This window comes from Actinoplanes sp. CA-142083, assembly GCF_050942195.1.
GTDB lineage: Bacteria > Actinomycetota > Actinomycetes > Mycobacteriales > Micromonosporaceae > Actinoplanes.
The window spans coordinates 223,934-336,356 of record NZ_CP192076.1 but is presented as its reverse complement, the minus strand read 5'-3'; the positions used below and the strand labels follow the sequence as shown (position 1 = coordinate 336,356).

Annotated in this window: 108 protein-coding genes and 1 riboswitch (1 of these 109 only partly in view); of the genes, 34 read left to right on the top strand and 74 right to left on the bottom strand. The window is 70.5% G+C overall.

Annotated features, from left to right (window positions below; genetic code table 11):
* The 8 genes in view from ACQPZX_RS01615 to ACQPZX_RS01580 are tightly spaced (at most 9 nt apart) and all read right to left on the bottom strand, a layout consistent with a single transcriptional unit that may run on beyond the window.
* On the bottom strand, positions 1-996 hold the start of the coding sequence (locus tag ACQPZX_RS01615) for a chemotaxis protein CheA (RefSeq protein ID WP_433373310.1). The gene continues 1,158 nt to the left of window position 1, outside the view; the window shows 996 of its 2,154 coding nt (coding positions 1-996); it begins with the start codon at positions 994-996; its stop codon lies off the left edge, out of view.
* On the bottom strand, positions 996-1,268 hold the full coding sequence (locus ACQPZX_RS01610; protein ID WP_433373307.1) for an STAS domain-containing protein: 273 nt from the start codon (positions 1,266-1,268) through the stop codon (positions 996-998). Before ACQPZX_RS01610 ends, ACQPZX_RS01615 begins: the two co-directional genes overlap by 1 nt.
* Complete coding sequence (locus ACQPZX_RS01605; RefSeq protein ID WP_378966175.1) at positions 1,265-1,633, bottom strand: response regulator; 369 nt, start codon at positions 1,631-1,633, stop codon at positions 1,265-1,267. Before ACQPZX_RS01605 ends, ACQPZX_RS01610 begins: the two co-directional genes overlap by 4 nt.
* Positions 1,634-1,642: 9 nt before the next feature.
* Positions 1,643-2,686: a methyl-accepting chemotaxis protein gene (locus tag ACQPZX_RS01600; RefSeq protein ID WP_433373304.1), complete on the bottom strand. Its 1,044-nt coding sequence runs from the start codon at positions 2,684-2,686 to the stop codon at positions 1,643-1,645.
* A complete protein-coding gene (gene cheB / locus ACQPZX_RS01595; protein WP_433373302.1) occupies positions 2,679-3,641 on the bottom strand; it encodes a chemotaxis-specific protein-glutamate methyltransferase CheB in 963 nt (320 codons plus the stop codon). Before cheB ends, ACQPZX_RS01600 begins: the two co-directional genes overlap by 8 nt.
* Positions 3,638-4,129 (bottom strand): chemotaxis protein CheD, encoded by a 492-nt coding sequence (locus ACQPZX_RS01590; protein WP_433373299.1) that lies wholly within the window; start codon positions 4,127-4,129, stop codon positions 3,638-3,640. Before ACQPZX_RS01590 ends, cheB begins: the two co-directional genes overlap by 4 nt.
* Positions 4,130-4,133: 4 nt before the next feature.
* Positions 4,134-4,970: a CheR family methyltransferase gene (locus tag ACQPZX_RS01585; RefSeq protein WP_433373296.1), complete on the bottom strand. Its 837-nt coding sequence runs from the start codon at positions 4,968-4,970 to the stop codon at positions 4,134-4,136.
* A complete protein-coding gene (locus tag ACQPZX_RS01580) occupies positions 4,970-5,530 on the bottom strand; it encodes a chemotaxis protein CheW (protein WP_433373293.1) in 561 nt (186 codons plus the stop codon). The genes ACQPZX_RS01585 and ACQPZX_RS01580 overlap by 1 nt, the downstream gene beginning before the upstream one ends.
* A gap of 150 nt (positions 5,531-5,680) precedes the next feature.
* On the opposite strand from ACQPZX_RS01580, the gene ACQPZX_RS01575 reads away from it, so the two are divergent.
* The gene (locus ACQPZX_RS01575) at positions 5,681-7,354 is read left to right on the top strand and encodes a methyl-accepting chemotaxis protein (protein ID WP_433373290.1); all 1,674 of its coding nucleotides are present in this window, start codon (positions 5,681-5,683) and stop codon (positions 7,352-7,354) included.
* On the opposite strand, the gene ACQPZX_RS01570 is transcribed toward ACQPZX_RS01575, so the two are convergent.
* The 4 genes from ACQPZX_RS01570 to ACQPZX_RS01555 form a co-directional block, all read right to left on the bottom strand.
* Complete coding sequence (locus ACQPZX_RS01570) at positions 7,355-7,717, bottom strand: hypothetical protein (RefSeq protein WP_433373287.1); 363 nt, start codon at positions 7,715-7,717, stop codon at positions 7,355-7,357. It abuts the gene before it with no gap.
* Entirely contained in the window at positions 7,717-10,938 is a 3,222-nt protein-coding gene (locus tag ACQPZX_RS01565; RefSeq protein ID WP_433373285.1) for an SseB family protein, read from the bottom strand. Before ACQPZX_RS01565 ends, ACQPZX_RS01570 begins: the two co-directional genes overlap by 1 nt.
* Before the next feature lie 303 nt (positions 10,939-11,241).
* Complete coding sequence (locus ACQPZX_RS01560) at positions 11,242-11,538, bottom strand: WXG100 family type VII secretion target (RefSeq protein WP_433373282.1); 297 nt, start codon at positions 11,536-11,538, stop codon at positions 11,242-11,244.
* A gap of 25 nt (positions 11,539-11,563) precedes the next feature.
* Positions 11,564-11,851, bottom strand: a complete 288-nt coding sequence (locus ACQPZX_RS01555; RefSeq protein ID WP_433373279.1) for a WXG100 family type VII secretion target — start codon at positions 11,849-11,851, stop codon at positions 11,564-11,566.
* Between the two features lie 260 nt (positions 11,852-12,111).
* Here ACQPZX_RS01555 and eccE point away from each other — a divergent pair, with 260 nt between their 5' ends.
* The 3 genes from eccE to rarD all read left to right on the top strand — a co-directional run bounded on the left by eccE (position 12,112) and on the right by rarD (position 15,420).
* Positions 12,112-13,968: a type VII secretion protein EccE gene (eccE, locus tag ACQPZX_RS01550; protein ID WP_433373276.1), complete on the top strand. Its 1,857-nt coding sequence runs from the start codon at positions 12,112-12,114 to the stop codon at positions 13,966-13,968.
* 43 nt (positions 13,969-14,011) lie between these two features.
* Entirely contained in the window at positions 14,012-14,395 is a 384-nt protein-coding gene (locus ACQPZX_RS01545) for a phage holin family protein (protein WP_433373273.1), read from the top strand.
* A 98-nt stretch (positions 14,396-14,493) separates the two neighbouring features.
* Positions 14,494-15,420 carry an EamA family transporter RarD gene (rarD, locus tag ACQPZX_RS01540; RefSeq protein WP_433373271.1) on the top strand — a complete coding sequence of 309 codons (927 nt, stop codon included), beginning with the start codon at positions 14,494-14,496 and terminating at the stop codon, positions 15,418-15,420.
* A 15-nt stretch (positions 15,421-15,435) separates the two neighbouring features.
* Here the strand turns inward: rarD and ACQPZX_RS01535 are convergent, their stop codons facing one another.
* Positions 15,436-16,128: an anti-sigma factor family protein gene (locus ACQPZX_RS01535; RefSeq protein ID WP_433373268.1), complete on the bottom strand. Its 693-nt coding sequence runs from the start codon at positions 16,126-16,128 to the stop codon at positions 15,436-15,438.
* Positions 16,129-16,242: 114 nt separating this feature from the next.
* A complete protein-coding gene (locus ACQPZX_RS01530; RefSeq protein ID WP_433373265.1) occupies positions 16,243-17,037 on the bottom strand; it encodes an IclR family transcriptional regulator in 795 nt (264 codons plus the stop codon).
* 153 nt (positions 17,038-17,190) lie between these two features.
* Here ACQPZX_RS01530 and ACQPZX_RS01525 point away from each other — a divergent pair, with 153 nt between their 5' ends.
* A complete protein-coding gene (locus tag ACQPZX_RS01525; RefSeq protein ID WP_433373262.1) occupies positions 17,191-18,378 on the top strand; it encodes an MFS transporter in 1,188 nt (395 codons plus the stop codon).
* Here ACQPZX_RS01525 and ACQPZX_RS01520 read toward each other — a convergent pair.
* The 19 genes from ACQPZX_RS01520 to mqnC form a co-directional block, all read right to left on the bottom strand.
* The gene (locus ACQPZX_RS01520) at positions 18,375-19,373 is read right to left on the bottom strand and encodes a polyprenyl synthetase family protein (RefSeq protein WP_433384931.1); all 999 of its coding nucleotides are present in this window, start codon (positions 19,371-19,373) and stop codon (positions 18,375-18,377) included. The genes ACQPZX_RS01525 and ACQPZX_RS01520 overlap by 4 nt on opposite strands.
* 227 nt (positions 19,374-19,600) lie before the next feature.
* Positions 19,601-21,133 (bottom strand): NADH-quinone oxidoreductase subunit NuoN, encoded by a 1,533-nt coding sequence (gene nuoN / locus ACQPZX_RS01515; RefSeq protein ID WP_433373259.1) that lies wholly within the window; start codon positions 21,131-21,133, stop codon positions 19,601-19,603.
* Positions 21,134-21,135: 2 nt separating this feature from the next.
* Positions 21,136-22,674, bottom strand: coding sequence for an NADH-quinone oxidoreductase subunit M (locus tag ACQPZX_RS01510; RefSeq protein ID WP_433373256.1), 1,539 nt, complete (start codon positions 22,672-22,674; stop codon positions 21,136-21,138).
* Positions 22,671-24,596: an NADH-quinone oxidoreductase subunit L gene (gene nuoL / locus ACQPZX_RS01505; protein WP_433373253.1), complete on the bottom strand. Its 1,926-nt coding sequence runs from the start codon at positions 24,594-24,596 to the stop codon at positions 22,671-22,673. Before nuoL ends, ACQPZX_RS01510 begins: the two co-directional genes overlap by 4 nt.
* 12 nt (positions 24,597-24,608) lie before the next feature.
* Positions 24,609-24,908 (bottom strand): NADH-quinone oxidoreductase subunit NuoK, encoded by a 300-nt coding sequence (gene nuoK / locus ACQPZX_RS01500; protein WP_433373250.1) that lies wholly within the window; start codon positions 24,906-24,908, stop codon positions 24,609-24,611.
* A complete protein-coding gene (locus ACQPZX_RS01495; protein WP_433373248.1) occupies positions 24,905-25,654 on the bottom strand; it encodes an NADH-quinone oxidoreductase subunit J in 750 nt (249 codons plus the stop codon). Before ACQPZX_RS01495 ends, nuoK begins: the two co-directional genes overlap by 4 nt.
* Positions 25,651-26,196: an NADH-quinone oxidoreductase subunit NuoI gene (gene nuoI, locus ACQPZX_RS01490; protein WP_433384928.1), complete on the bottom strand. Its 546-nt coding sequence runs from the start codon at positions 26,194-26,196 to the stop codon at positions 25,651-25,653. Before nuoI ends, ACQPZX_RS01495 begins: the two co-directional genes overlap by 4 nt.
* 52 nt (positions 26,197-26,248) lie before the next feature.
* Positions 26,249-27,601, bottom strand: a complete 1,353-nt coding sequence (gene nuoH / locus ACQPZX_RS01485; protein ID WP_433384925.1) for an NADH-quinone oxidoreductase subunit NuoH — start codon at positions 27,599-27,601, stop codon at positions 26,249-26,251.
* A 5-nt stretch (positions 27,602-27,606) separates the two neighbouring features.
* Positions 27,607-30,195 (bottom strand): NADH-quinone oxidoreductase subunit G, encoded by a 2,589-nt coding sequence (locus tag ACQPZX_RS01480; protein WP_433373245.1) that lies wholly within the window; start codon positions 30,193-30,195, stop codon positions 27,607-27,609.
* Positions 30,195-31,511: an NADH-quinone oxidoreductase subunit NuoF gene (gene nuoF, locus ACQPZX_RS01475; protein ID WP_433373242.1), complete on the bottom strand. Its 1,317-nt coding sequence runs from the start codon at positions 31,509-31,511 to the stop codon at positions 30,195-30,197. The genes ACQPZX_RS01480 and nuoF overlap by 1 nt, the downstream gene beginning before the upstream one ends.
* Entirely contained in the window at positions 31,508-32,551 is a 1,044-nt protein-coding gene (nuoE, locus tag ACQPZX_RS01470) for an NADH-quinone oxidoreductase subunit NuoE (RefSeq protein ID WP_433373239.1), read from the bottom strand. The genes nuoF and nuoE overlap by 4 nt, the downstream gene beginning before the upstream one ends.
* A 54-nt stretch (positions 32,552-32,605) precedes the next feature.
* Positions 32,606-33,931, bottom strand: coding sequence for an NADH-quinone oxidoreductase subunit D (locus tag ACQPZX_RS01465; protein WP_433373236.1), 1,326 nt, complete (start codon positions 33,929-33,931; stop codon positions 32,606-32,608).
* Entirely contained in the window at positions 33,928-34,644 is a 717-nt protein-coding gene (locus tag ACQPZX_RS01460) for an NADH-quinone oxidoreductase subunit C (protein WP_433373233.1), read from the bottom strand. The genes ACQPZX_RS01465 and ACQPZX_RS01460 overlap by 4 nt, the downstream gene beginning before the upstream one ends.
* A 77-nt stretch (positions 34,645-34,721) precedes the next feature.
* Positions 34,722-35,387 carry a NuoB/complex I 20 kDa subunit family protein gene (locus ACQPZX_RS01455; protein ID WP_433373230.1) on the bottom strand — a complete coding sequence of 222 codons (666 nt, stop codon included), beginning with the start codon at positions 35,385-35,387 and terminating at the stop codon, positions 34,722-34,724.
* Positions 35,388-35,393: 6 nt separating this feature from the next.
* On the bottom strand, positions 35,394-35,759 hold the full coding sequence (locus ACQPZX_RS01450; RefSeq protein ID WP_433373227.1) for an NADH-quinone oxidoreductase subunit A: 366 nt from the start codon (positions 35,757-35,759) through the stop codon (positions 35,394-35,396).
* Between the two features lie 124 nt (positions 35,760-35,883).
* Positions 35,884-37,197: a geranylgeranyl reductase family protein gene (locus ACQPZX_RS01445; RefSeq protein WP_433373225.1), complete on the bottom strand. Its 1,314-nt coding sequence runs from the start codon at positions 37,195-37,197 to the stop codon at positions 35,884-35,886.
* A gap of 98 nt (positions 37,198-37,295) precedes the next feature.
* Complete coding sequence (locus ACQPZX_RS01440) at positions 37,296-37,553, bottom strand: hypothetical protein (protein WP_433373222.1); 258 nt, start codon at positions 37,551-37,553, stop codon at positions 37,296-37,298.
* A gap of 48 nt (positions 37,554-37,601) precedes the next feature.
* On the bottom strand, positions 37,602-38,252 hold the full coding sequence (locus ACQPZX_RS01435) for a demethylmenaquinone methyltransferase (protein ID WP_433384922.1): 651 nt from the start codon (positions 38,250-38,252) through the stop codon (positions 37,602-37,604).
* A gap of 375 nt (positions 38,253-38,627) precedes the next feature.
* Positions 38,628-39,863: a cyclic dehypoxanthinyl futalosine synthase gene (mqnC, locus tag ACQPZX_RS01430; protein WP_433373219.1), complete on the bottom strand. Its 1,236-nt coding sequence runs from the start codon at positions 39,861-39,863 to the stop codon at positions 38,628-38,630.
* A 182-nt stretch (positions 39,864-40,045) separates the two neighbouring features.
* Here mqnC and ACQPZX_RS01425 point away from each other — a divergent pair, with 182 nt between their 5' ends.
* Together ACQPZX_RS01425 and ACQPZX_RS01420 are read left to right on the top strand one after the other, a co-directional pair.
* Positions 40,046-42,847: a DEAD/DEAH box helicase gene (locus ACQPZX_RS01425; RefSeq protein WP_433373216.1), complete on the top strand. Its 2,802-nt coding sequence runs from the start codon at positions 40,046-40,048 to the stop codon at positions 42,845-42,847.
* A 1-nt stretch (position 42,848) separates the two neighbouring features.
* Positions 42,849-43,694, top strand: coding sequence for an SWIM zinc finger family protein (locus tag ACQPZX_RS01420; RefSeq protein WP_433373213.1), 846 nt, complete (start codon positions 42,849-42,851; stop codon positions 43,692-43,694).
* 3 nt (positions 43,695-43,697) lie between these two features.
* On the opposite strand, the gene ACQPZX_RS01415 is transcribed toward ACQPZX_RS01420, so the two are convergent.
* A complete protein-coding gene (locus tag ACQPZX_RS01415; RefSeq protein ID WP_433373210.1) occupies positions 43,698-45,290 on the bottom strand; it encodes a beta-1,3-glucanase family protein in 1,593 nt (530 codons plus the stop codon).
* 150 nt (positions 45,291-45,440) lie between these two features.
* Here ACQPZX_RS01415 and ACQPZX_RS01410 point away from each other — a divergent pair, with 150 nt between their 5' ends.
* Entirely contained in the window at positions 45,441-46,388 is a 948-nt protein-coding gene (locus ACQPZX_RS01410; protein ID WP_433384919.1) for an aldo/keto reductase, read from the top strand.
* Between the two features lie 31 nt (positions 46,389-46,419).
* Positions 46,420-48,111: a phospholipid carrier-dependent glycosyltransferase gene (locus ACQPZX_RS01405; protein ID WP_433373207.1), complete on the top strand. Its 1,692-nt coding sequence runs from the start codon at positions 46,420-46,422 to the stop codon at positions 48,109-48,111.
* A gap of 3 nt (positions 48,112-48,114) precedes the next feature.
* Here the strand turns inward: ACQPZX_RS01405 and ACQPZX_RS01400 are convergent, their stop codons facing one another.
* The 4 genes from ACQPZX_RS01400 to ACQPZX_RS01385 are packed head-to-tail and all read right to left on the bottom strand — an operon-like array spanning position 48,115 to position 51,375.
* Positions 48,115-48,966, bottom strand: coding sequence for a menaquinone biosynthetic enzyme MqnA/MqnD family protein (locus ACQPZX_RS01400; RefSeq protein WP_433373204.1), 852 nt, complete (start codon positions 48,964-48,966; stop codon positions 48,115-48,117).
* 58 nt (positions 48,967-49,024) lie between these two features.
* Positions 49,025-50,566 carry an MFS transporter gene (locus ACQPZX_RS01395; protein WP_433373201.1) on the bottom strand — a complete coding sequence of 514 codons (1,542 nt, stop codon included), beginning with the start codon at positions 50,564-50,566 and terminating at the stop codon, positions 49,025-49,027.
* A 46-nt stretch (positions 50,567-50,612) separates the two neighbouring features.
* The gene (locus ACQPZX_RS01390; protein WP_433373198.1) at positions 50,613-51,194 is read right to left on the bottom strand and encodes an ArsR/SmtB family transcription factor; all 582 of its coding nucleotides are present in this window, start codon (positions 51,192-51,194) and stop codon (positions 50,613-50,615) included.
* 43 nt (positions 51,195-51,237) lie between these two features.
* Entirely contained in the window at positions 51,238-51,375 is a 138-nt protein-coding gene (locus ACQPZX_RS01385) for a hypothetical protein (RefSeq protein ID WP_433373195.1), read from the bottom strand.
* A gap of 88 nt (positions 51,376-51,463) precedes the next feature.
* On the opposite strand from ACQPZX_RS01385, the gene ACQPZX_RS01380 reads away from it, so the two are divergent.
* Positions 51,464-53,473, top strand: a complete 2,010-nt coding sequence (locus ACQPZX_RS01380; RefSeq protein WP_433373193.1) for a HelD family protein — start codon at positions 51,464-51,466, stop codon at positions 53,471-53,473.
* Here ACQPZX_RS01380 and ACQPZX_RS01375 read toward each other — a convergent pair.
* Positions 53,454-53,870 carry a GNAT family N-acetyltransferase gene (locus ACQPZX_RS01375; RefSeq protein WP_433384916.1) on the bottom strand — a complete coding sequence of 139 codons (417 nt, stop codon included), beginning with the start codon at positions 53,868-53,870 and terminating at the stop codon, positions 53,454-53,456. The genes ACQPZX_RS01380 and ACQPZX_RS01375 overlap by 20 nt on opposite strands.
* Before the next feature lie 67 nt (positions 53,871-53,937).
* Here ACQPZX_RS01375 and ACQPZX_RS01370 point away from each other — a divergent pair, with 67 nt between their 5' ends.
* The 6 genes from ACQPZX_RS01370 (at position 53,938) to ACQPZX_RS01345 (ending at position 58,166) form a co-directional block, all read left to right on the top strand.
* Positions 53,938-54,555 carry a transporter gene (locus tag ACQPZX_RS01370; RefSeq protein ID WP_433373190.1) on the top strand — a complete coding sequence of 206 codons (618 nt, stop codon included), beginning with the start codon at positions 53,938-53,940 and terminating at the stop codon, positions 54,553-54,555.
* Positions 54,552-54,872: a winged helix-turn-helix domain-containing protein gene (locus ACQPZX_RS01365; RefSeq protein WP_433373187.1), complete on the top strand. Its 321-nt coding sequence runs from the start codon at positions 54,552-54,554 to the stop codon at positions 54,870-54,872. The genes ACQPZX_RS01370 and ACQPZX_RS01365 overlap by 4 nt, the downstream gene beginning before the upstream one ends.
* Positions 54,872-55,762, top strand: a complete 891-nt coding sequence (locus ACQPZX_RS01360) for an ABC transporter ATP-binding protein (protein ID WP_433384913.1) — start codon at positions 54,872-54,874, stop codon at positions 55,760-55,762. The genes ACQPZX_RS01365 and ACQPZX_RS01360 overlap by 1 nt, the downstream gene beginning before the upstream one ends.
* Positions 55,744-56,484 carry an ABC transporter permease gene (locus tag ACQPZX_RS01355; protein ID WP_433373184.1) on the top strand — a complete coding sequence of 247 codons (741 nt, stop codon included), beginning with the start codon at positions 55,744-55,746 and terminating at the stop codon, positions 56,482-56,484. Before ACQPZX_RS01360 ends, ACQPZX_RS01355 begins: the two co-directional genes overlap by 19 nt.
* Before the next feature lie 50 nt (positions 56,485-56,534).
* The gene (locus tag ACQPZX_RS01350) at positions 56,535-57,284 is read left to right on the top strand and encodes a VOC family protein (protein ID WP_433373182.1); all 750 of its coding nucleotides are present in this window, start codon (positions 56,535-56,537) and stop codon (positions 57,282-57,284) included.
* Positions 57,285-57,347: 63 nt separating this feature from the next.
* Complete coding sequence (locus tag ACQPZX_RS01345) at positions 57,348-58,166, top strand: carbohydrate esterase (protein WP_433373179.1); 819 nt, start codon at positions 57,348-57,350, stop codon at positions 58,164-58,166.
* Here ACQPZX_RS01345 and ACQPZX_RS01340 read toward each other — a convergent pair.
* Positions 58,159-58,863 (bottom strand): TetR/AcrR family transcriptional regulator, encoded by a 705-nt coding sequence (locus tag ACQPZX_RS01340; protein WP_433373176.1) that lies wholly within the window; start codon positions 58,861-58,863, stop codon positions 58,159-58,161. The two genes, ACQPZX_RS01345 and ACQPZX_RS01340, sit on opposite strands and share 8 nt — an antisense overlap.
* A gap of 87 nt (positions 58,864-58,950) precedes the next feature.
* On the opposite strand from ACQPZX_RS01340, the gene ACQPZX_RS01335 reads away from it, so the two are divergent.
* Positions 58,951-59,724 carry an SDR family NAD(P)-dependent oxidoreductase gene (locus tag ACQPZX_RS01335; protein ID WP_433373173.1) on the top strand — a complete coding sequence of 258 codons (774 nt, stop codon included), beginning with the start codon at positions 58,951-58,953 and terminating at the stop codon, positions 59,722-59,724.
* Positions 59,725-59,841: 117 nt separating this feature from the next.
* Here ACQPZX_RS01335 and ACQPZX_RS01330 read toward each other — a convergent pair whose 3' ends face one another.
* The 6 genes from ACQPZX_RS01330 to mqnE form a co-directional block, all read right to left on the bottom strand.
* Positions 59,842-60,720 carry an ATP-binding cassette domain-containing protein gene (locus tag ACQPZX_RS01330; RefSeq protein ID WP_433373170.1) on the bottom strand — a complete coding sequence of 293 codons (879 nt, stop codon included), beginning with the start codon at positions 60,718-60,720 and terminating at the stop codon, positions 59,842-59,844.
* Positions 60,721-60,968: 248 nt separating this feature from the next.
* Positions 60,969-62,057, bottom strand: coding sequence for a FecCD family ABC transporter permease (locus ACQPZX_RS01325; protein ID WP_433373167.1), 1,089 nt, complete (start codon positions 62,055-62,057; stop codon positions 60,969-60,971).
* The gene (locus ACQPZX_RS01320) at positions 62,054-62,989 is read right to left on the bottom strand and encodes an ABC transporter substrate-binding protein (RefSeq protein WP_433373165.1); all 936 of its coding nucleotides are present in this window, start codon (positions 62,987-62,989) and stop codon (positions 62,054-62,056) included. The genes ACQPZX_RS01325 and ACQPZX_RS01320 overlap by 4 nt, the downstream gene beginning before the upstream one ends.
* A gap of 120 nt (positions 62,990-63,109) precedes the next feature.
* Positions 63,110-63,177, bottom strand: a riboswitch (cobalamin riboswitch).
* Between the two features lie 248 nt (positions 63,178-63,425).
* The gene (locus tag ACQPZX_RS01315) at positions 63,426-63,854 is read right to left on the bottom strand and encodes a DUF4229 domain-containing protein (protein WP_433373162.1); all 429 of its coding nucleotides are present in this window, start codon (positions 63,852-63,854) and stop codon (positions 63,426-63,428) included.
* Between the two features lie 10 nt (positions 63,855-63,864).
* Complete coding sequence (locus ACQPZX_RS01310) at positions 63,865-64,296, bottom strand: hypothetical protein (RefSeq protein WP_433373161.1); 432 nt, start codon at positions 64,294-64,296, stop codon at positions 63,865-63,867.
* 35 nt (positions 64,297-64,331) lie between these two features.
* Positions 64,332-65,501, bottom strand: a complete 1,170-nt coding sequence (gene mqnE / locus ACQPZX_RS01305) for an aminofutalosine synthase MqnE (protein WP_433373158.1) — start codon at positions 65,499-65,501, stop codon at positions 64,332-64,334.
* 195 nt (positions 65,502-65,696) lie between these two features.
* Here mqnE and ACQPZX_RS01300 point away from each other — a divergent pair, with 195 nt between their 5' ends.
* From ACQPZX_RS01300 to ACQPZX_RS01285, 4 genes are all read left to right on the top strand, one after another.
* Positions 65,697-67,388 carry a C40 family peptidase gene (locus tag ACQPZX_RS01300; protein ID WP_433373156.1) on the top strand — a complete coding sequence of 564 codons (1,692 nt, stop codon included), beginning with the start codon at positions 65,697-65,699 and terminating at the stop codon, positions 67,386-67,388.
* A 1,762-nt stretch (positions 67,389-69,150) separates the two neighbouring features.
* Positions 69,151-70,056: a hypothetical protein gene (locus ACQPZX_RS01295; protein WP_433373153.1), complete on the top strand. Its 906-nt coding sequence runs from the start codon at positions 69,151-69,153 to the stop codon at positions 70,054-70,056.
* Between the two features lie 208 nt (positions 70,057-70,264).
* Entirely contained in the window at positions 70,265-71,914 is a 1,650-nt protein-coding gene (locus ACQPZX_RS01290; RefSeq protein ID WP_433373151.1) for a DEAD/DEAH box helicase, read from the top strand.
* A gap of 59 nt (positions 71,915-71,973) precedes the next feature.
* The gene (locus ACQPZX_RS01285) at positions 71,974-72,597 is read left to right on the top strand and encodes a putative glycolipid-binding domain-containing protein (protein WP_433373148.1); all 624 of its coding nucleotides are present in this window, start codon (positions 71,974-71,976) and stop codon (positions 72,595-72,597) included.
* A gap of 3 nt (positions 72,598-72,600) precedes the next feature.
* Here ACQPZX_RS01285 and ACQPZX_RS01280 read toward each other — a convergent pair whose 3' ends face one another.
* The gene (locus tag ACQPZX_RS01280) at positions 72,601-73,050 is read right to left on the bottom strand and encodes an Lrp/AsnC family transcriptional regulator (protein WP_020515111.1); all 450 of its coding nucleotides are present in this window, start codon (positions 73,048-73,050) and stop codon (positions 72,601-72,603) included.
* A gap of 210 nt (positions 73,051-73,260) precedes the next feature.
* Between ACQPZX_RS01280 and ACQPZX_RS01275 the strand changes: the two genes are divergently transcribed.
* The gene (locus tag ACQPZX_RS01275) at positions 73,261-73,536 is read left to right on the top strand and encodes a BldC family transcriptional regulator (RefSeq protein ID WP_026206443.1); all 276 of its coding nucleotides are present in this window, start codon (positions 73,261-73,263) and stop codon (positions 73,534-73,536) included.
* Here ACQPZX_RS01275 and ACQPZX_RS01270 read toward each other — a convergent pair.
* From ACQPZX_RS01270 to ACQPZX_RS01240, 7 genes are all read right to left on the bottom strand, one after another.
* Entirely contained in the window at positions 73,509-74,147 is a 639-nt protein-coding gene (locus ACQPZX_RS01270; RefSeq protein WP_433373145.1) for a UbiX family flavin prenyltransferase, read from the bottom strand. The genes ACQPZX_RS01275 and ACQPZX_RS01270 overlap by 28 nt on opposite strands.
* Positions 74,148-74,163: 16 nt before the next feature.
* Positions 74,164-75,258 (bottom strand): hypothetical protein, encoded by a 1,095-nt coding sequence (locus tag ACQPZX_RS01265; protein WP_433373142.1) that lies wholly within the window; start codon positions 75,256-75,258, stop codon positions 74,164-74,166.
* Positions 75,245-75,769, bottom strand: coding sequence for a SigE family RNA polymerase sigma factor (locus tag ACQPZX_RS01260; RefSeq protein WP_433373139.1), 525 nt, complete (start codon positions 75,767-75,769; stop codon positions 75,245-75,247). The genes ACQPZX_RS01265 and ACQPZX_RS01260 overlap by 14 nt, the downstream gene beginning before the upstream one ends.
* 58 nt (positions 75,770-75,827) lie before the next feature.
* A complete protein-coding gene (locus tag ACQPZX_RS01255; protein ID WP_433373137.1) occupies positions 75,828-76,964 on the bottom strand; it encodes a hypothetical protein in 1,137 nt (378 codons plus the stop codon).
* Complete coding sequence (locus ACQPZX_RS01250) at positions 76,945-77,457, bottom strand: SigE family RNA polymerase sigma factor (RefSeq protein WP_433373134.1); 513 nt, start codon at positions 77,455-77,457, stop codon at positions 76,945-76,947. The genes ACQPZX_RS01255 and ACQPZX_RS01250 overlap by 20 nt, the downstream gene beginning before the upstream one ends.
* 189 nt (positions 77,458-77,646) lie before the next feature.
* Positions 77,647-78,543 carry a menaquinone biosynthesis prenyltransferase MqnP gene (gene mqnP / locus ACQPZX_RS01245; RefSeq protein ID WP_433373131.1) on the bottom strand — a complete coding sequence of 299 codons (897 nt, stop codon included), beginning with the start codon at positions 78,541-78,543 and terminating at the stop codon, positions 77,647-77,649.
* Positions 78,540-80,000: a menaquinone biosynthesis decarboxylase gene (locus tag ACQPZX_RS01240; RefSeq protein WP_433373129.1), complete on the bottom strand. Its 1,461-nt coding sequence runs from the start codon at positions 79,998-80,000 to the stop codon at positions 78,540-78,542. The genes mqnP and ACQPZX_RS01240 overlap by 4 nt, the downstream gene beginning before the upstream one ends.
* Before the next feature lie 117 nt (positions 80,001-80,117).
* Here ACQPZX_RS01240 and ACQPZX_RS01235 point away from each other — a divergent pair, with 117 nt between their 5' ends.
* Positions 80,118-81,320 carry a hypothetical protein gene (locus ACQPZX_RS01235; protein ID WP_433373126.1) on the top strand — a complete coding sequence of 401 codons (1,203 nt, stop codon included), beginning with the start codon at positions 80,118-80,120 and terminating at the stop codon, positions 81,318-81,320.
* Between the two features lie 161 nt (positions 81,321-81,481).
* Here ACQPZX_RS01235 and ccsB read toward each other — a convergent pair whose 3' ends face one another.
* From ccsB to hemL, 6 genes are read right to left on the bottom strand one after another with little or no spacing between them, the layout of a single operon-like run.
* Positions 81,482-82,465 carry a c-type cytochrome biogenesis protein CcsB gene (gene ccsB, locus ACQPZX_RS01230; protein WP_433373124.1) on the bottom strand — a complete coding sequence of 328 codons (984 nt, stop codon included), beginning with the start codon at positions 82,463-82,465 and terminating at the stop codon, positions 81,482-81,484.
* Positions 82,465-84,063: a cytochrome c biogenesis protein ResB gene (gene resB, locus ACQPZX_RS01225; protein WP_433373121.1), complete on the bottom strand. Its 1,599-nt coding sequence runs from the start codon at positions 84,061-84,063 to the stop codon at positions 82,465-82,467. The genes ccsB and resB overlap by 1 nt, the downstream gene beginning before the upstream one ends.
* Complete coding sequence (locus ACQPZX_RS01220) at positions 84,060-84,815, bottom strand: cytochrome c biogenesis CcdA family protein (protein ID WP_433373118.1); 756 nt, start codon at positions 84,813-84,815, stop codon at positions 84,060-84,062. Before ACQPZX_RS01220 ends, resB begins: the two co-directional genes overlap by 4 nt.
* A complete protein-coding gene (locus ACQPZX_RS01215; RefSeq protein WP_433373115.1) occupies positions 84,815-85,369 on the bottom strand; it encodes a TlpA family protein disulfide reductase in 555 nt (184 codons plus the stop codon). Before ACQPZX_RS01215 ends, ACQPZX_RS01220 begins: the two co-directional genes overlap by 1 nt.
* A gap of 2 nt (positions 85,370-85,371) precedes the next feature.
* Complete coding sequence (locus ACQPZX_RS01210; RefSeq protein ID WP_433373113.1) at positions 85,372-86,028, bottom strand: histidine phosphatase family protein; 657 nt, start codon at positions 86,026-86,028, stop codon at positions 85,372-85,374.
* Positions 86,025-87,362, bottom strand: a complete 1,338-nt coding sequence (gene hemL, locus ACQPZX_RS01205; protein WP_433373111.1) for a glutamate-1-semialdehyde 2,1-aminomutase — start codon at positions 87,360-87,362, stop codon at positions 86,025-86,027. The genes ACQPZX_RS01210 and hemL overlap by 4 nt, the downstream gene beginning before the upstream one ends.
* A gap of 134 nt (positions 87,363-87,496) precedes the next feature.
* Between hemL and ACQPZX_RS01200 the strand changes: the two genes are divergently transcribed.
* From ACQPZX_RS01200 to ACQPZX_RS01185, 4 genes are read left to right on the top strand one after another with little or no spacing between them, the layout of a single operon-like run.
* Entirely contained in the window at positions 87,497-87,823 is a 327-nt protein-coding gene (locus ACQPZX_RS01200; RefSeq protein ID WP_433373108.1) for an STAS domain-containing protein, read from the top strand.
* 52 nt (positions 87,824-87,875) lie between these two features.
* Complete coding sequence (locus ACQPZX_RS01195; RefSeq protein WP_433373106.1) at positions 87,876-88,241, top strand: MerR family transcriptional regulator; 366 nt, start codon at positions 87,876-87,878, stop codon at positions 88,239-88,241.
* Positions 88,235-88,372 (top strand): hypothetical protein, encoded by a 138-nt coding sequence (locus tag ACQPZX_RS01190; RefSeq protein ID WP_433373103.1) that lies wholly within the window; start codon positions 88,235-88,237, stop codon positions 88,370-88,372. The genes ACQPZX_RS01195 and ACQPZX_RS01190 overlap by 7 nt, the downstream gene beginning before the upstream one ends.
* Positions 88,351-88,557, top strand: coding sequence for a thioredoxin family protein (locus ACQPZX_RS01185; protein ID WP_433373100.1), 207 nt, complete (start codon positions 88,351-88,353; stop codon positions 88,555-88,557). The genes ACQPZX_RS01190 and ACQPZX_RS01185 overlap by 22 nt, the downstream gene beginning before the upstream one ends.
* Here the strand turns inward: ACQPZX_RS01185 and ACQPZX_RS01180 are convergent.
* Positions 88,547-89,104, bottom strand: coding sequence for a response regulator (locus ACQPZX_RS01180; protein WP_433373097.1), 558 nt, complete (start codon positions 89,102-89,104; stop codon positions 88,547-88,549). The genes ACQPZX_RS01185 and ACQPZX_RS01180 overlap by 11 nt on opposite strands.
* 11 nt (positions 89,105-89,115) lie before the next feature.
* Positions 89,116-93,501 carry a HAMP domain-containing protein gene (locus tag ACQPZX_RS01175; protein ID WP_433373095.1) on the bottom strand — a complete coding sequence of 1,462 codons (4,386 nt, stop codon included), beginning with the start codon at positions 93,499-93,501 and terminating at the stop codon, positions 89,116-89,118.
* 112 nt (positions 93,502-93,613) lie between these two features.
* On the opposite strand from ACQPZX_RS01175, the gene ACQPZX_RS01170 reads away from it, so the two are divergent.
* Complete coding sequence (locus ACQPZX_RS01170) at positions 93,614-95,641, top strand: SpoIIE family protein phosphatase (protein WP_433373092.1); 2,028 nt, start codon at positions 93,614-93,616, stop codon at positions 95,639-95,641.
* A 37-nt stretch (positions 95,642-95,678) separates the two neighbouring features.
* A complete protein-coding gene (locus ACQPZX_RS01165) occupies positions 95,679-96,305 on the top strand; it encodes a dihydrofolate reductase family protein (protein WP_433373090.1) in 627 nt (208 codons plus the stop codon).
* 851 nt (positions 96,306-97,156) lie between these two features.
* Here the strand turns inward: ACQPZX_RS01165 and ACQPZX_RS01160 are convergent.
* Positions 97,157-98,254, bottom strand: a complete 1,098-nt coding sequence (locus ACQPZX_RS01160) for an FAD-binding oxidoreductase (RefSeq protein WP_433373087.1) — start codon at positions 98,252-98,254, stop codon at positions 97,157-97,159.
* A 207-nt stretch (positions 98,255-98,461) separates the two neighbouring features.
* Between ACQPZX_RS01160 and ACQPZX_RS01155 the strand changes: the two genes are divergently transcribed.
* Positions 98,462-100,528: a S9 family peptidase gene (locus tag ACQPZX_RS01155; RefSeq protein WP_433384910.1), complete on the top strand. Its 2,067-nt coding sequence runs from the start codon at positions 98,462-98,464 to the stop codon at positions 100,526-100,528.
* On the opposite strand, the gene ACQPZX_RS01150 is transcribed toward ACQPZX_RS01155, so the two are convergent.
* Genes ACQPZX_RS01150 through ACQPZX_RS01110 form a run of 9 tightly spaced genes read right to left on the bottom strand, consistent with a single transcriptional unit; the run spans position 100,525 to position 108,791 of the window.
* The gene (locus ACQPZX_RS01150) at positions 100,525-102,006 is read right to left on the bottom strand and encodes an FtsX-like permease family protein (protein ID WP_433373084.1); all 1,482 of its coding nucleotides are present in this window, start codon (positions 102,004-102,006) and stop codon (positions 100,525-100,527) included. The genes ACQPZX_RS01155 and ACQPZX_RS01150 overlap by 4 nt on opposite strands.
* Positions 102,003-102,692, bottom strand: coding sequence for an ABC transporter ATP-binding protein (locus ACQPZX_RS01145; protein WP_433373081.1), 690 nt, complete (start codon positions 102,690-102,692; stop codon positions 102,003-102,005). Before ACQPZX_RS01145 ends, ACQPZX_RS01150 begins: the two co-directional genes overlap by 4 nt.
* A complete protein-coding gene (locus tag ACQPZX_RS01140) occupies positions 102,689-103,225 on the bottom strand; it encodes a PadR family transcriptional regulator (protein ID WP_433373079.1) in 537 nt (178 codons plus the stop codon). The genes ACQPZX_RS01145 and ACQPZX_RS01140 overlap by 4 nt, the downstream gene beginning before the upstream one ends.
* A gap of 40 nt (positions 103,226-103,265) precedes the next feature.
* Positions 103,266-104,795, bottom strand: coding sequence for a SpoIIE family protein phosphatase (locus ACQPZX_RS01135; protein ID WP_433373077.1), 1,530 nt, complete (start codon positions 104,793-104,795; stop codon positions 103,266-103,268).
* A complete protein-coding gene (locus ACQPZX_RS01130) occupies positions 104,792-106,108 on the bottom strand; it encodes an ATP-binding protein (RefSeq protein ID WP_433384907.1) in 1,317 nt (438 codons plus the stop codon). Before ACQPZX_RS01130 ends, ACQPZX_RS01135 begins: the two co-directional genes overlap by 4 nt.
* Positions 106,109-106,128: 20 nt before the next feature.
* Positions 106,129-107,157: an ATP-binding SpoIIE family protein phosphatase gene (locus ACQPZX_RS01125; protein WP_433384904.1), complete on the bottom strand. Its 1,029-nt coding sequence runs from the start codon at positions 107,155-107,157 to the stop codon at positions 106,129-106,131.
* A complete protein-coding gene (locus tag ACQPZX_RS01120) occupies positions 107,154-107,555 on the bottom strand; it encodes an anti-sigma regulatory factor (protein WP_433373074.1) in 402 nt (133 codons plus the stop codon). Before ACQPZX_RS01120 ends, ACQPZX_RS01125 begins: the two co-directional genes overlap by 4 nt.
* Positions 107,552-107,965, bottom strand: a complete 414-nt coding sequence (locus tag ACQPZX_RS01115; protein ID WP_433373071.1) for an STAS domain-containing protein — start codon at positions 107,963-107,965, stop codon at positions 107,552-107,554. The genes ACQPZX_RS01120 and ACQPZX_RS01115 overlap by 4 nt, the downstream gene beginning before the upstream one ends.
* Before the next feature lies 1 nt (position 107,966).
* The gene (locus ACQPZX_RS01110) at positions 107,967-108,791 is read right to left on the bottom strand and encodes an STAS domain-containing protein (RefSeq protein ID WP_433373068.1); all 825 of its coding nucleotides are present in this window, start codon (positions 108,789-108,791) and stop codon (positions 107,967-107,969) included.
* A 159-nt stretch (positions 108,792-108,950) separates the two neighbouring features.
* Here ACQPZX_RS01110 and ACQPZX_RS01105 point away from each other — a divergent pair, with 159 nt between their 5' ends.
* From ACQPZX_RS01105 to ACQPZX_RS01095, 3 genes are all read left to right on the top strand, one after another.
* Positions 108,951-109,304, top strand: coding sequence for an STAS domain-containing protein (locus ACQPZX_RS01105; RefSeq protein ID WP_378977500.1), 354 nt, complete (start codon positions 108,951-108,953; stop codon positions 109,302-109,304).
* Positions 109,305-109,420: 116 nt separating this feature from the next.
* Complete coding sequence (mscL, locus tag ACQPZX_RS01100; protein ID WP_433384901.1) at positions 109,421-109,873, top strand: large conductance mechanosensitive channel protein MscL; 453 nt, start codon at positions 109,421-109,423, stop codon at positions 109,871-109,873.
* Positions 109,874-109,926: 53 nt separating this feature from the next.
* Entirely contained in the window at positions 109,927-110,160 is a 234-nt protein-coding gene (locus ACQPZX_RS01095; protein WP_396033493.1) for a hypothetical protein, read from the top strand.
* Positions 110,161-110,205: 45 nt separating this feature from the next.
* Here ACQPZX_RS01095 and ACQPZX_RS01090 read toward each other — a convergent pair whose 3' ends face one another.
* The gene (locus tag ACQPZX_RS01090; RefSeq protein ID WP_433373064.1) at positions 110,206-110,979 is read right to left on the bottom strand and encodes a zf-HC2 domain-containing protein; all 774 of its coding nucleotides are present in this window, start codon (positions 110,977-110,979) and stop codon (positions 110,206-110,208) included.
* Between the two features lie 55 nt (positions 110,980-111,034).
* Between ACQPZX_RS01090 and ACQPZX_RS01085 the strand changes: the two genes are divergently transcribed.
* A complete protein-coding gene (locus tag ACQPZX_RS01085) occupies positions 111,035-111,742 on the top strand; it encodes a pentapeptide repeat-containing protein (protein WP_433373061.1) in 708 nt (235 codons plus the stop codon).
* Positions 111,743-111,750: 8 nt separating this feature from the next.
* Here ACQPZX_RS01085 and ACQPZX_RS01080 read toward each other — a convergent pair whose 3' ends face one another.
* On the bottom strand, positions 111,751-112,401 hold the full coding sequence (locus ACQPZX_RS01080; RefSeq protein ID WP_433373059.1) for a CGNR zinc finger domain-containing protein: 651 nt from the start codon (positions 112,399-112,401) through the stop codon (positions 111,751-111,753).
* Positions 112,402-112,423: the final 22 nt, after the last annotated feature.

Genomic DNA, 112,423 nt, shown 5'->3' with positions numbered 1-112,423 from the left:
CGCGTCGATGCGGATGGTCTGGGTGTCCGAGGATCGGCTGTCGGCGGTGCGGCGCTGCTTGCTGAGCGCGGCCTCCACCACGGCCGGCGGCGCCATCCCCTGCTCGACGATGACCTGGCCGATCGGCACCGGTCCCTCGTCGCGGCTCCGCTCGCGCTGGATGCGCAGCGCCTCGTCGATCTCGCCGGGGGTGACCGCGCCGCTCTCCTGGAGCACGTCGCCGAGCCGGTCCCGGTCGGGCATCTGCTCGATGTAGGCGGCGAACGCCTCGTGATCCAGCGGCACGATGCGGATGTCGCTGTCCTCGCGGACGAAGTCGAACACCGCCTCGATCTCGGACTTGGGCGCGTCGGTGTGCAGCTCGGCTTCGAAGGCGAGGTAGTTGGTCTCGGGGTCCATGTCGGACGCCTCGGGCAGCGCCGAGTCGTCGACCGTGACCCGCGTGACGTCGCCGAGCGTGGTCAGGTGGCGCAGCAGCGAGAGCGGATCCATGCCGTTGCGCAGGCAGTCCGCGCCGAAGCGGAGCTGCAGCATCCACTCACGCGGGCCGGACGGTGTCTCGGGTTCGGGCGCGGCGGCCGCCGTTTCCGGAGCCCCACCGGGCTCGAACGGCGCGAGGCGGGCGAGAAGCGCGTCGGCCTCGGCCTTCTCGGCGGGGCTGGGATCGACCCGGCCCTCGGCGACGCCCTCGACGTACCGGGTGATGTGGTCGGCGCACGGGAGCAGGACGCTGATCAGTTCGGGGGTGACCCGGACCTCGCCCTCCCGGACGTGGCCGAGCAGCGTCTCCACCACGTGCGCGAAGCCGACCAGGTGGTTGAGGCCGAACAGTCCCGAGGAGCCCTTGAGCGTGTGCGCCGAGCGGAAGATCGCGTTGATGGTCTCGGCGTCGTCCGGGTCGCCCTCGAGCGCCAGCAGCCCCTCTTCGAGGCTCTCCAGCAGCTCGCGGGCCTCGGTGATGAAGATGTCGAGGGCCTCGTCGGCGTCGAAGGACATCAGTGGACCTCTCGGAGTTCACCGTCCAGGCGCACGATCGCCAGGGCATCGAGGACGGGCTCGCTCGCGTCGTGGAATGCGGCCGCGCCACCCAGGCGCTCGGCCTCGCGGCGTACGGCCAGCAGGATCTGCAGCCCGGCAGTGTCCATTTCGGTCACCTGGGATAGGTCGACCCGGAGCGTGGCGCTCTCCTCCAGCGCCTTGAGGAGCCGGGGGCACTGCTCGGCGGCCGTGTAGATGGTGAGCTCGCCGTCGAGGCCGACGGCGTTCACGGTGCGATCAGCTTGGAGACGGCGGCGAGCATCTGCTCGGGCTGGAACGGCTTGGTCACCCAGGCCTTGGCGCCCGCGGCCTGCGCCTGCCGCTTCTTGTCCTCCTGCGACTCGGTGGTCAGCATGATGATCGGCGTGAATTTGTACGCGGGGAGCTTCTTGGCCTCGCTGACGAACGTGATGCCGTCCATGTTCGGCATGTTCACGTCCGAGATGATCAGGTGGATGCGACGGCCGTCGAGCTGTTTGAGGGCGTCCTTGCCGTCCGAGCCCTGGATCACGTCGTACCCGGCGCCCTTGAGCGCGATGCTGACGACCTGGCGGACCGAGGCCGAGTCGTCGACGACGAGAACGGTCTTTCCCATCTCTTCCCCCTAGAAGAACGTGATCTCCGATTCGCGGACGTTGGCGGCGTTGCCCGAGGTGTGCGCCCGGCGTTCGTCCTCCATCGTGTAGCTGGCCGAGATGGCTTCCAGCGCCTCGTCCGGGTCGATCGGCGGCGCGTCGGAAAGGGCCCGTTCGCCGGCCTCGGCGACGGTGTCGGCGAACTTGCTCACGCTGTCGCGCAGGTGCTCGAGCACCTGGCAGACGCGGTCCTGGAACTGGAGTTGGGTCAGCGACTGGCTGACCTCGGAGCGGATCCCGACGGCGGCACGCTCCAGCTCGCTCGACGAGTCGCGGAAGCCGGTCACCAGCGCCTGCAGGTCGTCGAGGACCGCCTGCACCTCGGCGTTGGCCCCGGCCACCGCCCGGTCCTCGCGGTCGGCGGTCTCCTCGGCGTGACCGAGGATCGCGCTGATCGTGCTGCCGGCCCGGCTGACCTTCTCGGCCATCCGGTCGCTGGTGCCCAGCGAGTGGTCGGCGAGCTGGCGTACCTCGTCGGCGACCACGCCGAACGCCGCGCCGGCCTCGCCGATGCGGGCGGCCTCGATCGAGGCGTTGAGCGCGAGCAGGTTGGTCTGCGCCGCGATCGCGCCGACCTCGCCGGACATCTGGCGCAGCTCGCTGTTGAGGGTCTGCAGGTTGCGGAGCTCGGCGACAGTCTGCCGCTTGGTGGCCAGGGCCTCGTCGAGGGTGCCGACGACGTCGCCGAGCCGGGCCCGGCTGCGGTCGAAGGTGCCGCCCTGGCCCTCCTCCAGGGCGCCGGTCGACGAGGCGAGAACCGTGTCGAGGTTCTCCACGATCCCGGCGAACTGCTCGGTGATCTGGCCGATCGCCGTCTCCATCTGGGTACGGCTCGAATCGATCTGGGCCGACCAGACGGGCGCGAGGGACCCGGCCAGCCGCGTGACGCTGGTGAGATGGGTGTCGGCCGCGCGTGCCTCGACCTGCGCGGCCACCGGCTTGCGGCGGCCGGCCACGAAGCCGGCGCCGAGCCCGACGGCGAGGGCGCCCAGCGCCCAGAGCAGCTCAGCCATACCGATGGATCATCTCCGCGATGTGTGTCAGCGGCGCCTCCCGCTGGACGGCGCCGAGCTGGACCGCTTCGTGGGGCATGCCGTGCACGACGCATGTCGCCGCGTCCTGGGCCACCGTGAACGCGCCGGCCTGGCGCATCTCGAGCAGCCCCCGGGCGCCGTCGTCACCCATGCCCGTCATGATCACGCCGATCGCGCTCGGCCCGGCCGCCCGCGCGGCCGATCGGAAGAGCACGTCGACCGAGGGCCGGTGCCGGTTGACCGGTGGCGCGTCGAAGACACGCACCCGGTAGCCGCTGCCGCACCGGACCAGTTCCGTGTGCCGGCCGCCGGGCGCGATCAGCACCCGGCCCGGGATCACCTCGGCGCCGTCAACCGCCTCGACGACGTGCACCTGGCACATGTCGTCGAGCCGTTGGGCGAACGCGGCGGTGAAGTGCTCCGGCATGTGCTGCACGACCACCATGCCGGGGTTGGCCCGCGGCAGCGCGGGCAGGACGATCTCGAGGGCCTTGGTGCCGCCGGTGGAGGTGCCGAGCACGATCACCCGGTCGCCGCTCTGTTTGGCCGGCTCGGCCTGGCGGGGCACGCGGCCGGCGGCCGAGCGCACCGCCTCGACGATCTCGGCCGAGTGCTCGATGAACTCCTTCAGCCCGCTCTCCGGCTTGGTGATCACAGTGGTCACCCCGGCCGTGGGCGTGGCCGCCGCCGACGAACAGAGCACGACCGGCGTGGGCCGCACCGCCATGACCCGCTCCAGGAAGGTCGTGCCGCCCATCCGCGGATCGACCACCAGCACGTCCGGCCACGATCGGTTCATCCGTTCCAGCGCGTGGACCGGGTCGGCGTACGCGCCGATGACCTCCATGCCGCTCTGCCGGAGCCGGGCCGCGAGGTGCTGCCGCACGACGGCCGAGTCGTCGACGATCAGCACGCCGATCGCCCGGCCGCTCACAGCGAGCTCCAGGCACGGGTGCTGCGGCCGGCCGCCGAGGTCAGCGTCACCTCGCCGGAGGCGATCTCGAAGCTCAGCCGGCGCGGGCCGGTGCCGCCCAGGTCGGTGTGCGCCAGCCGGAAGCCGAACCGCCGCAGCAGCGTGAGGCCGGCCTCGATGTTGTCCCGCGCGATGTCGGGCGCGCGACCGCGCTGGAACGGCGGGAACTGGTTGCCACCGCCGTACAGGTGGGTCACGTACTCGGACGGACGGGTGCCGAGCCGCTCGATCGCGTGCAGGAACATCCGGATCGCGTGGTCGGCGTAACGGCCGTCCAGCCCGCGGCGGGCCGCCGGGATCCGCCGGTGCGGGAGCATGTAGTGGCACATGCCCCCGACCTGCAGGCGCGGGTGCCAGAGGGTGACCGACACGCACGACCCCAGCAGCGTATGGATACGGGTGTCGTGGCCGCCGAAGTAGAAGTCTCCGGGGTTCAGCACCACTTCCACGACACTAGCCACGCGTCTGCCCGGGGATGCGGTAAATCGACGGTTCGATCATCCGCAGCCGGGACGGGATGCCGTTGAGCGACTCCGAGTGGCTGACGATGAAGTAGCCGCCGGGGTGCAGCATCTCCTGGAGTCGCAGAACCAGCTCCCGTTTCGTCTCGGGGTCGAAGTAGATCATGACGTTGCGCAGGAAGATGACGTCGAAGCGGCCGAGGTGGCCGAGCTGGCCCATCAGGTTGTCCTGGCGGAAGCTCACCCGGGCGCGCAGCCGCCGGTTCACGGCCATCGTCCCGTCGTACTCCTCGCGACCGCGCATGCAGTACTTGCGCAGCATCGGGTGTGGGATCTTCTCGGCCGCCGTGATCGGGTAGATGCCGAGCCGGGCGTTGTCCACGACGCGGGTCGAGATGTCGGTGCCGACGATCTCCCACGGCGCGTCCGGCATGGCGTCGGAGAGGACCATGGCCGCCGTGTACGCCTCTTCGCCGGTCGAACTGGCCGCACTCCACACCCGCAGCGCCCGCCCACGGTCGCGGTCGGGCACGACGACGTCGCGCAGGAACTCGAAATGCTGCTGCTCACGGAAGAAGAACGTCTCGTTGGTGGTGAGCAGGTTGATCAGCTGGATCATCTCGGCGCTCGAGGCCGGCTGCGTGCGCAGGTACCGGACGTACTCCGGGTAGTCGGCCATCCCCAGGTTGCGCAGGCGCTTGTCGAGCCGTCCGGCGACGAGCGCCTCCTTGCCGGGCGAGAGCCGGATCCCGGTCTCACGGTGGAGCAGGCCGGTGATGTAGATGAACTCCGCCGGCCCGATCTCGCGGTAGGTCAGGGATTGCTGCATCAAAGTCCTTCAAGCGGCTCGTTCGTTTCCTCGGCATGGCCCCCTGCCCGGGCTGCATCGCCGAGGCTGACCATCTCGCTGATCGACAAAACTTGACCGACGTCAAGCAGAATCAGGAAATCGCCGTCGCGCCGGGCCATGCCGCTGATGTAGTCGGCACGGATCCCGGAGCCGAAGGAGGGCGCCGGCTCGATGTCGGTCTCGGCCAGCTCCACGACCTTGTTGACCGAGTCGACGAGGATCCCGATGTCCTGCCCGCCGACCGCGACGCCGTCATCGTCGTCCATCCCGATGTCGTCGAGGTGCACGATGATGATGCTGGTACGGCGCCGGACCGTGGTGGAGCCGCGGTCGAAGCGGATGGCGAGGTCGATGACGGGCACCGCCCGGCCGCGCAGGTTGATCACCCCGCGGATGAAAGGCGGCATCATCGGCACCACGGTCAGGTGGCGGTACTCGAGGATCTCGAGCACGTGGAAGATGTCGACCGCGTACGCCTCGTCGTTGAGCGTGAAGGTCAGGAAGCGGCCGGAGCCCACCCGGGCCAACGTGTCGGTCACCGCAGGTCCTCTCCGTTGTCGATCCCGTCACGCACAATCCGACCATTAGTTCGGCAGGTCAGACCAGGATATGAATCTTTATCGCTTATATCCGACCAATTCACCCTAGGCTGAGGAGGCGAGTCGCTGACCCCAACCGAGGAGCGTCACATGGCGGACAAAGGCTTCGGGTTCCGCAACCTGTCGGTTGCCTGGAAGCTGCGCTGGATGGCCATCGTCACCTGCATCCTGCTGCTGGCCGTGGGAGTGGTCGGGATCTACCAGCTCGGCAACACGCAGGAGCGGTTGCGCGACATGTACAACACCAACCTCCAGAACACCAAGGCGCTGGACAACGTCGCCATCGCGTACCGGGATCTCCGCCTCGGGATACGCGCGCTGGCGCTGGCCCAGAACGCCACGGAGACGCAGGCCGCCACCACGCGGGTGCAGGGCGCGCTGGACACCCTCAACAGCGACTGGGACAAGATCAAGGCGCTGGACCTGTCGGGCAGCGACACCGACCGGGACACGGTCACCAAGAACTTCGCGTCATACCAGGACGTCGCCGAGAACAAGCTGCTCCCGGCCGTCGACGCGGGCAACCTCGCCCAGTTCAACCAGATCATCTCGACCCAGGTGAACCCGATCTCGGACACCATCGACGAAACCCTCAGCCGGCTCCTGGATGCCGAGGCGACCGCGGCCGAGACCTCGATCAAAAATTCCGCCGACGCGTACGGCACGGCGCGGATGTTGATGATCATCCTGGTCGTGGTGGCGCTGTTGTTCACCTTCGGCATGGTCTTCGTGATCACCCGCTCGATCGCCGGACCGCTGCAGAAAACCGTCGCGGTGCTCTCCGGGCTCGCGGCCGGGCGCCTCGACCAGCGGCTCGACGTCGACAGCCGAGACGAGGTCGGTCAGATGGCGGTGGCGCTCAACAGCGCGCTCGAACGCCTCTCCGACACCGTCGGCACCGTCATCGACTCCTCCGCGCAGATCAACAACGCGGCCGGTCAGATCAGCGGCGCGTCGCAGAGCCTCTCGCAGGCCGCGACCGAGCAGGCCTCCAGCGTCGAGGAGACCACCTCGAGCCTCGAGGAGATGACCGCCGGCATCGCCCAGAACAGCGAGAACGCGAACGCCACCGAGGAGATCGCGGCCAAGGCCAAGGCCGAGGCGCTGGAGGGTGGCGAGGCGGTGCAGCTCACCGTCAACGCCATGAAGGAGATCACCAGCAAGATCGGGATCATCGACGACATCGCGTTCCAGACCAACATGCTGGCCCTCAACGCCACCATCGAGGCCGCCCGCGCCGGCGAGCACGGCAAGGGCTTCGCGGTCGTCGCCACCGAGGTCGGCAAGCTCGCCGAGCGCAGCCAGATCGCGGCCCAGGAGATCAGCGAGCTCGCCTCGGGCAGCGTGCAGACCGCCGAGCGCGCCGGCGACCTGCTCAACACCATCATTCCCAGCATTATCCGCACCTCGGACCTGGTGCAGGAGATCGCGGCGGCCAGCTCCGAGCAGCGCACCGGCGTGCATCAGGTCAGCATCGCGATGAGCCAGATCGGCAAGGTCACCGAGCAGACCGCCTCGTCGAGCGAGGAGCTCGCGGCCACCGCCGAGGAGATGTCGGCGCAGACCGCGCAGCTGCAGACGATGATGGAGTTCTTCAACACCGGCCGGGCGGTGGCCGCCGGGCGGTCGTACGGCCACGCCGAGTACACCAACATGAACGCCGGGACCTATCCGAGCCGCAACGTCCCGGCGAGCACGTACTCCGGCGGCGGCCAGGAAGCGTTCGGCCCCGAGATGGAGGCGAAGTTCGACAGCTTCCGCTAGCTAGATGCGCTGCTCGTGGAGGTCGCGGATCTCGTGGGCCGGCGCCCAGGTCTGGTAGACGCCGAAGTCGAACTCCTCGAGCCCGAGCTGGCGGGCGATCGGCGCGCGGCCACCCGTGTACTCGACTCGCAGCCAGTTGTCGGCCTCGGCGAGCACCAGGAACGGGGCGCCCCGCCAGGTGCACGTCGTGCGGACGTAGACGAGCTCGTCGTACTCCTCGGGGGTCAGCACCCGCACGTAGCGGCCGGGCTTGACCTCCTCGAAGCCGTCGGCCGGCTGGGTCGTGTAGATCCGCACGTCGTCCCCGTCGGGGACGGCGTCGAACTCACGACCCTGCCAGGTCACCACGTAGCCGTCGCGCATCACTGATCACCCACCCGGCGCCACTGCGGACCGTCGTTGTCGAAGATCGCGATCATGTGCTCGCTGCCGTCGGCGTCGATGCGCCACAGCTGCGCGCCGTGCGGCAGCCGGACACTGTCCACCTTGAACTCGGCGATCACGTCGCGGCCCTCGCCCGGGGCGAAGCCGTTGCCGCGGAAGGGCGCCCGCTCGATCACCCAGCCGTCCATGGCCTTGAGCGCCTGCTCGTTCTGGCCGCCGTACGGGATCCGGTACAGGCTGGGGCGGTAGGCCGGCCAGCGCAGGACGTACGCCTCCTTGGCCTCGCCCAGGTGCGGCGAGCCCTCGTAGGTGAGGCCCAAGGCGCCGAGAAGCTCGCCCGGGGTGCGCAGATGCTCCACCTCGGTGGCGCGGTGCACGAAGCCGGCGACCCGGTCGTATCCACGCTCGAGGTAGTAGTCGACCTGCTCGGGCGGCAGCGTCTTCTGCATCACCGTGGCGTGCTGGGCGTCGTCGTTCGCCGGGGCGGGCGCGGGCACCGGGACCTGCGGCTCGTCGTGGTCGGACGGGTCAGCGCCCAGTCCGGCCTCGGCGGCCCAGCTGGCCAGGGCGATCACCTGCGGACCGGGGTACTTCGCGCCGATCGGGCTGGCCGGGTTGACCGCGAACGACCAGGCCGGGTCGGGCCAGTTGCGGATCAGCTCGTAGAACCGGACGCTCACCGTGCGGGTCGGCTCGGCGTAGTGCTCGGCCAGGCGGTCCTTGCTGGTGAAGACGACCAGGAAGGTCTCGCCGTCCATCTGCTCGGTGCGGAACGCGAAGCCGGACTCGCCGGGCGCGCTGCCGGGACGCGAGTGATGAGCGACCGGAACCAGCACCGAGGCGAGCAGCAGCGTCGACAGGAAGTGGTCGGTGCTGTGGCCGTCGGCGGCGTCGTAGAGCTCGCGCTCGACGTCGTTGGCCGGCAGGAAAGGCTCGGACGGCGGCGGGCCGAACGACTGAGCCGGCGGAACCGGGCTGGCGCCGCGAACCTCGAGCGGCGGCGGCTGCGGCGCGCCGAGACGGGCCGGGCGGTCGCTGCCGGGCGCGCCGGGGATGACCGGCGGGGCCAGGCCGGGACGGCTCGCCGCGGGTGCGGCGGGGGCCGCGGCCTGCGCGGCGGCGGTGGCGGCACGCTCGGCCGGCGTCTTGAAGGCCGGGAACGACGTCATCGGTGCGGGCTCGGCGGCAGTGGCAGCCTGCCGGCGCGGCAGCGGCGTGCCGAAACCGGCGGCCGGCTGCCCCGGCGCGAACCCAGGACCCTGCGGACCGCCACCGGGGCCGGCCGCCTGCTGCCCGCCACCAAGGCCGGCTCCCTGCTGGGACCCACCGAGACCGGGGCCCTGCTGAGCGCCCCCGAAGCCGGGGCCTTGCGGGGCGCCGCCGAGGCCAGGAGGTGGCTGCTGGGCGCCACCGTAGCCAGGGGCCTGGGGAGACGCGCCGTAAGCGGGAGACTGCTGAGCCGCGGCCGCCTGCGGGGACGCTGGTCCCTGCGGGAAGCCGCCACCCTGCGGAGCGCCGCGCTGCGGCAGGCCGCCACGCTGCGGGAAACCACCCTGGGCCGGCTCGTCGCCCGGCGGAGTGGCCTGGCGGCGGGGCAGCTCGGGCAGAGCGGGCGCGGGGACCGGCGCGCCGGAGCCGGACCAGCGCGGGTCCAGCGGCGGCTCAGCGACCGGCGGGTCGGCCAGGTGCTCGGGGACCGGGGGCGTGTTGGCCATCGGAGTGCGGACCGGCAGCGGGGCCTTCGGGTCCTGGAGCGGGCCGCGCGGGTCCTCGCCGGAACGGTACGTGGGCCAGGCGCCGGTGGGCGCATCGCCGACCGGCACCGACGGCGGGCGGTAGGCGGGCGGAACCGCGGGCGCAGAGGACGGCGCTCCCGAAGCGGGCACGGCCGAGGACGGCGCTCCCGAGGCGGGCGCGGGCGGGGTGCGCGAGGGCAGGCCGCTCGGCATCACGCCGCTCGGCGTGCGGATGGGCAGCCCGCCGGGACCGATCTGCGGCCTCTCGGCGCCCGACGGCGTCGAGGCAGCGGCCGGCCCGGAGAAGGACGGCGGAGCGCCGGCCGGACCGGAGAAGGAGGACGGCGCGGCCTGCCCGGGGAACGACAGCGGCGCGGCCGAGGCCGGGCCGGAGAAGGACACCGGTGCGGCCGAGGCCGGGCCCGAAGCAGCCGGCGACGCGGCGGAGGCCGGCGGCGGCGCGGAGATCGGGCGGGCGACCGGCGGCGGCGCCGAAACCGGGCGGGTGGCCGCCGGCGGCGCGGAGGACTGCGGGGACGCCTCAGGCTGCTGCTCGTCGGCGGCCGGGAACTGCGGCATCCGGGTCTGGGCGGCGGCCTGCGCGTAACCGGGCGGCCCCGCCATCGGCGTGAACGACGCGGACGGGGCGGAAGCCAGCGGCGGGGCGCTCGTCGGTTGCGGATAACCGGCGGCGGCCACGGACGGCACATTCGTCGGCTGATAGCCGGGAGCCGCGCCCGGTGGCACGCTGGTCGGCTGCGGATAGCCGGAGCCGGCCGCGGGCGGGTGCTGATAACCGGGACCGGCCGCTGGTGGGTGCTGATAGCCGGTGCCGGCCGCGGGCGGCTGCTCAAAGCCCGGGGCGGCCGCGGCCGGGCGCTGCGGATAGCCCGCGGGAGGCGCGCTCGTGGGCTGCGGGTAGCCCGCCGCGGCGGCGGGCGGCACGGCGCCGGGGCGCTGCGGGTGGCCCGGGCCGTCCTGCTGCGCGGCGGCCGCGTTGGCCGCCATCGCGGCGGAATGCAGGTCCTGGATGCGGCCGGGCGCGGCCGCCTTCTCACGGCCGGGGCCGCGGGTCGGCAGCCTCAGGTCGCCGCGGGACAGCTGGGCGACGAACCAGGCCGGAAGGTAGCCCTCGATCGGCAGGCCGGGGTTGACCGCCAGCCACCACTCGAGGTTGGGCCAGGTGTTGGCAAGCTCGGAGTACGGCACGCGGCGGGCCGAGCCGTTGTAGTCGGCCAGGCAGTGCTGCATCGCCGCCGGGGATGTGAACGCCAGCACGTGTGTGCGGCCCCCGGTGCTCCAGGTGCCCCAGCCGAGCGGCGTCAGCCCCTGAAGGGCGTCGGCCGACACCGGCAACAAGAGGTCGACACCGGCGAGGATACGGAAGTACGACTCCTGGTCGTCCGTTCGCAACGCATCGCGCATCGCGACCTCGGCGTCCGTAGCCGGTTCCCACTCGGACACGTCCACCTCTCCCCACCGCGCGACGAGGCCATCTCAACGCGTACAACCTACAAGGTCAGGCGGCGATCACAATGGGGGGCGTTGAGCTGACGGGCAAGTCGTGTCCGAGGCGCCCCCGGTTCGCCACCAACGGCCCTATTTTGGTCGCTGGGCGCGATCATCCAAACACTGATCGTAGCGGTAACGGTCGTCCGGGCCATTACGCGATCGGGGGACATCAAATGCGCAACAACGGACTAAACGGCCGGATCAGCCGCAGAAGGCTGGTCCGGCCGTTTCAAGTCGTCTGACGACGTCGCCGGCTCACTGGAAGCGGCTGGTCGCCTGCTTCTCGGTCGTGATGTAGTCCTCGGTCGACTGCTCGACGGCAGCCTTGATGTTCTGCAGGATCTGCGTGAGGTCGGTCGAAGCCGCCTTCCACCGGGCCTGCCGGGCCGCGTACGCCTGCTGGGCGTCGCCGCCCCAGGACGCCACCAGGGGAGCCGCGGCGCGCTCGAGCTCGTCGAGCTGGCTCTGCATGGTGCTGATGCCCTTGTTGATGTCGGCGGTCGCCTGCTGCAGCGCGCCGAAGTTGACGAGAAGAACTCCGTCGTTGGCCATCTTTACTAACCCTCCTCGTCGGGGCTCAGAGCGGCAGGCTGAAGCCGCCACCACTGTTGGCGACCTTGCTGGCGGCTGTGGTGTCGGTGGAGTCGTAGCCCGCACCCGACTGGCGAATCGACTCGGCGGTCTCGGACAGAGCCTGGTTCAGGGCCTTGAGGTCGTTCGCGTACTGCAGCTTGACCTGCTCGAACGCCTGTGCGCCGAGGCCTTTCCAGGAGCTCTGCAGCGCCGAGAGCTCGTTCATGAGCTGCGACAGCATCGTCTGCAACCCATCGTTGACACTGTCGAACTTGGTGGCGGTTGTCGCCATCACCTGGGATTCTGCCTGCGTGTAGGCCACCCCGGTCGCACCCCGCTTTCTCGATCGTGTCGCCGAAGCGCCGGACATCCCTTGTGGACGGGCCCGAGGCCCCTCGGCGTATCGACATCAGTTTCTTTCCGAACGCCGACCGTAGCGATCCGGTTCAATCGGCGATACCCCGAGATGGCGATCTGTGGATAACTCGTCACCCCCTACGGTGACGGGGCGAGTCCTACGATGGCCCCGACAAGGCAGAAGGGTGGTTTGCGGTGACGGTGGGTGTGGCGGGCGGCCGGGACTACCGCGACCTCACCGGGGCCGCCGGTCCACTACCCAAGGTCAGCACCCGGCCTCGCAGGCGGGGCCGGTTGTTCGGCATCCGCGCGAGCCAGCTGGTCGGCACCCAGGTCGCCGCGGCCGCCCTGCTGATCGGTGCCGTCAACGGCCCGGTCGCTCTGGCCGCGGCCGCCGTCCCGGCCGTGCTCATCCTCGCCCTGACCTGGCTGCGGGTGCGTGGGCGGTGGGTCTTCGAGTGGATCGGCGTGGCGATGCGCTTCGGCGGCCGCAAGCACACCGCGCCGCCCGGCCCGGCCGTCGGCGCGCTGCTCGAGCTGGTGGCGCCGGGCAGCCGGGTCGAGCAGACCGACCTGGCCGGCGACCCGGCCGCGGTCATCGTCGACGGCCTCGGCCTCACCGCGGTGCTCGAGCTGGGCGACCCGGCCGGTCTGCTCGCCGAGGATTCGCAGGCGCTGCCGTCACCGGCCTCGCTGCTGCCGCCGGCCGGCCCCGAGCAGCCGCCGGTGCTGATCCAGCTGCTGCTCAGCGGCGCCCCGGCGCCCTCGGTCCGGGCCGGCGCCGGCACCCCGGCCAACTCCTACCGGCAGCTCACCGAGGGCCGCCTGCTCGGGCACAGCCGCGCGCTGCTCGCCGTGCGGGTCCTGCGGGCCGAGGGCTGGTCCGACGACGAGCTGCTGCGCACGCTCTCCGGCCTGGTGCGCAAGATGACCCGCCGGCTCTCCGCCGCGCCGGCCCGCCCGCTCGGCGAGGCCGCGGCGCTGCGGGCGCTCGCCGAGATCGCGCACGACGAGGGTGTGGGCGGCGCCCAGGAGACGTGGCCGGGCCTGCGGGTCGGCGGCCTCGCGCAGACCACGTTCCGGCTGCGCCGCTGGCCCGACACCCGGATCGAGACGGCGCGCCGCCTGGTGCCGCGCATGCTGACGCTGCCCGCGGCGGCCACCACGGTCTCGCTGACCGCCGGGCCGCGCCCGGCGCACGGCCCCACCCCGATCGACCTCACCGTGCGTCTCGCCGCGCCCGATCCGGCCACGCTCGGCGTCGCCGCCCAGGCGCTGCGCAAGGTGGTGTCGGCCGAGCACGCGCACGTCCGCCGGCTCGACGGTGAGCAGCTGATGGGCCTGGCCGCCACGCTCCCGCTCGGCGGCAGCGGCACGCCCTCGGCCGTGCCCGGCCTGCCGCCCGAGGTGCAGCCGGCCGACCAGTCCGACGCGCTGATCCTGCCGGTGGGCACGTCGGGCCTGATGCTGGGCCGCAACCGGCACGGCAACCCGGTGGTGGCCCGGCTGTTCCGCCCCGAGCAGACCCGGGTGCTGCTGGTCGGCGGGGTGCGCTGCGCCCAGCTGATCTCGCTGCGGGCGATGGCGCTGGGCGCCCGGGTGGTCGTGCAGACGGCGCGCCCGCAGGCGTGGGAGCCGTTCGTGCGGGGCGCGGCCGTGCCGGGCGAGTCGATCGCCGTGGTGCCGCCCGGCCGGGCCTTCGAGATCGCCCCCGGCTCGGCCCTGCACCCACTGCTCGTCGTCGTGGACGTGGGCGCGGTGGGCGCCGACAACCGGCCCGGCGCGGGCTGGCAGGCCACGCTGGTGGTGCGCGACGACTTCGGGGCCGCCGACGTCGACGTGGCCTCCCGTGCCGACCTGCTCGTACTCCAGCCGCTGCGGCCCGACGAGGCGGCGCTGCTCGGCGGCGCGCTGGGTCTCGGCGAGGTGGCACAGTGGATGACCCGGATCCGCCCCGACATGGTGGGTGTGGTCAACCGGCGCGCGGTGCGGTGGGCGGCGCTGGCCGAGACGCCCATCGAGGGCCAGCTCATCGGCGCGCCCACGCGCTGAAAAGGTATCGCCGATTGGCATGATCGTGACACCATCCGGTGCCATGGGCATCCTCATCCGGCTGGTGATCACCGCCGTCTCGCTGTGGATCGCGACTCTTCTGATCAGCGGGATCGAGCTCACCACCGATTCCGTACCGCAGAAGATCGCGACCCTGCTGGCCGTCGCGGTCATCTTCGGCATCATCAACGCGGTGCTCCGGCCGATCATCAAGGTGATCGGCTGCGGGCTCTACGTCCTCACCCTCGGCCTGATCGCGATCGTGGTCAACGGCCTGCTCTTCATGTTGACCAGCTGGATCGCGGGCGAGCTCAACCTACCGTTCCACGTGGACGACTTCTGGCCCAGCGCGGTGCTCGGCGCCCTGCTCGTCGGCGTCGTGAGCTGGCTGCTGAACATGCTGGTCCCGGACGGTGGCGACGACTGATCCACGACGCGACGGCCGCCCGCTCGACCCGGTGCGGGCGGCCGTGAGCTGAGCCATATGCAAGGGGCTGACGCGGGTCGAGCCCTTACGGTGTTGGCATGAGCGAGGAGCGGCGCGGTTACCTGTACGGCCTGACGGCGTACGTGCTCTGGGGTTTCTTCCCGATCTACTTCAAGCAGCTCAAGCCGTCCGGCGCTCTCGAGATCCTCGCCCACCGCGTGATCTGGTCCGTCGTCTTCGTCAGCATCGTGCTGGCGGCGGCGCGCAATTGGCGCTTCCTGATGCGGATCGTGCGCTCGCCCCGGCTGTTCGGCGGGATCTCGGCCGCGGCCGTGCTGATCGCGATCAACTGGGGCACGTACATCTACGGCGTCAACTCCGATCGGGTCGTCGAGACCGCGCTCGGCTATTTCATCACCCCGCTCGTGCTGGTGCTGCTCGGCGTGACCGTCGAGCGCGAGCGGCTGCGCGCCTGGCAGTGGGCGGCCGTCGCCGTCGGCGGGATCGCGGTCGTGGTGCTGACCATCGACTACGGCCGCCTGCCGTACATCGCGTTGCTGCTGGCCGCGAGCTTCGGCACCTACAGCCTGGTCAAGAAGCGTCTCAAGCTGCCGCCGGCCGAGGGCCTGTTCGTCGAGTCGTCGGTGCTGGCCATCCCGGCGCTGGTCTACGTGGTCTGGCTGACCGCGGCCGGGCACGCGAAGTTCGGGCACGTGTCGGCGACGCACACCGCGCTGATGATCTTCGCCGGGGTGGCGACCGCGGTGCCGCTGCTGCTGTTCGCGGCGTCGGCGAACCGGGTGCCGATGGTCGGGATCGGCATCCTCCAGTACGTGGCGCCGATCCTCCAGCTCGCCTGCGGGCTGCTCATCTTCCACGAGCCGATGCCGCCGGCCCGGCTCGCCGGCTTCGGCCTGGTGTGGATCGCGCTGATCATCTTCACCGTGGACGCGCTGCGCCAGAGATCGACGCCCGGCCCGGCAGCCGCCACCGCCGAGCCGGTCGCCGCTCTTCCACCCCGCTGATCCGGAATCAGAGGATCAGGGGACGTCGTAGGCGAGCAGCACCCGGCCGTCGAACCGCACCAGCTCGATCCGGCTGATGTTGCCGCGGCCGAAGTGGGTGAAACCCTGCATCGAGAAGACCGCGCCGGGCTCGGCGTCCCAGGAGCCGATCTGCTCCTGGTCGTTGCCGTGACCGTAGGCGACCAGACGGAACGTCGACTTCTCCGGCGCCGACGAGCTGTAGGTGCAGACCAGGTCGGCCTTGGTGCCGCCGGCGGCGCTGGTCAGCCGTACGGTGGCGGAGACCAGGGAGGACGCGTCGACCCGGGTCATCGCGGTCGCGGGGCCGCCCGGCACGGTGCCGGGCGCGGTGGTGTCGCGGGTCCAGGCCAGCACGCCGATGCCGACCAGGCCGACGAGGATGGCCACGGCGACGGAGCTCAGCACCCGTACGCCGAAATTCTTGCGCCTTTTGCCTTTTGCCGCCGGAGGCGCCGCCATGTCGCGCAGGGACGCGCCGGGGTGATCGGCGGTCAGCGTCGGATCGAGGAGCTTCGCGAACTCCTTGGCGTCCAGCCGGGACAGCAGATCGGGCAGCGTCGAGATGTCGGCGACCGCCTCGCGGCAGAACGAACAGGTCGCCAGGTGCCGCTCGTAGGCGGCACGCTCGGCCGGCGAGAGGGCACCCAGCACATACGCCCCGTCGTCATGCTCGTGCTCACAGTGCACCCCGTCACCACCCTCCGCTGACCTCCCGCGTGCACCCTGTCTTACGTGACAGGGCCGCGTGAGGTTCAACGGAGTCTTAGACGCCCTCGTCAGGCCGCCCTGCTGTCCGATTTGTCAGGCTGTTGCCGACTCGCCCGCCGACAATGCCTCGGCCACGTTGCGCGCGGCGGCGGTCAGCTTGGCCCGAACCACCCGCGCGGAGGTGAGCATCTCGGCCGCCGGAAGCGAGCACGCGAGCACCAGCCGGCGCTCGATGTCACGGTCCGCGACCACGAGCACGGCCGCACAGGCCAGGCCCTGCCGGAACTGGCCCATCTCGATCTGCATGCCGCGCCTCTCCCCCGCCGCCAGGTCGGCCTCGAGCGCCTCGGGCGTGACCAGGGTGGCCGGGGTGAACTGCCGCATGCCGTAGTCGCGCAGGTAACGCGCGCGCTGGTCGGGGGTCAGCGTGGCGAGCAGCGCCTTGCCGAGGGCGGTGGCATGGCCGCCCTCGTCGAAGCCGGGCGCCATGTCGTCGACGAACGGCGAGCGGGCGCCCTCGGCCGAGGCGGTCACCGCGATCCGGCCGCCGACGAAACGGCCCAGATAGTGGGTGTAGCCGGTGTCGAGGGCGGCGCGGCGCAGCGCCTCGCCGACCGCGGGCGGCCCGCGGAACGCGGAGACCAGCTCCCGATATCGATCGGCGATCTCCAGCCCGACGATGTACGTGCCGTCCTCACGACGGATCACATAGCCCTCGTAAGCCAGGGTGCGCACGAGGTGGTAAGTCGTCGCGACAGTCAACTCGCACCGTCGCGCTATCTGCTTCACGGTGAGTCCGCGCGGGGCCCGGCCGACCGACTCGAGGACACGCAACGCGCGTGACACGCTCCGAATCAGATCGGACGGCTCCGCCAGGGGGTCGCGCACAGCTACCTCCGACGCCAGGGACTTACACCATATGAATAATCTTCCCCCGACGGAATGCCAAACAGCATGTGGATCACGATCGATTTACACGACGTGTGTGGTCATTTGCACTGAACGCGGTGGGATGCATTCTGCGGGCATAGGCTTCGAGCGATGGCCCGAACGCTCGACAACGCATCGACCAGCGTAAACGTGACCAGCCCGGTGCGCGCGGCGACCGGCGCGCTCACCACGACGGTCGCCGTCGCCTTCCCGGTGTTCCTGGTCGGCGGCCTCGCCGTACAAGTAAGTGATGATCTTCGATTCTCTCCGGCGGGCCTCGGACTCGCGGTCTCGGCGTACTTCGGAGTCAGCGCGCTCGCCTCGCTGCCGGCCGGATGGCTGGTCGAGCGGTACGGCGCCGCGCGGATCTCCCGCTACGGCATCGCGCTCGCGGCGGCCTCGATGATCGGGATCGCGGCCGCGGCGAATGCACTGTGGAGTCTCGTCGCGATCCTCGCTCTCGGGGCGGGCGCCAACGCGATGGGGCAACTGGCGAGCAACACCAGCCTGTCGCGGCACGTGCCGGCCGGGCGGCAGGGGTTGTCGTTCGGCGTGAAGCAGGCCGCCATCCCGGTCAGCACGCTCCTGGCGGGCGCGGCGGTGCCGGTGGTTGCTCTGACCCTGGGCTGGCGGTGGGCTTTCGTGCTGGGCGGCCTGCTCGCGGTGGCGGCGCTGCCGCTGGTCCCGGCTGCGGACAACGCTCGGATATACCGAAAAATGCGAGAGAAGCGGGCAACGAGCGCCCTCGTCGTCGTCGGGCTCGCTGCCACGCTCGCCGCGGCCTCGGCCAACGCCCTCGGCACGTTCCTCGTCGACTCGGCCGTGGCTCGCGGCATCGCTCCCGGCCCGGCCGGTCTCTCGCTGACCCTGGGCAGCGCGGTCTGCGTGGCCGCCCGGATCCTCGGCGGCTGGCAGGCCGACCGTCGCCCCGGCCGTCAGGTGGGCGTGATCGCCGGCCTGCTGGCCTGCGGCGCCGTCGGGCTGGCTCTGCTGGCCGTGCCGGGCCCGCTCCCGCTGATCGCCGGCGTGGTGCTCGGCTTCGGGCTCGGCTGGTCGTGGCCGGGGCTGATGAACTTCGCGGTCGTCCGGCTCCACCCGCAGGCGCCGGCCGCCGCCACCTCGATCACGCAGACGGGCGTGTATGCCGGCGGCTGCGTCGGGCCGCTGGGGCTGGGCGCGGTCGCCGCCCTGGCCGGTTACCCGGCCATGTGGATCGTCGCGGCCGTGGCGATGGTGAGCGCGGCCGCCCTGATGCTGGTGGGCAGCCGGATGCTCAACTCACACGGGGAGCGCGGCTAGCTCGTGCGGTCGGCGATGAAGTCGCAGAGCGCCTCCATCGCGCGCTTCGCCTCGCCGGCCGGGAGCGGGGCCAGCTGAGCGCGGGCCTCCTCCGCGTACGTCCGGACGGTCTCGCGCGCCCGCTTCATCGCCGCCGACTCGCGCAGCAGCGTCAGCGCCTCGGCGTGCAGGGCGTCGTCGGTGATCGGGCCGGTCGCCAGGATCTCGCGCAGCCGCACCGCGGAGGCGTCGGTGTCGTCGCCGGCCAGCGCGTACAGCACCGGCAGGGTCGGCACGCCCTCGCGCAGGTCGGTGCCGGGCGTCTTGCCGGACTGCACCGAGTCGGAGGCGATGTCGAGCAGGTCGTCGGAGAGCTGGAAGGCGATGCCGATCGTCTCGCCGTAGCCCGCGAGCGCCTCGACGAACTCCGTGGGAGCGCCCGAAAAGAGCCCGCCGAAGCGCGCCGACGTGGCGATCAATGAGGCCGTTTTCTCGGTGATGACGTGCAGGTAGTGCTCGATCGGATCGGCGTCGCGGGCGCCCACCGTCTCGGCGATCTGCCCGTGCACGAGCCGCGCGAACGTGCGCGCCTGCAGCTGGACGGCCTCGGGGCCGAGGGAGGCGGCGATGTCGGCCGCGCGGGCGAACAGATAGTCACCCACCAGGATGGCCACCGAGTTGCCCCAGCGCGAGTTGGCACTGGGCGCGCCGCGCCGCACGGTCGCCTCGTCCATGACGTCGTCGTGGTAGAGCGTCGCCAGGTGGGTCAGCTCCACCACGTTGGCCGCCGCGATGATCTCGGGCGCCTGCGGATCGCCGAACTGCGCCCCGAGCGCCACGAGCAGCGGACGGAACCGTTTGCCACCGGCATCGGCGAGATGCCGCGCAGCCTCGGCCACCAACGGGTCGGCGCTGGCCACGTTGGCCCGGAGCGCCTCCTCCACAGCGGCCAGCGTCGACGTGACCGACGCATCGACGACGGGGTCGATGTCCAGGCCAAGCGACGAGAGCGTCATATCACCGGTGCTCACCACGCTTTCACGATGCCATATGCGTCCGGCAACACCAGCCCCAGGGGTGTCGGTAACAAGATCAAAACCAAAATCCGACATTCGTACGCGGTCGGCACGGCACCCGCCGCACCGGCCCGGCCGGGTGGGTGGTCACGCTCCGCGCGCCCGACCGGGCGGCCCAGTGGGACAAAAAGGGCCCCGGCTTTCGCCGGGGCCCGTCGTGACGTTGGTCAGCGGACGAACTGCGCCGCGTCTCTGGTCAGGTCGATCAGCGGAGCCGGGACCACACCCAGCGCCAGCGTGGCGATCACGCCGATGGCCAGGGCCGCCGAGGTGAGGAACCCGGGGATGGACACCGTCGGGGTGGTCTCGCCCGGCTCGCTCAGCCAGAGCAGCACGATCACCCGCAGGTACGGGAACGCGATCAGCATGCTGGTGATCACACCGAAGATGACGAGCCAGGTCTGCCCGCCCTCGACCGCCGCTCCGAAGACCGCGAACTTGCTGGTGAAGCCGCTGGTCAACGGGATGCCGGCAAAAGCCAGCAGGATGAACGAGAAGGTGAGCGCGAACAGCGGGCTCTTGCGCCCGAGCCCGGCCCAGCGGGACAGGTGGGTCGCCTCGCCGTCCGCGTCGCGCACCAGCGTGACGATGCCGAACGCGGCGAGCACCGAGAAGCCGTAGGCGACCAGGTAGAACATCGTGCTGCTCAGGCCGTCCTTGTTGAGCGCCAGGACACCCACCAGGAGGTAACCGGCGTTCGCGATCGACGAGTAGGCGAGCAGCCGCTTCATGTCGGTCTGCGTCACCGCGAGGACGGCGCCGACCAGCATCGTGAGAACCGCCACGGTGCCCAGGACCGGCTGGAAGTCCCAGCGCACGCCCTCGAACGCCACATACAGGATCCGGAGCAGCGCGCCGAACGCGGCGACCTTGGTGCAGGCCGCCATCAGCGCGGTGATCGGGGTGGGCGCGCCCTGGTAGACGTCGGGCGTCCACACGTGGAACGGCGCCAGCGCGGCCTTGAAGAGCAGGCCGATGGCGACCAGCGCGAGACCCGCGTACAGGAGGATCTCGCTCTGGGTCGGGTTGGCGACCGCCGCGTGCACCTGGCCGAGCGAGATGCCGCCGGAGAAGCCGTAGATCAGCGCGACGCCGAACAGGAAGAACGCCGACGCGTACGAACCGAGCAGGAAGTACTTGAGCGCGGCCTCCTGGCTGAGCAGACGACGCCGGCGGGCGAGCGCGCACAGCAGGTACAGCGGCAGCGAGAAGACCTCGAGCGCGACGAACATGGTCAGCAGGTCGTTCGCCGAGACGAACAGCAGCATGCCGCCGAGCGCGAAGATCGTCAGCGGGTAGACCTCGGTGGCGCCGGGCTGGTCGCCGGCCTGCCGCAGGTCCTTCTGCGAGCCGACGGTGATCGCGGCCTGCGAGACGAACGCGCCGCCCCGCTCGATCGACCGCTCGCCGATCAGCATCATCGAGACCGCGCCGAGCACCAGGATCGCGCCCTGCAGGAACAGCGTGGGCCCGTCGACCGCGACCGCGCCGCCGATGGTGATCTTCCGGGTGCCGTGCTCGACGACCACCATGACGAAAGCCGCGATGATCGCCGCGAAGGAGAGGCCCAGCTGGACGGGGTGCCGCAACCTACGCGGGACCAGGCCCTCGACGATGATGCCGACGCAGGCGGCCCCGAAGAGGATCAGCATGGGCGACAGCGCGCCGTAGTCGATCTCGGGAAGTTTGAGAGCTTCCATGGCTAGCGAGCCCCTCCGTTAGCGACGACCGACGTCGGGCCCGGGTCGGTCTTTCCGACGTCGTGCATGGTCGCCTGCACCGCCGGGTTGATCACATCGGTGACCGGCTTCGGGTAGAAGCCGAGCAGGATGAGCAGGAGGATCAGCGGGGCGACCACGACCTTCTCCCGCAGGGTGATGTCCTTGCGCATGGCCGGCACCTCTTCCAGAGCCGGGTTCAGGGCGCCCTGGGTGGTGCGCTGCACCATCCAGAGGACGTACGCGGCGGCCAGGATGATGCCGAAGGTCGCGATGACCGCGTACGCCTTGTGCACCGTGAACGTGCCGATCAGCACCAGGAACTCGCTGACGAACGGCGCCGTGCCGGGCAGGGCCAGCGAGGCGAGACCGGCGAAGAACAGCACGCCGGCCAGGACCGGGGTGAGCTTGCCGGCGCCGCCGAAGTCGCTGACCAGGCTGGAGTTGCGCCGGGCCACGTACATGCCGACCACGATGAACAGCAGGCCGGTGGCCAGGCCGTGATTGACCATGTAAAGCACCGCGCCGGTCCCGGCCTGGGTGGTGAAGGCGAAGATGCCGATGCCGATGAAGCCGAAGTGCGCGATCGACGTGTACGAGACGAGCCGCTTCAGGTCGTTCTGGCCGACCGCGAGCAGCGCCGCGTAGATGATGCCGATCACCGCGAGCACCAGCGCGGCCGGCGCGAACCAGCGGGACGCCTCGGGGAACAGCGGGAGGCAGTAGCGCAGGATGCCGAAGGTGCCGACCTTGTCCATCACGCCGACCAGCAGCGCGGCCGCGCCCGCCGGGGCGGCGCCACCGGCGTCGGGCAGCCAGGTGTGGAACGGGAAGAACGGCGCCTTGATCGCGAAGGCCACGAAGAAGCCGAGGAACAGCCAGCGGGCCGTGTTCTGGTCGATCGAGTTGACCGACTCGATCAGCTTGGCGAAGTCGAAGGTGTGCCCGCCGACCACCCAGAGGCCGATTACCGAGGCCAGCATGAACAGACCGCCGACCAGGCTGTACAGGAAGAACTTGACCGCCGCGTACTGCCGGCGGGGCCCGCCGAACGACCCGATGATGAAGTACATCGGGATCAGCATGACCTCGAAGAACACGTAGAAGAGGAACACGTCGGCGGCCGCGAAGACGCCGATCATCGTGAACTCGAAGGCCAGCAGCAGCGCGAAGTAGGTCGGCGCCGAGCGCTTCTCCTGATCGACGTCGTGCCAGGACGCGAGGATCACGACCGGCGTGAGCACCGCGATCAGCATCAGCATGACGAGGGCGATGCCGTCGGCCGCGAAGGTGAAGCGGGCGTCCCAGGAGGGGATCCACGCGTACGACTCGTGGAACTGGAACCGGTCGCCGTCGATCTTGAAAGCCACCCACATGAAGATGCTGAGCACCAGCACCACGAGCGACCAGATCAGCGCGACCAGCTTCGCCAGCTCGGCGTTGCGGCGCGGGATCACGGCCACGACGATGGCGCCCACCAGGGGCAACAGCGTCAGAATGCCGAGGAACGGAAAGTCGCTCATGCGAGCCACCCCAACTGGATCGCGAGGAAGGCGCCGACCACGAGCAGAGCGCCGGTGAGCATGGAGAGGGCGTACGACCGGACGAAGCCGGTTTGGAGCCTTCGTAGTCGCCCGGAGCTGCCGCCGACGCCGGCCGCGATGCCGTTCACGATGCCGTCGATGCCGCGGTTGTCGAGGTAGACCAGCGCCCGGGTCAGGTAGATGCCGGGACGCTCGAACACCGCCTCGTTGAACGCGTCGGTGTACAGGTTGCGCCGGGCCGCCGTGACGACCGCGCCGGCCGGCTGCTCCTGCAGGGCGGTGCCCTTGCGGAACAGCGCCCAGGCGACGAGCGCGCCGCCGACGCTGAGGATCAGCGTGAGCGCGGTGATCACCCACTTGTTCATGACCGGCTCGCCCTCGCCCTCGCCGGTGACCGGCTCGAGCCACTGCGGGATGGCCGAGTGGCGGCTGAGCAGGAAGCCCGCGACGATCGAGCCGATCGCCAGCAGCACCAGCGGGATCGTCATGATCGCCGGCGACTCGTGCGGGTGCTTGTTCTCCTCGGTGTAGCGCTCGGGACCGTGGAAGGTGAGCACGTAGAGCCGGGTCATGTAGAACGCGGTCAGGCCGGCGCCGAGCAGCGCCGCCGTGCCGAACAGCCAGGACGTCCAGTCGCCGCGCGAGTACGCCGCCTCGATGATCGGGTCCTTCGAGAAGAAGCCGGACAGCGGCGGGATGCCGATGATCGCGAGCCAGCCCATCATGAAGGTGATCCAGGTCCACGTCATGTACTTGCGCAGGCCGCCGAAGCGCCGGATGTCGACCTGGTCGTGCATGCCGTGCATGACCGAGCCGGCCCCGAGGAACATGTTGGCCTTGAAGAAGCCGTGCGCGAGCAGGTGGATGATCGCCAGCGCGTACGCCCCGCCGCCGAGCCCGACACCGAGGAACATGTAGCCGATCTGGCTGACCGTCGACCAGGCCAGGACCCGCTTGATGTCGTCCTTCGCGGCGCCGATGATGCAGCCCATCAGCAGCGTGACCGCGCCGACGCTGACCACGATCAGCTGCATCGTCTCGTTCGCCGAGAAGATGTGGTTGGAGCGGGCGATCAGGTAGACGCCCGCGGTCACCATGGTCGCGGCGTGGATGAGGGCCGAGACCGGGGTCGGGCCCTCCATGGCGTCCGGCAACCAGGCCTGCAGCGGGAACTGGCCGGACTTACCGGCCGCGCCGAGCAGCAGCAGGATGCCCAGGATCAGGACGGTCGTGGCCGACAGCGTCCCGACCCCGTTGAAGACCTCCGCGTACTGGGTGGTGCCCAGCGTGGCGAACATGATGAAGATGCCGATGGCCAGGCCGGCGTCGCCGACCCGGTTCATCAGGAACGCCTTCTTGCCGGCGGTGGCCGCCGACGGGCGGTTGTACCAGAACGAGATCAGCAGGTAGGAGGCGAGACCCACGCCCTCCCAGCCGAAGTACAGCATCACGTAGTTGTTGCCGAGAACCAGCAGCAACATCGCCGCGACGAAGAGGTTGAAGTATCCGAAGAACTTGCGGCGTCCCGGGTCGTGCTCCATGTAGCCGACGGCGTACAGGTGGATCAGCGAGCCGACGCCCGTGATCAGCAGGACGAAGACGCCGGACAGCGGGTCGAACAGCATGCCGAAGTCGACATGCAACCCACCGACGGTGATGAAGTCCCACATGCTCAGCTCGGCCGAGCGATGCTCCGCGTCGAGCCCGGCGAGACTGAAGAAGAACACCAGGCCCAGCACGAACGAGGCCGCCACCGCGAGGACGCCGAGCCAGTGTCCCCACTTGTCGGCCCGTTTGCCGAGGAGCAGCAGGACCGCGGCGCTGGCGAGCGGAATGGCCACAAGCAGCCAGATTCCGCTCAGCGTTCCCGTCGCGTGGGCATACTCCACTGTCTGTTCCACAGGAAGGCCCCTTTAGTACTTAAGAAGGTTCGCGTCGTCGACGCTCGCCGAGCGTCGCGTACGGAAGATCGACATGATGATGGCGAGGCCCACCACGACCTCGGCCGCCGCGACGACCATCACGAAGAACGAGATGATCTGACCGTCGAGGCTGCCGTTGATCCGGCTGAAGGCGACCAGCGCCAGGTTCGCCGCGTTGAGCATGAGCTCGATGCACATGAACAACACGATCGCGTTGCGGCGGATGAGCACCCCGGTCGCGCCGATGGTGAACAGGATCGCCGCAAGAATGAGGTAGTAGTCGGGAGTCACTTCTCGGTTCCCTTCGGAGCAGCCTCTTGGGCGGTCAGCTCACGCACGGGCAAGATCGGCGAGATGCTCCGCTCGCTGCCGTTGCCGTCGGGCAGCCGCGCGGGCGCCGCGACCGACATCGTGTTGGCGTAGACGCCCGGGCCCGGCTTCGGGCCGGGGTAGTTGCCCGGCCGGAAGCGCCGGGTCATCCGGGTGACCTGGTCCACGATGTCGGCCTTGGCCCGCTCGACGTGCGCCAGCACCAGCGCGCCGACCGCCGCCGTGATCAGCAGGGCCGAGGTGAGCTCGAAGGCGAAGACGTAGCGGGTGAACAGCAGCGCGGCCAGGCCCTGCACGTTGCCGCCGTGCTGGGCGTTCGCCTCGGTCAGGCCGACCGCGGGGAGGTCGCCGAGCGCGCGGGCGAGCCCGGTGCCGACCAGCACCGCGAAACCGACGCCGAGCACGATCGCCGCGATCCGCTGCCCGCGTAACGTCTCGATCAGCGAATCGGAGGCGTCCCGGCCGACCAGCATGAGCACGAAGAGGAACAGCATCATGATCGCGCCGGTGTAGACGATGATCTGCACGGCGCCGAGGAACGGCGCCGCGTTGACCACGTAGAGGAAGCCCAGGCAGAGCATCGTCAGCACGAGCCAGAGCGCGGAGTGCACCGCGTTGCGGGCGATCACCATGCCGAGCGCGCCGATCACCGCGATCGAGCCGAGGATCCAGAAAGCCCACGCCTCACCGGTGGAAACGTGGCTCATCGCACGCCTTCTTTCGCCGCTTCGCCTGTGCCGTCGGCGGCGTCGTTGGTCGCCCACGGCGCCCGCTCGGCGCCGGCCGAGGTGCCCGGGTTGGTGAGCGCGCCGACGTAGTAGTCCTTGTCGGTGTCGCCCAGGCGCATCGGGTGCGGCGGCTGCTCCATGCCCGGCAGCAGCGGCGCCAGCAGTTCCTTCTTCGTGAAGATCAGGTCCTGCCGGCTGTCGCGGGCCAGCTCGTACTCGTTGCTCATGGTCAGCGAACGGGTCGGGCAGGCCTCGATGCACAGGCCGCAGAAGATGCAGCGCGCGTAGTTGATCTGGTAGATCTTCGCGTACCGCTCACCGGGCGAGAACCGCTGTTCGTCGGTGTTGTCCCCACCCTCGACGTAGATCGCGTCGGCCGGGCAGGCCCAGGCGCACAGCTCGCAGCCGATGCACTTCTCGAGGCCGTCCGGGTGCCGGTTGAGGATGTGCCGGCCGTGGTAGCGCGGCGCCGGCGTCGGCGGGGAGAACGGATAGTCGGTCGTGATGACCTTGCGGAACATGTGCGCGAAGGTCACCCCGAAGCCCTTGAAAGAGCCCGAGAACGTCCCCACGTCACACCTCCTTGGTTTCGGAATCGCCGCCGACCGTGGCCGGGGTGCGTTCGGCCACCGCGCGGCGTGCCCGCGGGCTCGGGGGTACCTGCAGATCCATCGGGGGCACCGGGAAGCTGCCCGGTGGACGGGCCGCCAGCTGTTCCTCGATGGAGACCTGCCTGGGTTTCTTGCTCGCCGGCCAGAAGAGCGCGACCAGCAGGATGACGACCACGATGCCGCCGATCGACAGCCACTTGGTGCGGTCGGAGAACTCGTTGTTGGCGACCTTGACGTACGAGAGGAAGAGGATCCACACCAGGTTGACCGGGATGAGGACCTTCCACCCGAAGCGCATGAACTGGTCGTACCGCATCCGGGGGAGCGTGGCCCGCAGCCAGATGAAGCCGAACAGGAAGATCAGCACCTTGGCGAAGAACCAGATCATGCCGAACCAGCCGGAGTTCGCGCCCGACCAGATCGCGGTGATCGGCCACGGCGCACGCCACCCACCGAGGAAGAGCGTGGTACAAAACGCCGACACGGTGATCATGTTGATGTACTCGGCCAGGAAGAACATGGCGAACTTGAAGGACGAGTACTCGGTGTGGAAGCCGCCGACCAGCTCGGACTCGGCCTCGGGGAGGTCGAACGGGGCCCGGTTGGTCTCGCCGACCGCCGCGATCATGTAGATCACGAAGCTCGGGAGCAGCAGGACCGCGTACCAGCTCGGCGTGGTCAGGTCCATGCCGAGGAAGTGGAACGGGTTGCCCTCGGCCTGCGCCTTCACGATCTGCGAGGTGCTCATCGTGCCGGCGGTCATGAAGACCGCGACGATCGACAGGCCCATCGCGACCTCGTACGAGATCATCTGTGCGCTCGACCGCAGGCCGCCCAGCAGCGGGTAGGTCGAGCCGGACGCCCAGCCGGAGAGCACCACGCCGTACACGCTCATCGAGGAGCAGGCCAGCAGCACCAGCACCGAGACCGGCACGTCGGTGAGCTGCAGCGCGGTCTTGTGGCCGAACATGCTGACCATGCCGCCGAACGGGATCACCGCGAACGCCGTGAAGGCCGTCGTACAGGAGATCACCGGGGCGATGAAATAGACCACCTTGTCGGCGGTCTTCGGGATGATCTCTTCCTTGAACGGCAGCTTCAGGCCGTCGGTGAGGCTCTGCAACCAGCCCTTGGGGCCGACCTGGTTGGGGCCCGGCCGGACCGCCATCCGGGCCACGACCTTGCGCTCGTAGTTGATCGTGAACAGCGTCAGCAGCAGCAGGATCACGAAGACCCCGAGCAGCTTGATCAGCGAGATCCACCAGACGTCCTGGAACGGCAGCGTCGGATCCTCCGCGTGCGCCGCTACCACCATCGAGTTCATGCTTTCGCCCCCTTCATGCGGGTTTCTCCCTGCAGTGCGGCGGAGCCGCTTTCAGGAGGCCCAGCGAGGATCGGGCCCGCGACGCCGGCGGTGAGCCGGACGATCGCGCCCGAAGAGACGCCGAGGCTGCGACGCAGCGTCGAACCCGGCGAGTTGGTGGGAAGCCACACCACCTGCGGGGGCAGGTCGGTGATCGCGGCCGGCAGCGTGATGCCGCCCCGGTCGGTGTTGACCGTAATCAGGTCACCCTCGGCCACCCCGAGCGACTCGGCGAGGTCCTTGCCGATCCGCGCTACCGGCGGGCGGGCGGTGCCCTTGAGCACGTCGTCGCCGTCGAGCAGCGAGCCCATGTCGATCAGGTGGTGCCAGGTGGCGAGCACGGCCTCGCCGGCGCCCGGCTTGACCGCCGCCGCCGGGGCCACCGTCGGCAGCGCCGGGCGGCCGGCCTTGCTCGGCGGCATGGCGCCCAGCTCGCGCCGGATCGCCATCACGTCGCCGGTGCCCAATTGGATGCCTTCAGTCGTTTCTTGGGCGGTGGCGGGGTGGTTGGACGGGACCTCCAGAAGGGCGGCGATCGCCTCGAGCACCCGGCCGTCGGTCATCGCCGTGGTGGGCAGGACGGTCCCGAACGAGCGGAGCCGGCCCTCCCAGTCCATGAACGTGCCCGACTTCTCCTGAGCGGGGGCCACCGGGAGCACGACGTCGGCGCGGCGGGTGACCGCGCTGCCGCGGATCTCGAGGCTGACCACGAAGCCGGCCTTGTCGAGCGCCTGCTCGGCGAGGCGCGGGTCGGTCAGGTCGGACGGGTCGACGCCCGCGACCAGCAGGCCACCGAGCTCGCCCTTCGCCGCCGCCGCGATGATGCCGTCGGTGTCGCGGCCGGGCTTGCTGGGCAGGCCGCCGGTCTCGACGCTCCAGGCCAGCGAGAGCTCGGCGCGGGCCGCCGGGTCGGCGACCGGGCGGCCGCCGGGCAGCAGGTTGGGCAGGCAGCCGGCGTCGACCGCGCCACGGTCGCCGGCCCGGCGCGGCACCCACGCGAGGCGGGCGCCGGTGCGCTCGGCCGCCGCGGCCGCCGCGGAGAGCCCGCCCGGCACGGTGGCCAGGCGCTCGCCGACGATCAGCAGGGCGCCCGGGGTGGCGAGCGCCGCGGCCACGGCCGGGTCGTCGGCCAGGATCCGGGCCTCCTCGCCCGGGGCGGCCGCGACGAGCGACGCACTGATCTTGGCGAAGCCGCGGGTCAGGTACGGCGCCACCGCGGTGACCTGGAGCTTGCGCTTGTCGGCCGCCTTGCGCAGCCGCAGGAAGAGGATGGGGCACTCCTCCTCCGGCTCGAGCCCGACGATGACCGCGACGGGGGCGTTCTCGACGTCCTCATAGGTCACATCGGAGACCCCACCGGCGACGGAGGCGGCCAGGAAGTCGGCCTCCTCGGTGCTCAGCGGGCGCGACCGGAAGTCGATGTCGTTGGTGCCGAGGGCCACCCGGGCGAACTTCGCGTACGCGTACGCGTCCTCCACCGTGAGACGGCCACCCGTGAGCACCCCGACGCCGCCGGCGGCCTTGGCCGCCTTGAGGCCCTCCGCCGCCGTGAACAGCGCCTCGCTCCAGGAGGCCTCGCGCAGCTCACCGCTGCGCGCGTCGCGGATCAGCGGGTTCATGATGCGGTCGTTGGCGGTGGCGTAGCGGAAGCCCCACCGGCCCTTGTCGCAGTTCCACTCCTCGTTGACCGCCGGGTCGTCGCCGGCCAGGCGCCGGAGCACCTTGCCGCGGCGGTGGTCGGCGCGCATCGAGCAGCCGGCCGCGCAGTGCTCGCAGGCCGTCGGCGTGGAGACCAGGTCGAACGGGCGGGCCCGGAACCGGTACTGCTCGCCGGTCAGCGCGCCCACCGGGCAGATCTGGATGGTGTTGCCGGAGAAATACGAGTTGAAGGCGACGTCGCCCTCGCCCTCGCCGACCTGCCCGTCGCCGGTGCCCCGGCCGCCGAAGAAGTCGTCCCGGTACACGTTGATCTGCTCGCCCGAGGAACGGTCCATCAGGTCGATGAACTTGTCCCCGGCGATCTCCTCGGAGAACCGCGTGCAGCGCTGGCACAGGATGCAGCGCTCGCGGTCGAGCAGCACCTGGCTGGAGATGTGGATCGGCTTTTCGTACTCGCGCTTGTGCTCGTGGAAGCGGGACTCGGCGCGGCCGTTGGACATCGCCTGGTTCTGCAGCGGGCACTCGCCGCCCTTGTCACAGGTCGGGCAGTCCAGTGGGTGGTTGGCCAGCAGCAGCTCCATCACGCCGTGCTGGGCCTTGTCGGCCACCTCGGAGGTGAGCTGGGTGTGCACCACCATGCCTTCGGCGACCGCCTGCGTGCAGGAGGCGACCGGCTTGCGCTGGCCCTCGATCTCGACCAGGCACTGGCGGCAGGCGCCGGCCGGGGCGAGCAGCGGGTGGTCGCAGAACCGGGGAATCGCGATGCCCATCCGCTCGGCGACCCGGATGACCAGCTCGCCCTTCTCGGCGGTGACCTCGACCCCGTCGATGGTGAGCGTGACGCGATTTGCAGCAAGCTCTGTGGTCTTCTTGGCTACGTCGGTCATCAGTGAGCTCCAACCAGGGCCTTAGCCGACAGCCGCGGAGCTGTCCGGCCCTCGATGTAGTCCAGGTAGTCCTGGCGGAAGAACTTCAACGTCGAGATGACCGGGGTCGCCGCGCCGTCGCCCAGACCGCAGAACGACCGGCCGAAGATGTTGTCGGCGGTGTCCTGCAGGGTGTCGAGGTCCGCGTAGGTGCCCTCGCCGGACAGAATCCGCCGGTAGGTGCGGACCATCCAGTAGTTGCCCTCGCGGCACGGCGTGCACTTGCCGCACGACTCGTGGTGGTAGAACTCCAGCCACCGCCAGGTCGCGTAGACCGGGCAGTCCTGGTCGCTGAAGATCTGCATGGCCGTGGTGCCCAGCAGCGAGCCCTGGGCCGCGACGCCCTCGAAGTCCATCGGGGTGTCGATGTGCTCGGCCGTCAGCAGCGGGGTCGACGAGCCGCCCGGCGTCCAGAACTTCAGCGTGTGGCCGGGCTTCATGCCGCCGGCCAGCTCGATCAGCTCGCGCAGCGTGATGCCGAGGCCGCACTCGTACTGGCCCGGGTTGGCGATCCGGCCGGAGAGCGAATAGATCATCGGGCCGGTCGACTTCTCGGTGCCCATGCTGCGCCACCAGTCGGCGCCACCGAGCACGATGTACGGCACCGACGCGATGGTGCCGACGTTGTTGACCACCGTCGGGCTCGCGTACAGGCCGGCGATGGCCGGGAAGGGAGGGCGCAGCCGGGGCTGGCCGCGGAAGCCCTCCAGCGAGTCGAGCAGCGCGGTCTCCTCGCCACAGATGTACGCGCCGGCGCCCGAGTGCACGACCAGGTCGAGGTCGAAGCCCGTGCCCAGGATGTTGGTGCCGAGGTAGCCCTTCGCGTACGCCTGCTTCACGGCGGCCCGCAGCCGGCGGGCCGCGTGCACCGCCTCGCCGCGGATGTAGATGAAGGCGCGGTTGGCCCGGATCGCGTACGAGGCGATGATCGCGCCCTCGATCAGCGAATGCGGGTCGTACGTCATCAGTGGCAGGTCCTTGCAGGTGCCCGGCTCGCCCTCGTCGGCGTTGATGACCAGGTAGTGCGGCTTGTTGTCGCCCTGCGGGATGAAGCCCCACTTGAGACCGGTGGGGAAGCCCGCGCCGCCGCGGCCGCGCAGGCCCGAGTCCTTCACCAGCTGGATCAGGTCGTCGGGGTGCACGTCGAGCGCCTTCTTGAGGCCCGCGTAGCCGTCCAGCCGCTCGTAGACGTCGATCTTCCAGGCGTCCGGCGACAGCCAGCGCTTGGTGAGGACGGGGGTCAGCTTCTCGAGGACCTCACGCCGTGGCTGAGTCACTTCTGCTCCTCGTTACGCACGCTGTCACCGGCGGGCTTGGCGTCGCCGGCCGGCGGGTTCTGCGCGACGCCTTCCGCTTCCGCGGCGTTGGACGCGGCCGGGGCCGACGCCTTCGCCGTTCCGGTCGTGTCCGGGGTGGAGGCGGTGGGGTTACGCGCCTCGGCGGTGCGCACCTCCGGGTCCTTGGCGTCACCGGCGTCGGTCGGGCGGCCGGCGTTGCGGTGCTCGGTGACCTTGTCGGCGACCGCGCCGGCCGCGGCCTTGACCGCGCCGGTCACCTTGTCGGCGGCGGTGGCGACCTTGCCCCGGTTTTCCTCGCTGGGCGCCGGCTTGGTCTTGTTGATCGGGGCGTCGAGGTTGAAGTTCGGCACCGCGATCGCGTGCTGCTGGGCCAGGGTCACGCCGCGCAGGGTGGACGCGCCGGCCGGCCCGTCGCCGACCGCGCCGTCCCGCTCGTCGGCGAAGCCGGCGAGCTGGTGCTGCATCTCCTTGAGCGAGCAGACCCGGGCACCGCGCGACAGCACCGGGTTCTCGCCCTTGCGCAGGCTCTCGGCCAGGGCGATCGCGGACTCCGGCGTGGCCTCGTCGACGGCGAAGTCGTAGTTGACCGTGACCACCGGCGCGTAGTCGCAGGCCGCCAGGCACTCGGCGTGCTCCACAGTGATCTTGCCGTCGGCCGTCGTCTCCTGGTTGCCGACGCCGAGGTGGTCGGTCAGCCGGTCGTAGACCTCCTGGCCGCCCATCATGTTGCACAGCGTGTTGGTGCAGACGCTGACCAGGTATTCGCCGGTGGGGCGCCGCTTGTACATGGTGTAGAACGTGGCGACCGCGCCGACCTGGGCCTTGTTGATGCCCAGAACCTCGGCGCAGAAGGCCACGCCGTCGGGGCTGACGTGCCCCTGCTCGGTCTGCACCAGGTGCAGCAGCGGGAGCAGCGCGGAACGGCTGCGGCCCTCCGGGTAGCGCGCGATGATCTCGAGCGCCGGCGCGAGCAACTTCTCCGCTAGCGGCGCGGCAGCCGGGGAGAACTCGATATCCATCGGGGTTTCCGTCGCATTACGGCGAAGCCGGTTTGGCATAGCAGTGTCGGACATTTAGCGGTCACACCCACCCATCACGGGGTCCAGGGATGCGCCACCGGCGATGACGTCGGCCAGCAGCGCGCCTTCAGCCATCGCCGAGATGGACTGCAGGTTCACGAAGCTCGGATCACGCATGTGCACCCGGTAGGGATGAGTGCCGCCGTCCGAGACCGCATGCACGCCGAGCTCGCCGCGCGGGTGCTCGACGCCGACGTAGACCTGGCCGGGCGGGACCCGGAAGCCCTCGGTCACGAGCTTGAAGTGGTGGATCAGCGACTCCATCGACTGACCCATGATCTTGGCGACGTGCTCGAGCGAGTTGCCCAGGCCGTCGACGCCGATCGCGAGCTGGGCCGGCCAGGCGATCTTCTTGTCGGCGATGAAGATCGGGCCGGGCTTGAGCCGGTCGAGCGCCTGCTCCACGATCTTGAGCGACTCCCGCATCTCGGCCATCCGCACCTGGTATCGGCCCCAGACGTCGCCCGTTGTCGCGGTCGGCACGTCGAACTCGTAGTTCTCGTACCCGCAGTACGGCAGCGTCTTGCGGAGATCCCAGGCGAGACCGGCCGAGCGCAGCACCGGGCCGGTGACGCCGAGCGCCATGCAGCCGGTGACGTCCAGGACGCCCACGCCCTGGGTCCGCTGCTGCCAGATGATCTGGCCGGACAGCAGGGCCTCGTACTCCTTGAGCTTCTTCGGCATGTAAACGAGGAAGTCCCGGATCTTCTTGATCGCCGATTCCGGGATGTCCTGCGCGACGCCGCCGGGGCGGAAGTACGCGTGGTTCATCCGCAGACCGGAAGTCTCCTCGAAGATGTCCAGGATGTACTCGCGCTCGCGGAAGCCGTACAGCATCATCGAGATCGCGCCGATCTCCATGCCCGCGGTGGCCAGCCAAACCAGGTGCGAGGAGATCCGGTTGAGCTCCATGAAGAGCACCCGGATCGTGTTGGCCCGCTCGGTGATCTGGTCCTCGATGCCGAGCAGCTTCTCCACCGCGAGGCAGTAACCGGCCTCGTTGAACAGCGGCGCGAGATAGTCGGCCCGGGTCACGAACGTGGTGCCCTGGGTCCAGTTGCGGTACTCGAGGTTCTTCTCGATGCCGGTGTGCAGGTAACCGACGACCGGGCGGCACTCGGTGACCGTCTCACCCTCGAGCTCGAGCACCAGCCGCAGCACGCCGTGCGTGGACGGGTGCTGCGGACCCATGTTGACGACGATCTTCTCGTTCGACAACGGGTCGATGCTGCCGGTGACCGTGTCCCAGTCGCCGCCGGTGACCGTGAAGACGCGGCCTTCGGTGGTCTCTCGCTCGGTTGCATAGCCTGACGAAGTCACTGGTAGACCCTCCGCTGGTCAGGAGGCGGAATCTCGGCGCCCTTGTACTCGACGGGCACGCCGCCGAGCGGGTAGTCCTTGCGCTGCGGGTGGCCCTCCCAGTCGTCCGGCATGAGGATCCGGGTCAGGTTGGGGTGGCCGGTGAAGATGACGCCGAACATGTCGTACGTCTCCCGCTCCTGCCAGTCGGCGGTGGGGTAGACGCTGGTCACGGTCGGAACCGGGGTGTCGACCGGGACGGCGACCTCGAGCCGTACGCGACGGCGGTAGGTCATCGACGTCAGGTGGTAGGTGACGTGCAGCCGGCGGCTGTCGGAGTTCAGGTAGTCCACACCGGACACCGAGGAGCACAGCTCGAAGCGCAGCGCCTCGTCGTCCCGCATGATCTGGGCGACCTCGGCGATCCGCTCCGGCTTGATGTGCAGCGTCAGCTCGCCGCGGTCGACCACGACCTTCTCGATCGCGTCCGCGAAGCCGGGGTACGCCTCCTCGAGCGCGTCGGTGACCTCGTCGAAGTAGCCGCCGTACGGCTTGGGGCTGCCGACCACGTCGGGCCGCCGGCGGACCAGGCCGCCGAAGCCGGAGACGTCGCCGGTGCCCTGGATGCCGAACATGCCCTTCTGCGGGCTGGACGGCACCTGGGCCGGGGCGTCGATGTCGGCGCCGACCGGCTCCGCGTTGACCGGCACCCCACCGGTGTTCTCGATGCTCACGTAAGAAACACCTCCGCTTCGAGGGCAACGAACGGCCGTTCAGCCGACTGAGCCAAATTGTTCGGTCGCAAGCTCCCTCACCCCTTCCGCAGGTGCGGCTGCAGCTTCATCCAGTTCTCGATGCGAAGCTGTTCCTCGCGGCCCTCCTTGACGGCCTGCGTCCACTCCGCACGGCGGGTCTTGTCGACCCGGTAGGAGGAGGGCATCGCGCCGGGGGCGACGATCGGCATCTTGCCGGCGGCCTTGCGCGCCTCGAGCATCTTGCGGCCGTTCGGGCCGAGCGGCTGGTGCAGGACCTTCTCGCGCATCTTGAGGATGGCGTCGATCAGCATCTCCGGCCGCGGCGGGCAGCCGGGCAGGTAGACGTCGACCGGGACGATGTGGTCCACGCCCTGCACGATCGCGTAGTTGTTGAACATGCCGCCGGACGACGCGCAAACACCCATGGAAATCACGGAGCGCGGCTCGGGCATCTGGTCGTAGATCTGGCGGACGACCGGCGCCATCTTCTGGCTGACCCGACCGGCGACGATCATCAGGTCGGCCTGGCGGGGCGAGGCCCGGAAGACCTCCATGCCCCAGCGGCCAAGGTCGTAGTGCGGTCCGCCCGCGGCCATCATCTCGATCGCGCAGCAGGCAAGGCCGAAGGTGGCGCCCCAGAACGACGACTTACGCGCCCAGTTCGAGAGCAGCTCGACGGAGGTGAGCAGGATTCCGGCAGGGAGTTTCTCTTCGATACCCATGACGCATCAGTCCCAGTTGAGTCCGCCGCGCCGCCACACGTAGGTGTAGGCGATGAAGACGGTGACGATGAACAGGACCATCTCCACGAACCCGAACACGCCGAGCGCCCCGAAGGACACGGCCCACGGGTACAGGAAGATGGTCTCGATGTCGAAGACGATGAAGAGCATCGCGGTCAGGTAGAACTTCACCGGGAAGCGCCCGCCGCCGATCGGCTGCGGCGCCGGTTCGATGCCGCACTCGTACGCGTCGAGTTTTGCCCGGTTGTAGCGCTTCGGGCCGACGATCGGCGCTATACCGACCGAGAACAGCGCGAAGAGCGCGCCCAGAATCATCAGCGCGACGATCGGGACGTATGGGTTGATCGTCATGATCTCTCCTGCTCGAACGTTAGCCGCTTCACACTATTAGTCGGATTCGGCCAGGCGTCGACCGGGCCCGTCCAACCACCCCGCCACCGCCCCTGACCGGACTGAAGACTCTGCTCCCTGCTGCTCATACGGCGGGCGCCACCTTCGTCAGCCCATTGATGATCCGGTCCATGGCGTCGCCGCCGCGGGGGTCCGTCAGGTTGGCCAGCAGCTTGAGTACGAACCGCATCAGCGTCGGGTGCGGCATGCCGTGCTTGGTGGCGATGCGCATGATCTGCGGGTTTCCGATCAGCTTCACGAATACCCCACCGAGGCGGTAATAGCCGCCGTAACGCAGGCTCAGCTCGGACGGATAGGCCCGGAGAGCGCGTTCACGATCGGCGCCCGCGGGCCGGGCGAGCGCCTGCACGGCCACCTCCGCCGCGAGCTCGCCGGACTCCATCGCGTACGCGATGCCCTCGCCGTTCATCGGGTTGACCATGCCGCCGGAGTCGCCGACCAGCATGAGCCCCCGGGTGTAGTGCGGCACCCGGTTGAAGCCCATCGGGAGCGCGGCGCCGAGGATCGGGCCGTCCGCGTTCTCCTCGCCGCGCATGCCCCAGTCGGCGGGCGTGCCGTCCAGCCAGTCGGTGAGCATCGAGCGGTAGTTGGTCTTGCCGAAGGCGCTGGACGAGTTGAGGATGCCGAGGCCCACGTTGACCCGGCCGTCGCCCATGCCGAAGATCCAGCCGTACCCGGGGAGCAGGCGGTCGCGGTCGGTCGCGCTGCGCAGCTCGAGCCAGGACTCGAGGTAGTCGTCGTCAGCCCGCACCGGAGAGTGGTAGTAGCGCCGGACCGCGACGCCGATCGGCCGGTCGTCGCGCTTCGCGAGGCCCATGGCCAGCGGCAGCTTGCCGGAGACGCCGTCGGCCGCGATCACCAGCGGGGCGCGGAACTCGACCGGCTCCTTGCCCGGGCCGATCTTGGCGGTGACGCCGATCGCCCGGCCCTCGTCGTCGAGGACCGGGCCGGTCACGTTCACCCCGGTGCGCAGCAGCGCGCCGGCCTCGGCCGCGCGCTTGGCGAGCATGTCGTCGAAGTCGAGCCGGGTGCGGACCAGGCCGTAGTTGGGAAAGCTGGCGAGATCGGGCCAGTCCAGCTCGAGGCGGACGCCGCCGCCGATCACCCGCAGGCCCTTGTTGTGCAGCCAGCCGGCTTTCTCGGAGGTGTCGACCCCCATCCGGACGAGCTGCCGGACGGCGCGCGGAGTCAGACCGTCACCGCACACCTTCTCGCGCGGGAACTCGGTCTTCTCCAGCAGCAGGACCCGCAGGCCGTGCCGCGCCATGTGGTAGGCCGCCGCTGAGCCTCCCGGCCCGGCGCCGACCACTATTACGTCGGCTTCGTCCTCGATGACTCCCGACGGACCAGCGGGCCCCGATGTTGCTGGGTTGTGCACGGCACACCTCCGTCTCGTGCGGGCTCGTGAAACAGTTCACAAGCACGCCCAGATCGGAGTCTAAGACGGCCATCGAAGCTCGTTCGGGTTAGGCAACCCTAACTGTTTCGCGCCGGTGAAATGCCCGATCCGCTATCCGCCAGTGGCTCTTGATCCAGGTATTCCCGAAACGTACCGCCCATGGCGCGATCAAGGGCGACGATCAGCTCATCTACTAGGTCTTGAGCCAGCTCAGGGTCCTGCGCGGCCACCAGGCGGATCCGGGCGGCAAGCTCCATGCCGCGGCGCTCGCCCGCTTCGTTGTCGTCGATGGCGATGTCGATGTCCGTGTCCTCTAGTTGCCCGAAGGTAGTCATGAGGGCAGCAAAACAGGATTTACCGCCCCAGACAGCCGAATGACCGTTTTATACCCGAGTGGCGCGATGGAGCGCGACAATACCCCCGGTGAGGTTGCGCCAGCCGACCCGGGCCCACGGGCCCGAGGCCCCGATCCGGGCGGCGAGGGCCTCCTGGTCGGGCCACGCACGGATCGATTCCGCCAGATACACGTACGCGTCGGGGTTGCTGGAGACGCCGCGGGCCACGGCCGGCAGCGAGCGCATCAGGTACTGCAGGTAGACCGTGCGGAACGCCGGGTTGACCGGGTGGCTGAACTCACACACGACCAGCCGGCCGCCGGGCCGCGTCACGCGCCCGAGCTCGCGCAGCGCCCCCTCGGTGTCGACCACGTTGCGCAGCGCGAAGGAGATCGTCACCGCGTCGAAGGTCGCGTCCGGGAACGGGAGGCGCAGAGCGTCCCCGGCCAGCAGCGGCACCTGCGGCCGCACCGAGCGCCCGGCCCGCAGCATGCCGATCGACAGGTCGGCGCCGACCGCGTAGGCGCCGGAGCGGGCCAGCTCCTCGGTCGAGACGCCGGTGCCGGCGCCCACGTCGAGGACCCGCTCGCCGGGCCGCAGTCCCAGCGCCGCCCGGGTGGCGCGACGCCAGCCCCGGTCCTGGCCGAAGGAGAGCACGGTGTTGGTGAGGTCGTATCGCTTGGCCACGCCGTCGAACATCTCGGCGACCTCGTGCGGCTGCTTGTCCAGATCTGCGCGCGTCACGAGGCCAACTCTCTCCCATCCAACCGCCCCGCCCACCACCCACACGCGGACTAAAGGCGAACCTCACAAACAGTACGGGCGGGATGGTTGCCCATCCCGCCCGTTCCTTGTGCGTTATATATACGACCGCCATCGGTCGGGTCCGCGGTCGTCAAGCTGCAGCTTGACGTTCCAAGGAAGTTCTCAGCCTTACGGGACTGAACGTAACCAGCGAGAACAGAGGGGTACAGGGGTTTACCGGCCTCGTTACGAAGGAGCAATCGCCCCACGGCCGCTTAACCGACCCCCACCTGTCCGAACGGTGGAGTGCGACCCCCCGAATGGCCGTCCTTACTTGACGTCGACCAGCGGAAGGTTCTTCCGGCCGCCCTCGGGCATGGCGATCGACGAGAAGTGCGAGACGACCCGCTCGTCGGTGGGGTCGTCGGCCTCGGTGTAGTGCACGGCGAGGTGGCGGTAGAGCGTGTCGCGCTGCGCCGGGATCCGCTCGGCGGACCGGATCATCCAGATCAGCTCGTGCAGGTTGGACCGGTGCTTGGCGCCGGCCGAGGAGATCACGTTCTCCTCCAGCATGATCGAGCCGAGGTCGTCCACGCCGATGTGCAGCGAGAGCTGGCCGACGTCCTTGCCGGTGGTCAGCCAGGACGCCTGCAGGTGGGCGACGTTGTCGAAGAACAGCCGGGACACCGCGATGAAGCGCAGGTATTCCATCGTGGTCGCCTGGGTGCGGCCCTTGAGATGGTTGTTCTCCGGCTGGTACGTCCATGGGATGAACGCGCGGAAGCCCCCGAGCCCCGCCGAGCTCTCGACCGGGTCGTCGCGGTACCCGTTGGCCACCGCCAGGTCCTGACAGTCGCGGATCATGCGGATGTGCTCGATGCGCTCGGCGTTGGTCTCGCCGGTGCCCATCATCATCGTCGCGGTCGAGGACAGCCCGTTGCGGTGCGCGATGGTCATCACCTCGATCCAGCGCTCGCCGCTCTCCTTGAGCGGGGCGATCGCCTTGCGCGGCCGCTCGGGCAGCATCTCGGCGCCGGCCCCGGCGATCGAGTCGAGCCCGGCCGCCTTGATCCGCAGGATCGCCTCCTCGATCGAGACGCCGGAGACCTTGGCCATGTGCAGGATCTCGCTGGGGCCGATCGAGTGGATGACGAGCTGCGGATACGCCTGCTTCACCCCGGAGAACAGGCCCTCGTAGTACTCGACGCCGAACTCAGGGTGGTGGCCGCCCTGGAGCATCACCTGGGTGGCGCCGAGATCGACCGCCTCGCCGCAGCGGTGCAGGATCTCCTCCATCGGGTGCGCCCAGCCCTCGTTGTGCTTGGGCGCGCGGAAGAAGGCGCAGAACTTGCACGCGGTGACGCACACGTTCGTGTAGTTGATGTTGCGGTCGATCAGGTACGTGACAATGCCGTCCGGGTAGCGGCGCCGGCGCACCGTGTCGGCGGCCTCGCCCAGCGCGTGGAAGGGCGCTTCGGTGTAGAGCAGCAGCGCCTCTTCCGGCGTGATGCGCCCGCCGTCGGCCGCGCGCTGCAGGATGCTGTCGATCTCCCGATTAGCCGTCACGCTTCGAAGATTACGTCCCCGGCTCGGCGAAGGGCAGCGGCGCGGGTCACCGTCGTACTCTCGATGCCGTCGTTTCAGGGGGTTGAGGTTTGCTCGTCATACAGGGGTGCTGGTTGCCCGGCCGGCTCGCGCTCTGGGCCGAAGGGCCGGATGGCATCGCGCCACTGTCCGACATTTCGGAAATGTCGGGCAAGGCGGAGACCGTCACGCTGCGGCTGCCGGGGACGGCCCGCGGCCCGGCTCCCTCGCCGGAGACTGGGGCGGAGCCGGTCAAGCGATTGAGCCTGCGCTCCTATCCGATCTCGGCGTGGGTCACCCCGTCCGCGGAGGCGCTCGCCGCGCTCGGCGATCCGCCCGATTCGGACGACTGGCTGCCCGCGGCATCCCTGCGCTACCTCCAATTGCTGGCCGGCTTCGCGTGCGATCTGGCCCACCGCGGCCGGATGCTTCCCCAGCTGGTCCTCGAGGCCGGCGTGCCGACCGCCCGCTGGCGCCCGGTGATCACCGGCGCCGACGCCGCCACCTACCGCGACTTCGCCGCCGCCATGCCCCCGGTCGTGCGGGCCGGCGACACCGGCGTGGGCCGCACCCTGCGCGACGCGCTCGACGCCCTGGTCGACGCGGCCGCCCGCAGCGTGCTGCCCGAGCGGCTGCTGCACGGCCACCGGGCCGGCCCCAAGGCGCCGCTGCCCGACCGCTGGATCGCCGCGCTCACCGCCGACGACCCGACGCTGCCGGGCAGCCGCCCCGAGGAGGTGCGCGAGCTCGGCGCCGCCCTGGGCGACTGGATGCGCGCCGCCAACGAGGCGAACGGCCCGGTCCGGGTCAGCTTCCGCCTCACCGAGCCGGAGCCCGAGTCCGACGAATGGCGGCTCGCGTTCGCCCTGCAGTCGGCCGAGGACCCGAGCCTGTGGCTCCCCGCGGCCGAGGTCTGGGAGGGCGCCCGCTTCCCCGGACTGCCGCCGCGGCCCGACGAGACGCTGCTGGCCGGGCTGGGCCGGGCCGTGCGGCTCTTCCGGCAGCTGCACGTGGCGCTGGCCGACCAGCAACCGGCCGAGATGGAGCTGAGCACCGGCGAGGCGCACGACTTCCTGATGCAGGCCGCGCCGCTGCTGCAGGCGGCCGGCTTCGGGGTGCAGCTGCCGGCCTGGGCCGGGCGTAAGGCGGTCGGCCTCAAGCTGACGACCCGCTCGAAGTCCTCTTCTCCGCAGAGCCGGGCCCTGGCCGGCTCCGGCTTCGGGCTGGAGCAGCTGGTCGACTTCCGGGTCGACCTGGTGATCGGCGAGCACACGGTGACCGCCGAGGAGCTGGCCGAGCTGGCCCGGCTCAAGGTGCCGCTGGTACGCGTACGCGGTCAATGGGTTGAGCTCGACGACCGGCAGCTGAAAGCGGCCCTCAAAGCCGTTGGCCGGCGGCGCGAGGGTGAGCTGACCGCGGGCGAGGTGCTCCAGCAGGTGATCGACGGCGGCGAGGAGGATCTGCCGCTGGTCGAGGTGGATGCCGACGGAGAGCTTGGCGACCTGTTGTCGGGGCAGGCGGCCGAGCGGATCGCGCCGCTGCCGACGCCGCCGGGGTTCCAGGGGACGCTGCGGCCGTACCAGGAACGCGGTCTGTCCTGGCTGAGCTTCCTTTCCCGGCTGGGGCTGGGCGGGATCCTCGCGGACGACATGGGTCTCGGCAAGACGGCCCAGACGCTGTCGCTGCTGCTGACTTCACGTTCGGCGAACCCGACCCTTCTGATCTGCCCGATGTCTCTGGTCAGCAACTGGCAGAAGGAAGCCGCCCGATTTGCCCCGTCGATTCGGGTATATGTCCATCATGGCGGGTCGCGTCGCCGCGAAACGATCACCGATGCCGACCTCGTGATCACCACCTACGGCACGGCCGTGCGCGATTTGTCCACTTTGCAGCTGACGGCCTGGGAACGCGTCGTGTGCGACGAGGCCCAAGCGATCAAGAACAGCGGAACCCGTCAGGCCCAAGCGGTGCGCGCCCTCAAAGCCCGTACGCGAATCGCCCTGACCGGAACCCCGGTCGAGAATCACCTCGCCGAGCTCTGGTCCATCATGGACTTCTGCAACCCCGGCCTGCTCGGCCCGGCCAAACGCTTCCGCCGCCGCTTCCAGGAGCCGATCGAGGTGCGCCAGGACGAGGACGCGGCGGCCGCCCTCAAGCGCGCGACCGGCCCGTTCGTGCTGCGGCGCCTCAAGACCGACAAGTCGATCATCTCGGACCTCCCGGAGAAGAACGAGATGAAGGTCTGGTGCACGCTCACCCCCGAGCAGGCGACGCTCTACCAGGCCGTGGTCGAGGACATGATGGCCACGATCGAGAGCACCGAGGGCATCGAGCGCCGCGGCAACGTCCTCGCGGCGATGACCAAGCTCAAACAGGTCTGTAACCACCCGGCCCACCTGCTCAAGGACGGCTCGCGGCTGCCGGCGCGCTCGGGCAAGCTGGCCCGCCTCGAGGAGCTGGCCGAGGAGATCATCGAAGAGGGCGACAAGGCGCTGATCTTCACGCAGTACTCGGAGTGGGGCTCGATGCTCCAGCCGTACCTGGCCGCGCACCTCGACCGGCCGGTGCTCTGGCTCCACGGTGGACTGTCGAAGGGCCGCCGCGACGAGCTGGTCGAGCGGTTCCAGACCGACGACGAGCCGATGCTTTTCCTTCTGTCCCTCAAGGCGGCGGGAACGGGCCTCAACCTGACGGCCGCCAACCACGTCGTCCACTTCGACCGGTGGTGGAACCCGGCGGTCGAGGACCAGGCGACCGACCGCGCGTTCCGCATCGGACAGTCGCGGGACGTGCAGGTCCGGAAGTTCATCTGCACCGGCACGCTGGAGGAGAAGATCGACGCGATGATCGAGCGTAAGAAGGCGCTCGCGTCGTCGGTGGTCGGCACCGGCGAGGAGTGGATCACCGACCTCAACACCGACCAGCTGCGCGAGCTCTTCGCGCTCGACAGTGCGGCGGTGCGCTGACATGCCGATAGATCCCGAAGGACGGTTCTTCGAGGGCGGCAAGGCGATCGCCGTCGAGGGCGGCATCGCGGTGCGGGCCAAGCGCGGCAACATCGGCGAGCAGTGGTGGTCGCGGCGCTTCGTCGACGTGCTCGAGCGCGTCTGCGACGGCGGGCGTCTCGCCCGCGGGCGGGCCTACGCCCGCAAGGGCCAGGTGATGGATTTCCAGCTCTCGGCGGGTTCGGTGACGGCTCGGGTGCAGGGTTCAAGACCCATGCCGTACGAGGTCAGCATCGTCATCGCCGCGTTCGACGAGACACAGTGGACCGATCTGACCGAGTCGCTCGCCGGCCGGGCCCTCTATCGGGCGGCCCTGCTGGCCGGCGACATGCCCAAGGAGATCCTCGGCGTCTTCGAGGAGCACGGCCTGCCGCTCTTCCCCGACCAGCTGGACATCCGGTGCAGCTGTCCGGATTGGAGCGTCCCTTGTAAACACGGGTCGGCCGTCCTTTATGTACTCGCCGAGGCCTTCGACGACGACCCGTTCCTGGTGCTGGCGTGGCGCGGCCGCGACCGGGAGACGCTACTGACGGCCCTGCGCGGCACTCCCGAGCCGGCCGAGGCGGTGGATCCGCTCGCGGTCGACGAGTCGCCGCTCGAGGATCACGTGGCCGACTTCTACTCCCCCGGCATCAGCCTGAGCCGCCTGCGCGAGCGCCCGCCTCGGGTGACCACGCCTCCCGAGCTGCTGCTCCGGGCGCTCGACCCGCCGCCGATCAGGGTGCGGCACATCCCGCTGACCGACCTGCTGCGCCCCGCCTACCGAGACCTGGCGGCGCCGTCGTCCACTGGGGACGACGGCGCCTGAGCGTCAGCCCTTACGCCACTTCTGGTTCGAGGAGCCGGCGCAGTCCCAGAGCTGGAGCTTCGCGCCGTCGTTGGGGTTGATGTCGACGATGTCGACGCACCTGTTGGCCTGCGGGTTGACCAGGTCGCCGGCCGCGCTCAGCACGAACTGCTGAGCGCCGGTGCCGTTGCAGGTCCACAGCTGGATCGCGGCGCCGTTCGCCGTCGACCCCGAGGCGACGTCCACGCACTTGCCGCTCGGGCTGACCAGCGCGCCACCGGTGAACGTCCACTTCTGCGCGTTGGTGCCGTTGCAGGTCCACATCTGCAGCCGGGCGCCGTCGACGAAGTTGGAGCTCGGCACGTCGATGCACTTGTTGTTGAGCGAGCTGATCACCGAGACGGCGCCTGTGGGCGTGGTGCCGCCCCCGCCACCGCTGAACGGCGACAGGATGATCCCGGCCGAACGCGGGTCGCCGTCGTTGACCAGCGATTCGAAGTTGCCGACGTCGTCGAAGGCGAACGCGTACGCCTTGCCGTCCGTCATGTTCGCGTGGATCGTCTTGGCGTACACGTTGGTCGGGTTGTTCTGGTAGAACTGCGCGGCGTTGGTGCTCGGCTGGGTGTCGATCGTGCCGAGCGTGCCCCGGTTGAGCGCGGCGCAGAGCGTCCGCGAGATCGGCCCCACCACCAGGTCGTTCGGCGCCGGCAGGTCACCGTCGCAGCCCCACACGCTGGCCGAGGACGGCCGGTTGAACGAGGCCACCTGCGCCCCCGACGAGTTCGTGAACCGCATGACATTCCCGCTCGTCCGCCCGGTATAGCGAGTGTTCGGCTGGTCGGCGAACGGGACCACGGTCAGGTTCTTGCCGGTGTAGGCATTCCACGCCGAAGCGATATACGAGTCGAGGTACGTCGTGCTCATCAGCCCGGCGCCGGCCGCCTTGCCGGGCGCGAGCACCCGCAGCACCGTGCCGTCCGACCGGGTGTAGACCGTGTTGGCCCACCCGGACGTGCCCTTGATCGTGTTGATCACGTTGGTGCGGCCGTTCGCGACCAGGTCGCCGGTGCGCTTGGTGGCGCCGGCGCTGTTGGTGACGGTGACCGCGTGCGGGATGGCGAACATGTCGACCTGCGAGCTGTTCAGCCAGAGCCCGGCGTCGTTGTAGGTGAACTCGCTCCAGTCGAACAGGATGTTCTGGTTGGCGTCGCCGGCCGCCCACGGCGCGGGCTGCACCAGCCCGTCCGGGGTGAGGAAGAACTTGAGCTTCTCGCCGAGCGAGAAGTAGACCCGGCCGGAGAAGCCGCGCGGGAAGTTGATGGTGGTGCTGCCGCCGTTGCCGGCGCCGGCGATCGAGACGTCGGGCGCGGGCGAGGGCGGGATCTGCCCGCCGCTCCACGCGGTGAACGTGCCGGCCTGGTTGACGTAGCCGAGCCGGCCGGAGGAGAGCTGCACGCCGATGACGTACAGGTAGACCGCGTCGCCGCGGCCGGTGCTGTTGGTGACGGTGACCGGCAGGATGTTCGGGCCGACGGCCTGGGCCGCGGGCGGGGCTATCGCAGCCGCGATGGGGATGGTCAGGGCCAGGGCGGCCAGAGCTCGAAGGACGGAACGCACCGGGGACACCTCTTTCCGTACTGAAAGGGGAGAGCGCTCTCAGGCGAGCGTCGGCTTTGTTAACAACGTGTGTCAATAGACAGGTACGGATGTCGCGCGTCCCCGGGCAAACGTTGTACCGAACGGGCATAGGGTGGGCCCGTGAGCGAGATGAACTACCGCAGGCTCGGCACTTCCGGCCTGGTCGTTTCCGTCGTCGGCATCGGCTGCAACAACTTCGGGCGCAAGCTCGACGCCGACGGCACCCGGGAGGTCGTCGACGCGGCCATCGACGCCGGGATCACCCTCTTCGACACCGCCGACATCTACGGCACGCCGCACGGCGCCTCCGAGGAGTGCCTGGGCGCGGCGCTCAAGGGCCGGCGCGACGAGGTCGTCCTCGCCACCAAGTTCGGCATGAACATGGAGGGTCTCAACGGCAACGACTTCGGCGCCCGCGGCAGCCGGCGCTACATCGTGCGCGCCGTCGAGGCGTCGCTGCGCCGGCTCGAGACCGACCACATCGACCTCTACCAGATGCACGAGCCCGACCCGGCCACGCCGATCGACGAGACGCTCGCCGCCCTCGACGACTTGGTCCGCTCGGGCAAGGTGCGCTACCTGGGCAATTCCAACTTCGCGGGCTGGCAGATCGCCGACGCCGACTGGACGGCCCGGGCCGGTAACCGCACCCCGTTCATCAGCGCGCAGAACCGCTACAGCCTGCTGCAGCGCGGCGTCGAAGACGAGGTCGTGCCGGCCTGCGAGCAGTTCGGGCTCGGCCTGCTGCCGTTCTTCCCGCTCGACTCCGGCCTGCTCAGCGGCAAATACCACCGCGGTGCGAAGCCCGCCGCCGGCACCCGGCTGTCGCTCGACCGCTACCAGCGGTTCCTCGACGGCGCCGACTGGGACAAGATCGAGGCGCTCGCCGCGTTCGGCGCCGAGCGGGGGCACAGCCTGCTCGAGGTGGCGATCGCCGGGCTCGCGTCGCGGCCCGCTGTGACAAGCGTCATCGCCGGGGCGACCAGCGCCGAGCAGGTCCAGTCCAACGCGGCGGCGGCCGCCTGGCAGCTCAACGCCGCCGAGCTGGCCGCTCTCGACGCCATCCTGGGGGCCTGAGCTGTGGCGGCGCGCTGATAGCTTGGCCCTCGTGTCGGTCGCCGACGGGTTGGTGGGCTCCGGGGGGCAGCGCACGTACTCGTACCCGAAAAGGCTCCTCGCCGCCCTCGGCGTGCACTGGCCGCTGCTGGTCGTGCTGGGCGCGGCGACGGCGATGCGCGCCTGGTTCGTCTACGCGTACCCGTATGCGTTCTTCTTCCCCGACAGCGGCAGCTACGCGTTGTCGGCTGTCAACGGCTACCCCAACCAGATCCGCCCGTGGGGCTATTCGGGGCTGATCACGCCATTCCTCGACCAGCCGTACATCCGGATCGCGATCATCCAGCACGTCATCGGCCTCGCCATCACCGTGGCCGGGTACGCGTTCCTCCGCCGGCGCGGCGTGCGGCCGTGGCTGTCCGCGCTCGCCATGGTGCCGTTCGCGCTGGACGCCCGGGTCCTCACGATCGAGCACTACATCCTGGCCGAGACGGCGTACATCGCGTTCACCGCCGCCGGGCTGTTCCTCATCGCCTGGCGCGACAAGGTCGGCTGGCTCGCGGCGTCCCTCGGCGGCCTGCTGCTGGCCGCCGCCGCGCTCACCCGCAGCGTCGGCCTGCCGATCCTCGCGCTCGCCGGGGTCTACCTGCTGGTCCGCCGGATCGGCATCCTGCGGCTGGTGGCCTTCGTGGTGCCGGTCGTGGCGCTGCTCGGCGGGTACATGACCTGGTACCACCAGCATTGGGGCGTCTACTCGATGGGCCAGTTCCAGGGCCGCTTCCTCTACGCCCGGGTCATGCCGATCGCCGACTGCGCCAAGCTCAAGCTCACCGAGGAGCAGCGCCCGCTCTGCATGGCGAGCATGCCCGGCAGCCGCGAGGACTGGAAGCAACGGCCCGACGGGTTCATCTGGAGCACGGCCAGCCCCGCGTACCGGCTCTACCCGGAGGCCAAGGACGACCCGATCCTGCAGAAGTTCGCGGTCACGGTGATCAAGCAGCAGCCCGGCGACTACGTGAAGCTGGTCGCCGAGCAGACCGGGTGGCATCTGTGGTGGCGGCCGCCGATCAACGGCAGCGCCGAGTGCCTGGCGACGCAGTGGCTGCCGCCGTCCAACCCCGGCGATCTGTGCCAGGCCCGCTACTACCTTCCGGTCGAGCCCGGCCGTTCGCCGCCGCCCAACTTCCTGGTGGACAACCCCCAGGCCAAAGCACTTTCCGCGTACGGCGAGCAGGCGACCACGCCGGGCCCGCTGTATGCCGTCGGCGTGGTGGTCGCGCTGTTCGCGGCTGTGTGGCGAGCCCGGCGCCGCCCATGGCGAGACGCAGCGGACGCGCTGATGTTCACGGCCGCGGGCTTCGGTTTGCTGATCGTCAGCGTCGCCACCAGCCTGTTCGACTACCGCTACGCGGAGCCGGCAGTGCTGTTCATCCCGGTCGGCCTGGCACTGTCGATCAACCGCATCGCGGCGCTGGCGAAGACACCCGCTCGTGCAGCAGTGGTCGCCGACGAGCCCGCACCTTCCGAAGAGCCGGCCACTGTGCCGCTCGGCTTGGGCCCGGCGGCCGCCACCACCGACGCCGTCACCACCGTGCCGCTCGGCTTGGGCCCAGACGCCGCCACCACCGACGCCGCCGCCACCGTGCCGCTCAGCTTGGGCCCGGACGCCGCCACCACGGACGCCGCCGCCACCGACGATCCCGAGCCGCCTACCGTCGACTTCGAGCGCGCCGGGACGGCCTGAGCCTCAGACCTCCGCGAAGAGTGGGCCGTCGGCCGGGAGGGCCGGGACCTCGCCGCGGAGGGCGGCCCGCCGGGCGAACTCGCGGAGACCCGCGACCTGGCGCTCGCCGAGCGAGAAGTCGAGCGCGCGGAAGTAGTTGGCCAGGGTGTCCGCGTCGAAGGGCTCCCAGCGCGCGGCGGCCGCGGCGGCCTCGTCGAGCTCGCCCAAACAGAGGTCGCGGGAGCGCTGGAAGGCCTCGTGCACATCCTTGACCGCACCCGGGTTGGCCGCCGCGTAGTCCTTGCGGACCGCCCAGACCGCGAAGACCATCGGCAGCCCGGTCCAGTCCTTCCACGCCTGGCCGAGGTCGGTGACCGTGAGGCCCAGCCGGGGCGCCTCGTACATCGCCCGCAACGCCGGATCGCCGATCAGCACGCCGGCGTCCGCCTCCATCAGCATCTGGGTCAGCTCGGGCGGACAGCGGAAGTACTCGGGCTCGGCCTGGTAGCGCTCGGCCAGCAGCATCTGCGCCAGCAGGACGCCGGTGCGCGACGTCGAGCCGAGTGCGACCGGCCGACCGTCGAGCTCCGCCAACGGCCGGGTCGAGATCAGGTTGACCGAGAGCACCGGCCCGTCGCTGCCGACCGCGAGATTGGGCAGCAGGAGCAGCTCGTCGGCGTGCCGCAGGTACTCCACCAGCGTGATCGGGCCGATGTCGAGGTTGCCGGTCACCAGGTCGTGGCTGAGCTTGTCCGGGGTGTCCTTACGCAGGTCGACGTCGAGCAGGGCGCCGGATCGCATCAGACCCCAGTAGAGCGGGAGGCAGTTCAGAAACTGGATGTGCCCAACCCGGGGCCGACCGGCGACGTCGCTCATGACCTCGACGCTATCCCGCCCGGCCGCAGCCGCGCGGCCGGGCAGACCCCAGGGTGGCTCACATCGCATCGACCATATGCTTCGGCCCACAAATTGTCCGCTTTGCCGCCTCCGCCACCACCAACTCGCCCTCCACCAGCGCCGCCTCGCGCGCCCCAACGTCGCGTGCTCCCACCTCGTGAGCCCGCGCCTCGGGCGCCCGCGACTCCGCTTCCCGCCTTTCGTGCGCCCGCCCGTCTCCTGCCGGCGCATCGATTGCTTGCGTCTCGCCCGTCCGCGTCTCGCCCGTCCGCGTCTCGCCCGTCCGCGTCTCGCCCGTCCGCGTCTCGCCCGTCCGCGTCTCGCCCGTCCGCGTCTCGCCCGTCCGCGTCTCGCCCGTCCGCGCCTCGTTCGTCGGCATCTCGCCCAGCCGCGCCTCATGTGCCGGCTCTTCCTCGGTGCGGCCGACCAGCGGCAGGGCGACCAGAGCCGCCACGAGGCCGAGACCGCCCGCGGCCGCGAGGACCCAGCGCGGTTCGAAGTGCTCGACCAGCGGGCCCGCGGCCAGCAGCCCGATCAGTGAGGCGCCCTGGACCGCCGCCGAGACCATGGCGAACGCGCGGCCGTGTGCGACCGAGGGCGCCCGGCCGGCGACGATCACCATGACGAAGACGTTGATGCCGCCGTTGCCGATGCCGCCCAGGATCCAGAGCGGGACCAGCCAGAGCGCGTTGTCGATCACGATGCTGCCGAGCAGGGGCGCGCATGACCCGGCCACGACCAGCAGCAGGGCCGGGACGGTGATCCGATGGCGTGGAACGCGGCCGAAGGCCAGGCTGCCGATCAGCATGCCGACCGGCCACGCGGCGGCGACCAGGCCGAACACCGTGGTGGAGGCGGCCAGCGTGTCGCGGATGAAGAAGACGTCGACGACATTCACCGCGCTCACGCCGGCCACGACCGCGGCCAGCGCGACCACCATGACGGTGAGCGTGCGGTCATCCCAGATCCGGTACCTCACGTTCTGCGCGACCTCGGTCGCGGCCGCCGGCGTCCGCCGGGTGCGGATCGCGAACCCGGCCACGACCAGCGCCAGGTAGGTGGCGGCGTCGAGCAGCAGCGGGAGGCGCGAGCCGGTCTGCCCGACCAGGAAGCCGGCCAGCGCGGGGGCGATGAGCATGCCGATCACGCCCGCGGTCTGGTTGAGGCCGCTGGCCCGGGCCAGGTTTTCGGGCCGGACCATCCGCGGGACCAGCGCGGCGATCGTCGGCTGAGTGACCGCCAGCCCACACGCGAGCAGCGTGACCAGGCCGATGATCGCCACCGGCTGGTGGACGAACGCGAGTGCCAGGCAGATCAGGCCCTGCAGGAGACCGGCCGCGACCAGGACGACGCGGCTGTCCGCCCGGTCGGCGATGCGGCCGCCGAGCGGGGCAACGAGGGCGAGCGGCAGGCTCGCCGCGACCATCAGGCCGGAGACGGCGAGGCCGCCGTGGCCCGCCTGCTGGAGGACCAGGGCCAGCGTGGTGGCGGCCAGGAAGTCGCCACAGACCGAGACACCCCGAGTGATCGCGAGCAGATAGACGTCAGACCAACGCTCATCGCCAGATGTGAAGGACATACTTCGAAAGTATTCCTTCACATCTGGTGTTGGCAAGCCCCTCCGGTCAGTCCTCGGGGAAAGACGCATAAGTGACGGCCACCCGCCGGACCCCCTCCGGCGCGCTCTCCTGCCTCTCCCGCATCCGGTACGGCTCGACCAGCTCACGCACCTTGGCGTTGATCTCCTTGAGCTCGTCCGCCGTGATCAGCAGCCGCTGCCCCATGATCGTTCCGGCGTCCCGCCACTCGGGCGACTCCTCGGGCTGCCGCCGGATCCACTCCCGCAGCCGCTCCTGATCGCGATGCAGATACATGTCGACCAGCGCCTGCGTCGCGGCCCGCGCCCCCGGCTCGTCCAGGTCGGCGTCGATCCGCAGCCCCGAGCTGGTGCTCTGCCAGACGCGCTCCCGCCCGTCCCCGCGGCTCGGCGCCTGCTCGACCAGCCCGTACTTGGCAAGCTCCCGCAGGTGATAGCTGGTCGCACTCGGCGACAGCCCCACCATGGCCGCCGCCTCGGTAGCGGTCACCGCCGCCCCGGTGTCGTTGAGATGCTCGACGATCTCGATACGCGCGGGGTGAGCCAGCGCCCGCATGACCCGCGGATCCCCGATCCGCATCCCGCCACTGTCCCCACGCCCGTCAGCCATGCCACCCATTCTTCAACTGCGGCCGCGCGGGAACGCTCGTGCCCTACGCGACCTTGAGCTGCTCGTCGCCGAAGTCGGCGATGAAGCGCGCGAGCCGCCTCGCGGGCGGGCGCGGAAAATCGGTGGACGTGGGGAGTGGCGGGCGTAGTGTGGAGGGCCGCTTGACGGCCGTGGTGAGCATGCACCGCAGCGGGCGTCCTCCGCGCCGAGGGCCGGTGGGCCGGTCCCGGATACGCGAGCAGCCTTCGAGCCTGTTTTGAGGATGGACCGTGTCTTCCTTCGATCTGGACACCGAGCTCTCCGCCGAACGCCGGCATCTCTCCGAGTCGCGGGCCGCGCTGGCCCGGATGCGGGGGCGCGCCGAAGCCCTCTACTCGACCGGCTCCGAGGTGGCCGGCGATGCGTACGGCGCCGAGGCGCTCGGCCGCACGTTGTCGCGCCGGGTGGCGGAGCTCGCCGACGATCCGACCACGCCGCTGTTCTTCGGGCGGCTCGACATCGAGGAATCCAACTACTACGTCGGGCGGCGGCACGTCACCGACGACGCCGGGGAGCCGATGGTGCTCGACTGGCGGGCGCCGCTGTCGCGTTCCTTCTACCGGGCCAGCGTCCGCGATCCGCAGGGGGTGGCCACCCGGCGGCGGTTCGGGTTCGTCAAGGGTGAGCTGACCAGCTTCGAGGACGAGCATCTCGACCGCGGCGAGGAGCTGGGCACCAGCAGCCGGATCCTGACCGCCGAGATCGAGCGGCCCCGCGTCGGGCCGATGCGCGACATCGTGGCGACCATCCAGCCCGAGCAGGACGAGCTGGTCCGCGTCGAGCTGGGCGACTCGATCTGCGTGCAGGGCGCGCCGGGCACCGGTAAGACCGCGGTCGGGCTGCACCGGGCCGCCTACCTGCTCTATCTGCACCGGGAAAGGCTGCGCCGGTCGGGTGTGCTGATCGTCGGGCCGAACACGGCGTTCCTGTCGTACATCTCGGCGGTTCTGCCGGCTCTCGGCGAGGTCGAGGTGCAGCAGGCCACGGTGGACGGCCTGATCGGGCGGCAGCCGGTGCGTGCCGTCGACACCGAGGCGGCGGCGCTGGTCAAGCACGACGTGCGGATGGCCGAGGTGCTGCACAAGGTGCTCTGGTCGCGGCTCGCCAAGCCCACCGAGGCGATCATGGTGTCGGACGGGAGCTACCGGTGGCGGATCGACCCGGAGCCGCTGCGCCGGATCGTCGACGAGGCGCGCCGGGAGGGCCTGCCGTATGCGGTCGGGCGGGATCGGGTGCGGGCCCGGGTGGTCGGGCTGCTGCAGCGGCAGTCGGAATACCGCACCGGCAACTCCCCGAACGAGTCGTGGTTGCGCAAAATGTCCAAAGTGGCCCCCGTAACGACCTTCCTGGACACGGCCTGGCCGGTCGTGACCCCCGAGCAGCTGGTCGTAGAAATCCTGGTAAATCCGGAAAAGTCGGGCGACAGCCTTAGCGCGGACGAGCAGGAAGCAATCCGCTGGACCAAGCCGCCCAAAACGGCCAAGTCAGCAAAGTTCAGCGCCGCCGACCTGGTCCTGATCGACGAGGCGGCCGGCCTTCTCGAGCGGGAGAACAGCTTCGGCCATGTCGTGGTGGACGAGGCCCAGGACCTCTCCCCCATGCAGGCCAGGGCAATCGCCCGCCGCAGCGAGCACGGCTCGATCACCCTCCTCGGCGACCTCGCTCAGGGCACCGCCCCCTGGGCGGCCGCCGACTGGCGCGAAACCCTGGGCCACCTGGGCAAACCCGAGGCGAGCGTGGTGCCGCTGACGGTCGGCTTCCGCGTCCCCGCGGTCGTGGTCGCCCTGGCCAACCGCCTGCTACCGGCGCTCGCGGTGGACGTGCCCGAGGCGGTCTCCCTCCGCCGCGACGGCGATCTCTCGATCATCCCGGTCGAGGAGCGGCAGCTCGACGCGGAAACCCTGGTCGAGGTGACCGCGGCCCTGGACCACGAGGGCTCGGTGGCCGTGATCGCCGCCGACACCGCGGTGGACCGGCTCCGCGCCCACCTGGCGGCCGCGGGCATCGAGAACGCGACCCCGGACGATGTCGAGACCGAAGCGCGGGTCACGGTGGTGCCGGCGACGGTGGCGAAGGGCCTCGAGTACGACCACGTGATCGTCCACGAGCCGGCGGACATCGTGGCCGCCGAGGCACGCGGGCTCAACCGCCTCTACGTGGTGCTGACCCGTGCCGTCTCGCGCCTTTCGGTCGTACACGCGAAGCCTTTGCCGGAAGCTCTCACCGAGGCAGCGGCTTGACCCACCGGGACCATTCGGCCTGCCGGCGATAGCCGGCGGCCTCCCACGCACCGTGCGCACCCGTGTTGTCGTCGAGCACCATCGCGTCGGCGCGGGTGCCGCCCAGCGCCCGGAACCGTTCCTCGGCGGCGTCGATGAGCCCGCGCCCGATCCCCTGCTTGCGGCGTGCCGGCGCGACCGCGAGCCGGTAGACATGGCACCGCCAGCCGTCCCAGCCGGCGATCACGGTCCCGACGATCTCGTTGCCGTCGATCGCGAGCAGCAGCGCGTCGGGGTCGCGCAGGTGCAGCGCGGCGAGGGCGGCGTGCGTGTCGGTGGGGCGATTCTCGTTCTCGGCGGCCTCCTCCCAGAAGTCCAGGACGGCACCAAGGTCATCAACGGTCGCGGGCCTGATCATCACACCTCGAAGCCTAGCCAACTTTATGACACAAACCTCTTTGACTTTGTGCTGTAAAGTTCTCTGCATGGAAGACGACGAAGCCCCTCCGGCCGACCCGCTGGCGCTGATCGAGCGCGAGCGCGCCAATCTCGTACGAGATCTCACCCCCGACCCCCGCCTGATGTACTGGCCCTGGGGTTTCGCCTGGCTGATCGGCTTCGGCCTGCTGTTCCTGCGCTTCGGCCCGGACGGCCGGGTCTTCGTCGACCTGCCCGGGTGGCTGCCGCTGACCGTGCTGCTGCTCCTGCTCATCGCGGCCGGCATCACCACCGGCGTGGCCGGGGCGCGCGCCAGCCGGCAGACCGCCGGCCCGACGTCACGCCAGGGCAAGATGTACGGTTTCGCCTGGTCGATCGCCTACACCGGCTTCTCGATCCTCTTCGCGCAGTACGGCGGCGGCGTCCTGCCCGACGACCGGCTGGGCCTGCTCTGGGCGGGCGGCATGGTCGCCCTCACCGGCGCGCTGCACATGGCCGGCGCCGCGATCTGGAACGATCGCCAGCTCTTCTTCCTCGGCGCCTGGACCAGCGTGATCAACATGATCGGCATCGTCGCCGGTCCCGGCTGGCACTCGCTGATCGTCGCGGTGGCCGGCGGTGGCGGCATGCTCGCCGCCGGCCTGCTCTGGCGGTCGAGGCGATGAGCGACGGCGCCGAGCTCGACCCGGTCATCCACGCCCAGGCCCGGCTGCGGGTGGTCTCCGCCCTCTCGGTCCTGCGCGAGGACGACAAGGTCACCTTCCCCCGGCTGCAGGACTCGCTGCGGATGACCGCCGGCAACCTCTCGGTCCACCTGCGCAAGCTCGAGGACGCGGGATACGTCGAGGTCACCAAGACCCACCAGGGCCGCACGCCCGCCACGTTCGTGCGGCTCACCCGCCGCGGGCGGCTCGCCTTCGAGGAGTACCAGGAGGCACTCCGCGCCCTGCTGAATCCCACGTCTCTGGAGGAACAGCCGTGATGCTCGCCCGTGCCGTCGAGGTCAGCCGTCGCTACGGCGACACCCTGGCGCTCGACCGCGTGTCCCTCGATATCGCGCCCGGCGAGCTCGTCGGCCTGCTCGGGCCCAACGGCGCCGGCAAGAGCACGTTGCTGAGCCTGCTCACCGGCGTCCGATCGCCCAGTTCCGGGCGGGTCGAGCTGCTCGGCGGCGATCCGCGCCGGCCGGCAAGCCGGCGTCGCCTGGGGGTCACTCCACAGGAGACCGGTCTGCCCGCCTCGCTTCGCGTCGGCGAGGTCGTTGATTTCGTACGGGCGCACTACGCCGACCCGATGCCCCGCGACGAGGTTCTCTCCCGCTTCGGGTTGGGTGATCTCGTACGCCGTCAGACGGGTGGCCTGTCCGGCGGCGAGAAGCGGCGGGTCGCGGTGGCCCTCGCCTTCGCGGGCCGGCCGGAGATCGTGTTCCTCGACGAGCCGACCACCGGGCTCGACGTCGAGGCGCGGCGTTCGCTCTGGGACGGCATCCGGGAGTTCCACGCGGGTGGTGGCACGGTCGTGCTGACCAGCCACTACCTGGAGGAGATCGAGGCGCTGGCCCAGCGGGTGGTGGTGATCGGGAACGGCCGGGTCCTCGCCGACGACTCGGTCGCGGCGGTGCGCGGGCTCGTCGCGGTGCGCCGGGTGAGTCTGACGTCAGCCGTACCCGTGCCGTCCTTGCCCGGTCTGAGCGCGACCGACCGCGAGGGTGACCGCTGGCACCTGCTCACGCCCGACTCGGATCGCCTGGTTCGCGACATCGTCGCGGCCGGCGTGCCCTTCACCGACCTCGAAGTGCGGCCGACGTCGCTGGAAGAGGCGTTCCTGACCCTGACCGACACGCCGGAGGACTCATGTCTGCTCTCGTCCTGACGCACGCCCGCGCCCAACTCATCGAGACCGCACGCACGCCGATCGCGATTATCGGCAGCGCTTTCTGGCCGGCGGCTTCGATGCTGGCCTTTGTGGTTCCGTTCGTCGGTTCGGATCCGGTTTATGCGACCTATGCGACGGCCTCGATGGTTACGTTCGCGGTGATGAGCACAAACCTTTTCCAGTACGGGGTGGGAGTGTCCGAGGATCGGGTCCAGCCCTGGGAGCCATATGTTCGGACCCTTCCCACCGGCCCCGTTCCGCGTTTTGCCGGGCGGTTGCTGTCGGGCTTCGGGCTGATGGTCTTCTCGCTATTGCCGGTCGTGCTGATCGCCTGGCTGTTCACCGCCGCCTCCCTGTCGACCCTGTCCTTTTTGACCGCGTTTTTCGCGACATTTATTATTTCCGTTCCCTTCATTTTGATGGGGCTGGCGATCGGGTACTCGGTGCCGCCGAAGGCCGCGGTCGTGGTCGCGCAGGTCCTGTTCTTCCCGCTGGCCTTCGGGGGCGGCCTGATGACGGCGCCCGGCGGCGCGCCCGGTTTCGTCGAGGACCTCGCGCCCTATCTGCCGACCGGCGCATCGGTGCGGCTGATGTGGGCGGCGGTCGGCGACTATCCGCTTCAGATCGGCTCGGTATTGTCCTTGATCGCGTGGATTGTCGTGCTCGGCGGGGTGGCCCTGTGGGCCTATCGACGGGACGAGGGTCGTCGATTCAGCTAGAACATCGACACTTAATCCCAACCAAAGGAAGTCGATGCGACGATGCGCTCATGACCGTATCGACGCCCGGCTTTCCTACCTGGGTGGATCTGGGAACGGCCGATCTCGAAGGTGCGCGGCGCTTCTATTCGGCGCTGTTCGGCTGGGGCTTCGAGGACGACGGGGCGTACACGACGTTTCTCCTCAATGGGCGGCCCGTGGCGGGTGCCGGGCCGCTCTACGACGCGGGGCAGCCGACCGCCTGGAGCACCTACATCGCGACCGCCGACGCCGACGCGGTGGCGGCCCGCGTCGCGGCGAACGGCGGCAAGGTTCTGGTCGCCCCTTTCGACGTGCACGACCAGGGCCGCATGGCGGCGTTCCTGGATCCGGGCGGCGCCCCGTTCAGCGTCTGGCAGGCCGGCACGATGAGCGGCGCCGCGTTGTTCGACGTGCCCGGCACGCTCACCTGGAATGAGCTGAACACCCGCGATCTCGAGGGGGCGCACGCCTTTTACGGCGCGGTGTTCGGCTGGCAGTTCCGGCACAGTTCGATCGGCGAGATGCCGTACCTGGTGGCGAAGCTCGACGAGACCCCGATCTGCGGCATCCAGCCGATGACGGCCGAGGACTGGCCGGCCGACATGTCCCCACATTGGATGGTCTATTTCGCGGTGCACGACTGCGATCGGTCGGCCGAGCACGCGATCGCGCTGGGTGGGCGGGTGCTGTTTCCGCCGATGAGCCTGCAGATCGGGCGGTATGCGGTGCTCAGCGATCCGCAGGGCGGCATGTTCGCGGTATTGGCCTCCAACCGCTAGCCTCTCCATAGATCGCTGTCTATGCGCTGTCTCCCCGCGGCCTCTGCTTGATGGGAGATGGTCATGTTTCGTTGGCTTGCCGCCGTTGCGTTGCTGGTGCCTCTGCAGGTGGTGGGGGTGGCGGCCACATCCGCCTCGCCCGCGTGCGCCTCGGTCGCACCCATTTCTCTTGCGGCCGGGCCCACCGTCTGGCTGGCCGGAGACTCGACGATGGCCAACCCGAGCGCGGCCTGCCCGGTCGGGTGGGGCAACAAGTTCGGGGCGCTCTTCCAGACCGGGGTCACGGTCAACAACCGGGCCGTGGGCGGGCGGAGCATTCAGACCTGGCTCTACGAGGGCAACGTCACCGGCACCAAGAACACGAGCGGTGAGTGCGTGCTCAGCTCCACCACGTACTCGACGCGCTGGCAGGAGATGCTCACCGGGATGAAGTCCGGTGACTACCTGTTCATCCAGTTCGGCATCAACGACGGCGACCCGAACTGTCCGCGCCACGTCGGCACCGCCCGCTACCAGCAGCTGATGACGATGATGGCGCAGGCCGCCCTGGCCCGCGGCGCGCATCCGGTCCTGCTCACCGCGGTTGCCGCGATCACGTGCTCGGGCAGCGCCGCGGTCAAGAACCGGGGCTTCGTCACGCAGACGACGGCGGCCGGCTCGGCGACCGGATCGCCGGTGATCGACCTGCAGACACTGAGCGTGAACCTCTACAACAGCCTGCGGTTCTGCCCGAACAACGGCAACTACACGACCGGCGCGCTCGGCGCGTTCTTCTGCAACGACCACACCCATTTCGAGGCGTACGGGGCGCAGCAGATCGCCGGTCTCGTGGCCGGCGCCCTTCGCAGCCAGAACATCCCGCTCGCCTCGTACCTCAAGTAGCGTCCAGTCCCCCGACGATGCACCGCAGGCCGAACGCGAATCCGTCGTTGTCGTTCGGCCCGAAGGCGCCCTCACCCGCCGCCTCGGCAAGAGCCGGGAAGTCGCCGGCGTGCTCCCGCAGCATCCCGCGGAGCTCGCCGGCGAGGCGCGCCCCCTCACCGGCGGCGATGCCGGCCTCGGCCTGCACTTGGCTGCGGATGTGCCCGATGATCACCAACGCGGCGTCGACCCGCTCGGGGCCGGTCAGCCTCGTGGTGGCCAGCACGCCCACCGCGGCCTCGAGCCAGCTCAGTTCTTTGGGGCCGATCGGGCGCGCCTCCATCGTGGCCGTGGCAAGCCAGGGGTGGCGGTGGAAGACGGCGTAGAGATCCGTCGCCCAGCCGATCAGCGCCGGCTGCCATCCCTCGCCTTCGTCGCCCGCGCCGTCGCGCCTGCCCGCGCTCGGGGCCTCGCTGATCGGCGGCGCCTGGCCCAGTGCGGCGTCGATCATCAGGCTGACCAGCTCGGATCGGCCCGGCACATACCGGTACAGCGACATCGCGGTGAAGCCGAACCGGTCGGCGACCCGCTTCATGGTGACCGCCGCCAGCCCCTCGGCGTCGGCGATCTCGACGGCGGCGCTCGCGATCTGCTCGACGCTGAGCACCGGCCGCGGCCCACGACTGCGCGGCGCGGGGCTTCCCCACAGCAGATCCATGCCTTCAGCCTTTCCCGTTGACTCCTCGGCCCGGAACTGTGTATAACATAAACAGAACTGCTTACGAGATAAACAGTTGGAGGAGACATGAGCACGCTCAACGGAAAGACCGCCCTGGTGACCGGCGGGTCGCGCGGCATCGGCCGGGCGACCTGCCGCCGGCTGGCCGCCGAGGGGGCGCTGGTCGCCGTGCACTACGGGAGCGACGACGCCGCGGCCAAGGGGACGCTGGCCGAAATCGAGGCGGCCGGCGGCCGCGCTTTTCCCATCAAGGCAAGGCTCGGCGGCGAGGGCGACACCGACACGGTGATCGCGGCGCTGGAGTCCGGGCTGCGCGAGCACACCGGCCGCGCCCACCTCGACGTCCTGGTCAACAACGCGGCCCTGGGCGGCCCGCCGTACGAGGATCGTTCCGGCTTCGACGAGCTCTTCGCGGTCAACGTCCGAGCGCCCTACTTCCTGACCCTCGGCGCGCTGCCGCTGATGGGCTCGGGCGGCCGGGTCATCAACATCGGCTCCGCCGTGACCAGGATCGCGCTGCCCGGCGAGCTCGCCTACGCGATGACCAAGGCGGCCATCGAGACCCTGACCCGCAACGCCGCCAACGAGCTGGGCGCCCGCGGCATCACCATCAACACCGTCAACCCCGGCCCGACCCGCACCGACCGCACGGCCGCCTTCATGGACCTCCCGCAGGTGCAGGAGGCGGTCGCGGCGTCCCAGGCGCTGGAGCGCGTGGGCCGGCCTTCGGACATCGCCGACGTGGTCGCCTTCCTGGCCGCCGACAACAGCCGCTGGCTGACCGCAAACGTGATCGACGCGTCCGGCGGCAGCTATCTGGGCCCCAAGCGCCTGGGCTGACGCCCCGCTCGCCGCACAGCGGGAGTCGGCCGAGCTCTCGACCCGAGCCTCGGCCGGCGCCCCGCTCAGCCGCAGCCGGCGTGGACCGCCCCATGGACCGGGACCGGTCGGCGCCGCTCAGCCCCGGACCGGGACCACCAACGGGCCGTGATCACCTTCGATCACCCGGACCCGCACCCGGTAGTGCTCGGCCAGATTCTCCTCGGTCAGCACATCCGGGGGCGTACCCGCCGCCACGACCCTCCCGGCCGCGAGCAGGACCATCCGGTCCGCATACTCCCCCGCGGTCGTGAGGTCGTGCATGGTCGCCAGCACGGTGAGCCCCCGCTCCCCTCGCAGCCGGTCGACGAGCTCGAGCACCTCTTGCTGATGTCCGATGTCGAGCGCGCTGGTCGGCTCGTCGAGCAGCAGGATCCGCGCCCCCTGAGCCAGCGCCCGCGCCAGGAACACCCGCTGCCGCTCGCCGCCGCTCAACGTGTCGAGCCGCCGCCCCGCGAACCGCTCGAGATCGAGCTCTCCGAGCACCTCATCCACGGTGGCCAGGTCGGCGGCCGACTCACGCCCGAGAGGAGGCACATAGGGAGTACGCCCGAGCAACACGTAATCGAATACCCGCATAGCGGGCGGCACAACGGGCGACTGCGCGACGGTGGCGATCGTCTTGGCCCGTTCCCGCCGATGCAACTTGTCGACAGCCACGCCGTTCAGCTCGACAACGCCTTCAAACGGCAATAGTCCCCCGATAGCCCGCAGCGCCGTCGACTTCCCCGCGCCGTTGGGCCCGATCACGGTCACCCACTCCCCAGCCGCGACATCGAGGTCAACGCCGTCGACGATAAGCGCCTTCTCAAGCCGAACCCGCAGCCCCGCGACCACGATGGCCCGCTCCCGCCCACCTTGCTCCCCCGCCTCGCCGCGCTCCCCCGCGTTGCCGGGCTCCCCAGCGTTGCCGGGCTCCCCAGCCTTGCCGGGCTCCCCAGCCTTGCCGGGCGACATTTCCGAAATGTCGCCCGGGTTCGGCGTGACCGCGTGATGGGCGCGGGCGACGGCAGCGGCATCGAGGTCCGCGTGCAAGAGGCCGGCGGCGTCACGCTCGGCGTGAGTCGGACCGCCAGCATCACGGTCCGCCCGCGACGGACCGGCGGCGTCACGCTCGGCGTGAGTCGGACCGACAGCAGCACGGTCCGCCCGCGACAGACCGGCGGCGTGGGTCGGGCCGGCGGCGTCGTGGTCCGCGTTTCGGGTCACGGCGCGGCCGTCCGGGTCGTTCGCAGCACGACGATGAAGAACGGCGCCCCGAAGAAAGCCGTCACCACCCCGATCGGGATCTCGGCCTGGCCGCCCGCCGTGCGCGCCAGCAGGTCGGCCAACGCCAGAAAGGCGCCCCCGAACAGCACCGACAGCGGCAGGATCGAGCGGTAACTCGGCCCCGCCAGCAGCCTCATCGTGTGCGGGACGATGATGCCCACGAACCCGATCAGCCCGGACACCGAGACCGCCGCGGCCGTGCCCAGCGAGGCCGCGATGATCAGCAGGTAGCGGCTGCGCTGGGGATGCAGGCCCAGGCCGGTTGCCTCCTCGTCGCCGACCGTGAGCACGTCCAGCTCGCGGCGCTGGGAGAGGACGATCGCGCCGGTCACCGCGGCATACGGCAGGACCAGCAGCACGTCGTGCCAGCCGGCGGTGGCCAGGCGGCCCAGCAGCCAGGAGTAGACCTCGCGCAGCGTGTCGACGTGTTGCTGCATCACGTACGTCTGAGCGGCCGCCAGAAAGCTCGAAACCGCGACCCCCGCCAGGATCAGGGTGGCCGGTGAGCGGTCGCGGCCGCCGGCCGCGCCGAGGAGCCAGGTCAGCGCCACCGCGATCAGCGCGCCCACGAACGCCGCCACCGGCACGCCGAACGGCAGGTCGACCGTGGCGTCGCCGGTGGTCGAGCGGAAGGCGATCACCGCCGTGACGCCCAGGCCGGCGCCGGCAGCGACGCCGAGCAGGTGCGGGTCGGCCAGCGGGTTACGGAAGACGCCCTGGTAGGCGGCGCCGGCCAGGGCCAGCATGCCGCCGACCAGCAGTCCCAGCACGACGCGCGGCAGGCGCAGCTCGAGCAGGATCGCCACCTCGCGCTCCGAGAGACCGCTGTGCAGCCGTACGCCGGGAATTTGATTGAGAAGCTCGACCGCCACGCCCGCCGGAGGCAACGCGACCGAGCCGAAGGCGAGGCCTGCGATCAGCGCGACCAGCACCGCGAGTATGCCGCCGGCCAGCCACGCCGGCTTCAGGCCGGCGGGCCGCACCACTCGCTCGCTCGGCCGCGCTTCGCGCAGGCCGGAAATCACGCGGGAACCTTGGCCACCGCGTCGGCGACGGACTGGACAAGATCGACCGTACGGGGTCCCCAGCGCGACGCGATGTCGTCGTCGAGCGCGTAGATCTGTTTCGCCTTGACCGCGGTGACCGTCTGCCAGCCGGAACGGGCCGACACGGTCTGCGCCGACTGCTGGCAGCACCTGCTGTCGGCCAGGAAGATCGTGTCGGGGTTCGCCTTGATCAGTGCTTCCTGGCTGAGCTGCGGATACCCGCCTTTGGCGCCGTCCGGGTCGGCGGCATCGGCCACATTGGTCATGCCGAACAGGGAGAAGATCGACCCGATGAACGTCTTGGACGTGACCGAGTAGAACGTCGGGTCGAGCTCGTAGTAGTAGCTGAGCGGCTTGGTGCGGGCCGGCACACCCTTGACGATCTTGTCGATCTGGGTGGTCATCTGCTGGCGCAGCGCCTCCGACTCGGCCAGGTGCCCGGTGAGCGTGCCAAGTTCCGAGATTTCCGAGTACGTGTCATCCATGCTGGTCGCCGCCGGCGTGAGGAAAACCGGGATCTTGAGTTTGCCGAGCTGGTCCACGATCTTGTCGGTGTCGTTGGAGAGCACCACGAGATCGGGATTCTTGGCGGCGATCGCCTCGGCGTTCGGCTTGAACCCCGAAAGGTCGGTCTTGGGCGCGTTGTCGGGATAGTTCGACTGGTCGTCGACGGCCACGACCTGCGGCCCCGCCCCGATCGCGAAGAGCATCTCGGTGGCGGTCGGCGTGAGCGAGACGATCCGCTTGGGCTGCGCGTCGAGCGTGAGGTCGCCGACGGTGACCGGATACGCGACAGCGCTGGCGGTGGCCGAGGGCGCACCGGTGTCGCTTTTTTCGTCGTTGCCCCCGCCGCAGCCGCCTGCGAACAGCAGCGTGGCCGCCGTCGCCACGGCAATGAACACGCGTTTCATCGAATCCTCCTGTCGGCCGGGCATGCGGTGGTGCTTCGCCGACAGGACGCGGTCAACCCGGGGCCCGCCCGCGAGGCGCCCCTCCCCGAGAGCGCTACTTCGCGACCGGCGCGCAGGCGACCTGGCTAGACCTCACCGGGGTCGGATGAGGCATCACAGTTGCGGGACAGCGCCGGTTTCCCACCGGCTTCGCTGCGACGCGGTCCCCCGCACGCTATCCCACCCCAGCGGGCGGATTCGCCGTGGTGCGCTTCTGCGAGGAAACGCACCATTTCGCCCTCGGGCGGGCGGCGGTCAGGCCACCCTCCTGGGATGGCGGGTTGTCACGCCACCTTCCCGGGACGGCTGGCGGTCGGGCGCCTTTCCGGGACGGCTGGCGGTCGGGCGCCTTTCCGGGACGGCTGGCGGTCGGCCGCCTTACCCGGGACTGCCGCGGTCAGACCGTCTTCTTGGAGGCCTGGGACTCGGCCCGGTCGGCCGCAGCGAGTTTGGCCCTCTCGGCCTTCTCGGCCCTCTCGGCGTTCTCGATGGCGGGCGCGGCCTTGTCGGCGGTGGCGGGCGTGTCGCTCTCGAGGGCGACCTGGTCGAACTCGGTGGCGCGGTCGCCCTCGGCGGCGGCGTCCTCGTCGCCGGCCAGGGCCGCGCGGAGGCGCTGCTTTTCGGCGGTGCGGCGCGACGCCGCGTCGGCCAGCTGCTCGCCCATCTTGTTGCGCCAGTCGGCCAGCAGAAAGAAGGAGAGGACGGCCGACAGCAGGAGCGCGACCATCGCTTTGATCAGAATGTTCAGCGGGAGCGGCAGGAGCAGCGCGAAGAGCAGCACAAACAGGCCCAGGCGGCCGAGGGTGTACTTGACGGCGGGACTCATTCTTCTCTCCCTAACCCGCGCGGTGGCTCAGCCACCGGAGGCCGTAGAACCAGATCAGGCAATAGACGATCGTGAACGTGCCGGCGCCGACCAGGCCGCTGACCAGCGCCGGGAAGACGGGGGCGACCAGGCCCACGAGGATCAGCCCGGCCGCCACGCCGAAGCCGGCGCCCAGCACGGCCACCACGACGCGGTAGGCGCCATGATCGCGGGCGGCGCGGAACTCCTCGGTGAAGAGCCACAGCGGGAGGATCAGCGCAAGCCAGCCGCTCGTGTGGCCGAACTCGGCCGTCCGGGTCAGCGCGAGCACCGCCTCGAAGGCCAGCAGCAGGACGGCGCCGATCACGAGCCCGGCCAGCGCGGTGCCGAGCAGATCGCCGATGGTGGCCAGGCGTCCGCTGGGGTCGCGGCGCGGGCGCCGCTCACTCTTGGTCTCGGTCATGACACCCCGAGGGTACGCCGTACCGAAGTGTCCCCTTACGCCCAGACCTGCTGCGGCTCACTGCGTCGATCGGCCAGCCGCGGGGCCTCGTCGTACTCGTGAACGACCTCGTACCGGGTGTTGCGCTCGACCGGGCGGAAGCCCGCGTCCCAGATGAGGTGCAGCAGGTCGTCGCGGTGCATGGTGTGCGGCGTGCCATACGAGTCGGCGTCGTGAGTGATCTTGTATTCGACGACCGAGCCGTCGAGATCGTCGACCCCGAAGTTCAGCGAGAGCTGGGCGACCGACAGGCCGTGCATGACCCAGAAGTTCTTCAGATGCGGCACGTTGTCGAACAGCAACCGGGAGACCGCGAACGTCTTCAGCGACTCGGCCGGCGCTGCCATCGTCGTACGCGATTGGATCCTGTTTCTGATCTTGCCGTCTTGGGAGTCGACGAAGTCGTGCTGGTAGCGCAGCGGAATGAAGACGGCGAAGCCACCGGTCTCATCCTGCAGCTCGCGCAGCCGGAGGACGTGGTCGACGCGGTGCCGGCGCTCCTCGATGTGGCCGTAGAGCATGGTGGCCGGCGTCTTCATCCCCTTCCCGTGGGCGAGGCGGTGGATGCGCGACCAGTCCTCCCAGTGGCAGTCGTGGTCGACGATGTGCTGCCGGACCTCCCAGTCGAAGATCTCGGCGCCGCCGCCGGTCAGCGACTCGAGACCGGCGTCCATCAGCTCGTCGAGGATCTCGCTCGCCGGCCGGCCGCTGATCTTCTCGAACCACTGGATCTCGGTCGCGGTGAAGCACTTGAGCTTCACGTCGGGCAGCGCCGCCTTCAGCTCGCGCAGCACCGTCGAGTAATAACGCCACGGAAGGGTCGGGTGGAGGCCGTTGACGATGTGCAGCTCGGTGAGCCCCTCGCCCTCCATCTCCTTGGCCTTGCGCACCGCCTCGTCGACGCGCATCGTGTACGCGTCCTTTTCGCCGGGTTTGCGCTGAAAGGAACAATAGGCGCAGCTTGCACTGCAAACGTTGGTGAGATTGAGGTGACGGTTGACGTTGAACATCACTCGCTCACCGTTCATCTCGGTGCGCTTGTGGTGAGCCAGCCTGCCCAGCCAGGCGAGGTCGTCGGACTCGTACAGCGCGATGCCGTCCTCGCGGGTGAGCCGCTCACCGGCGTACACCTTGTCTTCCAGCTCACGCTTGAGTCCGGCGTCCATCTGTAGCCCCTTCCCTCATCTGGTCGTTGAGACTACGGCTCCCCTCCGACAAGAAACTTGGACCCCATCTCGGAGGGGCCCCAGGTCACGCTGTCGTTCTCTTGATTCCCAGCCTTCTTTCACCTTCGATCAATCGACAGGCCTGTGAGGCATGCGGTAAGCAATTAGGGGGACACCGGCACGGACGGGGAGCACATGGCGACAGCACGACAGGCAGATCGACGAAACCGCACGGCGCGCCCTTGGTGGCGCCCCGCGGTTTACTCGGCTGCCGCGACCGCGGCGATCGCGGCGCTGTTCAATCCCCTCCCCGCCCTCGCCGCTCCAAATGTGCCGACCGTCCCGGGCGCCCCGATCGCCGTGCCCGACGTCGGCTCCCGGCCGATGGCGCTCGGCACCCTCGTGATGCCCGGCCAGCCCGCCGCCTCCACGACGCCGGCGGTCACCCCGATCGTCGGCGCCGCGACCAGCCCCGTCCTCCAGCAGATCGAGAAGGGCCGGGCCGACATCGCCACGATGGGCGACCAGCTCATCCAGGTCGGCCAGGACCGCGATCTCGCCAAGACCCAGCAAGAGACGGCCCTGAAGAGGTACGACGAGGCCGTCGTGCTGATGCAGGACGCGCGGTCCGCCGCCGCGTCCGCCGCCGCCAAGTCGGTGATGGAGGCCGCGGCGCTGCCGCCCGGCGCGTTCGACTCCGGGCTCGCCGGCCTCGACGACCTGGCCCGCCTGCAGCGCGGCGACACCGGCACCGAGCAGGCCGCCGCCCGGCAGCTGGAGACCGCCGAGACCTCGGTCCAGCTCGCCCTCGACGAGGACTCGCTGGCCAAGCAGCGGTACGAGCAGCTGGTCACCAAGTACAACTCGCTCAACACCCAGCTCGGCCGCAAGCAGACGGCGCAGCAGACACTCGAGCTCGCGCACGCCGACGAGCTGAGCGCGGCCGAGGCCACCGAGACCGCGACCGACACCCAGCTCGGCGCGCAGTACCTCGCCGGTGCCAACGCCGGCCGCGGCGCCGATCCCAAGGCGATCAAGGCGCTTGAGTACGCCTTGGCGCAGCGCGGCGACCCGTACGTCTGGTCGACGGAAGGCCCGAACACGTTCGACTGCTCCGGCCTGATGTGGGCGGCGTACCAGTCGGTCGGCTTCCAGCTCCAGCGGGTCTCCCGCGACCAGTACTGGCAGACCCACGAGAAGGTGGTCGACCGCTACTCGCTGCTCCCCGGCGATCTGCTCTTCTTCAGCTACTCCAACAGCTGGCGCGGCATCCACCACGTCGCGATGTACGCCGGCAACGGCCTGATGGTCGAGGCCCCGCGCACCGGCCTCAACGTGCGGCTCGTTCCCGTCCGCTGGACGCGGCTCTTCCAGGCCACCCGCGTGTTCGGCTCGGTGCCGGGCATCACCGAGGGCCCGGCCCTCGGCCAGCCCGACCCCGACACGGACACCGGCACCACGACGCCCGACAACACGTCGCCGGCGACGACCAGCCCGACGAACAGCGCCACCCCGAGCCCGTCGTCGACCACGACCAAGCCCGGCACGCAGCCGACGACGCCGACCACGACGCCGACGACCTCGCCGAGCACGACGAAGCCGACCACCGACCCGACGACGTCGCAGCCGACGACCAGCCCGACCACCGACAAGCCGACGACCAACCCGACCACCGAAACCCCGACGACCAACCCGACGACGGAGACCCCGGCGACCCAGCCCACGGCCGAGAACCCGACGACTCCGAGCGGCGACAGCTCGTCAAGCGGCACAAACCCGCCGTCCGGCGACTCGTCGAGCAGCAATTCGTCGTCCTCCGCCGCGACGTCGAGCAGCAGCTCGGCAAACGCGACGGAAGAAGCATCCGCGTCGGCCTCGGCGGGTTGATCGCTCCCGCTATCGTCCGCCGGGGCGGTAAAGATCGCCTTTCCGGTGGTAAGGATCCGGCCGCGCGAGTGGCCGGGTTGGTGCCGGGTGTGCTGACGCGCACGGATATGGCACGGTAAAGGCAGCGCCCGACGTCCCGGACCGTCGGCATGCGCGGTCGGGAGGTTTCATGGACGAGCGGCAGGCGACACCGGACAGCAACGGCACCAGGCCGGCTACCGGTGACGACCAGGAGGCATACACTCCTCCGCCGCCGCCTGCCCCGGGCGCGCTCTGGTCCTCACCCACCTCGTCCCCACCGGCCCCACCGGCCGCGGACAAGCCCGCGGACGCCAAGCCGGTCGACGGCAAGCCGGTCGACGGCAAGCCGGTCGACGGCAAGGCGGTCGACGGCAAGGCGGTCGACGGCAAGCTCGCGGGTCAGCAGCCCGCAGACGACAAGCTCGCGGCCGCCAAGCCTGTGGACCAGACGCCCTCGGATGACAAGCTTGCAGAAGACGGCCCCTCGCCGGACAAATCCGACGAAGGCCCCAGTGAGCCGGACGCCAAGCCCGCTGTCGCTCCCGTGAGCGGCACGGCGAGCGGTCGCGCCACGGTCGCAAGGCCCGCCGCGCCGGGCTCGGTCAGCGCTTCGGTGCCTGTCTCGGGTCCCGGTCGCGTTTCCGCCTCGTTCAGCGCCTCCGCCCCCGTCTCGGGCCCTGGCCGCATCACCGGTTCGGCCAAAGCACCGGCCCCGAGCACGGCCCCGGTTTCCGGCGCAGCTCGAGTTCCTGGCGCGGCTCCCGTGTCTGGCGCGGCTCCCGTGTCTGGTGCGGCTCCCGTGTCCGGCGCGGTGCCCGTGTCTGGCGCGGCTCCCGTGTCCGGCGCGGCTCCCGTGTCCGGCGCGGTGCCCGTGTCCGGCGCGGCTCCCGTGTCCGGCGCGGCTTCTGTGTCCGGCGCGGCTTCTGTTTCCGGTGCGGCCTCGGTGAGCGCCGCGGCGCCCGTCTCCGGCCCCGGACGCGTCACCGGGTCCGCTCGTCCGGTCAGCCCGGCCGGCGAAGGCCTCATGCCGGAGCGCATAGATGGCTCGTCCCGGGCGCTTCCGGCCAACCCCAGTTCGGGTGCGGCCCGAGCCGCCGTTCCTGGCGCGATCAACCCGGACGCCGGCGCTGTGCGAGCCGGCTCCTGGCCGAGCGGGGCGGCAAAAATCTATGGCGGCCGCCCTGCGGAGTCACCGTCGACCGACAAGCCCGTAGTCTCCTCGAAGTCCATCGGCTCGGCCACCGTGCCCGCCGCCGACCGGATCACCGAGCCGGAAAAGCCGCAGCTCAGCTACCCGAAACCGGCCGGCCCCGAGCCCTCGGAACCCAAGCCCGCCGACCCGAAGCCCGCGGACCCCAAGCCCGCAGACCCCAAGCCCGCAGACCCGCGGCCCTCTGACCCGCGGCCGTCGGAGCCCGAGCCTTCGGAGCCCAAGCCCGAGCCTGGCCCCGAGAAGCCCGAGCCGGAGCCAGAGAAGCCCGAGCCGCCCCGGCCGGTCCCGGGTCCGCCGACGAGGCCCGAGCCCACCCGGCCCGACCCGACGAAGCCGTTCGAGCCGCCGGCGCCGTTCCCGTCGCCGCAGCCGGGCCCGTTCCCGCAGCCAGGACCGCAGCCTGGGCCCGGACCGCAGCCTGGGCCCGGACCGCAGCCTGGGCCCGGACCGCAGCCTGGGCCCGGACCGCAGCCTGGGCCCGGACCGCAGCCTGGTCCGACGCCGCAGCCCGGACCGTTCCCTAGCCCGGTGCCGCCGGGTCCCGGGCCGTCCCCGGTGCCGCCCGGCCCGGGGCCTTCGCCGGTCCCGCCCGGGCCCGACCCCTTCCCGGTGCCGCCGCCCTCGCCGAGTCCGGTTCCCGACCCGCCCGGGCCCAGCCCGATCCCCGGCCCTCCGCAGCCGGTCTTCCCGCCACCGCCGAGCATCACGCCGGCGGCCGCCCGCCCGAGCAACCCGGCCGCCACGCAGTCGGCTGCTCCGGCCGACCCAACTGCCTACCTGAGCAACCCGGCCGCCGTGCAACCGGCCGCCCAGGCCGACCCGACTGCCTATCTGAGCAACCCGGCCGCCGCGCAACCGGGCAACCCCGTCGGCGCGCAGTCGGGCAAGCCGGCCGGCGCGCAGTCGGGCAATCCGGCCGCGCACCCGGGCAGCTCGGCCGCGCAGGGTGGGAGCGGGCTTCCGGCGTACACGATGCCGCCCTCGACGCCTGCCCACCCGGCGGCTCCTCAGGCGCCGCAGCACCCTTTCGGGGTCGGTGGACCGGGCTCGGTCACCCAGCCTTTCGGTGCGACTCACGCCCCGACCGCCCAGGTCAGCCCGCCGCCGGCCTATCCGCCGGAGTTCGATCCGTCGGCCACTACCGCCCTTCCGCAGCAGCGCGGTCCGGGCGGCACCGTCTATGGCACTGGTGGCTATCCGTCGATCGACACCACGATGCCCGTCTCCACCAACCCGGTGGAGAATTCCGGCTCGCTGACCGGGCATATCCTGGCCCAGGGCTGGCGTGACGAGATCGTCGACCGCCGTCGCAGCAACTTCAAAGTGGCCATCGCCATGCTCGTGGTGCTGGGTTTGCTGGTGACGGTGAGTGTGGTATTCCTGTTCACCGCCGGGAGCGCCTTCACCGACATGATTTCGGGGATGTTCGGCTGACCCAGCCTGGGCCCAGGGGTGAGCCTGCCCACTGCCGGTACGGAATGCGGTCGGCGTCCCAAACGTTGAGCCGTACACTTATGACAGTTGTTGACGCGGCGTGCCTTCACGGAGCATGCCACGGGCGTTCTTGCGGGCATTACAGCGGCGGGCTCATGGAAGCCGCGGCGGGCCATTCGCGAGCATGCGCCCCCGTAGAGAGGTTCTCTTGACCACTTTCGCTGATCCCAGCACGTTCCCGTCCGTTTTCGAAGCCCCCCAGGCAGAAACCCCCGCAGAGGCGCAGGCCGAGGAGACTCCGGCCGAGGTGACACCGGCCGTCGAGGTCACGCCGAAGAGCTTTGCCGATCTTGGACTTCCGCCCGAGATTGTGCGCGTGCTCACTCGCGAGGGCATCACCACCCCGTTCGAGATCCAGGCCGCGACGATGCCCGACGCTCTGTCCGGCCGCGACGTTCTCGGCCGCGGGCAGACCGGCTCGGGCAAGACCCTGGCGTTCGGCCTGCCGCTGCTCGCCCGCGTCGCGCAGGGTGGCCGCGCCCGGCCGCGCCACCCCAAGGCCCTGATCATGGTGCCGACCCGCGAGCTGGCCATGCAGGTGGCCGACGCGCTTCAGCCGCTCGGCCGGAGCGTCGGCGTCTTCCTCAAGACCGCGGTCGGCGGCGTGCCGTACGACCGGCAGATGGACGCGCTGCGCCGCGGCGTCGAGGTGATCGTGGCCACGCCCGGTCGTCTCGGCGACCTGATCGAGCGGGGCGCCTGCAACCTCCAGGACGTCGAGATCACCGTTCTCGACGAGGCCGACCAGATGGCCGACATGGGCTTCCTGCCCGAGGTCACCGAGCTGCTGGCCAAGACCCCGGAGAACGCGCAGCGCCTGCTCTTCTCGGCCACTCTCGACGGTGACGTCGACACGCTGGTCAAGCGGTTCATGCACGACCCGGTCACGCACTCGACCGCACCGGCCGAGGCCAGCGTGTCCACGATGGACCACCACCTGCTGCTGATCCCGCCGCAGGAGAAGTTCCCGATCACCGCGGCGATCGCCAACCGGCAGGGCAAGACCATCGTCTTCGCCCGCACCCAGATGGGCGTCGACCGGCTGGTCGAGCAGCTCCGTCAGGTGGGCGTCCGGGCCGGCGCGCTGCACGGCGGCAAGACCCAGCGGGTCCGCACGCGCACGCTCGCCGAGTTCAAGGAGGGCCGCTCCAACGTCCTCGTGGCGACCGACGTCGCGGCCCGCGGCATCCACGTCGACGGCATCTCGCTCGTCGTGCACGTGGACCCGCCGAAGGACCCGAAGGACTACCTGCACCGGGCGGGCCGCACCGCACGGGCCGGCGAGTCGGGCGCGGTGGTAACCCTGGTCCTGCCCAAGCAGCGGCGTAGCACCCAGGCCATGATGGGCAAGGCCGGCGTGGCGCCGGCCGAGGTCCGGGTGCGGCTGGGCGACGAGAAGCTCACCGAGATCACCGGCGCGCGCGAGCCGTCGGGCGTCCCGGTGGTCGAGGAGCCCGAGCCCCGGCGCGGCGACCGGCCGCGTGGCCGTTTCGGCGACCGTCCGCAGCGCTCGTACGGCGACCGCCCGCGCGGTGACGGCTACCGTCCGCGTGGCGAGGGCTACCGGCCCCGCAGCGAAAGCGGCGAGGGCTACCGCCCGCGCAGTGAAAGCGGCGCGGGCAGCGACGGCTACCGCCCGCGCACCGAGAGCGGCGAAGGCTACCGGCCGCGCGGCGACCGCGGCTTCGCCCCTCGCAACGGCGAGCGCTCCGGCGGCTTCCGTCGCGACAACCAGCGCAACGACCGCCGCGACGGCTCGTCGAGCCGCTTCGGCTCCCGCCCAGCACGCACGTACTGATCCAGCAAGCTCGCGATCCCCGGCAGACTTCTGCCGGGGATCGCTGGCATTGTGGGACCATGCCGCCAATGCCTGAGTCGCTGTTCTGGGAACGACGGGACACCGCCGGGGCGGAACACGCCCTGGTGGACGCCCGCAACGGCCTCTACGCCCGCGGGACGGTCCTGGCCGTCGATCCGATCCCGTTCACCTGCCGCTACGAGCTACGCACCGAGCCCGGCTGGTCGACCGCCCACGTGGACGTGACGGCCGAGGGCGCCGGCTGGGTGCGCAGCGTCCGGCTCGAGCTGGCCGCGGGCCGCTGGCGCGCCACGACGGCCGAGCAGGGCAACCTGGACGCCGTGCTGCGGGCCGGCGGTCATCCCGGCGCCGGCTTCCCCGGCATGGAAGACCCCGATCTCCTGTACGGCGCGTTCGACGTCGACCTCGGCGGCTCCCCGCTGACCAACACGCTCCCCATCCGCCGGCTGGGCCTGCTCAAGGCGGAGCCCGGCGTCTCGCACCGGATCAGCGCGGCCTGGGTCCTGATCCCGAGCCTCGAGGTGGTCCAGGCCGACCAGATCTACACCCCGCTCGGCGACAACCGGATCCGGTACGCCAGCGAGACGTTCAGCGCCGACCTCACCCTCGACGACGAAGGCTTCGTCGTGGACTATCCGGGACTAGCGCACCTGAAAAAGTAAATCTCAACCGAGGCCCGGCTGGGGCCGGTTCTCCCACTTCGTCGACAGGGCGATCGCCGTACGCGTCGAAGCGACCCCGGGTGTGCGGTTGATCCGCACGATGAGCTGCTCGAGCTCGGCGATCGTCCCGACCCGCACGATCAGCTGGTACGACTCCACACCGGCCATGAAATAGCAGCTCTCGACCTCGGGCATGGCCCGCACGGCGGCGAGCACGTCGTCGGTGTCGGCGCCGGAGTCCTCGATGATGCCGATCAGCGCGGTGACGCCCAGTCCGAGGGCTTCGTGGTCGACGTCGGCGCGGTACCCGCGGATGGTGCCGGCCGCTTCGAGCTTGCCGACCCGCTCGTGCACGGCCGGCGCGGAGAGTCCGACCTTGCGGGCCAGCTCGGCGTACGACGAGCGCGCGTTCTCCCGTAGCAGGTCGATCAGCCGGAGGTCGATGGAGTCCATGGCTCAGACCCTAATCGGGTGGCAGATAGCTACTCACGCCCGGTAGCGACGAATCGGCGGCAGGATAACGATCACTGTCGCAATTAGGGCTTTTTCCGCATTCCAGGGACTCGGTTCCGGGGCAATGCTCTAATGGCTTTACGTCCCGATCGAGCACGCCGACACTCACCGTGATCACGGCCGCTCCAAGACCGACGCGAGGAGGGGGTTGTGGACACTGGAGATCGTCTGCTGACACCGGGCGAGGTGGCCGCGCTGTTCCGCGTCGACCCCAAAACGGTCACGCGATGGGCCGCCGCCGGGCGTATCGGCAGCATCCGCACTCCGGGTGGCCACCGCCGATTCCGCGAGTCGGAGGTCCGTGCGCTGCTCGAGGGCGACGGCGTGGTCGAGGAGATGCGCGAGGACGACGCCGCCAATCGGCCCCGCAACGCGGGCCCGAGCAATCCCGGAATGGGTTACGGCCCGCCGAATGGCTTGCGCTGAGCGTTGAGCTCGCCCTTCCATCGGGTCGAAAGCGTGTGGGGTACGCCGAGCGCGTCCAGCACCTTTCCCGCCACGAAGTCGACGAGTTGCTGCGCGGTCGCACCGGCCCCGGCGCCGTAGAAGCCGGGGCTGGCCGGCAGCACGACCGCCCCGGCGTCGTGCAGCGCGATGAGGTGCTCGAGGTGGCTGCGGGTGACCGGGGTCTCCCGCGGCACCACCACCGTGCGCCGGCGCTCCTTGAGGTTGACCTCGGCAGCTCGCTGCAGCAGGTCCTTGGAGAGCCCGATGGCGATGCCCGCGCACGCCGCCGTGCTGGCCGGCACGACCACCATCCCCTTCGCCGGGTAGGAGCCGCTGCTCGGCCCGGCCGCCAGGTCGCCCGCCGGCCAGTAGGCCAGGTCGCCCAGGTCGCGGCCGAGCCACGCCGCCACGTCGTCCTTCCAGTGCGCGTCCCGCACGGTCGCGCCGGTCTCGTCGAGCAGGGTGAGCCGCGCCGCCCGGGAGACGACGAGGTCCACCGATTCGCCCGCGTCCAAGAGGCCGATCAAGACCGCTTTCGCGTACGGGGTTCCCGAGGCACCCGAGACGCCGACGACCCACGGTTCACGCATGCCTCAAGTGTGCCCGCTAGCCTCGCACCGGTAGGTGGCTTGCCGGAATGGCGCTGCTCACGGGCAACCAGGTCGACGGCTTGGCCGGGTCGGCCACCTCGACCGCGTTGAGCACCTTGAGCAGTTCGCTCTGGCTGATCGCCGGGCCGCCGACCACCTCGAGCACATACTTCCCGCCGCTCAGCGGGCGACCGCAGCTGCCACCCATCGCCTGCTTGCTGCCGGCCGCTCGATGGCCGTCGACGCATCTGGTCTTGGTCGGCATATCCATCGCGGTCCGCTCGGACGGGGTGGTCACCCGGATCGAGAGCACCTTGGACGCCTGACCCTGGGTTCCCGGCGGAAGGCCCCGGTCGGGCTGGTGCAGGCGGACCATGACCTGGACGGCCGGCACGAAGTTGGCCGCGGTGCGGATCCCGGAGTCGGGGTGGGCGGCGACCTCGGCGAGGGTGTAGTCGCCGGCGACGTAGCCGGCCTTGAAGGCGACCCGGACCGGCGTCGGCGTGCCCGGCGTGAAGGCCTCGGCCACTTGCCGGAGCTCGGCGTCGCTCAGCCCCCGGACGTTCTGCGGCTTGACGACGGCGACGGCCCCGCCGCCGTATTCCCAGGCGAGCCAGCGATCACCGTTCCGCTCGACGAAGTAGGCGCGCCCGCCATCGACCCGGGCGGTGTCCGTCAGGTGGTAACCGGCCCCGGAGCGGCTGAACGGGTAGACGCCCGGGCGGAAGACCTGGAGCAAGCCGGCCTGCTGGTCGGAGCCGGTCTTCCGGATGACCGCGGTGTCGCCGGCGAACGTCCAGCCGGTGGGATCGGCGACCCGGAACGGGCCCGCGTCGTAGCCGGCGAACTCGAACTCGACGCCCGCCTTGCCCGCCGTCGGGGCCGGGGCCGGCGTGGTGACGGCCGGAGTGATCGGCCGCGGCGGCGAGTCGGCACGGGTGACGATCTGCGGAACCCCGATCGCGACGATTGCCGCCGCACCCGCAGCCGTCGCCCATCCGGCCCGCCGCCGAAGCCGAAGCCGCTTGCCGGCCCGCACGGCGTCCTCCACGTCGTAACGCGGAGGCGGCGCGTCGGCCCGCACGTCGTCCAACAGGTCAGACAGCCTCATAGCGAGCCTCCTCGCGCTCGTCGATGCCGGGCACGACGCCGAGGATCCGGCGGAGCGTGTCGAGACCCCGCGACGTGTACGCCTTGACAGTGCCCTCGGGGCAGCGCAGCGCCGCCGCCGTCTGCGGCACGCTGAGCCCTTCGAGGAACCGCAGCACCAGCACGGCCCGGTGCTTGACCGGCACCCGCAGCAGCGCCTGCCGCAGCCGCAGCCGGTCGTCGACGGCCGGGATGAGGTCCTCACCGGCGAGATCCGGCATCGCGTGGCTGCTCGCCTGCTCGCGCCGCCACCACGGTCGCCGGGTCTCGTCGATGGCCGCCCGCACCACGGCGGTGCGGGCGTACGCATCGGGGTTGTCCAACCGCCCCCACTTCACGTACAGCCTGGCCAGCGCGGCGAGGACGGCGTCCTCGGCCAGCTGCCAGTCACCGCACGTGAGGTAGGCGAGCCCGCGCAGCGCGTCCATCCGCGCCGCGACGAACTCCCGGAACTCGGCCTCGTTGTCGCTCACGCGGATTAGACGGCGCTCCTTGGATCAACGGTTACACCCGGTTCTGAGGCCGGCTGCGCTATGGCACCCGTATTTGAACAGCCTCGGGCACCGTCGCGTGGGCGGGGAACCAGGTGGATGGGTCGTCGGGGTCCGCCAGTGTGATCGACGCGAGCATCTTGCGGGCCTCGGCATTGGAGAGGCTGCTGCCTCCGACGCGTAGCCGGAAACGACCGTTGTCCACGGGGTGGTAGCAGCCCTCCACGTCGCAGTGGACCTTCGCCGGATCGGCGCCGCCGACCTCGGGCGACGGCAGCGTGGCCATGTGCTGGCTCGACGGCATCAGCAGCACCATCATGCTCTGCACGCCATTCTTCCGCACCGAGTCCGGCACCCGGCCATCGGATCCGGACATTTGAGCCGCCGCATACTCCTCGGGCACGAAATTCAGGCCCCCGTCCGCCGTGCCCGGCTTCCCCGGCTTCCCGCTGGCGCTGGAGAGCTTCCAGCCAGGAGGCACGTAGCCGATCTTGAGAGGCACCGTGACCTCTTGCTCCTCGCTCAACGTGAAGCCCTCGGCCACCCGCCGCGCGTCGGCGGCGGAAAACCTCTCATCCTCCACGAATCCCACGGACGCAAGCAGGCCGTCGGCGTACTCCCAGTAGAAGTTCCGGGGAAGCAGGTAGTCGAATTTGGAGGGCGTCGGAGAATCGGGGTGGAGCTCGAGCCAGAATGCCCGCCGTCCATGGACCGGCTCGGCCTCAATGATCTTGCCGTTGGGGTACTGGCGCAACGGATCGACCCCCGGGCCGTAGACGGCGAGTGTCGCGTCGGTCTCGGGGGTGGGATTGACGATCCTCGTGACCGGCACGGTCGTCCCTCGGATCCCCGCGTCACTGGGCTCGCCGACCCGGTAGGCGCCCGCGTCGTATCCGTGGAAGTGGAACAGGAACGGGAAGAGCTCGCCGCTGGCCGGGGTGGTGATTACGACCGGCGTCGGTGTGGGGGTCGGCTTCGCCGGTTGCGACGGGCGCCGGGCGACGATCTGTGGCACCCCGATCGCGGCGGCTACCGCCACCACAGCCACGATCGCCAGCCCGGCGGTCCGCCTCCGCCGGCGGCGGCGACCCGCCACCAGCACGAATTCGACGTCGTGGCGCAGCGGCGGCCCGCCCGCCCGCGCCTGATCGAGAAGGTCACTGATTTCGGATGGCACGACGTCCCTCCCTACGCTCGTCCAACAGCTCGCGGAGCGCCTCGAGACCCCTCGACGTGTACGCCTTCACGGTCCCCTCCGGGCAGCGCAGCGCGGCGGCCGTCTCCTGCACGCTGAGCTCCTCGAGGAAGCGCAGCACGAGAACCGCCCGCTGCCGGGCCGGCAACCGGCTCAGCGCCTGCCGGATGTGGATCCGCTGGTCGATCGCGTGCGTGCCGTCGTCGGTCGGGCTGTCCGGCATCGCGTCGCCGTGCGACTGCTCGCGCCGCCACCACGGCCGTCGGGTCTCGTCGATCGCGGCCCGTACGACCATCGTGCGGGCGTACGCGTCGGGATTGTCGACCCTGCTCCATCGTCCGTAGAGCTTGGTCAGGACGCCGACCACCGCATCCTCGGCCACTTGCCAGTCACCGCACGTGAGGAAGGCCAATCCCCGTAACGACTCCATCCGGGCGTTCACAAACTCCCGGAACTCGGCCTCTTTGTCACTCACCCCAATTAGACGGACCACGACGGTCTTCGGGTTACAACAAAATCAGGTCGAGCCCGCGATCGCCCCGCTGATGAGGAGGCAGTCGGTTTCCGTCGCCGCGGGGTTTGCGGTGCCGGAAACCGGCTGACTCCTCATCAGCCCCGAAGGGGCGGTCGCCCGCAGCGCCGGAGGCGATGCCAGCCAGCTCAGCTACAACAAAATCAGGTCTAGCAGTGCGAAGAGGAACAACACGATGCCGACGAAGCCGTTGGCGGTGAAGAACGCGCGGTTGACCTTGGAGAGGTCGGTCGGAGTGACCACGATGTGCTGGTAGGCGAACGCGGCCGCGGTGAGCGCCAGGCCGATCCACCAGAGCCAGCTCAGGCCGACCACCTGACCGAACCACACGAAGAGCGCGAACGTGACCACGTGAGTGACGGTGGAGATGTGCAGGGCGGTGCGCACGCCCCAGCGGGCCGGGGTGGAGTGCACGCCGATCCGGCGGTCGATCTCGACGTCCTGGCAGGCGTAGATGATGTCGAAGCCGCCGATCCACAGGCCGACCGCGGCGCCGAGCAGCCAGGCCGGGCCCGAGCCCGAGAAGGTGCCGGTGATGCCGAGCCAGGCCCCGACCGGCGCCACCATCTGGGCGAGCGCGAGGACGTAGTGCGGGTAGTTCGTGAAGCGCTTGGCGTACGGATACACCACCAGCGGGATCACGGCCAGCGGGAACAGCACCAGGCACAGCAGGTTGAGCAGGCCGGCCGCGACCGCCATGACGACCAGCGACACCACCGCGCCCGTCCAGGCGGTGCGCAGCGAGACGGCGCCGGTGACGAGCTCGCGGTTCTGCGTGCGCGGGTTCAGCGCGTCGATCTTGCGGTCGAGGATGCGGTTGGCCGCCATCGCGAACGTGCGGCCGGCGACCATCGCGACCGTGATCAGCAGCAGGTCGACCCAGTGGATGCCGGTGCCCTCGCGGTCGAGCGCCACCGCCGCCGACAGGTACGCGAACGGCAGCGCGAAGATCGAGTGCTCTATCTTGACGAGCTCGAGGAACGACTTGATCCGCCCGGGCTTCTCCGGGACCGCCGCCACCGCCGTCATATGCCGTATTCCTTCCAGCGCTTGTCCACGAGCGCGACCACCTCGCCCGACATGGCCATCTCCTCCGGCCAGCCGCGGGAGTAGCCCTCCGACGGCAGCTTACGGGTGGCGTCGATGCCCGCCTTGCCGCCCCAGAACTGCTGGTAGGAGGCGTGGTCGAGGTGGTCGACCGGGCCCTGGGTGAGCAGCAGGTCACGGTCGTAGTCGACGTTGCCGAACGCGCGGAACGCCACCTCGGCGTAGTCGTGGACGTCGCAGTCCTCGTCGACGACCACGATGAGCTTGGTCAGCGACATCAGGTGCGCGCCCCAGATCGCATTCATGATCTTTTGGGCATGCTTCGGATAGCGCTTCCTGATCGAGACGATCACGCAGTTGTGGAAGACGCCGGCGGCCGGCATGTCGTAGTCGACGATGTCGGGGATCAGCATGCGCAGCAGCGGCAGGAAGATGCGCTCGGTCGCCTTGCCGAGGCCGTGGTCCTCCTGCGGCGGTTTCGACGTGATGATCGAGTGGTAGATCGGCTTTTTTCGCATGGTCATTGTTTCGACGTGCAGCACCGGGAAGGGTTCAACCGGCGTGTAGAAGCCGGTGTGATCGCCGAACGGGCCCTCGGGGTGCCGCTCGCCGGGCTCGAGGTAGCCCTCCAGCACGATCTGGGCGTGGGCGGGCACCTGCAGCGGGACGGTCAGGCAGTCGACCATCTCGACCCGCTCGCCGCGCAGGAAGCCGGCGAAGAGGTATTCGTCGATGTCGGAGGGCAGCGGGGCGCTCGCCGCGTAGCAGACCACCGGGTCGCAGCCGATCGCCACCGCCACGGGCAGCCGCTCGCCCCGGCGCTCGGCGATCGCGTGGTGCGCCGTCGAGTCTTTGTGGATCTGCCAGTGCATGCCGAGCGTGTTCTTCGAGTGCTGCTGCAAGCGGTACAGGCCCAGGTTGCGCTTGCCGGTCTCGGGGTCCTTGGTGTGGGTGAGCCCGAAATTGTGGAAGACGCCGCCGTCGCCGGGCCAGACCTGGAGGCCGGGCAGCCGGTTGAGGTCGACCTCGTCGCCCTTGAGCACGATCTCCTGGCAGGGGGCGGTCTTGACCTTTTTCGGCGGCAGGGACTTGAGCTGGAGCGCCTTACCGATGCCCTCGCGGATGCCGGACCAGCCGACCGGCAGCTCGGGCCTGATCAGCGAGCCGATCCGGTCGCCGATCTCGTCGAGCGAGTCGACGCCGAGGGCCATCGCCATGCGCTTCTCCGTGCCGAACAGGTTGATCGCCACGGGCATCTCGCCGCGGGTCGGGCGCTCGAAAAGCAGGGCCGGACCGCCGGCCCGGACGGTGCGGGTCACGACCTCGCTGATCTCCAGCGTGGGGTCGACCGGAACGGTGACCCGGCGCAGCTCACCGGCCGCCTCGAGGGCCGACAGGAAGCTCTGCAAGTCGTCATAGGGAAACCCACGAGGCGCCATGCACCCCAGTCTTCACCACCTCAGCGACAGTTCGGCACTCGGGCGATCACCGTCACTCGGGATGTCCGATTCGCGTTGAGGTGGGCGATTGTTCCGATCGGATTAAGGCTCGGCGAGGTGACAGTGAACGTCCGTAACGTGGCGCGGTGGTGCGCCTTGGCCGCGGTCTCCGCCCTGCTGGCCGCGGCTGTTCCGACGGTCTCCGCGGCGGTTTCGTCGTCGCGCCGGCTGTCGGCGGCGGGCTTGCCGGCGTGCCCGGCCGGCGCCGCCTCGACCAGGGCGCCCACCACGCCGGCCGGTCCCGGCTCTCCCGGCGCCTGCCGCGCGGCCGGGCGCATCCTCGAGTCCGGCGTCCAGCTGACCAAGCCGGCGACGGCCGGCTTCACCCCCAGCGGCTACCACCACCTCGGCGCGAACTCGGCCGGCGAGTGGAGCGGCGTCTCCGGCCGGATCTCGGTGGTGGACGGCTCGATCCGGCCCGGCAGCTACGACTTCGTGGCCGGGCGCTTCATGGTCAAGCGGAACATGGGCGCCGGACGGATCTCCTGGCTGGAGGCCGGCTGGGCGCAGACCGGCTGGGCCGGGCCGCTGCGGCAGCACATCTACACGTTCAACACCAACACGCACTCGTGGCAGTTCTACGACCAGTACGCGCTGCGTCCCGGCGACCGGGTGTGGCTCGACCTGCACAGCGACGCGAACGGCGTGTGGGGCGCGTGGCTGTGGTGGAACAACCGGTGGAACCTGCTGACCGCGCAGCGCCTGCCGATCGGGTCGAGCGCGTTCGTCGAGCAGTACGTCGAGGTGCACGTCGACTCGGGGCGGCCGGCCCGCATCGACGTCCCCGAGGTGACTGTCGACAACGTGCAGCTGCGGCCGGCGGACGGCGGGGCGGCCCGCTACTGGCGCGACGACGTGCCGACGCTGACCGGGTACGGCGCGGACCAGCCCCAGCGCAGCGGCGGCTTCTGCCTGAACTGGGTCAACCGCTACGACACCTGGACGGCCGGCGACTGCGGCCCCGACAGCGACCCCGCCCTGGGCGCCCCTGCCACGGGCGGCCGCGCCGCCCCGGCAATCGCCGCACCGACGGCCCCGGCAGCCACTCCGGACGCGGACGCAGCGAACGAGGGCGCGGCAGACGCGGGTGCGGCAGACGCGGGTGCGGCAGACGCGGGTGCGGCAGACGCGGGTGCGGCGGACGCGGGAACCGCGGTCGAGCCGGCCACGCCGTCGTCGTCGAGCCCCGCCGCCAGCACGCCGTCCGAACCGGCGACGCCGTCTCAGCGGCCGCTGCTCGGCGGCCTGCTCGGGCAGTAAGCCGGACCACCGATCTCAGCCCGGCGGTCGCGGCAATGGCGCGAGCAGGCGCCCGGCTCGCGCTGCGCCAAGGGCCGGTGGCTGCTGCGGTTTGGCGGGGCCGTTGCGCGTATCAGATACGGGTTTTGAAGCCGGACGCCGAGCGTGAGAAATAGACGACGCTACATGCCGCCGGCGTTGGCGTACGAGTGGAAGCCGCTGAAGAACAGGTTGACGCCGAAGAGGTTCATCAGCATGGTCGCGAAGCCCAGCAGGGCGATCCACGTCGCCACCGTGCGCTTGACGCTCGGCGTGGCCCGGGCGTGCAGGTAGCCGGCGTAGACGATCCAGGAGATGAACGCCCAGACCTCCTTGGGGTCCCAGCCCCAGTAACGGCCCCACGAAGCCTCGGCCCAGATCGGGCCGGCGATCAGCGCGCCGAAGGTGAACAGCGGGAACGCGAAGGCGTGCAGGCGGAAGGTCAGGCGCTCCAGCATCGTCGCGTCGGGCGTGTTCTTGCCGAGCGAGTACGGGAAGCGGCGCTTGCCCTTGTCGTAGCCGTCGCGGATCAGGAACATCGTGGCCGGCACCGCGCCGACCAGGAAGATCCCGGAACCGATGATGATCGTCGAGACGTGGATGATGAACCAGTACGAGTGCAGGGCCGGCACAAGCGGGCCCACCGGCGTGTACGCGATCATCCCGGCCGCGCCGAGCAGCAGCACCAGCGCGAGCGAGACGAACAGGCCGATGTGCCGGACCGCCGGGCGCCGCAGCAGGATGCCCACCCAGACCGCGGAACCGACGAAGGTCGCGGAAAGGATGTACTCGTACATGTTGCCCCACGGCATGCGGTCGGCGGCGATGCCTCGGGTGACCAGCGTGCCCAGGTGCAGCAGCAGCGCTAGGACGTTGAGACCGACGGCGACCCGGCCGATGATCTCGGCCTTCCGGTCGGGCCGGGGAGCCTCGACGACGTCATCATCGTCGGGCACCACGTCGTCCTCGACCGGCGCGCCGGCGCCGACGAGCTGCTTGGCGGGACGAACGGCGGCCCGGCCGATGCGGCTCTTTGAGCCGAACGCATACTCGGCGGCGTACAGCACCATCGCGGCCAGGTAGGCCAGCACGGTGACCGCCATCAGCTGATTCGACAACTCCGCCATCACGGCGTCCCTTCCTCGGCGGCCTTCACCAACTGCGTGAACTCGTCGGCGAAACCGGGATAGTCGGTGCGCGGGAGACCACCGGCCGACAACAACGTACCTCCGGACGACTCCGGCGAAGCCGGCAGGGCGCGGAACCACACCCGGCGGCGGTGCCCGGCCAGCGAGAGCATCAGGCCGGCCAGGCCGATCGCCGCGCCCGCCAGCACCAGCGTCTGCGTCGGGTCATACCGGATCGAGAGCGTGGCGAACGGCCGGGTGCCGAGGAACTCCAGCTTCGTGCCGTCGTCCAGGGTCCAACTGTCGCCGATCTTGAGCTCGTGCGGGCGGGCGCCGCTGACGTTCTTCAGGTCGCCGGTCGCGATCTGGCCCTGGTCGAGCGAGTAGACCGAGCCGGGCGTGCCCACGTCGAGCCCGAGGTCGCCGCGGTAGGCGGTGAGGAACAGCGCGGGCGCGTTCTCGGCCGGGAACGTCGAGGTCGCGCCGTCACCGACGGTCGGCAGGTATCGGCCCTCGAAGCCCATCTGCAGCGAGGCGTCCCGCTTGTCGGTCTTGGGGTCGATGTTGACGTCCGGGAACTGGGCGACGCCCTCGCTGGTGAACATCCCGTCGACCGGCAGGAACGGCACGGTCTTGGTCTGCGAGACGCCGAACCGGTCGGTGTAGCGCATGGTGACCGCGTAGCCGTTGCCGACCAGGTGGACGCTCGCGCCATGCAGCCGCAGCGGGTCGTTGACCGTGAACGTGCGGGTCCTCTCGGGGCCGTCGTTCTCGCTCACCGCGACCGTGGCCAGGAAGCTCTTGGGCTGGCCGGTGGACACGTACGTGGCCTTGAAGTTGGTCAGCTTCATGCAGAAGTCCGGCAGATCGGCGGCGTCCACGCGCGGGCCGAGGGTGGATTCGTCGTACTGCGCGAGCGAGTCGCAGAAGCCCTGGTCGGCGCCCTGCACCAGGATGCGGTTGGCGTGCCAGCCGTACCAGTGCCCGAAGCCCACCCCGATCAGCACCGCGAGCAGCGCGAAGTGGAAGAGCAGGTTGCCGGTCTCCTTGAGGTAGCCCTTCTCGGCGGAGATCGTGAAGCTGCCGTCCTCCTGCTCGCGCACCTTGGTGCGCCAGCGCCGTTTGCGCAGGATGCCGGAAATGTCCCGCGCAGCTTCCGCCGGCGCTGTCGAAATGGACAATTCGGCTGCGAGCGGCATGCGCTCAAGGCGCCGCGGCGCGTCCGGCGGGGCCTGGCGCAGCGACCGCAGGAGGTCGCGCAGGCGGGGCACCACGCAGCCGATCAGCGAGGTGAACAGCAGCAGGTAGATCGAGGCGAACCAGGGCGAGCCGTAGACCTCGAAACCGCCGAGCCGCTCGAGCCAGGGCGCCAGCTGCGGGTGGGCCTGGTAGTACTCGGTGACCCGCTGCGAGTCGACCGCGCGCTGCGGGAAGACCGAGCCGGGGATCGCGGCGACGGCCAGCAGGAAGAGCAGGACCAACGCCGTACGCATGCTGGTGAGCTGCCGCCACGAGTTGCGCAGCAGGGCCCAGGCGCGGTTGGGCCGGCGCGGCGGTGGCTCGGCCGGCGGCGCGGGACGTTCCTCGACCACGGTCACAGCAGCGTCCCTCCCTCATAGTTGAAGGTGGTCATCAGCCAGACCAGGAAGTGGTTCCACCCGCCGGTGATCAGCGCGACGCCGACCAGGATCAGCAGCACACCGCCAATCCGGGTCACCCACTGGCTGTTGCGCCGGATGGCCCGGAAGACCCCGAGCAGCTTGCGGAAGAAGAGCCCGAAGAGCACGAACGGGATGCCCAACCCGAGGCTGTAGGCGAGCGACAGGGTGACCGCGCGGCTGGTCTGCCCGCTCGTCGTGGCCATCGCGAGCACCGCGGCCAGGGTCGGGCCGGTGCACGGCAGCCAGGAGAGCGCGAAGATCGCCCCGAAGACCGGCGCCCCGAGCAGACCCGCCGCCGGCAGCTTGCTGATCCGCATCTCGCGCTGCAGGCCCGGGATCCAGCCGAGATAGCCGAGACCGAGGACGATCACCAGCACACCCAGCACGACGTTGAGCGTCTCCTCGTGGCTCTTGAGCGCGAAGCCGATGTTGGCCACCAACGTCACCAGCAGCGTGAAGACGACCGCGAAGCCGAGCACGAAAAGGGTGGTGCCGGCGAGCACCCGCCGGGTCTTCGAGGCGCCGGCGTCCATGTCGGAGCCTGCCAGACCGGTCACATAGGACAGGTAGCCCGGCACCAGCGGCAGTACGCACGGCGAGAGGATGCTGACCAGGCCCGCGATGGCCGCGACGCCGATGGCCAGCAGCAGCGGGCCGGTGCCGGCGATCGAGGCGAAGTCGTCACCCATCACCCGGTCGCCTCCGCGGCGATCTTCTCGACCAGGGGCTGGAGCTGCGTGTGCGTGGTGGCGGCGCGCAGCGCCACCGCGATCCGGCCCTGCCGGTCGAGGATCAGGGTCTGCGGGGTGTTGGTCTGGGTGACGTCGAACTTCAGCGCCACCTTGCCCTCGAAGTCGTAGATGCTCGGGTACGTCACCCGGCCGCGCTCGAAGGCGATGGCCGAATCCTTGTCGTCACGCGAGTTGACCCCGATGAAGCTGACGTTCTTGGCCTTGGTCGCCTGGTAGGTCGTCTCGAGGTCGTCGGCCTCGGCCCGGCACGGCGCGCACCAGGAACCCCAGAAGTTGACCACCACGACCTTGCCGCGGTCCTGCGCGATGTCGTACGTGCCGCCGTCGAGCAGGGTGCCGGTCACCTTCTCGACCTGCGGGCGCTGGTCGGGCTCGCACTCCACCACGATGCCGGTGGTGGTGCACTTCTTGGCCCAGTTCTCCCCGCCGCAGCCGGTCAGGACGGCCGCTGCGAGGGCGGCGACGGCCAGGACTCCGGCGAGGCGGCGCATGGTCAAGCTCCCTTGGCGGTCTTGGCGGAGGAGGAGAGGGCCACCAGGTGGGCGGCGGGCTCGGAGTACTCCATGCCGACGACGGTCGAGCCCTCGAACAGGAAGGTGGTGAGGCTGGCCAGGCCGCACTGCCGGCGGCGCGGGTCGTGCCAGAGCCGCTTCTTCTCCACGTAGCGCCGCAGCGTCCAGATCGGCAGCTGGTGGGAGACGCAGACGGCCTCGTGACCCTCGGCGGCGACCCGGGCGGCCTGGACGGCGGCGAACATGCGCTGGGCGATCTGCAGGTACGGCTCGCCCCACGACGGGGTGATCGGGTCGCGCAGCACCCACCAGTTGCGGGGGTTGCCGAACGCGCCGTCGCCGACCGAGACCTTCTTGCCCTCGAAGAAGTTGGCGCTCTCGATCAGCCGGACGTCGGTGGCGATCTCCAGCTTGAACTCGGCGGCGATCGGGGCGGCCGTCTCCTGCGCGCGCTCGAGCGGGCTGGCCACGACGTAGGTGATGTCGCGGGCGGCCAGGGTCTCGGCGGCGGCCTTGGCCATCTGCTGGCCCAGCTCCGACAGGTGGAAGTCGGGCAGCCGCCCGTACAGGATCTTGTCGGGGTTGTAGACCTCGCCGTGCCGCAGCACGTGCACCTTGGTCCTGCTCGGTTCGCTCAACTGACGCCCCCCGCCGCGCGCGCCGCGTGCGGCAGCGCCGCGGCGATCTGCTCCAGCGCCGCGTCGTCCAGCGCCGTCGACACGAACCACGACTCGAACGCGCTGGGCGGCAGGTAGACGCCGCGGGCGAGCATGGTGTGGAAGAAGGCCTTGAACTGCGCGGCGTTCTGCGTCTTCGCCGACTCGTAATCGCTCACGTCGGTGTCGGTGAAGAAGATCGAGAACATGTTTCCCGCGTACGAGAGACGGTGCGCCACGCCCGCTTCGTCGAGCGCCTCGGAGGCGAGCGCGCCGACCGTCGCCGAGAGCTCGTCGAGCCGCTTGTAGGCCGCGTCGTCGGCGAGCCGCAGCGAGGCGAGGCCCGCGGCGCAGGCCAGCGGGTTACCGGAAAGCGTGCCGGCCTGGTAGACCGGGCCGGCCGGGGCGAGCCGCGACATGATCTCGCGACGCCCGCCGAACGCGGCCGCGGGCAGGCCGCCGCCCATCACCTTGCCGAAGGTGAACAGGTCGGCGTCGACCGGCTCGAGGCCCGCCCAGCCGCCGGCCGAGACCCGGAAACCGGTCATCACCTCGTCCACGATCAGCAGCGCGCCGCGCGCGTGGGCGATCTCGGCGAGCCGCTGGTTGAAGCCGTCGCGCGGGGCGACCACGCCCATGTTGCCGGCCGCGGCCTCGGTGATCACCGCGGCGATCTCGTCGTTGGTGTCGAAGGCCGCCTCGACGGCTTCGGCATCGTTGTACGGCAGCACGATCGTCTCGGCCGTGGCCGCGCCGGTGACGCCGGGCGAGTCGGGCAGGCCGAGGGTGGCCACACCGGAGCCGGCCGCGGCGAGCAGCGCGTCCACGTGCCCGTGGTAGCAGCCCGCGAACTTGATCACCTTGGCCCGGCCGGTATAGCCCCGCGCCAGCCGGATCGCGGTCATGGTCGCCTCGGTGCCCGAGTTGACCAGGCGGACCTCGTCGACCCGGGTGCGGCGGACGATCTCCTCGGCCAGGTCGACCTCGCCGGCCGTGGGCGTGCCGAAGCTGGTGCCGCGGGCGGCCGCCTCCTGCACCGCGGCGACGATCTCGGGGTGCGCGTGACCGTGGATCAGCGGGCCCCACGAGCAGACCAGGTCGACGTAGCGCCGGCCGTCCGCGTCGGTGAGCCAGGGACCCTTGCCCTCCGACATGAATCGGGGCGTGCCGCCGACCGCTCGGAACGCACGCACGGGTGAATTGACCCCGCCGGGCACGATGGCCGATGCGCGGTCGAAGAGGGCCTGGGAAACCGGGGCGTCCTCCGGGTAGGGGAGGCCCTCGGCGCGGTATGAGGTGGTCACAGCGGTTCCCATTCTGTCAGCGACACGTGCGTGCCGTCTCAAGAGGGTTGTTCACGTCGTGCGTGCGTCACACCAGCATGTCCGGTACGACCCGATACGAACGTGGCCAACGGGCAGATCCACACCCCGGACGATAGGCTGAGGCCGTGGAGCGACCGGAACTGACCATCACGGTTGAGCGTGCTCCCGACGAGGTCGTTCTCCACCTCGCCGGGGAGATCGACGTGCTCACGGTCACCAACCTCTCGGCCATCGTCAATGACACGCTTGCCGATCCGCCACCCCGCATCGTGCTCGACATGGCGGGCATCACATTCTGTGACTCGCAGGGTCTCGGCACGTTGGTGGTGCTCAGCCGCAAGGCCCAGCACGCGCGCACGGTGCTCGCGCTGACCAACGTCGGCGACTTCCTGATGCGCGTCCTCGACATCACCGGCCTGCGCAGCGCCCTGATGATCAGCTCGGTGTCGTAGTCGTCATAAGAGCCTTGCCTTGACGCCGGTGTGAAGGCCTAGCGTCAACCGCATGCTGATCGGTGAGCTGGCCGAACGAGCCGGGACCAGTGCGCGCACCCTGCGCTACTACGAGGAACAGGGCCTCGTGCAGCCGCAACGCGACGCCAACGGCTACCGGCAGTACGACGACGCCGAGCTGAGGGTCGTCCACGAGATCCGGTCGCTGCTGGCGGTCGGATTCGGCATGGACGACATCAAGCCGTTCGTCGAGTGCCTGCGCGCCACCGGGTCGGGCCACGTCTGCCCCGACTCGGTCGCGGTGCTGCGCCGCAAGCTGGCCGAGGTGGACGGCCTGCTCGGGCAGCTCACCGACGTCCGGCAGCGCCTGCACACCCAGCTGACCCAGGCCCTCGAGCACCGGGAGAACCCATGCTGATCACCGTCACCGACGCCACCTTCGACGCGCTCGTGCTGAAGGCCGAGCTTCCGTTCGTCGTCGACTTCTGGGCGAGGTTCCGGGCCTGGCGGCCCGGATCCGCTAGTGGTTGCGCTACTCCAGGGCGCTGAAGCCCCGAGGCAAGCTCAACGCCGACGAGAACCCGCAGGCAACGCGCGACTACCGGGTTCTCTCCATGCCGACGTTGCTCTTCTTCACCGGCGGGGTGCTGACGTCGTCGCTGGTCGGCTTCCGGCCGAAGTCCGTGCTGCGCTCGGCGCTGGCGAACGCCGTGGCGCCGTACGTCAATCGGTAGGCGTGCCCCAGCGGGCCTTCTCCAGCAGCGCCAGGGCCTCGGACGCGGCGTGCTCACCGTTCGCCCGCAGCACCCGCGCCGCCTCGTCGACCGTCTCGGTGAGGCGCTGCCACTGCGCGTCGCGCTCCCGGGCCGCGTCGCCCTGGGCCTTGAGCTGCTGAGTCTTCGTCCACAGCTCCACGAAGATGTTGACCTTGGCGCGCAGCACCCACGGGTCGAACGGCTTCGTGAGGTAGTCCACCGCGCCGACCGCGTAACCCCGCAGCGCCAGTTGCGCGTCGCGGTCGGCCGCGGTCAGGAACAGGATCGGTACGTGCCGGGTGCGCTCCCGCCGCTTGATGTGGCTGGCCGTCTCGAAACCGTCCATGTTGGGCATCTGTGCGTCCAGCAGGATGACCGCGAAGTCGTCGGTGAGCAGCTGTTTCAGTGCTGCCTCGCCGCTCTCGACGGCAACCGGGGTCACCGGCAGGCCCTGGAGGATGGCCTCCAGGGCGAGCAGGTTGTCTTTCCGGTCGTCGACCAGCAGGGCCTTGGCGCGTTCCGCCACGCCCCCTCCTCTCAGCCGCGCTCGGGTTCGGTGGTCTTGTCGGCGTTCACCCAGCGGGCCATCATTTCGATCAGCTCATCCAAGTCGACCGGCTTGGTGATGTAGTCGCTCGCGCCGGCCGCGAGGGCTGACTCCCGGTCACCGGGCATCGCCTTCGCGGTTAGGAACACTACCGGGAGATCCCGGAAACGCTGGTTACGGCGGATGCCCCGAGTCGTCTCATAGCCGTCCTGATCGGGCATCATGGCATCCATCAGCACGATATCGACCTCGGGGTGCTCGGCCAGCAGCCGTACGCCGTCGACGCCGTTGTCCGAGTAGAGCACGTTGAGCCCGTGCATCTCGAGGGCGCTGGTCAGGGCGAACACGTTGCGGACGTCGTCGTCGACGATCAGCACGGTCGCGCCGTCGAGCTGCCGGCCGGCCGGGCTGATGTGCTCCACCTCGGACCGCTGGCTGATCACCGGCAGGTCCAGCAGCGGCATGTCGACCGACTGGGCCGGCCGCACCACCACGGTCGTCGACGGCACCGAGGGCAGCGCCGGCATCGGCTGCGTGTCGGGGGTCAGCGCGTCCGGCACGTACAGCGTGAAGGTCGAGCCCTCGCCGGGGATCGACGACACCACGATCGTGCCGCCGAGCAGCGCCGCGAACTCCCGGCTGATCGACAGGCCCAGGCCGGTGCCGCCGTACTTGCGGGTGGTCGTGCCGTCGGCCTGCTGGAACGGCTCGAAGATGATCGCGAGCTTTTCGTCCGAGATGCCGATGCCGGTGTCGGCGACCGCGAACGCCACCACCTGCCGGGCCGCGGTCAGCGCCGGAATGTCGAAGTCGGTGGTCGGCGGCGCCGCGAAGATGCTCAGCGTCACCGAGCCCGAGTCGGTGAACTTCACCGCGTTGGACAGCAGGTTGCGCAGGATCTGCTGGAGCCGCTGACCGTCGGTGACGATCGAGTCCGGTAGGCCGTCACCCACCGCGACCCGGAAGTCCAGGTTCTTCTCCTGCGCCTGCGGGACAAAGGCCTGCTCGACGTACGCCCGGACGCCGTCGAAGTCGATCTGGTCGACCTCGACGTCCATCCGGCCCGCCTCGATCTTGGCGAGGTCGAGGATGTCGTCGATCAGCGAGAGCAGGTCGGAGCCGGCGCTGTGGATCGTGCGGGCGAACTCGATCTGCTTCTCGGTCAGGTTTTGCTCGGTGTTGTCGGCGAGCAGCCGGGCCAGCAGCAGCAATGAGTTCAACGGGGTCCGCAGCTCGTGGCTCATGTTGGCCAGGAACTCCGACTTGTACGCGCTCGCCCGCGACAGCTGCTGCGCCTTCTCCTCCAGGCCGCGCCGGGCCTGCTCGATCTCGCGGTTCTTCGTCTCGATGTTGGCCTTCTGCTCGCTGAGCAGCTGCGCCTTGTCCTCCAGCTCGGCGTTGGTGCGCTGGAGCTCGGCCGACTGGTCCTGCATCTCGCGGGCCAGCCGCTGCGACTGGGAGAGCAGCTCCTCCGTACGCCGGTTGGCCTGGATGGTGTTGAGGGCGACGCCGATGGTGGCGACCAGCCGCTCGAGGAACGTCAGATGCAGGCCCGAGAAGGCGGCGACCGAGGCGAACTCGATGACGCCGAGCATTTCGCCCTCGAACAGCACCGGCAGCACGACCAGGTCGTTCGGCGGCATCGACATGAGACCCGAGCGCATCGTGAGGATGCCGTCGTGGGTCGCGCGGACCCGGATCGTACGGCGGGAGACCGCGGCCTGCCCGACGAGACCCTCACCGGGACCGAAGGTCACCTCGTGGTTGCGGGCCACGTAGCCGTAGGAGGCCGCCAGCCGCAGGCGCATGACCGCCTGCTCGTTGTCGACCAGGAAGAACGCGCCGAGCTGGGCGTCGACCAGCGGCGTCACCTCGGTCATGATCATGCGGCAGACCTCGCCGAGATCGCGCTGGCCCTGCAACAGGCCACCGATACGCGCGAGGTTGGAGTCGAGCCAGCCCTGCTCGGCGTTCGCCTTGGTGGTCTCGCGCAGGGTGACGATCATCTGGTTGATGTTGTCCTTGAGCTCGGCGACCTCGCCCTGCGCCTCGACCGCGATGCTCTGGGTCAGGTCGCCGCGGGTCACGGCCGTGGACACCTCGGCGATCGCGCGCAGCTGGATCGTCAGCGTCGAGGCCAGCTGGTTCACGTTGTCGGTGAGGTCCTGCCACGTACCGGAAACGCCCTTGACCTGGGCCTGACCACCCAGCTTGCCCTCGACGCCCACCTCGCGGCCCACCCGGGTGACCTCGGTGGCAAAGCTGGAGAGCTGGTCGACCATCGTGTTGACGGTGTCCTTGAGCTCGAGGATCTCGCCGCGGGCGTCGACCGTGATCTTCTGCGACAGGTCGCCCTTCGCCACCGCGGTGGTGACGCTCGCGATGTTGCGCACCTGGGCGGTGAGGTTGGACGCCATGTAGTTCACGTTGTCGGTCAGGTCGCGCCAGGTGCCGGCCACACCACGCACCTGCGCCTGACCGCCGAGCTTGCCCTCCGAACCCACCTCACGGGCCACGCGCGTCACCTCGTCGGCGAAGCTCGACAGCTGGTCGACCATCGTGTTCACGGTGTTCTTCAGCTCGAGGATCTCGCCCTGCGCGTCGACCGTGATCTTCTGCGACAGGTCGCCCTTCGCCACCGCCGTGGAGACGGAGGCGATGTTGCGGACCTGACCGGTCAGGTTGGACGCCATGTAGTTCACGTTGTCGGTCAGGTCGCGCCAGGTGCCGGCCACACCACGCACCTGCGCCTGGCCGCCGAGCTTGCCCTCCGAGCCCACCTCGCGGGCCACCCGGGTCACCTCGTCGGCGAACGACGACAGCTGGTCGACCATCGTGTTGACCGTGGTCTTGAGCTCGAGGATCTCGCCGCGGGCGTCGACCGTGATCTTCTGCGACAGGTCGCCCAGCGCCACCGCCGTGGTGACCGAGGAGATGTTCCGCACCTGGCTGGTCAGGTTGGAGGCCATGTAGTTCACGTTGTCGGTGAGGTCGCGCCACGTACCGGAAACGCCTTTGACCTGGGCCTGACCACCCAGCTTGCCCTCCGAGCCCACCTCGCGCGCCACCCGCGTGACCTCGTCGGCGAAGCTGGACAGCTGGTCGACCATCGTGTTCACGGTGTTCTTCAGCTCCGCGATCTCGCCGCGGGCGTCGACCGTGATCTTCTGCGACAGGTCGCCCTTCGCCACCGCGGTGGAGACCTGGGCGATGTTGCGCACCTGGTCGGTGAGGTTGTTGGCGAGCTGGTTCACGTTCTCGGTGAGGTCCCGCCACGTGCCGGAAACGCCCCGGACCTGGGCCTGACCGCCCAGCTTGCCCTCGGTGCCCACCTCGCGCGCCACGCGCGTGACCTCGTCGGCGAACGACGACAGCTGGTCGACCATCGTGTTGACGGTGTCCTTGAGCTCGAGGATCTCGCCCTGCGCGGCCACCGTGATCTTCTGCGACAGGTCACCTTTCGCCACCGCCGTCGAGACCTGCGCGATGTTACGCACCTGACTGGTCAGGTTCGACGCCATCGAGTTCACCGAGTCGGTGAGGTCCTTCCAGGTGCCGGCCACGTTCGGCACGTCGGCCTGGCCGCCCAGCTTGCCCTCGGTGCCCACCTCGCGGGCCACCCGGGTCACCTGCTCGGCGAACAGCCGCAGGGTGTCGGTGAGGCCGTTCATGGTGTCGGCGAGCTCGGCCACCTCGCCCCGCGCCGAAACCGTGATCTTCTGCGACAGGTCGCCGCGGGCCACCGCGGTCGCCACCTGCGAGATCGAGCGCACCTGGTGGGTCAGGTTGGACGCCATCAGGTTCACCGAGTCGGTCAGGTCCTTCCAGGTGCCGGCCACGCCGCGCACATCGGCCTGGCCGCCCAGCTCGCCCTCGGTGCCCACCTCGCGGGCCACCCGCGTCACCTCGTCGGCGAACGACGACAGCTGGTCCACCATCGTGTTCACCGTGCGGCCGATCCGCAGGAATTCACCCCGAAGAGGCCGGCCGTCCATCTCCAGCGCCATGTGCTGGGAGAGGTCGCCCTCGGCCACCGCCACGATGACCCGGGAGATCTCGGTGGTCGGGCGGCCGAGATCGTCGATCAGCGAGTTGACCGACCGCACGCTGTCCGCCCACGAGCCGTCGAGGCCCTCGTCGTCCAGGCGCTCGGTGAGCCGGCCGTCGCGGCCGACTATCCGGCTGATCCGGCGTAGATCGAGGTTCTGCCGTTCCTGCAGGGAGATGACCTCGTTGAACGCGTCGGCGACCTCACCGGCGGCGCCGCTGCCACGCGGCAGCCGAACCTTGAGATCGCCCCGGCGCACCCGCCTCAGCGCCTCAGCGAGCTCGCCGAGCAGGGCGGTCTCGTCGAGCGCTTCTTTTGCCGCAGTCATGCTGTCCTCGCTCGCTGTCCAACGCCGTGGGCTCCCTATCCTCTCTCGCCCGACCGGGTCAATGCGAGAGAGGACTTTGTACATCCCCCCATCAACAGGAGAGGATGCATGCGTGTCAGCTTCGGATACCCCGGCGGACGGTCTCGTCCGGCGGGTCCGGCTGCCCAACGATCGGCGCACCCCCGCGGCCGCCCGCGCGCTCGTCCGCTCGGTCCTCGAGGAGGCCGGGCTCGACGCGCTGCTCAACGAAGCCCTGCTGCTGACCACCGAGCTCTCGACGAACGCGGTCGTGCACGCCAACACCGAGCTGGACATCGAGGTCAGCGCCGACCAGACCGGGCTGACCGTGACGGTCACCGACTTCGCGCCCGGCCCGGTCGAGCAGCTCGCGGTCGGCCCACGCAACGAGAGCGTCGACATCGGCGAGGTCGCCGAGCGTGGTCGCGGACTGCTGCTGGTCGACCACTTCGCGTCGCGGTGGGGCACCGTGCACGAGGGCACCGGCAAGGGCGTCTGGTTCCGTCTGGAGCTTCGTTCTTCCCCCGAACCCACCACTGCCGGGGTGCCCGCGTCGAACGTGCTGGAGGCCGGCACGCCCAGCGTCGGCGCGCTCACCGCGCTGCTGCAGATCAACCCCGAGCGGCAGACCGACGAGGCCCTCGCCGAGTTCGCCACCGATCTGCTCTCCCGGCTGGCCCGGCTGACCGGCGCGGCCGGCGGGGTGGTGCGGCTCGACCGCGGCGACGGCGCCGGCCGTCAGCTCCTGGCCCGGCACGGCCGGCAGCCGCGCGAGGACGCCGACACCATCCGGGTCCCGCTGTCCGTGCACCGGCCGTATTCCGGCGAGCTCGAGCTCGACGCGGCGCCCACCGGGTACGCCAAGCCGCTGGCCACGATCGTCGCCGAGCGCTTCTCGCTGCACCTGGAAAACGACCGGCTCCGCCGCGCCGACCTGCGGCGGCAGACCTGGCTGACCTTCCTGGCCGAGGCCAGCGAGCTGCTCGCCCAGTCGCTCGACGTCAACCTGACCATGGCGCTGATCCCGCAGCTGGTGGTGCCCCGGCTCGGCCAGTGGTGCGCGGTGCACACCACCGACGCGTGGGGCCGGCTCCAGCTCGCCGCGGCCACCCACGCCGACGAGGGCACCCTCGCCCAGCTGCACGAGACGCTGGCCGAGACCGCGCCCGACTCGATCCTGTCCCGGCTCGAGGAGGCGTCCCGCCTCGGCACCCAGGTCATGTTCGGCCCGCCGTCCGAGGGCTTCGCGGTGCCGCTGGTGGCCCGCGGCACCCGGCTCGGCACGCTGGCGATCGGCAAGCACGCCAAGCACCGGCACGACGCCGACGAGGTCGCGGTGCTCGAAGACGTGGCCCGCCGGGCCGCGCTGGCCATCGACAACGCGCGCATCCACGACGAGCGGCGCAAGGTGGCCCGCACCCTCCAGGCGTCGCTGCTGCCGCCGGCGCTCCCGCATGTCGAAGGTGTCGGCTTCGCCGCCGAGTACGTGCCGACCGGCTCCGAGGTGGGCGGCGACTTCTACGACGTGGTGCCGGCCGGCGACGACCGGTGGCTGGTCGTGGTCGGCGACGTCTCCGGCAAAGGCGTCCAGGCGGCCACCGTGACCGGCCTGGTCCGCGACGTGATCCGGATCCTGGTCGACGACGGCAAGCCGATGAACGAGATCCTCTGCCGGGTCAACAAGACGCTGGTGCAGCGCGGCGGCGGCCGGTACTGCACGCTCGCCATGGCCTCGGTGCAGCGCGAGCCGGACGGCACCCTGGTGGTCTGCCTGCACCTGGCCGGGCACGACCGGGCGGTGCTGGTGCGCGCCGACGGCAAGACCTCGTTCGTCGGCGAGGGCGGCACGGCGCTCGGCCTGCTCGAGACGATCGCCTCGCCCGACACCGAGGTCCGCCTGGGCGCCGGCGACTCGCTGATCTTCTACACCGACGGGGTCACCGAGCGGCGGCGCGGCCGCGAGCTCTTCGGCACCGGCCGCCTGCGTGACGCCGCGGGCCCGCTGGCCGGCTATCCGGCCGATGTCATGGCCGCCCGCCTGCGCTCCATCACGATCAACTTCTCGGTCGAGGAGCCCCGCGACGACATCGCCATCCTGGTGCTCCGCAACGACGCCCCTTAGGCTCCGATTTCGCCCCTTTCGCCCGCATGGTCGTGGCATGGTGATTCTCATGGCGAAGACGCAGTACTACACGGCGACGAGCATCGACGGCTACATCGCCGACGAGAACAACTCGCTCGAATGGCTGTTCGACGTCGACGGCGGCGCCGAGAACCCGTTCGGCGGCTTCTTCGCCGGCGTAGGCGCGTTCGCCATGGGCGCCAACACGTACGAGTGGGTGGTAGCCAACGACAACGTCGTCGAGGAGCCGCAGAACTGGCACGACCTCTACGGCCAGGTGCCCTGCTGGGTCTTCACCAACCGCGACCTGCCCCCCGTCCCGCACGCCAACATCTTCATGGTCAGCGGCGACGTGCAGCGCGTCCACGAGGCCATGATGGTCGCCGCGAAGGGCAAGAACGTCTGGCTGGTAGGCGGCGGCGACATGGTCGGCCAGTTCGTCGACCGGGGCCTGCTGGACGAGATCATCCTGGGCATCGCGCCGGTCCTGCTCGGCCGGGGGGCGCCGCTGCTGCCCCGCCATCTCAGCTCCCAGGAGATGATCCTGACGGGCACGGCCCAGGTGGGCCGCTTCGCCTATCTGACGTACGCGGTGGGCACGCCCCCACTCCCCGACCGCCACCCCGCCACCGCCGGCCGCATCCAGGAGCCCGCCGGCCGCTAGATCGGCCCCACGGAGTAACGGCGCCGGCTGGCCCCGGCCGCCATGCCGGGCGCGCGACGGCCACGACTGGTCGCGACGCACGCGACAGCCACGGCTGACTGCGGTGCGCGCGCCGAGGAACCGCCAGGAAGATGCCGGAAATATCCACTCAAGTCCCCAGGCAGTCGATCGCGAGCGCCGCAGGATGTTGAGTTGGTGCGCGCGTCTAACCGCAGATCATCAAGATCGGCGAGAGCCGCCGACGCGGGCGCACGCGAGGCTCGGCGCACGCCAGGCTCGGCGCACGCCAGGCTCGGCGCACGCCAGGCTCGGCGCACGCCAGGCTCGGCGCACGCCAGGCTCGGCGCACGCAAAGCGCGGCCGGCGCACGCGGGGGGCGCGGGGCGCGGGCGCGGGGGGCGGGCGCGTGCTGGGGGCGCGACGCATGCTGCGGGACGCACGCCAGGCGCGGGCCGCCGGCGAGAGCCGCCGACGCGGGCGCAGGTGCACGCCCGGCGCGGCGGTACTGAAGGGCGCGGGCGCACGCCAAGCACGGCGCACGCGGGGCGCGGCGCGGGCGCACGCCTCGGCGCGACGCACGCTGCGGGCGCTGGACGCGGCGCGGGCTCAGGACGCGGGCACACGCCAGGGTGCGGGCGCTGGACGCGGCGCGGGCTCAGGACGCGGGCACGCACCAGGGCGCGGGCTCAGGACGCGGGCACACGCCAGGGTGTGGGCGCACAGGCTGACCCGCCGCTCCGGGCGATGGCGATAGTCGCTCTGCGGATCGGAGCCGGGCGGAACGGGGTGCGCGGCGGCCTCTAGAAGAAACGGGTGCGGGTCGGCCTCCTCTGGCAGAACTCGTGCGGGCTCTAGAAGAACTCGTGCGGGGTGGCCATCTCGATCTGGCGGGCCAGGGCGATCGGCGCGGTGACGACGTTGGCGTGGCCGTTTCGGGCTATCAGGACGTGGCGGACCGCGTCGAGGATTCGGGTTATCTGGTCGGCCGGGATGGTGCCGGGCAGGACCGCGTGGACGGTGCCCAAGCCGGCCGAGCCGCGCACCGGGACCGGGCCGCCGGCGGCGTCGGCCAAGGCGTAGACCGTCGCGGCAAGGTCGTCTGGTGCTACCGAGATGCGCAGCGCCACGTCGGTGGGGGTGAACGGATATCGGCCCCACCACGAAGGCGCGGTGGGCGAGACTGTCGCGTTCCACGAAGTCGCCAACGGGTAGGGGTCTGTGTCTTCGAACAAGGCCGCTACGACGCCGTCGCCGTCGTCGGGCAGGTCGGTCTCGATGGCGCTCACCCCGAACTGGGCGGCCTCGGTGGCCAGCTTGGCCGCCTGCAGCGGGGTGGACGCGGGCGCCACCACCCAGCGGCGCGACTGTGGCAGCGGCTGCAGGCTCAGCACCGCCGAGGTGATCACGCCGGTGATCTCGGCGAGGCCGGGGCTGTTGCCCTCGCCGTCGGAATAGCCCGCGTCGCCGGCCCAGTCGATGTAGGAGACCCGGTCGACGTGCTCGGCGGGGGTACGGTATCGATAGCGCAGCGGGCCCGACTCGTTGAGGGCCAGCATGCCGCCGAGCGTGGCCGTGCGGGACGGCGGGTCGACCGGCACGCGCTGACCGCGAAGGGCCAGGGCGGCCTGCAGCGAGCGCACCGGCGTGCCGGTGGCCACTTCGACGGTGGCGGCCGAGACGTCGTGACTCCACAGGCCGTTGAGACGGCCCGTGTCGAGGATCAGGTCGACGCCTGACGAAGGCGTACCCCAATCGATTTTGCTCCCGGAACCGCGAGCCACCACCCGCAGTGACTGCGCCGCGGCCAGATGGAGAACGTCGGAGACGGCTTGCGTCGTCGCGGGAACCGCGACCAGCCCGGCCCGGTGACCGCCCACGACGTCCACAGACCGGCCGGCCCGCGCATAGTCGGGGCCGCAGATGTCCACAAGCGCATCGAGAAGGGCCATCACTCCACCAAGGTCATGATCGATCGTCCACTCTGGCATATAGTACAGGTGTTCGAACGACCGCCGTCCACAGAAGGCGAAAAATGAGGGTTGTTCAGGGCCAACCTTGAGTTGCACCAAGCCGCAGGTCGACGGCTCGGCCTCCACCGCCCTGAATAACCCTCAGTGGCCCGCATGCCCGGTAACGTGACTCCCGTGACTGCCGATATGCCCGAGACGCCGCCCACGGTCCGCCAGGTTCCGAGCGTGCGCACGTTCCATGGCGACTCCGTGACAGACGAGTACGCCTGGCTCGCGGAGAAGGACAATCCGGAGACCCTCGCCTATCTGAAGGCCGAGAACGAGTGGACCGAGAAGGCCACCGCTCACCTGGCCGGGCTGCGCGACACGGTCTTCCAGGAGATCAAGGGCCGCACCCAGGAGACCGACCTGTCGGTGCCCAGCCGCAAGGGCGGGTACTGGTATTACACCCGCACGGTCGAGGGCAAGCAGTACGGCATCCAGTGCCGGGTCGCGGTCGCGCCGGGCGAGGTCGACCCGCCGATGGCCGAGGACAAGCCGGGCGAGGAGGTGCTGCTCGACGGCAACGCGCTGGCCGAGGGAAAGGACTTCTTCGCGCTGGGCACGTTCGACGTGAGCCCGGACGGCAACTGGCTGGCCTACTCGATCGACTTCGACGGCGACGAGCGCTTCACCCTGCGGGTGAAAAACCTGACGACCGGCGAGGTGCTGGCCGACGAGGTGCCCGACACGTTCTACGGCACCGCGTGGTCGGGTGACGGCAGCGCGCTGTTCTACATCACGGTCGACGACGCCTGGCGGCCGCACCGGGTTTGGCGGCACACCGTGGGCAAGCCGGCGAGCGAGGACGTGATCGTCTTCGAGGAGGCGGACGAGCGGTTCTGGGTCGGCGTCGATCTCACGCGCAGCGAGAAGTTCATCGTCATCGACACGCAGAGCAAGCTGACCTCCGAGGTGCACGTCATCGCGGCCGAGGCTCCCGAGTCCGAGCCGGTGGTGATCGCGCCGCGCGAGCAGGGCGTGGAGTATTCGATCGAGCACCACGGCCACCGCTTCCTGATCCTGCACAACAAGAACGCCGAGGATTTCGCGCTGGCGTCCACATCGGCCGACCACCCGGGCGAGTGGGTGGAGATGATCGCGCACGAGCCGGGCACCCGTCTCGAGGCGGTCGACGCGTTCTCCCGGCACATCGTCATCTCGCAGCGCCGTGACGGGCTGACCGGGCTGCGGGTGATCGGCGACGGCAGCACCGACTCGTACGACATGCCGTTCCCCGAGCCGCTGTACAGCGTGGGCCTGACCGGCAACCCCGAGTACGACACGACCACGGTCCGGATCAGCTACACCTCGATGGTCACGCCCGACTCGGTCTTCGACGTCGACCTGGTGACCCGCAGCATGCTGCTGCGCAAGCAGAAGCCGGTGCTGGGCGGCTACGACCCGGAGGACTACGAGCAGTTCCGGGAGTGGGCGCGGGCCGGCGACGGCACCAAGGTGCCGATCTCGATCGTCGCGCGCAAGGGCGTCGCGCGGGACGGCTCGGCTCCGGCCATGCTGTACGGCTACGGCTCCTACGAGCACAGCATCGACCCGTACTTCTCGATTGCCCGCCTGTCCCTGCTCGACCGGGGTGTCGTCTTCGCGATCGCGCACGTGCGCGGCGGCGGCGAGATGGGCCGCCGGTGGTACGAGGACGGCAAGATGCTGACGAAGAAGAACACCTTCACCGACTTCGTGGCCTGCGCCGAGGCCCTGGTCACCAAGGGCTGGACGTCGGCGGCCCGGCTGGTGGCCCGCGGCGGCTCGGCCGGCGGCCTGCTGATGGGCGCGATCGCCAACCTCGCCCCGGACGACTTCGCCGGCATCGTGGCGCAGGTGCCGTTCGTCGACCCGCTGACCTCGATCCTCGACCCGTCGCTGCCGCTGACGGTCACCGAGTGGGAGGAGTGGGGCAACCCGATCGAGTCGGCCGAGGTGTACGCCTACATGAAGTCGTACAGCCCGTACGAGAACGTCGCGAAGCTGACCTATCCCAAGATCCTCGCGGTGACCAGCCTCAACGACACCCGGGTGCTCTACCACGAGCCGGCCAAGTGGGTCGCCCGGCTGCGGTCCACCGCCCCCGACGGCAGCTACCTCCTCAAGACCGAGATGGGCGCCGGCCACGGCGGCCCCAGCGGCCGGTACGACTCCTGGAAAGAGGAGGCCTTCGTCGTCGCGTGGGCCCTCGACGTCATGAAGGCCGTCTAACCGATCCGCAGCTCCTCGAGGTCGGTGCTGGAGCGCAACACCAGCGTTCCGGCGCCGACCGCGACGAGCACCGCCAGCAGCGCGCCCGCGCCGAGCATCCCCAGGTCGCCCCACGGGATCGGCACGTGCAGCACGGTCGGCGCCTGCACGACGGCGGGCGCCACGCAGTGACCCTCGACCGGCGGGTCGGCCAGGCAGTTCGCGTACTCCCGGCCCAGGTTGAAGTCGGTCCGGATGAGGCGGACCAGGGCGTCGCCGGCGGCGAGCGCCAGCAGCAGGGCCGGGATCAACGGCGTCAGCGTCTGCCACAAGATCGCCGCGGACAGGGTGCGGCGGGGGACGCCGGTCGCGGTCATTGACGCGTACGTCCGCCGGCGCGCCACGATGCTCTCGGCCAGCGCCACGAGCAGTCCGGCCGCCGCCACCGCCGCGCTCAAGCCGACCGCCACCATGACCAGCCGGATCGCCCCGAAGTAGAACTCCGGCGAAGACGGCGAGCCGATCCCGCCGTCCGTGAAGGCCATCATCCGGTTGTACAGGTCGTAGTAGTGGAAGGTCGTGGCCAGCAGGGCCTTGTAGCCCAGCGCCACCGCCCCCGCGATCACCGCGACCAGCAGCGCGGCCATGGTCCGGCTGCCGTTCCACGGGTCGGTGATGAGGCGCTGGCCGGCGAGCAGGGTGGCCGGTCCCCGGCCGTACCGGCGCAGCAGCCGGCCGGCGGTGTGCGAGATCCAGCCAACGCCGAGCACGACGCCCGCCATGGTCAGCAGCAGCCCGGCGGCGAGGAAGACGTACAAGAGGTTCTTCGAGACCTTGATCTGCTCGCCGAACTGCAGCGGCAGACCGAAGATCACGATCCCGGCCACGATCATCAGGCCGGGCCAGGGGCGGGGGCCGCGCGTGCGCACGCGGCGCACCACGCCGAGGGGCGTCACGATGACCCGGCGCATCAGCAGGGCGCCGATCGACGCGGCCAGCAGCGGGACGAGCAGCACCAGCAGCACGATGACCGGCGCCGGCGGCAGCACGTCGGCGGGAAGGACGCGCGGTCCCCCTCGTCCCTCGACGATCGAACGGGCCACCAGGTACGCCGCCAGGCCGGTCAGCGAGCCGAGCAGGCCCGCGACGGCCGTCTCGGCGGTGGCGATCAGCATCGCCTCCCGCGGCGTGGCCCCGGCCAGCCGGATCGCGGCGAGCCGCCGGTCGCGGGCCGGCGCGCCGAGCCGGATGCACTGCCCGGCCAGCGCCAGCACCGGGAACGAGACCAGCACCAGCGTCGCGGCCACCCCGGGCCGCAGGCCGGGCTCGACGAGCAGCTCGTTCGTGTACCGGTCGGCCCAGCCGTGAATCGACAGGACGGTGGCCGCGCAGAGCATCGCGACGGTCGCGAGCAGGGCGCTCAGCGCGGTGAGCACGGTCCGCAGCACGTCGGTGCGGTTGCCGGCCACCGCGAGCTGGGCCAGCGTCGACGGTCTCACCGGATCACGCCCAGGCCCAGCCCGGTGGGGTCGAGGACGCCGTCGCGCAGGGCCACCTCGCGGTCCGCGTACGCGGCGACGGTGGCCTCGTGCGTGACCAGCACGACTGCCGTGCCCTGGTCGCGGGCCACCCGCACGATCTCGCCGAGCACCTGCTCGCCGGTGAGCACGTCGAGCGCGCCGGTCGGCTCGTCGGCGAACAGCACCCGCGGCCCGGTGACCAGCGCCCGCGCGGTGGCGCAGCGCTGCTGCTGGCCGCCGGACATCGTCCCGGGCCGCTGCTCGGCGAGGTCGGCCACGCCGAGCCGCTCGAGCCACTCGAACGCGACCTGCCGCGCCTCCCGCCGCCCCGTGCCGGCGAGAAGCAGCGGCAGGGCGACGTTCTCCACCGCGGTGAGCTCGGGCACCAGCTGCCCGAACTGGAACAGCACCCCGAACTCGGTGCGCCGCAGCCGGGACCGCGCCGCCTCGGACCACAGTCCGATGTCGTGGTCGCGGTAGGTGACCGTGCCGGCGTCGGCCCGCAGGATCCCGGCCAGGCAGTGCAGCAGCGTCGACTTCCCGCAGCCGCTGGGCCCGGTCACCGCGACGATCTCGCCCTCCTCGACGGCGATGTCGATGCCGCGCAGGGCGGGAGTGGAGCCGTAGCCGCGAACAAGTCCGGTGCCGCTCAGTAGTGCGCTCAAGAGGTCACTTCCTTCTGCATCGCGGCGACTCGGCTGAGCGTGGTCCGCAGCCAGCGCAGGTCGGCCTCCAGGTGCCCGATGGCGTAGTCGGCGGCGACGACATCGCCGACGCCCGCCCCGGGCACGGACTTCGCGGTGGTGAGCTCGCGCATGCGGCTCATGTGGGCGGCCCGCTGGGCGACCAGGTAGTCGCGGGCCCGTTCGGCGTCGGCGGCGAGCAGCGCGACCACCACCTTGCTGAAGAGCTCACTCGTCACGTACGGCGCGGGCGGTTCCACCGCGGACAGCCACGTGTCGAGATGGCGGCGGCCCTCGTCGGTCAGCTGGTACGACGTACGGTCGGGGCCGCCCTCACGGTCCTGGCCGGCCTCGGCGACGTAGCCGTCCCGCTCGAGCCGGCCGAGGGTCGCGTAGACCTGGCCGAACGCGAGCGGCTTCGCCTGCGGGAGCCGCTCGTCGTGGGCGCGCTTGAGGTCGTACCCGTGCCGCGGGCCGCCGGCGAGCAGCCCGAGGAGGACATGGGCGGTGGACATGGCGACTACTATTCAATGAGTGAATAGCTGTCGTCAACTCTCAACCGCGGCGCAGGGCCACTACCGCGACGTCGTCATCGGCCTGTCCGGCCGCCCCTAGCTGCAACAACAGCCGGTCGCAGAAGTCCTCGAGATCGGGGTCGACGTCGCCGGCGACCCGGCGCAATGCCGCCAGGCCCACGTCGATGTCCTCGTCGCGGCGCTCCACCAGGCCGTCGGTGTAGAGCACCAGCGTGCCGCCGGGCGGCAGCACGAACGTCAGGTCGTCGGGGCGCGGCGCGTTGATGCCCAGCAGCGTGCCGCCCGGCTGCAGGTACGTCACCTCGCCCGCGGTGTGCAGCAGCGGCGGCAGGTGCCCCGCGCCGGCCATCCGCACCTCGCCGGTCGCCGGGTCGAGCGTGAGCAGGCAGACCGTCGCCGAGTCGGCCGGCAGCACCGTTCGCATGAAGCGGTTGACCAGGTCGAGCACCGCGCCCGGCGGGTGGCCCTCGACCGCGTACGCCCGGACCGCGTGCCGCACCTCGGCCATCACCGTGGCCGCGTGCAGCGAGTGGCCGGCCACGTCGCCGATCGCCACCAGCAGGCGGCCGCCGATCATGGCCACCTCGTAGAAGTCGCCGCCCACCTCGGTCTGCGAGCCGGCCGGCATGTACCGCACGGCCATCTCGACGCCGGCCACCCCGGGCAGCCGCGACTGAAGCAGGCTGCGCTGGAGCGTCACGGCGATCCGGTGTTCCTCGTCGTACGACCGCTGCGCCTCGACCGCGGCCGCCACCGCCTGCGAGAGCTGGCGCAGCACCGGGAAACCGGGCGTCTGCGAGCTCATCGGCACCGCCACGTAGACCGCCGGCCGATCGATGCGCAGGCGGGCCGCGGCCACCGCCACCGACTCGCCCTCCGGCCACTCGACCACGTCCCAGTCGGCGGGCTGGTCGGTGCGCACCAGCGAGCCGACCGCCACGTTGCGCTCGGCCAGCGACCAGGGCCGGACCACCGGCGGCGAGCCGACCGCGGCCAGGCTGTCGCCGTCGACGGTCTCGGCCAGCACCACGACCGGGCCACCGAAGATGTCGTACGCGCCGGCCGCCGCCGCCTCGAGCAGGGCGGGCAGGGTGGACGCCAGGTTGATCGCGAGCGTGGCCTCGGCGAGCCGGACCATCCGGGCCGCCAGCTGCTCGGCGCGGCGCCGGGCCGAGTAGTACCGCAGCACCGACTGACAGGTGGCGATCAGCTCGTCGGGCTCGATCGGCTCGACCAGGTAGGCGTCGGCGCCGCGGTTCAGTCCCTGGGTGCGGTCGCTGACGTCCACGGCGTGGGCGGAGACGTGGATGACGGGCAGCACCCCGTACGCGGGATCGCTCTTGATCCTCTCGCAGACGTCGAAACCGCTCATGTCGGGAAGCTTGACGTCCAGAACGACGAGATCGATCCCGGAGCCCGGCAGAACGCGCAGCGCCTCGGTCCCGGTCTCCGCCTGGCGCACCGTGAAACCGGCCCGGCTCAGCCAGCTGACCAGCAGGTAGCGCTTGGTGGCGCTGTCGTCGACGACGAGGACGGTGGCGGGGCTCATGACACCGGCAACCGTACGGTGAAGGTGCTGCCCTCCCCGGGCACCGACTCGACACGCAGGCCGCCGTTGAGGATGCCGACCAGCCGCCGGGCGTACGGCAGGCCGAGGCCGGTGCCCTTGCCCATCAGCGCCTGACTGCCGGGGACCTGGTAGAACTCCTCGAAGATCCGCTCCTGCTGATCGGCCGGGATGCCCGTGCCGGTGTCCGACACGGTGAACTCGACATCGCCGTCCACCGCCCGGGCGGCCAGCCGGACCTCACCCTCCGCGGTGAACTTGATCGCGTTGGTCAGCAGGTTGCGCAGCACCCGGGCCATCAGCACCTCGTCGGTTCGCAAGCCGGCCACCCGTGGCTCCTCGATGACGAAGTCGACCTCGGGGCGCGTCGCGAGCGGCCGCAGCGTGCCGCGCAACTGCCCGAAGACGGCGCGCAGGTCCACCTCGGCCCACTGCGGCTCGATCCGGCCGGCCTCCGCCTTGGCGAGGTCGAGCAGGTCGTTGACCAGGTTGAGCAGGTCACCCGAGGACGAGCTGATCAGCTCGACCTGGCGGCGCTGCTCGGAGCCGAGCGGGTCGGACGCCGGATCGAGCAACAGCCGGCTCAGCCCGATCACGGCGGTCACCGGCGCGCGCAGCTCGTGGCTCACGTTCGCCAGGAACCGGCTCTTGGCCTCGCTCGCCTCGCGCAACTGCTCCGACTTGTCGTCCAGCTCGGCGTAGAGAGCCACGACGCCGCGATTCGTCTCCTCCAGCTCCTCGGAGAGCTGGTTGTAGAGCGCCATCACGCCGCGGTTGGTCTCTTCCAGCTCGGCGTTGAGCCGGGCCAGGTCGTCGCGCTGTGCGCGCACCTCGTCGAGGGCGGCGATGAGCTGCTGATTCTGATCGCTCAGCTCGTCGAGCGGGGTGCCGGGAACATGCTCGGCCAGCCCGGTGCGGATCTCGTCCATGCGTTCCGGGGTCAGCCTCGGCGCGCTCGCCGGCAACCGTCGGGCCATCGAGACCACCGTACCGGTTTCGCCATCGCCGACCTCCAACGTGTCGACCAGGCGGCCGACCTGCGCGATCTGCGGGCCGACCTCGGCGGCGCCGCCGGGCGACGGGTTCTCCACCGCCACCCGTAACGTTGGTACCCCGTTCAGCTCCATGACGAACGCCACGTCGGCGTCCTCGCCGAGGGCGAGCATGACCCGGCCCACCTCGCTCAGCGCGGTGGCCAGCCGGGTCTGGTCCTGCTGCTCCATACCGACCGCGCGGGCCACCTCGCGGCCGAGGTGGCGCGCCACGAACACGTCCTGCTCCACCCGCAGGCGCATGCGCATGAGCGGCTCCCGCGTCATGGCAGCCGAGCCACCAGCACGCCGGCGTCGTCACGGCGGACACCGGCGTCGCGCAGCACGGTCGCCGCGATCACCGCCGGCGAATGGGTGAGCAGGCCCGGATAGTCGGCCATGTCGAAGCGGTCGACAACGCCGTCGCTGTGCATCAGCACGACCGCGCCGGGCTCGATCGGGTAGTCGTACTGCCGGATCTGGCGGCGCTGGTGACCGGCGATGCCCGGCAGCGAGATCATGCCGCGCCGGCCGCTCGGGCCGATCACCGTGCCGGAGATGTTGCCGAGGCCCGCATAGCGGACCAGGCCGGCCTCCGCGTCGAGCTCGGCCACGGCCAGGGCGGCGCCGCGGGTGTGGTTGAGGCGGCGGTGCAGGGTGTCGACCAGGGCGGCGGGCGGTTGCGACGGCGCGCTGACGAACGCGTGGACCGCCTCGTGGGCGGCCGCCGCGGCGAGACTGCCGTGTCCCAGCCCGTCGCACATCAGCACCTGGCGCCGGCCGTCCACGTCGCGGACGGCGAAGGCGTCGCCGCTCACCGGCTCGCCGGTGAGCGGGCGGGTCAACCCCGCGGCCCAGGCGGGTGGCGGCGGGTCGGAGGGCCAGACCTGGGCGACAAGCACGGTCCCTTTGCCGGGTACGGAGTGCAGATCGCTCCACGAGGCCTGGCGAACGATCGCGCCCAGCCCGATGCCGAGGGTGCCCGCCGTCGAGTGCCCGTCGCCGACCGAATGCGCCAGGTCGGCCATCCCCGGCCCGTGGTCGATCGCGATGATCTCGACGCCGGCCTGCTGCTCGTCGCGGACCGCGCGAACCAGCAGCGTGCCCTGGTCGGCGTGCTTCACCAGGTTGCCGGCCGTCTCGGCGGCCACGATGGAGAGGTCGGCCGTCCGCTGCTCGGACAGGCCCAGCTGGCCGGCCAGCCGCTCGGCCGCGCGGCGGACGGCGGACGCGTTCGCCGCGGCCTCCACCCGGAACCAGGCGCCCCCGTTCAGCAGGTCCTCGGGGAGCGACGCCACGGTGTCTCCGATCATCGGCACCACTTGGTGACGGTAATTGTTGTTCCCCGTCCGACCGCGGTGTCGATGACGAACTCGTCGACGAGCCGCCGGGCGCCGCTCAACCCTAGCCCCAGGCCGTTTCCGGTGGTGTAGCCGTCGGTGAGGGCCAGGTCGAGGTCGACGATGCCCGGACCCTCGTCGGCGAAGACGATCTGGATGCCCTGCCGGCGGCCGTTGTCGACCCGGGCGACCTCGACCGTGCCGCCCCCGCCGTAGACGAGGGTGTTGCGCGCCAGCTCGCTCGCCGCGGTGACCAGCTTGGTCTGGTCGACCAGCGACAGCTTGACCGCCACCGCGACGGTCCGCACCAGCTGGCGTACCCGGACGACATCCTGGTCGGATCCGACCAGGATCCGCTCGCCGTTGCTCACGGCTCGGGTACCTCTTCGGGTTCCGCCTCGGATTCCACGACGGGCTCGTCGTCGCCGGCCCGGTCGCGGGCCAGCAGCGCCATGCCGAGCTCGACGTTGAGCGCGGTGCGGATGCCCGGCAGCGACAGGCCCAGCTCGACCAGCGTGATGGCGACGGCCGGGCGCATGCCGACCACCACGGTCTCGGCGTCGAGCACCCGGGAGATCGAGGCGATGGTGGCGAGCGTACGGCCGACGAACGAGTCGACGATGTCGAGCGCGCTGATGTCGATGATCACGCCGTGACAGCCGGTCGCCACGATCCGCTCGGCGAGGTCCTCCTGCAGCTGCAGGGCGACCTGGTCCTCCATGTCGATCTGGATGGAGACCAGCAGGATGTCGCCGATCTTGAGGACCGGAACGCGCTCCACGTCAGCGACCCGTTTGTTTGAGGACGAAACGGAGCGCGTCGGCGAGCGACGCCTTGGTCGCGATGTCGCCGAACTCGATGCCGAGCGCCACGATCGTCTGGGCGATCTGCGGCCGGATGCCGGAGATGATGCAGTCGGCGCCCATCAGCCGGGCGGCCACCACGGTCTTGAGGATGTGCTGCGCCACCTGGGTGTCGACGGCCGGCACGCCGGTGATATCGATGATCGCGTACGGCGAGCCGGTGTCCACCAGCGTCTGCAGCAGCCGCTCCATCACCACCTGGGCGCGGGCCGAGTCGAGCGTGCCGACCAGCGGGACCGCGACCACGCCCTCCCACAGCTTGACCACCGGGGTGGAGAGCTCGAGCAGCTGCTCGGCCTGGTCGGCGATGAGCCCCTCGCGCACGCGCACGTAGCTGTCGAAGGTGAACAGCGCGGCGTCGTCGACGAACGCCGAGACGGCCACGTAGTCGCGCAGGTTGTTCGTGTCGGAGCCGTCCATGACCCCGAGCAGCGCCTGCTTGAAGGCGAAGACGCTGACCGCCGTCTCGGTGGCGCTGAAGCCCTGCCGGGCCCGATGGGTGGACAGCTCGCTCAGCTGGGCGCGCAGCTCGGCGGCCGCCTCCCGGGTGAGATCGGTGGCCCCGCCGGCGAACGCCAGCTGGAAACCCTTGCTCAGGTCCGCCGTCTGCCGCTCCAGCTCGGCGCGGCTCAACCGGCCCCGCAGGGTCTGGGCGACCTGATCCGTCCAGGCGCCGACCAGCGCCTCCCGGCTTTCCTCGAGCAGAACGGCGAAACGGCTCGCCTCTTCCGGACTCAGCGACACCGCTGCCTCCCTCTTACGCGCGACGGCGCGGACTTTACCATCGGCGGATGCAATAGTTGCCGTCAGCCAACTAAAGCCGCAAGGTCACAAACCGCGTGCCCCGTCCTGCCGATCAGACATGACCTGGAGTACCGTTCAGCACATACCTGGAGGTCCTGAATGTCCCTGACGGTACAAACGGAACAGCGCGCCGACATGGTCGTCGTGTCGGTGGCGGGCGAGCTCGACATGGCCACCGCGCCCCAGCTGCAGGACCAGATCAGCGACCTGCTCGAGAAGGGGCGCACCCGCCTGGTCTTCGACCTGGCCGAGGTCTCGTTCTGCGACTCCACCGGCCTGTCGGTCTTCGTCCGGGCGAAAAACAGCACCGACGACGCGGGCGGCACCGTCCGGCTCGCCGCGCCGCAGCGCGGGGTGCTGCGCATTCTCGAGGTGAGCGGCCTGGTCGAGGTGCTGCGCACCTATCCCTCGGTCGACGAGGCGGTGGCCGCTCAGGAGCCCGCGCTCGACTGAGCTCGGCGCTTTCTGTATTCGCCCGGTCGGCGTAGTTTGTCGCCGACCGGTGGCGGGCACCTGCTGCCGGGACCGACCGAACCCCCTCGGCGTGCTGGAGTGTGCTCGTGAGCAAAATGGTCCAAGGCTTCAAAGACTTCATCATGCGCGGCAACGTGGTCGACCTGGCGGTCGGCATCGTGATCGGCGCCGCGTTCACCGCGGTCGTCACCGCGTTCACCAACGGCTTCGTCAAGCCGCTGATCCAGCTGCTCGGCGGTGGTGAGGGCATCGGCGCCGGCACCTGGGAGGCGCGCAAGGGCGTCGTCTTCGACTACGCCACCTTCCTCAACGCGATCATCACCTTCCTGATCACCGCGGCCGTTCTCTACTTCCTGGTCGTCATGCCGCTCAACATGCTGGCCGAGCGCCGCCGGCGCGGCGAGGAGCCGCCGCCGAAGACCCCGAGCGAGGACATCCTGCTGCTGACCCAGATCCGCGACCTGCTGGCGCAGAACGCCACCGCCTCGGGCGCCCAGGGCAGCGCCGTGAACGACATCCTCAACCGCCGCCAGGACCCGCCGCGCTAAAAAGATCAACCAGACCGGGTACGATTCGAACAGATGTTCTATACAGTAGCCGGATGGAGCAGCGTAAGCACTGGTGGAACGGCAAGTGGGGCCGCATCGCCCGCAAGGACGTATACCTGCGGGTGAGCGGCGACCAGTGGTATGTCGAGCAGCGCGCGGGCGGTGCGGATGGCGTCTCGCACTTCTTCGAGTGCGACAGCGAGGACGCCGCCCTCGACACCGTGCGCGCGCTGCTCTCCGGGCCGGACGAGTGGCGCGAGCTCTCGGTCCGGCCCCCGGCCCGTTGATTCCTGCGCGGCGCGGCGTTCCCGGCGCGACTCCCGCGCGGCCTTCTACGCCGCGCGGTCCTGGCGGTGCTCCGCGGTCATCGGGCCGCGGGGCACGAGGCGCAGGCCCGGCCGCGCGGCCGGGATCGACGGCTCGTCCTCGTCGTCCATGAAGCGCGCCCGCCAGCCCGACCAGCCCTCGCTGCGCGCCCCCGGCGGCGCCGCGAAGCCGCCCGGGATCCGCGAGAGCGCGACGACCAGCAGATACCCGAGGATCACGAAGCCGTGGCTGACCAGCCGGGTGGAGTCGACCCGGTCGCCGGTCAGGTCGTTGACCGAGAGCAGCAGCAGCATCCCGACGAACGCGGTGAGCATCGGCACCAGCCCCGACGGCCGCGAGCGCCGCAGCGCGATGAAGAGGTACCCCGCCCCCACCGCGACGTTCCACGCGGCCGACTCGTGCCACAGGTGGCCCGGGGTCGCGTCGAGCCCGGCGGCGTGCACGTGGCTGCCGGCGAAGCCCCCGCCGACCTGGGTCAGACCGAGGATGAGCTGCACCGCTCCCACGCCCGCGAGCGCGACGTAGAGCGCGGCCGCCACCGGGAAGCGCCTCTTCTTCGGCGCCATGACCGGCGGCATGGCGGCCAGAATGCTCGCGCTGAGATCCGGGGCGACGCCCACCGCCGTACGCGTCAATCTGTTGACCTTGGCGGCCGCGTCGAGCCACTCCCGGCAATCGGCGCACCCTGCCAGATGCTCGTCGACCAGCGGCCGGCCGGCCGGATCGTCCTCGCCGTCCAGCTGTGCAGACAGCATCTCGCGCCACCGCTCACAACCCATGTACCCATAGTCGCGCGTAGCGCCCGCAAAGTTCCCTGTGGTTGGATCGGCGGTCATGGTCGAGCTGGGCGGGCAGATCGTTGACCAGGACCTCCGGAAGGCGCCGCTGACCGAGGCCGTCATCGCCGACACCGACTTCCTCCGGTGCCGGCTCGACGGCGCCTACCTGTTCGGCGCCGTCTTCCAGCGCGGGTCCGTCGTCGAGTGCGGCGTACGGCGCGCCGACCTGCGCGACGCGCTGATCGTCGACACCCGGTGGCAGTCGATCGACCTCGCCGGGGCCCGGACCAACCGGCTCGCGGCGGAGCGCACGACGTTCGAGGGCTGCACCTTTCCGCCACTGAACCATGTCGAGTTCCGCGAGTGCTCGTTCGTCGGTTGCCGGTTCACCGGGAGGCTGTCCGACGTGCAGTTCCTCGGCGGCGGCGTGCTGCAGGACGTGGTGTTCTCGTCGGACGACTTCCGCTTCGCCGAGTTCCACGGCATGGAGTTCGAGTCGGTCACCTTCCCGGAAAGCGGCCGCCTCATCGTCATCCCCCGCAATTTCCGGGCTGTGGCGCGGCGGGCCGACGTCCTCTCGACCGTGCGCCGGGACGAGATCGGCAAGACGTTCCGGCGGATGCTTTCCGCGCAGTCGCTGCAGCGGCCGGAGAAGAGCGAGACCGCCGGCTGGGTCCTCGCCAAGCGGGACTGGGACGACGACGAGCTGGCCGACTTCGCGGCCGAGATCCTCTACGCGGCGCAGGCCGAGATCGCCGGCTAGCAGGCCGGCTAGCGCAGGCTCGGCGGTGGCCCAGGCAGCTGGGGCCGGCCCGCGTGCGGCTGGGCGCCGCTGCCGCCCATCAGCCGCTTGCGCTCCCGGAACGCCCGCAGGTTGGCCGTGTTTCCGCAGGTGGAGACGTCGTGCCAGACGCCGCTGTTGTTGCGGGAGGTGTCGAAGAACGCGGCCCGGCAGTCGACGTTGTGGCAGAGCTTGAGCCGCGGCCACAACCCGGCCTGCTGGGCGAGCAGAGCCTCGGCCCAGAGCGCGGAGGCCAGCCAGCGGGTGCCGCGCCCGGTCGGGACCATGCGGACCCAGCCGTCGGCGTCGGGCACCAGGCTCACCGGCACGTCGGCCGGCGGGAGCGCGCCGTCGAGCAGGCCGTCCTTGCCGGCGGCGAGGATCACATTTTCGAAGGTGGTGCGCAGGCGGCGCAGCGACCGCAGATCGGACGTCGAGATGAGCAGGGTCGGCGCCGGCAGGCCGGAAACCCGGGACCAGGTGGTGAGCGCCTCGGTCAGCCATCGCTGGGCGTCGTCGGCGGTGACCAGCAGGTCGGAGCCGTAGTGCAGGGTCGCCCGGGTGTTCAGCAGCTCCTGCACGAGCGCGAGCCCGGCGGGGGCTTCGCGGACGCCGTGCCGGGCGCTGGCCAACCATGACATAGCCGAAGGGTACTTGACTCTT

Excerpts from the sequence above, each read along its gene's own strand:
- ACQPZX_RS01095 (WP_396033493.1), top strand. The coding sequence starts at position 109,927 with ATGGAGCAGCGTAAGCACTGGTGGAACGGCAAGTGGGGCCGCATCGCC.
- ACQPZX_RS01360 (WP_433384913.1), top strand. The coding sequence starts at position 54,872 with ATGCTCGCCCGTGCCGTCGAGGTCAGCCGTCGCTACGGCGACACCCTG.
- ACQPZX_RS01140 (WP_433373079.1), bottom strand. The coding sequence starts at position 103,225 with ATGTCCACCGCCCATGTCCTCCTCGGGCTGCTCGCCGGCGGCCCGCGG.
- ACQPZX_RS01435 (WP_433384922.1), bottom strand. The coding sequence starts at position 38,252 with ATGTTCGACGGCGTGGCCAAGCGATACGACCTCACCAACACCGTGCTC.
- mqnE (WP_433373158.1), bottom strand. The coding sequence starts at position 65,501 with ATGGACGCCGGACTCAAGCGTGAGCTGGAAGACAAGGTGTACGCCGGT.
- ACQPZX_RS01215 (WP_433373115.1), bottom strand. The coding sequence starts at position 85,369 with ATGCGCCGCCTCGCCGGAGTCCTGGCCGTCGCCGCCCTCGCAGCGGCC.
- ACQPZX_RS01345 (WP_433373179.1), top strand. The coding sequence starts at position 57,348 with ATGTTTCGTTGGCTTGCCGCCGTTGCGTTGCTGGTGCCTCTGCAGGTG.
- ACQPZX_RS01370 (WP_433373190.1), top strand. The coding sequence starts at position 53,938 with ATGGAAGACGACGAAGCCCCTCCGGCCGACCCGCTGGCGCTGATCGAG.
- ACQPZX_RS01605 (WP_378966175.1), bottom strand. The coding sequence starts at position 1,633 with ATGGGAAAGACCGTTCTCGTCGTCGACGACTCGGCCTCGGTCCGCCAG.
- ACQPZX_RS01520 (WP_433384931.1), bottom strand. The coding sequence starts at position 19,373 with ATGACGCTCTCGTCGCTTGGCCTGGACATCGACCCCGTCGTCGATGCG.
- ACQPZX_RS01480 (WP_433373245.1), bottom strand. The coding sequence starts at position 30,195 with ATGACCGACGTAGCCAAGAAGACCACAGAGCTTGCTGCAAATCGCGTC.
- ACQPZX_RS01555 (WP_433373279.1), bottom strand. The coding sequence starts at position 11,851 with ATGGCGACAACCGCCACCAAGTTCGACAGTGTCAACGATGGGTTGCAG.
- ACQPZX_RS01285 (WP_433373148.1), top strand. The coding sequence starts at position 71,974 with ATGCCGCCAATGCCTGAGTCGCTGTTCTGGGAACGACGGGACACCGCC.
- ACQPZX_RS01350 (WP_433373182.1), top strand. The coding sequence starts at position 56,535 with ATGACCGTATCGACGCCCGGCTTTCCTACCTGGGTGGATCTGGGAACG.
- ACQPZX_RS01545 (WP_433373273.1), top strand. The coding sequence starts at position 14,012 with ATGGGCATCCTCATCCGGCTGGTGATCACCGCCGTCTCGCTGTGGATC.
- ACQPZX_RS01365 (WP_433373187.1), top strand. The coding sequence starts at position 54,552 with ATGAGCGACGGCGCCGAGCTCGACCCGGTCATCCACGCCCAGGCCCGG.
- mqnP (WP_433373131.1), bottom strand. The coding sequence starts at position 78,543 with ATGACGGCGGTGGCGGCGGTCCCGGAGAAGCCCGGGCGGATCAAGTCG.
- ACQPZX_RS01385 (WP_433373195.1), bottom strand. The coding sequence starts at position 51,375 with ATGCTCACCACGGCCGTCAAGCGGCCCTCCACACTACGCCCGCCACTC.
- hemL (WP_433373111.1), bottom strand. The coding sequence starts at position 87,362 with ATGGGAACCGCTGTGACCACCTCATACCGCGCCGAGGGCCTCCCCTAC.
- ACQPZX_RS01190 (WP_433373103.1), top strand. The coding sequence starts at position 88,235 with ATGCTGATCACCGTCACCGACGCCACCTTCGACGCGCTCGTGCTGAAG.
- ACQPZX_RS01575 (WP_433373290.1), top strand. The coding sequence starts at position 5,681 with ATGGCGGACAAAGGCTTCGGGTTCCGCAACCTGTCGGTTGCCTGGAAG.
- ACQPZX_RS01310 (WP_433373161.1), bottom strand. The coding sequence starts at position 64,296 with ATGACCGAGACCAAGAGTGAGCGGCGCCCGCGCCGCGACCCCAGCGGA.
- ACQPZX_RS01175 (WP_433373095.1), bottom strand. The coding sequence starts at position 93,501 with ATGACTGCGGCAAAAGAAGCGCTCGACGAGACCGCCCTGCTCGGCGAG.
- nuoI (WP_433384928.1), bottom strand. The coding sequence starts at position 26,196 with ATGTTCCGCAAGGTCATCACGACCGACTATCCGTTCTCCCCGCCGACG.
- ACQPZX_RS01280 (WP_020515111.1), bottom strand. The coding sequence starts at position 73,050 with ATGGACTCCATCGACCTCCGGCTGATCGACCTGCTACGGGAGAACGCG.
- ACQPZX_RS01335 (WP_433373173.1), top strand. The coding sequence starts at position 58,951 with ATGAGCACGCTCAACGGAAAGACCGCCCTGGTGACCGGCGGGTCGCGC.
- ACQPZX_RS01340 (WP_433373176.1), bottom strand. The coding sequence starts at position 58,863 with ATGGATCTGCTGTGGGGAAGCCCCGCGCCGCGCAGTCGTGGGCCGCGG.
- ACQPZX_RS01220 (WP_433373118.1), bottom strand. The coding sequence starts at position 84,815 with ATGGGTGACGACTTCGCCTCGATCGCCGGCACCGGCCCGCTGCTGCTG.
- ACQPZX_RS01160 (WP_433373087.1), bottom strand. The coding sequence starts at position 98,254 with ATGGCCCTTCTCGATGCGCTTGTGGACATCTGCGGCCCCGACTATGCG.
- ACQPZX_RS01400 (WP_433373204.1), bottom strand. The coding sequence starts at position 48,966 with ATGAGCGACGTCGCCGGTCGGCCCCGGGTTGGGCACATCCAGTTTCTG.
- ACQPZX_RS01420 (WP_433373213.1), top strand. The coding sequence starts at position 42,849 with ATGCCGATAGATCCCGAAGGACGGTTCTTCGAGGGCGGCAAGGCGATC.
- ACQPZX_RS01130 (WP_433384907.1), bottom strand. The coding sequence starts at position 106,108 with ATGCGCCTGCGGGTGGAGCAGGACGTGTTCGTGGCGCGCCACCTCGGC.
- ACQPZX_RS01320 (WP_433373165.1), bottom strand. The coding sequence starts at position 62,989 with ATGAAACGCGTGTTCATTGCCGTGGCGACGGCGGCCACGCTGCTGTTC.
- ACQPZX_RS01560 (WP_433373282.1), bottom strand. The coding sequence starts at position 11,538 with ATGGCCAACGACGGAGTTCTTCTCGTCAACTTCGGCGCGCTGCAGCAG.
- ACQPZX_RS01440 (WP_433373222.1), bottom strand. The coding sequence starts at position 37,553 with ATGACTACCTTCGGGCAACTAGAGGACACGGACATCGACATCGCCATC.
- nuoE (WP_433373239.1), bottom strand. The coding sequence starts at position 32,551 with ATGGATATCGAGTTCTCCCCGGCTGCCGCGCCGCTAGCGGAGAAGTTG.
- ACQPZX_RS01390 (WP_433373198.1), bottom strand. The coding sequence starts at position 51,194 with ATGGCTGACGGGCGTGGGGACAGTGGCGGGATGCGGATCGGGGATCCG.
- ACQPZX_RS01355 (WP_433373184.1), top strand. The coding sequence starts at position 55,744 with ATGTCTGCTCTCGTCCTGACGCACGCCCGCGCCCAACTCATCGAGACC.
- ACQPZX_RS01570 (WP_433373287.1), bottom strand. The coding sequence starts at position 7,717 with ATGCGCGACGGCTACGTGGTGACCTGGCAGGGTCGTGAGTTCGACGCC.
- ACQPZX_RS01510 (WP_433373256.1), bottom strand. The coding sequence starts at position 22,674 with ATGAGCGACTTTCCGTTCCTCGGCATTCTGACGCTGTTGCCCCTGGTG.
- ACQPZX_RS01240 (WP_433373129.1), bottom strand. The coding sequence starts at position 80,000 with ATGGCGCCTCGTGGGTTTCCCTATGACGACTTGCAGAGCTTCCTGTCG.
- ACQPZX_RS01080 (WP_433373059.1), bottom strand. The coding sequence starts at position 112,401 with ATGTCATGGTTGGCCAGCGCCCGGCACGGCGTCCGCGAAGCCCCCGCC.
- ACQPZX_RS01085 (WP_433373061.1), top strand. The coding sequence starts at position 111,035 with ATGGTCGAGCTGGGCGGGCAGATCGTTGACCAGGACCTCCGGAAGGCG.
- ACQPZX_RS01330 (WP_433373170.1), bottom strand. The coding sequence starts at position 60,720 with ATGTCGCCCGGCAAGGCTGGGGAGCCCGGCAAGGCTGGGGAGCCCGGC.
- ACQPZX_RS01375 (WP_433384916.1), bottom strand. The coding sequence starts at position 53,870 with ATGATCAGGCCCGCGACCGTTGATGACCTTGGTGCCGTCCTGGACTTC.
- mscL (WP_433384901.1), top strand. The coding sequence starts at position 109,421 with ATGGTCCAAGGCTTCAAAGACTTCATCATGCGCGGCAACGTGGTCGAC.
- ACQPZX_RS01455 (WP_433373230.1), bottom strand. The coding sequence starts at position 35,387 with ATGGGTATCGAAGAGAAACTCCCTGCCGGAATCCTGCTCACCTCCGTC.
- ACQPZX_RS01155 (WP_433384910.1), top strand. The coding sequence starts at position 98,462 with ATGCCCGAGACGCCGCCCACGGTCCGCCAGGTTCCGAGCGTGCGCACG.
- ACQPZX_RS01410 (WP_433384919.1), top strand. The coding sequence starts at position 45,441 with ATGAACTACCGCAGGCTCGGCACTTCCGGCCTGGTCGTTTCCGTCGTC.
- ACQPZX_RS01090 (WP_433373064.1), bottom strand. The coding sequence starts at position 110,979 with ATGGGTTGTGAGCGGTGGCGCGAGATGCTGTCTGCACAGCTGGACGGC.
- ACQPZX_RS01425 (WP_433373216.1), top strand. The coding sequence starts at position 40,046 with ATGTCGGGCAAGGCGGAGACCGTCACGCTGCGGCTGCCGGGGACGGCC.
- ACQPZX_RS01600 (WP_433373304.1), bottom strand. The coding sequence starts at position 2,686 with ATGGCTGAGCTGCTCTGGGCGCTGGGCGCCCTCGCCGTCGGGCTCGGC.
- ACQPZX_RS01495 (WP_433373248.1), bottom strand. The coding sequence starts at position 25,654 with ATGAGCCACGTTTCCACCGGTGAGGCGTGGGCTTTCTGGATCCTCGGC.
- ACQPZX_RS01585 (WP_433373296.1), bottom strand. The coding sequence starts at position 4,970 with ATGCAGCAATCCCTGACCTACCGCGAGATCGGGCCGGCGGAGTTCATC.
- ACQPZX_RS01105 (WP_378977500.1), top strand. The coding sequence starts at position 108,951 with ATGTCCCTGACGGTACAAACGGAACAGCGCGCCGACATGGTCGTCGTG.
- ccsB (WP_433373124.1), bottom strand. The coding sequence starts at position 82,465 with ATGGCGGAGTTGTCGAATCAGCTGATGGCGGTCACCGTGCTGGCCTAC.
- nuoH (WP_433384925.1), bottom strand. The coding sequence starts at position 27,601 with ATGGTGGTAGCGGCGCACGCGGAGGATCCGACGCTGCCGTTCCAGGAC.
- ACQPZX_RS01395 (WP_433373201.1), bottom strand. The coding sequence starts at position 50,566 with ATGTCCTTCACATCTGGCGATGAGCGTTGGTCTGACGTCTATCTGCTC.
- rarD (WP_433373271.1), top strand. The coding sequence starts at position 14,494 with ATGAGCGAGGAGCGGCGCGGTTACCTGTACGGCCTGACGGCGTACGTG.
- ACQPZX_RS01300 (WP_433373156.1), top strand. The coding sequence starts at position 65,697 with ATGGCGACAGCACGACAGGCAGATCGACGAAACCGCACGGCGCGCCCT.
- ACQPZX_RS01165 (WP_433373090.1), top strand. The coding sequence starts at position 95,679 with ATGGTGATTCTCATGGCGAAGACGCAGTACTACACGGCGACGAGCATC.
- ACQPZX_RS01525 (WP_433373262.1), top strand. The coding sequence starts at position 17,191 with ATGGCCCGAACGCTCGACAACGCATCGACCAGCGTAAACGTGACCAGC.
- ACQPZX_RS01125 (WP_433384904.1), bottom strand. The coding sequence starts at position 107,157 with ATGATCGGAGACACCGTGGCGTCGCTCCCCGAGGACCTGCTGAACGGG.
- ACQPZX_RS01265 (WP_433373142.1), bottom strand. The coding sequence starts at position 75,258 with ATGAGGCTGTCTGACCTGTTGGACGACGTGCGGGCCGACGCGCCGCCT.
- ACQPZX_RS01315 (WP_433373162.1), bottom strand. The coding sequence starts at position 63,854 with ATGAGTCCCGCCGTCAAGTACACCCTCGGCCGCCTGGGCCTGTTTGTG.
- ACQPZX_RS01450 (WP_433373227.1), bottom strand. The coding sequence starts at position 35,759 with ATGACGATCAACCCATACGTCCCGATCGTCGCGCTGATGATTCTGGGC.
- nuoN (WP_433373259.1), bottom strand. The coding sequence starts at position 21,133 with ATGGAAGCTCTCAAACTTCCCGAGATCGACTACGGCGCGCTGTCGCCC.
- ACQPZX_RS01135 (WP_433373077.1), bottom strand. The coding sequence starts at position 104,795 with ATGAGCCCCGCCACCGTCCTCGTCGTCGACGACAGCGCCACCAAGCGC.
- ACQPZX_RS01270 (WP_433373145.1), bottom strand. The coding sequence starts at position 74,147 with ATGCGTGAACCGTGGGTCGTCGGCGTCTCGGGTGCCTCGGGAACCCCG.
- ACQPZX_RS01195 (WP_433373106.1), top strand. The coding sequence starts at position 87,876 with ATGCTGATCGGTGAGCTGGCCGAACGAGCCGGGACCAGTGCGCGCACC.